Below are 115,343 nucleotides of genomic sequence, written 5' to 3'. Positions count from 1 at the left end.
ATCAACGACCTGCTCGATGCAGACTATATGGCTTACATGCTGAAATATGACTCTACTCACGGTCGTTTCAACGGTACTGTTGAAGTTAAAGATGGTCACCTAGTTGTAAATGGCAAAAAAATTCGCGTTACTGCAGAAAAAGATCCTGCAAACCTGAAGTGGAACGAAGTTGATGTTGACGTTGTTGCTGAAGCAACCGGTATCTTCTTAACTGATGAGACTGCACGTAAACACATTCAAGCAGGCGCGAAGAAAGTTGTTCTTACTGGCCCATCTAAAGACGACACTCCAATGTTCGTTATGGGTGTTAACCATAAGAGCTATGCAGGTCAAGAAATCGTTTCTAACGCATCTTGTACAACTAACTGCTTGGCACCTCTGGCTAAAGTTATCAATGACAAGTTTGGTATCGTTGAAGGTCTGATGACGACTGTTCACGCAACAACTGCAACACAAAAAACAGTTGATGGTCCTTCTCACAAAGACTGGCGTGGTGGTCGTGGTGCTGCTCAAAACATCATCCCATCATCAACTGGTGCTGCTAAAGCAGTAGGTAAAGTTATTCCTGAACTGAATGGCAAACTGACTGGTATGTCTTTCCGTGTTCCGACTCCTAACGTTTCAGTCGTTGACTTAACTGTTCGTATGGAAAAACCAGCAACTTACGCACAAATCTGTGATGCTATTAAAGAAGCAGCAGCAGGCGAGCTAAAAGGCGTTCTGGGTTACACTGAAGATGACGTTGTATCTACTGATTTCAACGGTGAAAAACTGACTTCAGTATTCGATGCTAAAGCAGGTATCGCACTGAACGACAACTTTGTAAAACTGGTTTCTTGGTATGACAACGAAACTGGCTACTCAAACAAAGTTCTTGACCTGATCGCTCACATCTCTAAATAAGAGCTGTTAACGTTTTAGGGTAACTAGAGCCGCCAAAATTGGCGGCTCTTTTGTTTATTTTCTCTTAAAATTTATCATTATACAGTTATGTATCATGACTGTTCCTACAACTTCTGCTAACCTATTTGTACCCACAGTTCCTTTATCACAGGCAAATCATTATGCATGATAAACTCTTTGCTCTACCGGTTATTAAGCAGCTTTCAGCCTATATCAGTCAACGTCAATTAGGTGAACTTCCTTTAATTCTCATATCCCATCCTAAAGTACGTGGAGCCGTGAGTCTTCAAGGAGCACAATTAATTGACTGGCAGCCTCATGGGCAAAAACCCTGCCTTTGGCTAAGTAGCGAAAGCGCCTTCAAAACAGGTACAGCAATTCGTGGGGGCATTCCCATTTGTTGGCCTTGGTTTGGTCCTGTCGCGAGCCCTAGCCATGGTTTTGCACGTATTTTGCCATGGCAATTTACTGCACATAATGAGCATGAAGATGGTGTGATCCTTACCTTTACCCTCACCGATACGGAATATACGCGCAAACTTTGGCCGCATGAATTCACGCTAATATTACGCATGAAACTCGGAGAGACCTGTGAAATTGAATTAGAAAGCTATGGTGATTTTGAAACAACCGCAGCAATGCATACTTACCTTAATATTGGTGATATTCAAAAAACAACAGTATATGGCTTAGGTGGCCATTACTTCGACAAAGTGGCCGATCGTGAAGTTTATGAGGACAAACCACTAAAAATTAATGCTCAAACTGATCGAATTTATTCAGAGCCAGAAGAATACAGCTTGATCCGCGATGATAGCTGGTCACGAACCATAGAAATTCATCACTATCATAATTCAGATGTCGTGTGCTGGAATCCATGGGCTGAGTTAACATGCAGTATGCAAGATATGCCAAATAATGGTTATAAGCAGATGATATGCGTGGAAACTGCTCGGATCAATAAACCCATGAAAAGCGAGAATCAAAACCCAGCACGACTTTCGCTAGTCATGATGTCACGAGACAATAAACCTCAAGAGTAATACCTAAAGAAAACCCCAAAAGCAGTTCCACTTTTGGGGTTTTTTATTTATCTCTATTTAGCAATTAGAATGTATACGTTATACCACTCCACACAATCGCAGAAACAGATTTATTAACCATTGGGCTATCTTTAACTTCGCTTGGTAAACGGTCAACACGACCCATAGCGAACGCACTCCAATTATCAGTAAATAGATAATTACCTGATAATTCTACATATGGTGTCCAGCTATCCCCCGGACGATAACGCTCTAAACCGCTATTACGAGATTCTTTTGAAGAAACACCATACTCATAACGATTTTGATTTTTACTATCCCACTTGATACCTACCCCTGGTACTAATGACCACTTGTCACCATGGAAACCATATAGGTATGCAACTTCAGCACGTAAACCATTACTGATGCCTAAGATATCGCCAGAAGCAACGGTTCTGATAGTACCCCAGTCAGCCTTATGCTTATAAGTAAAACCGCCCATCACAGTATCACGACGGCGATCCAATTGACGCATGTCACGATCGTCATTATCTTTAGGTTTAAAAAATTGCGGATAATAATAAGCGTCAATTGACAACTGATCAGCTTGGTCATTCCATAAGTAATAGCCAGCTGCTAACGTATGAAAGTAAAAATTCTCACTGTCATAGTTAACAATCGGAACTGGCGTGACATAATCTTTCGATTTAATACCTTTATATGGCGTCGACTGTGCCAAAACAGAACCACCAACTGACCATGTGCCAGCAACCGCAGCGGAAGATATTAAACCTAGAGCAACAGCAAGTGATGTTAATTTAATTGTCTTAGACATATAAAACCTGAAATATTAAGAAATTGATCAATAAAGTGCATCATACATTGATGCGGACCTTAGCCAAAATACTAGCACAGCCGATCACATTTTTAGCTAAATTTATAGCCGTGTCTAATAATTGTTTAAGGAATTATTCACTCTTCATATAAGACAGGTACTCTTTTTGCTAAAGCACACATCAATTCATAGCCAATCGTTCCTGCGGCTTGGGCAACATCATCAATAGGTAAATTTTTCCCCCATAATTCAACTTCATCACCAATACTGACCTCTTGGCATTCACTCACATCAATAGTTAACATATCCATTGAAACCGCACCTAATAATGCACATCGCTGGCCATTCAACCAAACAGGAGTACCCGTTGGGGCATGACGAGGGTAACCATCTGCATAACCACAAGCCACTGTCGCTATTTTCATTGGTTGTGACGCGGTAAATTTGCTGCCATAGCCAATCGATTCTCCCGCTGCAATAGAATGCATACCAATAATTTGCGATCTGAGTGTCATGGTTGCCCGTAAATCTTTATCTGCGATATCTTGCCATTTGCCACTCGGTGATGCGCCATACAATATCACCCCTGAGCGTACCCAATCATAATGGGTTTTAGGATGCCACAATGTTGCACCTGAATTTGCAATACATACGGGATAATTATGATCAATAAACGGCTTAATCCGTTGATGTGGCAGGTCTGTACCTGTTGTCAGATCGGAATTGGCAAAATGGGTCATTAAAGTGACGCTACTTACATTAGACATTGATGAGAGTCTTTTAACTGCATCAGCATACTTATCAGGTGAAAAACCTAAGCGATTCATTCCACTGTTTAATTTAGCGTACACTGAAATAGGTGCTGTAAACGTCGCATTTTCAATCGCATCCAATTGCCAATCACTATGAACCGAGGTGGTTAACTGGTATTGATCAACAACTTTTAGATCATCTTGCTGAAAAAATCCTTCTAACAACAGAATAGGCCCTGTCCACCCTTCTTCACGTAATAATATGGCTTCATGCAAATCAAGAATGGCAAATCCATCTGTTGACGATAATGCTTTCCATACATGTTTAATGCTGTGCCCATAAGCATCTGCTTTCATTACTGACCATATTTTAGACGCGCCTGCATGTCGACGGGTAACAGACAAATTATGCGTAAAATTTTGCAGGTGGATCACCGCACTAATTGGGCGTGGCATGTTTATTCCTTATTCTTCGTTATTTTAATTGCTCAACGTGCTGGTGATAACTGGCTACGAGGTGTTAATTTGGTATTAAAACCATCAATATATCTATGTACTGATAGGTCATCTGAAGATATGTCTGGAGTATTACCAGAGATCAGATCAGCCAATAACTTGCCAGAACCACATGCCATCGTCCAGCCTAATGTGCCATGCCCTGTGTTTAAATATAAATTTGTATATGCGGTAGACCCAACAATCGGGGTGCCATCAGGAGTCATAGGACGTAAACCGGTCCAAAATGTGGCTTGATCGATATCACCACCACCCTGATAAAGATCTTGCACGACCATTTTAAGGGTCTCACAGCGCTTTTTCAGTATATTTAGATTAAAGCCAACCACTTCAGCCATTCCACCAACTCGGATCCTATCATCAAACCGCGTCACTGCGATTTTATAAGTTTCATCAAGTATGGTTGAAGTTGGAGCCCTCTGAGCATCAATAATCGGCATAGTTAAAGAGTAACCTTTCAATGGGTAGACTGGGATCTTCACTAAATTAGCCAATAGCTCAGTCGAATATGACCCCATAGCAACCACATAGCGGTCGGCTTGCATTATAACGCCATCACAACGAACACCACTGACCTTATTACCCTCAGTTAAAATTTGTTCAATATGGCTGCCGAATTGAAATTTAACCCCTGCGTTTTGCGCCAGTTTTGCCAGTTTTTTAGTAAATTGTTGGCAATCCCCTGTTTCATCATTAGGCAAACGTAAGCCACCGGTTAATTTGTGCTTAACATACTCAAGTGCGGGTTCAGCCTTTGATAATTCATTCGCGGTTAATAATTCATAAGGAACACCTTCTTGCTTTAAAACAGCAATATCATTCGCTGCACTTTCAAACTGTTTTTCCGTTCTAAACAGTTGTAAGGTACCACCTTGACGTCCTTCATAGCTGATACCGGTATCAGCACGCAGCTGCCTGATGCAATCACGGCTATACTCAGCAATACGTACCATACGACTTTTATTCATCGCATAATGTTGAATATCGCAGTTTTTGAGCATTTGCCACATCCAACGTAATTGGAATAAAGTCCCATCGGGCTTAATCGCTAAAGGTTCGTGCTTTTCGAACATCCATTTAACCGCTTTGAGGGGAATACCCGGTGCTCCCCATGGTGTTGCATAGCCAGGAGATATTTGCCCTGCATTACCGGCGCTGGTTTCTTCTGCAACATCCATTTGTCTGTCTAAAACGACCACTTCATGCCCTTCCTGAGCCAAATACCAAGCCGTAGTCACTCCAATAACACCTGCACCTAATACTAAAACTTTCATAATTCCCCCTGCTGCTTTAGCACGACCATTTTCACTTAGAATAATATTCTAGGATTTATTTTCCAATATGGTTAATTAACATTTTTAACATTTTAGATAATTACTTCAAAATTCATTACATTTACTTTACATGTTAGTTTTTTATTCCAAATGACCTAAACACCCAAAAAATAACAATGCATTACAAAACAAATAGTTAAATAAAAACCCAATATAGAAATACTATAACAGGATAAAAAAATAAGTTTTTTATCCTGTTTTACTAGTTTTTTATTTTATGAAAGGTTTATTAGCAGCATGAATTAGAAAAATAATACACTAGAGTTTAGTACTGCTAAAATGCAAAAACTAAGATTATATGTTCACTAGAGTTACTATTAAGGAATAATCTATAAATAATTATCCACTTAAGCTACTCATTTAACCATAGGTACGTGCTGGCTTAGGAAGCATTGCTCTAGTTAAATATATTATTAGATAGAAAATCATTATTTATGATAAATATATTTTAAAAATTAGAATATAAATAACGGTTAGCTTTCATTATATTGATAAGAAAATAGCGAATTAAAGATAAATGAAAATGAAAAAAATAAAAAACACCATAGCTCAAATTGTATTAGTCATAGCGACCTGTTTAGTTATACCGAATGGTTTTGCAGAACTTAATTGTTATCTATTTACAAATAAAACTGTAATAAAAGACGATAAGGTATGTATTAGTCAGAAAAAGTTACTCCAATGTCGCCTTGGGTGTATTCCCATTGATACATAACTCGAATAGAAGCATTTAAGTGCTTTAAAACGCTTGATCTAGCTGCCATCAATGTAACAACGCCTCCTGAATCTATCGATGTCATGTTAGAGGTCGCTATCCCAGGAGACTGTATTCTTAATACCAATAAATAAAATTTTTATTAACCTATAACAAGTACAAGCTTAACTAAAAAATTAATATTCAAATAGCTTGGCTATAATTAATTATAGAAAAGATAAGAACCAGATTTAATTATAACTACTGGTTCCTATTGTATAATGCTAATTAACGCACATGAGCAAGATCATTAGGCATATTACCTTGCATGCTATGCCAAATAGTGCCACTTTCTTTACCGTAGTTTCTCACGCATTCCATAATACGGTCATAGGCTTGCTCTCGACATAAGTTAGCAAGTTGCTGATAGAAATTTAGCGCCAAACGCCTCGCTTCTGGATTAGAGAAATAATAGCGGCCTACCCTCGTGTATAGCCCTTTAAGGCCATTAATGATTAACCCATAAATTGGATTACCAGAAGCGAAGGCTAACCCTCTAAAGATATTGTAATCTAAAGCGCTAAATGCATCGGCGTTATCATCAACTTTTTCACGCTCCGCCAATACCTCTAACGATTTTTCTGGATTTTGACGAAATGCAGTACGAATAAAGATCGCTGCAATGTTGGTACGAACGGCGAGTAAATTATCGATTAACTGTGGTACACGGTCATGATCCAACCTTGCTAAGGTCTCTAATATATTCAGACCGGATGTTTCCCAATAGTTATTAACCTTAGTAGGTTTACCATGCTGGATAGTTAACCACCCGTCACGCGCCAAACGCTGTAAAACCTCACGTAGCGTAGTACGAGTCACGCCAATTAGCTCCGAAAGTTCCCGTTCAGCAGGTAAAATCGACCCTGGAGGAAAGCGATTGTTCCAGATACTTTCAATAATATACTCTTCCGCAAAACCTGCCGGACTTTGAGCTTTTATAACCATATTTTTATTATTCCAAACGTTTTCTGACGGATTATAGGAGAAATCATACCAGATTGTCGTAAATTGAGATAGTTTGGTGCCGCATAAACAGTGAAATGAATCATAAAACCCTCATATAATTAACGTATTATCTATTAGTGATGAGACTTAATTTATGCGTCAGATAAGAGTAGTATGTGAATTTACTGTACAATACATCCAATAAGAGGATAACAACCCATAATGGATTTTAGTTTAAAAAGAGCTTTTCTGAGAAATTTTTTAGGGAACTCACCCGATTGGTATAAGCTTGCAATAATCACATTTCTAATCGTTAACCCGCTAATATTTTATTTTGTTAGCCCCTTTATCGCAGGGTGGTTACTGGTTATAGAATTTATTTTCACACTTGCCATGGCGCTCAAATGCTATCCACTGCAACCCGGCGGGTTGCTGGCGATTGAAGCCGTTATTATTGGCATGACAACACCAAAACAAATCTCTCATGAGATCAGTAACAATTTGGAAGTCATACTACTACTGATATTTATGGTAGCCGGTATCTATTTTATGAAGCAGCTCTTGCTGTTTGCCTTCACCAAACTGTTACTGAATATCCGTTCAAAACGTACACTCTCATTAGCCTTTTGCCTTGCTAGTGCATTTCTATCTGCTTTTTTAGATGCACTAACGGTCATTGCCGTCGTTATCAGTGTCTCTGTAGGGTTCTACTCAATTTATCATCAATATGCATCCAGCCAGCACAATAACACAGATTTATTAAATGATAGCTTTATTGATACGACTGAAAAAAAACAAACGCTAGAACAGTTCCGTGCCTTCCTACGTAGTTTAATGATGCACGCAGGGATCGGTACTGCTTTAGGTGGTGTGATGACCATGGTCGGTGAGCCACAAAACCTGATCATCGCTAAACACGTTGATTGGGATTTTATTACCTTCTTTGTTCGTATGGCACCTGTGACATTACCCGTATTTATCTGTGGTTTACTGGTCTGTTTTTCTGTCGAGAAGTTTAAGCTTTTTGGCTACGGAACTGAATTACCACCAACGGTAAGACAGGTACTGACGGAGCATGACAGAAAAAATAGCGCCAAAAGGACACAAAAAGAAAAAGCACAACTGATTATTCAAGGACTCATCGGTCTTTGGCTCATCGTAGCCCTTGCCTTCCACCTTGCCGAAGTCGGAATTATCGGTTTATCTGTCATTATATTAGCGACTGCTTTTTGTGGTATTACAGAAGAGCATGCTCTAGGTAAGGCGTTTGAAGAGGCATTACCTTTCACTGCACTACTTACTGTATTTTTCTCTGTAGTGGCTGTGATTATTGATCAGCAGTTATTTACCCCCTTTATTCAGTTTGTTTTGCAGTCTTCTGAATCTTCACAACTATCGCTTTTCTATTTATTTAATGGGCTACTTTCTGCCGTCTCGGATAATGTTTTCGTTGGTACGGTTTATATTACCGAAGCCATGAAAGCGGCTAGCGAAGGTTTGATCTCCCATCATCAATATGAGTTATTAGCGGTGGCAATAAATACTGGGACTAACCTTCCTTCTGTTGCAACACCAAATGGGCAAGCGGCTTTCCTCTTCTTGCTGACTTCTGCACTGTCACCACTCATACGTCTTTCCTATGGTCGCATGGTCTGGATGGCGTTGCCTTACACTATTGTGATGACAATTGTTGGGCTACTTGGTGTTGAGTTTTGGTTAGTTCCAACGACTCACTGGCTGGAAAGCCTAGGCTGGATCAGTTTACCTTAATCAATCCCTTTCTACAGAGCCGTTTTAAAAGGAAATTTGAACGGCTCTTTTACTTTCAAGCCACTAGTCGAATTTGTAATGTTAAGTAAAGCCTTATCTAAAATCACATAAATCTCTACTCATACCTTTTTTTGTTTCGCGGATGAGGGCAAAATGTGCTCACCATTAATTTAGGGAAGTAAAGTATGTTCAGATTCTTTAACTACTGTTCACAAGGACGAGGCGCATGGCTGTTAATGGCCTTTATTGCCTTTATGCTCGAATGTGCCGCTCTCTATTTTCAGCACATTATGAAACTGCAACCTTGTGTCATGTGTATTTATGAAAGGGTTGCACTGTTTGGAATTATGATAGCAGGTTTAGTCGGAGTAATTGCGCCGCGAAATGTTATTTTACGTTGGGTTGCTATCATTATTTGGATTTATGCCGCATGGCGAGGCTTAGAGCTTGCTTGGGAGCATACAATGTTGCAACTCTATCCATCACCTTTTGCCTCGTGTGACTTCTTTGTGAACTTTCCTGAGTGGCTGCCACTAAATGAATGGGCACCCGCGGTGTTCGAAGCAACGGGTGACTGTGCCGTTAAGCAGTGGGACTTTTTAGGGCTTGATATGCCACAATGGTTGATTGGTGTATACGCTGTCTACCTTTTGGTCGCGATCGTGGTTGCGATAAGCCAGTTCTTCCCAGCTCGCTCCAAAATATAAGTTTAATATTGCAATACGCTAGATTATTTTAAATCTAGCTAGGTGATTTAAAATATGACGAACATATAACAGAAAGCCCATCAATGATGGGCTTTTTAACTCGATTCAATAGTGACCAACTAAATACAGGCACCACTGCGGATCACATCAGCTGCACAACGCTTACCGTTTGCGAATTGACAAACCGCAGTTTTTCCTCCATTTAATTCTAAATTTAACGCAGGAAGTCCACCAGCAGAAACACACGCTTCTTGTGCTCCAGGCCCTAAATTAACCACTTGTTGAGCATATTCAGCAGCTGAGTGATCGACCTGTGCCACTCGCGTTGATTCAGAACTACCGCAGCCAGCTAAAATAAGCGCCGCACCACCGATTAGCCCGCCGATAAATGTAGACTTAAGCAGACCACTGATTTTTTGACTCATCCTAATCTCCACTCATATTGGCTTCTGTTCCCTGAATCAGTGAGCACTGCTTTTCGAAAACAGATTGATGACTAAAACACCAATTATAATTAATAGCATACCAATAATTGCAGGTAAATCGAGTTTCTGTTGATAAATAAATATTGCCGCGACTGAAACTAGCACAATACCTAATCCAGACCAGATCGCATAAGCAATGCCTAAAGGCATGACTTTAACCACCTGAGATAGTCCCCAAAAAGAAACCGCATAACCAATAATCACAATTAAGGAGGGCCAAAAACGACTAAAACCATCGGATGCCTTTAATGTGGTTGTCGCAATAACTTCTGCAATAATTGACATCAATAAAAAAGCTAGCCCTTTCATTGCCTACCCTTACTATTTGAAATAATTAAAATATTAGGAAATTTAGCACAGTTATTGTTAGCTGTAACGCATTCGCAATAAAAAACCCTGTGATAAAAATTTCTATCACAGGGTTCTCAAATCCAAAATATTACAGCTAATGGGTCACTGGCGAGCCTTGTAATTTATCGCTAAATGAAACACTGTAGCGTTTAAAAATAAAGGCACACCATATTAGCGAGATCGCCCCAAATGCCGCGCCAACATAGCCAATATTGGTCATTCCCATATGAACAATAACTTGATTACCAAGTAAAGCACCACCACCGATACCAATATTAAAGATCCCTGAATAAATAGCCATGGCTAGGTCTGTTGCATCCGGAGCTAAATCAATGACTTTTACCTGCATCCCCAAGCCAACGCACATAATCGCTATTCCCCAAAAAATACTTAAAATAATTAATGGGCCAACATGGCTACTAATTGGCATCAGCAACAACAAACAAATCGTCAAAATCGCTATTGCCATTGGTAAAAATGACAATGCATATTTACCACTATAACGGCTAAATATGACGCTTCCTACGATACCTGCCGCACCAAAAATAAGTAATAGTAACGTAGCAAAATTTTGACTCTGCAATGCAACTTCGCGCACAAATGGCTCAATATAGCTGTATGCAGCAAAATGAGCAGTCACAACCATTACCGTTAAGACAAACAGTCCTACCAGTGCTGGACGTTTAAATATCATTGGTAAGCTTTTCAACGATCCAGAATGTTCGCTTGGTAATTTAGGCAAAAAGCGAATTAATGCGATCATTGTGAGCAACGCAATAACGCCAATACATAAGAAAGTCACCCGCCAGCCAAGTAGTTGACCAATAACACGCCCTATAGGTAAACCTAAAACTGTCGCCAATGCGGTTCCTGTTGCTAATAAACCAAGTGCTTGCGCCTTCTTACCTGCGGGCGCGACACGGATCGCCAATGATGCCGTTATTGACCAAAAAACAGCATGGGAAAGTGCGATCCCAATCCTTGCGATGATCAATACATCAAAATTCCAAGCAAAACCTGACAGAATATGGCTAAGCACAAAGACAACAAATAATAATGTTAATAATTTGCGGCGCTCAATTTTTCCCGTTAATAACATTAAGGGAAGCGACATAATAGCAACAACCCAAGCATAGATAGTGATCATCAACCCAGTATGAGCCACCGTCATGTCAAAACTCGCTGCAATATCACTGAGTAATGCAACAGGAACAAACTCAGTTGTATTGAAAACAAATGCGGCAACGGCAAGTGCCACAACTCGCATCCAAGCTGTTTTTCTAGAAACCTGTGTCATTGCTTAAGCCTTTATTGATGTCAGCACAAAATCACCGCTTATCAGGAATGATCCACGTGAAAAATAAGTGTCAGATTTGTGCTGAATTAGACATTGCTTCGCTGTAAGAAAAAATGAAGCAACCAAATTATGTGAATTGTATCACAATTTTTTCAGTCCTTTAAAGTCATTCAATATAAGATCATCAGCAAACCACGATTAAGTTTCTAATCATTCTGACTTTATCAATAATTTCATGAGCCGTTAAACCAATAGGACCGATGCCTTGCTCAACTAAGCAATCTGCGGCTTTACCATGCATCCAAACCCCGCTACGAGCGGCTTCTTCAATCGGTATTCCTTGAGCTAGCAAGCTGCCCACAATACCTGATAAAACATCCCCACTACCCGCGGTGGCTAAACCACTATTCCCCGTCTGGTTGCACCATATTTGTTGTTCAGGACTTGAGATCACTGTATCGTGCCCTTTTAACACGATCCAACAACCATAGCGCTGACTCAATTGCTGTGCTACAACACAGCGATCAGCTTGAATTTCTGCTACTGTTGTTTGTAATAATTTAGATGCTTCTTTAGGGTGAGGTGTTAAAACAACGTTTGGGGTCAATTTTTTTACTTGCGGCCATTGTGAAAGAATATTTAAACCATCAGCATCAATTAACACCGATTTATTTTGTTCAATTAATAGCAATACTTTACGCATTAATGATTGCGCATCTTCTGAAATACCTAATCCACAACCAATGACCCACGCAGTAGCAAGAGTATCATTAATTAAAGAGCTAGCATCCCGCAGCATTAATTCAGGGGCCATTTCTATCAAATGTAGATTAAGTGGGGATTGATTACACCCAATAATCACTTTGCCACAACCACTTTTTAATGCGGCCACTCCTGCAAGCACACCAGCCCCAGTCATTCCTACACTACTACCAATAATGTTTAACGTTCCAAAAGTTCCTTTATGACTCAGTTCTGGCCTAGGTTGGACTAATGATGGAAATTGTTGAGCTAACCACTGTTTTTCTTGTGTCGTTAACATTATCGCCTCCTTCATTAAAATTTTTGCTCTCAATTGAGGATAAAGTCATACGGCATTCAATAATTTTTCTATGCTATACTCGTGAAACTTCAAGTTACAGCGTGTTGAACCACGTTCATTCGCTACTTATCATATGCTTATGTATGCTACCAGTGAGTCATTCACTTGTCGCCTAGCTACACTTCTAATTATTTAGAGTATATAATTCTGACAAATCTATAAATTTTTAAAGGATATATTTAATGAAAACCCATTTTCCTACTCAGCCAGATGTTAATGAACTCGCCGCAGAAGTAACTTGTATAAAAAATTTACTTGCTCATATGCTAAAAGCAATCGGTCAAGCAGATGCAGGTAAAATTATCATTAAAATGGAACGTGAAATTGCCTCGATGGAAGATGAAAAACAAGCAGAAACCTATCGTAATACCCTTGAGCAAATCAAAGCAGGTTATCGCCAATAGTTTATTTTAACGATAAGTGCTACTTAAGAGGCTTCGTTGCCCAATTACACTTAAAACTGCACAAATAACTAAATATCTTTTTTCGAAATAATCTATCTTAGATCTCGAATTAAACCATTCTTTATTCATTTAGCTCCCCCTTCAGATCCCTATGAAGGGGGCTTTTTTTGTAAACTAGGCTTTCACTTTACCATCATAAATATCTTGGCAATGCTGAATATAGCTTTCTAATGTCTCACCTGATTGATTATTTTGCATTCTTTGTTCTTCAAAAGCCCAGACTTTAAAGTTCTGACCTAAATTCGCGCCTGACATCCCGACTTCTTTATACATGCGATGATATAGGCCCGTTGGTGACTGATAAATTTCAAATTTAAACGGCACTAAACGCGCTGGGTTCTCAACGGTTGCAAATTCATTACCAAAAACCAACGTTTTTATCAGTATATCCATGTCAAATCCTTATTGTTCATATAATTTAAATAGCTCGAGATATATCTAGGTGAATAATGTAAAGATACATTGTTACTTTACCTTAACGAAAGGCCTGCGACTTGAAATATAATCAGCAGAAAAGCCTACGTTAGTTACGATATTCTACTTAGAGAATACACTATACTCTAAATAATTCGAGATGCAGATAGGCGATAAGTGAAGATAGTCAGGGAGTATAGATAAACACAGTGACTCGGTGAGCGTCGCGTAGTCCTCCCAGCATCTTGCGGTATAACGAGTAGATTTAATTTTATATTTAATTCATCTTAGCCATTAATTTTAAAATTTGAATTAAAAAGCCCATGATGAAAACCAATTCATCATGGGCCTATTTAAAAATGCCTTATCAAGGGTTATTTTAAATACTCACCTGAGCGTAATGCTTCAATACGCTTATCCAGTGGAGGGTGAGATAAAAATAACTCATTAAATGCTTTACCACGGCCATTAATGCAAAATGCCATTAAACGCCCTTCTTCTTGCGGCTCATAGCTTGTCTTCAAACGTTGTAGAGCAGCTATCATTTTTTCTCTACCAACTAATTTAGCTGATCCTGCATCTGCATGGAATTCACGATAGCGTGAGAACCACATAGTAATAATGCTCGCTAAAATGCCAAAGACAATTTCTAATACCATTGAGACAGCGAAGTAAACCATTGGGTTACCATTACTGCTTTCACTTTCATCGTCATTGCTAGACATAAAGCCTGACACAAATTGTGCAATGATACGTGAGATAAAGATCACGAAGGTGTTAACAACGCCTTGTAATAACGTCATAGTCACCATATCACCATTAGCAATATGGCTGATCTCATGAGCGATAACCGCTTCGGCTTCATCACGGCTCATGTTTTCCAATAAACCTGTACTCACCGCCACTAATGATGCGTCACGACGAGCACCTGTTGCAAACGCATTAATATCAGGTGCATGGTAGATAGCAACTTGTGGCATTTGAATACCAACTTGTTGTGCTTGACGGCTCACAGTATCCACCAACCATTGCTCTGCTTGGTTACGTGGTGTTTCAATAACTTCACCACCCACTGATTTCAATGCCATCCATTTTGACATCAACAATGAGATGAAAGCACCACCAAAACCAAACAAGCCAGCCATGATCATCAGACCTTGGACACTATTCCCTTTAACACCGACTATGCTTAAAATTATCCCAAACACAAACATAACCGCTAAGTTTGTGAGTAAGAATAAGGCTATTCGCATCATATTTTTTGTTCCCTAGGTAAAAATAATTATCACGAAAAATTTACTGTTATAAATAAGGTTTTTTCATACTTTTTCAAGCTAATTAACACGAAAAAACCAAAAATTAACATAACTTTACACAGACTATGAAAAAGGCCAGCTTTTGCTGGCCCTTATCTTAATTTATTGTTTAAACAAATTATTTTTTATTAGACAATAAACTTGTTTCAGGATGTGCAAGATCAATTGCAATTTTAACTGTTTCGTCTAAATATGGGTCTGGCCCTTCGTAATCTTTAGGTAAATCATCGATAGATTTCAATAATGGTTTACCTTCTTTTGCATTACGCTCATTTATACGTTTCAGCTTAGTTGCTTCCAACTCATTGTCTTCTTTTAGACGTTGCGCATAATTTAGAGAAATAAGGTTTTTACTTGCCTTATTCGCTTTATAATGCGCGATGTCTTCATCAATATACTTAAATTCAGTATCTTGGCTAATACGCGATAAGTGCTTAGTTTTCAGCTCAGACAAGTCTGCTGTCACATCACCATCTTTGTTGTAATTCGCAGGTGGAATACTATCCCATGGCAATGCATTATCTTCAAAGCTTTCTCCCGTTTCAGCAGGATCTTGCCCTGTTGGCATGACAATATCTGGCGTAACACCTTTACGTTGCGTACTACCACCATTGACACGATAGAATTTTTGGATCGTGTATTGCACAGAACCAAGTGCTGGCCAATCAGGCTTTAACATTTGGTCATACACACGACTTAAGCTTCTATGTTGCTGAACGGTACCTTTACCAAAGGTAGGTTCGCCAACGATCAGCGCTCGACCATAATCCTGCATGGCAGCGGCAAAAATTTCAGATGCAGAAGCACTGAAGCGATCAACCAGAACCACTAATGGCCCTTTATAGTAAACCACATCATCATCATCAATATCTTGACGTACCTGACCATTATTATCGCGAACCTGAACAACTGGGCCTTTAGGGATAAATAGACCCGATAGAGATACAGCCTCAGTTAATGCTCCACCACCATTACCACGCAGATCAATAACTAGCGCAGAAACATTATCTTTTGCTATTTTTTGCAGCTGGGTCTTCACATCATTGGTCAAACCTACATAGAAACCAGGAATATCCAATACTGCAACTTTCTCTTTGCCGATTTCCTTAATCGTTAACTTAACGGCTCTATCTTCTAAGCGAATTTGTTCACGGACAATAGTCACGATGTGTGGCTTAGCCCCCTTAGTATCCGATAGGACTTCTAAGCGCACTTTACTGCCTTTTGGCCCTTTAATCAGTGCAACCACATCATCTAAGCGCCAGCCGACAACATCCACCATTGGTTTGCCTGTTTGGCCAACACCAATGATTTTATCACCAACTTTTAATTCTTTACTTTTTGCCGCAGGACCACCAGCAACTAATGAATTGATCACTGTATTTTCATCATCTTGCTGTAAAACGGCGCCAATTCCCTCTAATGACAAACTCATTTCAGAGTTAAACTGCTCTGTATTACGAGGTGAAAGGTAGCTAGTATGAGGATCAATTTCACGAGCAAATGAGTTCATGATCAACTGAAATACGTCTTCACTTTGCCCTTGAGTTAAACGTCTCAACGCAAAATTGTAGCGCTTAGTCAGTTTTTCCTTGATTTCTTTGTCATCTTTGCCCGATAGCTTTAAATTCAACCAATCATATCTGACTTTTTGATCCCAAAGCTTATCTAATTCTTGCTTATCTTTTGGCCAAGGCATTTTACTGCGATCGACCTCAATTGAGTCAGTCGCATCAAAATTCATTGGCTGATCTAAGCGCGCTAACGCATATTCAAAACGCTCAAAACGTCTTTTCTGCGACAGGTTATACAGGTCATAGAACTTATCGAGTTTACCTTCCTCTAACCATTCGCCAGCATTTGCTTTATCTTTCGCATAAGCATCAACGTCAGATTGAAGTAAAACATTATGGCCGTAATCCAACATATTCAGATAACGATCAAAAATTTTACCCGAAAAATCTTTATCCAAATCAAACTGACGATAGTGAGAGCGGGTAAACCTTGAAGTTACCCTTTCACTCACCGTACCATGCTGAGTATCCTGATTGAGTACAGGTAACTGAGCAGCAGTGACCGGAGCCACTGCTTGAGGATCCGCAATTGCACTACCAAAAGTGGCAACACTAACAACGAATGCAATTTTTAAAAGTTTGTTCATGCCCTGATTGACCTCCGTATCAGAACTTTAAATGTTCCGCGCGCACAATCATTGCCATTCCTGTTGGCAATTGAACTCTGACACCATCTTTCGCTATTTCCAGCACAGACGCGTCCATCAGGCTAGTACCAACTTTCACTTTCAACATCTGGCCGACTTGAAGTGCGTTAATATCAGTGACTGATTTCAGTTTTTGTTCTGGAGCAGCGACACCGTTACGGCGCTGAGGCTTAGTCGAGGAGTTCTGCGGGCGTTCTTTATTTTCTGACTGGCGATGGCGTGGCGCATTTTCTTTTGCGGCTGCCGGATTGCGAGTAGGTTTATCACCTGCTTTCTTGGCTGCTGGGCGTTTTTGCGCTTTTTGCTCTGCACGTTGCGCTTGAACCCGAGCTTTTGCCTCAGTCAATTGTTGACGCGCATGGGTGATATGCTCCGCCTCTAATTCACCACAATCATTTCCATCTAAGTCAACGCGTTTTGCGCCTTCTTTAACACCGTAAAGATAGCGCCAGCTAGAGGTATACATGCGTAATGCAGAACGCAATTGCGTTTTGCTAATGCCATCCTCTTCGGTTAAACGCCCTACGATATCTTGAAAAATTCCGACTTTTAACGGACGTGCTTCGCCTTCAGCGATAAAACAGCGTGGAAAACGCTCAGCTAAAAATGCGATAACTTCTTTACTACTATTCAACTTAGGTTGATTTTCCATGAAATTTCCTGATAACAACGATTTTGCCAACCAGCACGGGCATGAACAAGCCGACATTATAATAGCGTTGCAGACAATTGCCACGTTCCTATTAAGTTAACATACCAATATTTAGTGATAATTTGGCATCGAACACATTGCCAGATGTTGACACAACTGGTTTACAAGGTGTTTTAACCCTTTTTCATCATTTTCATCGAATTGATTGAAGTTTGGGCTATCGATATCCAGTACGCCTAAAACCTGACCATTTACTTCCAAAGGAAGCACAATTTCAGCGTTACTTGCCGTATCACAAGCGATATGACCAGGGAAAGCATGCACATCACCCACACGCTGTATTCTATTTTGGCTATATGCGGTACCGCAAACACCTTTGCCAAAAGGTATTCTGACACAAGCTATCTTTCCTTGAAAAGGACCAAGAACTAATTCTTGCCCATTTTTTAGGTAAAAACCAACCCAGTTAACGCCCTCTAAACGCTCGTACAACAATGCGCTCGCGTTTGCCAAACTTGCGATTAAATCATACTCACCAGCAAGAAGTGCAGATAAATTATCTGAAAGTTCGTGGTAATACTTGTTTTTATCCATAAAATTTTCTTGTAATAATCAAATAACGCAATAAATTAAACATTTCGTGCAATATGTAGGTTAGCAAGTTGTCACTAAGTCGTAAATTTTTTTACACTAGATTACAAGCATGGCTAACAAATCAATGAGCAAATAATGGATCACATTAATCATAGTCAGATAATTTCGCAACACTGTTGCCATTGCAATCTTAAATTATCTATCCCACCTCACGATACGCAACAGGTCGTTATCTGCCCACGTTGCAATAGTCAACTTGATGATGGGCGTTCGTGGTCATTAAATCGCTTATTTATCCTCTCAATCACTTTACTTATGTTAGCACCGATTGCATTTTGGCAACCGCTAATTTCTATTCACTTACTTGGTACACAAATTAACGCCAATGTCATTGAAGGTATACAATTAATCAATCAACAAGGTGATCCTCTTACAGCAAGTATTGTCGCTTTTTGCGCGATTGTCGCCCCACTATTTTTACCTATTTTTATTATCTATTTGTATTTAGGGAAGCGCCTGCGGCTCAATTTACGCCCCATTCTCTTAGTACTAAGTCGTTTAAAAGAGTGGGTAATGTTAGATGTTTATCTCATTGGTCTTGGCATTGCTGCTATCAAAATGCAGGACTATGCCACTGTTTTCTTAGGTCATGGATTCATTGCATTTATTACAATGACCTTTATTAGCCTACTCATACTTATTCATCTTAATGTTGAACAACTTTGGCGTCTATTTTACCCAAAACAGCCGCAATCTAACGGCCCAGAAGCGCTAACTTGCCAAGCATGCCATTACACCGGCTCGCCAAATTCACGTGGAGTGTGTCGGCGCTGTCACCGTCCATTACACTACCGAGAGCCTTATAGTTTACAAAAAACATGGGCAGCACTAATTGCGGCCATGATTTTACTTTTTCCTGCTAATTTAATGCCAATTTCGGTGGTTTACCTAAATGGTCAACGCATGGAAGATACTATTTATTCAGGCGTAGTATCATTAATTGATTCAGGTAATTGGCCAATTGCTATCATTGTATTTATTGCCAGTATATTAGTGCCATTTATTAAAATTGTTATCATGATCTTGCTACTGCTTTCTATCCAACGCCATAGCAAAACAGACCCAGTTCTGAGGATGAAATTACTTAAGTTTGTCACTTGGATTGGTCGATGGTCGATGTTGGATCTCTTTGTCATTGCCTTGATGATGACACTTATCAATCGCGATCAACTGATGTCATTTACGATGGGCCCTGCCGCATTATTCTTCGGTGTCGCTGTTATTTTAACCATACTCGCTGTCGAGTGGCTTGATAGCCGTTTAATTTGGGATTCTTATGGAAAATCACAATCAACAAAATGAATCTGCTGAACAGGAACAAGAGGCGATATTACGTCAACGCGCACGTATTTCCCCTTTTTGGCTGTTACCACTTGTCGCAGTGTTTATTGCCAGTTGGTTACTATTCCAACACTGGCTAGAGCAAGGCACTGAAGTCACTATTGAATTTTCTTCAGCGCCTGGCGTTGTTGCAGGAAGGACCCCTATCCGCTATCAAGGAGTGGAAGTTGGTTTAGTTCAATCAGTCACGATTAGCCAAGACATGAAAAAAATTATTGTCAAGGCAAGTATTAATAAAGATATGCAACCCGCGCTGACTTCAGGAACAAAATTTTGGCTTGTCACACCAAAAGCAACGCTTGCTGGAGTTTCAGGTTTAGATGCCTTAGTCGGCGGTAATTATATTGGAATGCAGCCTAGTACTGGTGAGGAACAACACGACTTCATCGCTCAAGACTCTCCCCCTCAGCTACAGACCGAAGCTGGGGAATTATTAGTCTATCTCAATGCGAAAGATCTCGGTTCATTACACGAAAACTCACCTATTTATTATCGTAAAGTACCTGTGGGTTATATTTCTGACTATTCCATTTTACCAGATGATAAAGGAGTTTCGATTGCAGCAGTGGTCGAGAAACGCTATGCCAATTTAGTTCGTGAAAATAGTCAATTTTGGAATGTGTCTGGCTTTCAAGGTGGCTTTGACCTGAACTCAGGTGTCAATGTTAAAATGGAAAGCCTTTCTGCTGTTATTAATGGTGCGGTCGCATTTGATTCCCCACCTAATAGCCCTCCAGCACAAGAAGGCCAGCAGTTTGATTTAAAAGCCAATAAGCACGATGTTGAGGACTACGAACAACAAAACAGAGAAAACTTAAAAGTTTCTTTATGGTCACCAGAGACCTATGGTGTTAATGCTGGACAGCCCGTGATGTACCGAGGTATCAAGATCGGCGAAGTGTTACAGCGTCACCTGCTTGATGATAAAGTGACCTTTGATGTGGCAATTTTGGATGAATATCGCCATTTGATCCGTGAAGACAGTAAATTTGTGGCTAATAGCCGAGTGGATGTACAACTTGGACTAACTGGCATTCAATTCCAAGGTGCCACACCACAAGAATGGCTAGATGGTGGGATCCACCTATTAGCGGGTAAAGGCAAAGAGGAATTACCTGAAAACTTCCCATTATATCGCAGTGATGATAACGCTAAAGCGGGTGTCACCGGCTCATCACCAACAACGACAATTACATTAAATACCAATACATTACCGGATATTCAAACTGGCTCTGTCGTACTTTACCGTCAATTTACTGTTGGTGAAATTGTTTCAATTAAACCAACGAAAGAAGGCTTTGCCGTTAATATTCATATTTCTAGCCAATACCGCCATTTATTAACTAAACAAAGTGTGTTCTGGGCTGAAGGCGGCGCCAAAGTACAACTTAATGGCAATGGTTTGACAGTTCAAGCTGCGCCACTCACCCGCGCAATTAGAGGCGCGATCAGTTTTGATAACCTCCAAACCTCGAATTTAGACAGCACAAGACAACATACCCTCTACCCCAATGAAACGGCAGCAAAAGCCATTGGGAGCGTAGTGACTTTAACTACCTACGATGCATCTAAGCTTTCTGAAGGTATGCCTATTCGTTATTTAGGTATTGATATTGGTCAAATTGATTCATTGAAGCTATCGCCGGATAATCGAGAAGTTAATGCACGAGCAATCCTTTACCCTGAATATGTTCACGCCTTTACCAAAAGTGGTAGCCGTTTTGCTGTTGTCACCCCTGAACTGTCCCCATCAGGATTTAATAATTTAGACTCCTTAATTCAACCTTATATTAATGCAGAGCCAGGACGAGGAAATAAAAGCCGTTACCAATTTGAATTACAAGCTGCCAATATCACTGATTCACGTTATTTAGATGGCTTAACTATCATTTTAGATGCCAGTGAAGTCGGTTCTATTCAAGTTGGCACACCGTTGCTATTCAGAGGTATGGAAATTGGCACTGTAACAGGTTTGTATTTGGGAGAGCTTTCCGATCGAGTTTATGTTGCCACTCGAATTGGCAAAGAATATCAATATCTCATTCGTGACAACACTCAATTTTGGTTATCGTCTGGCTATAATTTATCCTTTGGCCTTACTGGTGGCATGATTAAAAGTGGTACATTTAAACAGTTTGTACGCGGTGGCATATCACTTGCAACCCCACCAAGCGTGCCTCTTTCGCCAAAAGCTAAACCTGAACAGCATTTCATTCTAAAATTAGAGCCACCAAAAGACTGGTTGGATTGGGGTACATCTATCCCGAAACAATAATCACTAGAAAGGTGCGTATTTAAACAATATTGCACCTTCTATCTTTTTTCTTGAAAAAAAATTTTTGGAAATGAATTCCATTTATACTATGCTTAGTTTTGTTGAGTCGATAATACCTACTCCAAAACTACATTAGAGGTAACATTATGAGCATAGTTAATTTGAAAATATCTTCCTATGAAATCAATGATGCAATTATGGCTGATCATGAAAGCGATACCGTCAGTATTCCATGCGATTCTGATACAGAGTTCTGCATGCAATTGGATGGCTGGGATGAAAACACCAGTATCCCTGCGTTAATCAATGAGAAACCCGTTTTGTTATATCGCCAGCGCTATGACAAAGATAATCATCATTGGATAATGCGAGTGGCTTAATTGATGAAGCCGCTAAGTAATCAGCAGCATATAATAGGCAAAAAAAGAGGCCTGGTAGATTCCGATTACCGGGCCTTGGGAAATGGCTCTGGCAGAGCCGTGCGCTAAAAATTGCCATTGAGACGTAACAAAGTACAATTTAATACTAGCTTGCTAAACGTACTCTTACCATACTAATTATCAATTTTTTCACATATTATTAACACAATTTATTTCTTAATTTTCGAATATCGAGCTATTTGATTGATAGTTAAATTCTATTTCAACAATAAGTATAACCTTTCAAATTTAATCAATATAAAAATACAAAAAACTATAATTTATCGTTATTTTTACTGAGCTTCGAAATAATAAAAGATGTCGCTAATCAGTCAGTAAACGAGTCGCTAGATGTATAGGAAATACGATGATTAGCATGAATGGATGAATAAATGAATGGGATATATTTAGACATAATCACCATACCTTAACAAAAACACTGTAATTTGAAGTATGGTGAGTATATGAGCTATGAATTTAGTGTATTGATATAAAAATAGCTATTAGGCTTTATCACAAAGCTTCTCAGCCGCTAATTTAATTGGTAATACCCGCTGTTCTACTGTTTTTTGCGTTTCTATTGGCGCAAGTAGAACATCAATTGGCTGCGCTTTGATCTCTTTTCTTTCCATCTGTTCCTGCGCAACTTGGTTTAATGGATATTGCATCAAAGTTGCAGGGTTAATCACAACTAAAGCACCATTATTGCGACACTCTAGCATGACTTCTTCTCGAGTAAATGGCCAATCATCACCAAACTGTTTTTTACTCACAGTTTCTAAAGGAGCAGCCACAGCACTAAAAGCTGAACTGGCCAATAACACAGAGCACAGAATTAATTTCAGTTTCATCCTTATACCTTGTTCAAAATCTTAAATGGGCTGATAGGTTGCAAAAACAGCAACGGCGAGTATTGCCATGCTGCCTAACAATAATTCAATCCAGCTATTAATAATCAAATACTGTAACCGCCCTTTTTGCTGGATCTTAGGCACTAATACATAGCGATTAACCAATGCCAATATCACCATACCAATAACTAATACAATTTTTAACCACAGCCATGATTGATATTCGGAGTTATTATAGGCAAATGGCCATTGTGGTAGTAATGTCATCGCACTAATCACCCCTGTGATTAAAACCATTGCTACTGCAATATGCCCTACGCGAGAGAAACGGATTAAACTCGCAAATATTTGTTTATCTAAGCCCGCCGCCAATTCTTTTTTATCTCGTAAAAATTGAATACAAATCAAGAAAGGCCATAACCCACCAAACCAATAGGCTGAGCTAATAAGATGAATAAATTGATTTAAGCGATGTAAATTACCGATTACCCCATCATGCATAGCAGCATGACCAATCAATGCGTGTAACCCCAATAGCACAATAGAAAGTATTAACAATGAATATAGTCTAATTTCTTGGCGAGAAATAAAAATCACCCCAAGTGTGATAATAGAGAAAATTAATTCCCAACGCCAAATTTGACCAAACGACGTTTGTAATACGTTGAGCCAAGTTTCAAGATCGACTGCATCTTGCCAGCCGTCTCCCATCAGCCCTGCTTGCGCTGACATCCAACAAAATGCGGTTACCGCAGTAATCACAGCACTGAATACAATACCGCGATTTAAAATCCGCTGAAGAACTTGGCTAAATGCGCCAGAGCTCAAGATCACCGCAAATATTGACATTCCACACATCAACATCGCGGCAATAAAATGAGAAAAACGTATAACGACGTAAAATGCCTCTAAAGACATAATTATTTCACAGTGAAACTGTATTCGCCCTTAGTTTTATGGCCATCTACAGAAACAACACTCCAATTAACATCGTATTTACCCGCGGCTAATTTACTTTCAATTGGCACAATGACCTTTGTATCGTTATTTGGGTCTAATTCAGGCTTACCTGTTTTAACTACGTTATCATTTGGCCCTGTTACCTTGACTTTTGCAAAGTTAACTTCGATACCTTCAGAAAAATTTAAAGTGATAGACTCTGGAGTTTGCTCTACTGCTGCACCTTCAGCAGGGAGCTGATCTTTAAGATGTGCATGAGCAAAAGCTTGTTGAAATGACATGCCTAAAAATAGAACAGCCACAGCACTGAGCTTGCGCCAAGATGATTTAATTTGGTGGATTGGCATAGTAACCCCTTAATTTGCAGGTGAATTTAGATTTATTGCCAACTATTATACGAAATAAATCTCATTTATCTGCTACAAAAAATCGATTTAGCTACTTAAGGTGTGACTAAAGACACAAAACGCAAAGAAAGGATCACATAAATCTTAACAACGACACCAGCTATGTATGGATCTATGCCTTATATAATACAGAGGAAAACTCAGTACTAAGTAGAAGAGATGCCCGATACATCATAAATTAAGTGACTAGTTCGAATGAACATAGTCACTATAACTTATGAAAGGTGCTGCAATTTTAAGCTGGGAGGAAGATGAATATTTTATATTAAACGTGAGTTGCCGCAGACATACTTTTTAAGTCTTTATCCAATAGGAATAGCGCTTTACCACTCTCACCTACCATATCTAATTTATCTAGGATGGATTTGAATAATTTTTCTTCTTCGTGTTGCTCAGCAACATACCATTGTAAGAAGTTAAATGTTGAATAATCCTGCGTTGTCATTGCTAAATGCGCTAATTTATTAATTTCCGCAGTAATTTCTTGTTCGTGTTTATAAGTTAAGGTGAAGACTTCAGCGATTGAATTAAATGCTACTGGTGGTGCTGCAATTTGCCCCAGTATTGGCAGTGCCCCGGTATCACTAAGATAATCAAACAAACGTTGCATGTGTTCCATTTCTTCCTGTGAATGTGCTTTTAAAAAAGCCGCAGCACCTTCGTAACCTTTATCACTACACCAAGCACTCATTTGTAAATATAAATTCGCAGAATAAAACTCAAGGTTTAACTGCTCATTTAATTTATTGACCATGTCAGTTGTTAGCATATTCTTTCCTTAGTCATCAAGAGTAATGTCCATTATTATGCATATTAAATAAATAATTAAAACCCTAAAACAATAATAAAACAAAAAAACCCAATTTACTGATAATTAATAACTTTTATTAAAACTAATAATAATCAATCTCATTATCTTTACTGGAATTTTTTCATTTCATGAAAAAGTAAATAACATTTATTCTCTTAATATTAAATTGCTATATTGTAAATTAAAGCCGTTTATTTTTTATTTATTTTTACTTATTCGATACTAACGTTAGGGCATAGATTATCGCTCATGCATAGTGATATGCTACTATACCAAAATATCTGTAAAGAATTTGAGAAGTAAGATGAACTATAACCTCGCACTGTTACCAAAAGATCAAATGGATAAAGTCAATGTCGACTTGCAAGCTTCAGGTGTGGCTTTTAAAGAACGCTATAATATTGCCGTCATAGCAGAGGTAGTCGAACGGGAACAACCTGAAAATCTTAGAGAATATTTCAGAGAGCGACTCGTATATTACCGCCAACTCTCTCAAAACTTTGCGCGACTTCCTTATGAACCAAGGAATCGTTAATCGATCTCCCAAAGGAGAAGCTAACTTCTCCTTTGGCTTAACAGATTCAGATTATTTCAGTGGATTATATGTAATTGTCGACTTTTCACAGTCAACCACCACATTATACTGTAGATCCTTTTTTGAACCCCTGACTGTCAATGGAACTTCATAACCAGTTGCTGTCTTAGTCACATCTTGGCTATTCACCCATGCCACTGCTTTTTTACCTACCAAGGCTTTTTCATCAGTCCAACGAGGTAAACGATTGTGCATAAAATCATTTTTAACTTGTGCCGCTATTTGTGGCTCAGACAACTTATCGCAACTAATAAAAGGGGCTGCTTTACCTTCTTCTTGATTTGCACTAAATGCAACAGAACTGAATAACAGTACACAGCTACCTACAACACAACTTATTTTTTTTCCTGCTTTCATAATGCTTCCTCTGATCCCTATCAAAATATACTCTCCATAGTTTAAGTTGCAGCATTGTTGACTTACTCACTCGCACCAGTCACCGTATTTTTTATACTTCTAGCAACGCGTTCGCTTGTCGCCTAGCTGTCTCTCGAATTATTTAGAGTATTGTGGGTGGCAAATTAGAATAATCACCATGGTAAATTTTATACGCTATTTATCTACACTATCTAAAATAGACGAATATTTATAAACTGCCAAAATGATTTGACTTAACTAATATGTATCAGATTTTAGCGGAAATGTTAATAGGTTGTTTTAGCTATACTAATCGTCATCTTCTTCAAAACGTGCGTGGATCTGTTCTTTATCTTTGTGCTTTTCACGAATTTCTTGCGCGACAAGGGCAATAGCTTCCCCACTACTCATGCCATCGGCAATAAGTTGATGGATGCGCTCAACCGCTTCCTGTTGCTCTTGGTGATTAAGTGCTGGCATACCTGAAAACATCGTTAAATCCTTTACAATAAAATTTAGCGCAATTTTAACAGCTATTGGCTTCTTAAGATAAGAATATATATTCTAAATAATTCGAGAGACAGCTAGGCGACAAGCGAACGGGTCGTTAAGCACATCGAAGAGGATATGGCTGGCGCAAGTAAGCGTAATCAAAATGCTGCAACTTGCAGTATGATGAGTATATGCTAATCTGAGCGACAGTCCTTATATGTCGATTATATCGATTTTTAGTTTAGCGTATCCAAATGGTTATCAATAAAATACAACTCCCTTATCATATTCACGCGGCAACTGATTATTTTACACCATTAGCTCATCAACCATGGGCAATGTTACTTCATTCAGGTAATTCAGAGCATTCTCATAACCGATATGACATTATTGTTGCTGATCCTATCGCAACCCTGATAACAAACGGTGACAAAACTACGATTACTCATCAGCAATTCGTTAATGTTTCTGAAGATGACCCTTTCACCTTATTACAAGAATCGATTGAACGTTTCACTCCTAAATATTGTTGTGATAGCGCACTCCCCTTTACTGGAGGTGCACTAGGTATTTGGAGCTATGATTTAGGACGTCGTATAGAAAAACTCCCTCAAATAGCGAAGACTGACTTACAGTTTCCAGATATGGCAGTCGGTATTTACCTCTGGGCATTAATTGTTGATCACTTAGAACAGCGAGTAACGCTATTTAGCTACGATGATGTCAATGAACGTTTAAATTGGCTTAAATCGCAAAAAGCATCACGCAAAACAAAATTCACATTGACCAGCCCTTGGCACGCCAATATGTCTCAAGAGCAATATCAACAAAAAATTGGTCAAATACATGATTATTTACGCAGTGGTGATTGCTATCAGATAAACTTAGCACAGCGCTTTCAAGCCAAATATAAAGGCAATGAATGGGATGCGTTCATGTTGCTTAATCAAGCCAACCGAGCACCATTTTCATCTTTTATACGGCTGCCTGAAAACGCAGTAATCAGTATTTCACCTGAACGTTTTATTCTATTGCAAGATGGCGAGATCCAAACTCGTCCAATAAAAGGTACCCTCCCTCGTTTAGAGGATCCTCAAGCAGATGCAGAACAAGCAGACAAATTAGCTAATTCACCAAAAGATCGCGCTGAGAATTTAATGATTGTTGACTTGCTTCGTAATGATATTGGTCGTGTTGCTGTACCAGGAACGGTCAAGGTCCCTGAACTATTTGCGGTAGAAGCATTTCCCGCCGTCCATCATTTAGTCAGTACCATTACCGCTACACTGGCTGCACCTTATACCGCCACAGACTTATTAAGGGCGAGCTTCCCTGGAGGGTCAATTACTGGTGCACCTAAAATTCGTGCGATGCAAATTATTGAAGAATTAGAACCTCATCGCCGTCATGGATATTGTGGCGCGATAGGTTATATTAGTTTTTGTGGCAAAATGGATACTAATATCACAATTCGTACACTACTCACTGACAAAAAACAGATCTTTTGCTGGGCAGGTGGTGGTATTGTAGCGGATAGCCAAGCAGATAAAGAATATCAAGAAACATTTGATAAACTTAGTCTTATCTTACCTGTATTAGGAGAGTTACCACCGCATGACTGAATTAAGTGAATTTATTAATCGCTTTCAGTTAACACTCCCTATAACTCGCCAACCGCAACGGATGGCGAGTAAATCGGCTGCGGTTCTGCTTCCAATTATCAATAAATCAACACCTACGTTGTTACTGACTCAACGTTCACCTTTTTTACGTTCTCATGCAGGGCAAGTTGCTTTCCCTGGGGGGGCAAGTGATCCTGAAGATGGCTCTCTTATCACAACAGCACTGCGTGAAGCCTATGAAGAAGTCGCTATTCCACCTGAAAAAGTGCAAATACTCGGGCAATTAACACCTCAACAAAGCCTTGGCGGTTATGAAGTTACTCCCATTGTTGGCTTACTACCCGCAGGAATTGACTATCGTCCAAATCCAAGCGAAGTCGCGAGTGTCTTTGAAGTGCCTTTATTTGATGCCTTATCACTCAAGCAGCATAAATTCATTGATGTTAAACGTTCAGGGCGTTCTAACCGTATTTTCTTTTATTGGTATCAAGGTCACCTAGTTTGGGGACTAACCGCTGCCATTATTCATCAGCTAGCCCTCCAACTTAAATAATCATTTCGTGACGTAATCGAGCGCATTTTGTGCTATTTTTAATCAATAGGCCTTTTGTTGCTACCTTATTTTAAAAAATAATTTAAACTTACTGGTTAACACTACTAAATCACAGTAAAGTAGCGCCCTTTAAAATAAATCACTAAATATCTACTTTTTTTAAGGAGTCCTGCGTGATAAGCGTTTTCGACATGTTTAAAGTGGGCATAGGTCCTTCAAGCTCTCATACCGTCGGCCCAATGAAGGCGGGAAAAGAATTTGTCGATGATTTGGTAAACAAACAATTATTACCAAGCGTCACACGCATTGCTGTTGACGTTTATGGCTCTCTTTCACTCACTGGAAAAGGTCACCATACTGATATTGCTATCATTATGGGGCTTGCGGGTAATTTACCTGCAACCGTCGATATTGAATCGATCCCTGCTTTTATCGCCAATGTTGAGAAAACAGAAAAATTGTTGCTTGCCAATGGCACCCACACCGTGGATTTCCCACGCGCAGGTGGCATGAACTTTCGTCTAGACAACCTACCACTGCATGAAAATGGCATGACTATTCATGCATTCGCTGGTAATGATGAGATTTATACTAAAACTTACTACTCTATCGGTGGTGGTTTTATTGTTGATGAAGAACATTTTGGTCAGTCAACTCTTGACAGTAAACCCGTATCTTACCCATTCAAATCAGCAGAAGAATTGTTACTCAACTGCAAAAAATCAGGCTTATCTATCTCAAGTTTAATGATGAAAAATGAACTTGATCTTCACACCAAAGAAGAGATTGATGCCTACTTTGCTGATGTTTGGCAAACCATGCAGGCTTGTATTGAGCGTGGCTTAAACACTGAAGGCGTTCTACCAGGACCTCTACGTGTACCACGCCGCGCGCCGGCACTCAATCGCCTTGTCACATCTTCGAGTAAGCTGTCTAATGACCCAATGAATGTTGTTGACCTTATCAACATGTTTGCATTAGCCGTAAATGAAGAGAATGCAGCAGGTGGTCGTGTTGTAACTGCACCAACCAATGGGGCTTGTGGTATTGTTCCTGCGGTTCTTGCTTACTACAACCACTGTATTGAGCCTGTAACACCTGAACTCTATACACGCTACTTCCTCGCATCTGGTGCAATTGGTATTCTTTATAAAATGAATGCGTCAATTTCAGGTGCAGAAGTCGGTTGCCAAGGTGAAGTTGGTGTTGCGTGCTCAATGGCGGCGGCAGGTCTTGCTGAATTATTTGGGGCTAGTCCTGAACAAGTCTGTATTGCCGCAGAAATTGGTATGGAACATAATCTAGGACTTACCTGTGATCCTGTCGCTGGACAAGTTCAAGTGCCTTGTATAGAACGTAATGCGATCGCATCAGTTAAAGCTGTTAATGCAACACGTATGGCACTGCGCCGTACGAGTGAGCCTCGCGTTTCTCTCGATAAAGTCATTGAAACCATGTATGAAACAGGTAAAGACATGAACGCTAAATATCGCGAAACATCTCGTGGTGGTTTAGCAATTAAAGTTCAGTGTGATTAATGTATCAATCATATAATTTATACTTTAGATAATTCGAGGTGTAGGTAAGCGATAATAGAATGAATCGCTAAAAGCCTAAAAAACTGTGACCTAACGCTGCAACTTAAAGTATGACGCCGTGAATTCATCATAATGAATGGATCCACGGCGTTTTATTTTGCTAATAATTTAATCATTATCATCTATAAAAAATAATAGTTGTTTATTTTTTACTCACATCCGATCTCTTTTTGATAATTTAACGAAAATTTAATTAAATCGTTACTAAAATGACCTGATCATAAAATAATCTTTTTTCAGAACTTCCTACTGCTGAAACGAGTCACATTTTGCTTATTTTTTGGGCTTTTTTAGTTTAATGTCAAATTAGTTGTTCTTCCTTTGTTACCGATAACAGAATTATAATCCAAATAAAGTTATTCATACAAAATATAAATTCACAATAATTAATATATTCAAAAAATATATGCATATTATTTGAAATAACGCGTATGTTTTTAATTTTCTGACACAAAACAAGTTTTTACATTAATGCAAAATGTTATGCTACCTCTACTGACTCTATTAGATAGTAAATTAACAGTTTGCTAACTGAAATAAATAGAGTGATTTTATTCAGCTAAAATTATCAGTATGGTTTTCTATTAGGAGGGCTAATTAAACTGATTCAATTTTGATCTAATGCGTTATTCCGTTCGATCTATAAAGAGGGAAATCAAGTGAGTATAGCTATTATGATTGGTACCCACGGTGTGGCAGCAGAGCAACTTCTGCGCACTACCGAAATGTTGATTGGCGAGCAGGAAAATGTCTCGTTTATCGACTTTGTACCGGGGGAAAATGCTGAGACCCTGTTTGATAAATACACCGCCAAACTAGCTGATTTAAGCACCACTGACGGCGTACTATTTTTGGTCGATACTTGGGGAGGTAGCCCATTTAATGCCGCCAGTCGTATCGTCAATGATCAAGATAATTACGAAATAGTCACTGGTGTTAACGTACCTATGCTAGTCGAAACGTTTATGTGCCGTGATGATAACCCTTCTATGGCAGAGTTAGTTTCTGTCGCCTTAGAAACTGGTCGTGGTGGTATTCGTGCACTGAAACTGAAAGAACCTGAATCAGCTCCTGTCGCTGCACCAACGCCAGCTCCACAACCTGCATCGGCACAAACTGTTACCGCAGGCCCTGGTGAGCATATGGTCATCGCACTTGCACGTATTGATGACCGATTGATCCATGGTCAAGTCGCCACTCGCTGGACAAAAGAAACCCGAGTAAAACGTATCATCGTTGTTAGCGATGAAGTCGCTAAAGACGAAGTTCGTTCTACACTACTTAAACAAGTTGCGCCTCCGGGGGTCAGTGCTCACGTTGTTGATGTTGCAAAATGTATTCGGGTTTATAACAACCCTAAATATGCAGGCGAACGTGTGATGTTGCTGTTTACTAACCCAACTGATGTGGAACGTCTTGTCGAAGCTGGTGTCGACATCAAGTCTGTCAACATCGGTGGTATGGCATTCCATGAAGGCAAAACACAAGTCACCAATGCAGTGTCAATTAACCAAAAAGATATTGATGCTTTTAATTATCTGAACAGTAAAAATATTGAACTGGAAGTGCGTAAGGTTTCCTCTGACAGTAAAGTTCAGATGATGGATTTAATTAAAAAATTAAAAAATTAGTTTTAGTTAGGCCGTTAATTTTATTGAATTTTAACCATTACTCGAAAACAGATTTACCAAACTCGTTTGGTTACAGGAGATTAAACAATGGAACTTACCGTTGTTCAAATAGTACTGGTTTTCATCGTTGCCTGTATCGCAGGTATGGGTTCTATCCTCGATGAATTCCAGTTCCATCGCCCGCTCGTTGCCTGTACGCTTATCGGTATCGTTTTGGGAGACATGAAAACGGGTATCATCATTGGTGGTACACTTGAAATGATCGCATTAGGTTGGATGAATATCGGTGCTGCGGTTGCGCCAGACGCCGCCCTCGCCTCGATTATTTCAACCATTTTGGTTATTGCTGGTGGTCAAAGCATTGGTGCGGGTATTGCCATTGCAATCCCTCTAGCAGCAGCAGGCCAAGTACTGACCATTATTGTACGTACTGTGACCGTTGCGTTCCAACATGCTGCGGACCGTGCTGCCACCAATGGAAACCTTGCTGCCATTAGCTGGATCCACGTTTCTGCATTAATCCTGCAAGCAATGCGTATTGCAATTCCTGCACTGATTGTCGCTCTCTCTGTGGGAACTTCAGAAGTCAAACAAATGTTAGACGCTATCCCACCAGTGGTGACTGATGGTCTGAACATTGCAGGTGGTATGATTGTTGTGGTCGGTTATGCAATGGTTATCAACATGATGCGCGCTGGCTACCTGATGCCATTCTTCTATTTAGGTTTTGTCACTGCGGCATTTACCAACTTCAACCTTGTTGCTCTCGGTGTTATCGGTGCGGTTATGGCTATCCTATATATCCAACTTAGCCCGAAATATAACAAATCCCAAGTGGTTGTCACTCAAGGGAATGGCAGTAACAACAACCTTGATAACGAATTAGACTAGGAGGATAGCATAATGGTTGATACAACAAGCCCAACAGCGAAAAAGTTGACTCAAAGTGATGTCCGCGCTGTCTTCTTACGTTCTAACCTTTTACAAGGCTCTTGGAACTTCGAACGCATGCAAGCTCTCGGTTTCTGTTATTCGATGGTACCGGTGATCCGTCGCCTCTATCCAGAAAATAATGACGACCGTAAACAAGCAATTAAACGTCACCTCGAATTCTTCAACACCCACCCGTATGTCGCTGCTCCTGTATTAGGGGTAACGATGGCAATGGAAGAACAACGTGCCAACGGTGCAGACATTGATGACGGTGCCATTAACGGTATCAAAGTTGGTCTCATGGGACCATTAGCCGGTGTTGGTGACCCGATTTTCTGGGGGACTGTACGCCCAGTATTTGCTGCTTTAGGTGCAGGTATTGCAATGACAGGTAGCCTACTTGGCCCTATTCTGTTCTTTGTATTATTTAACCTAGTTCGTTTATTAACACTCTACTATGGTGTTGCTTACGGTTATAAAAAAGGTGTCGATATTGTTCAAGATATCGGTGGTGGCTTCCTGCAAAAATTAACTGAAGGTGCATCAATACTTGGTCTGTTTGTCATGGGGGCCTTAGTGAATAAATGGACCCATGTTGATATACCAGTCATTGTATCGAGCATCGAAAATCCTGCCACAAAAGTGATGGAAATCAAAACGGTTCAAGATATTTTAAATGACTTGATGCCAGGTTTGGTGCCTTTATTGCTTACCTTTGCGTGTATGTGGTTGCTCCGTCGTAAAGTTAACCCACTGTGGATCATTATTGGCTTCTTTGGCCTTGGTATCCTTGGTGCGTGGTTAAATTTCTTAGCGCCATAATGAAGTATCATTAATTGAAATGGGAGGTTGCAGCCTCCCATTTTTACTTTTAAGCTCTCTAGCATTGTTTACTTAGCCAAGGGCACTCAAAATGACCTTAAATGATTCCATACTGGCCATTATTATCTTATTGATGCTGCTGTATGCAATTTATGATGAATTTATTCAACACTTACTCAAAGGAAAAACACTATTAAAAGTTAACCTCAAGCGCAAACACCGTGCTGATGCTATTATTTTTATTGTGTTAATTTGTATTGTCATTTATACCAACATTTCCCGCAACGGGAGTATGTTAACCACTTATTTATTGATGGTTACTATTTTGATGTCAGTTTATTTGGCTTTTATTCGAACACCAAAATTATTTTTTAAACAAAAAGGCTTTTATTTCGCCAATACATTTATATTATTCGATAGAATTAAAACAATGAATTTATCGGAAGATGGTATTTTAATTGTTGGCTTAGAGCATAAGAAAATCTACATTCAAGTATCACAACTTGATGATTTACAAAGAATATACGAATTCCTTATCAATCATAAATAATTGTTATATATATTCACATTAAGATTGAGGTTAATTAATGATTAAGTTAACCTCAATTTTTTAATTATTGAAAATGACAATTATTATCAACAAAAATTAATAGCCACAATAAATTAAGTGTTGTCTTTAAATTAATTTGTGATATCTTTCGAACCACGTCATTGGGGAGTAGCCTGTTCTGGAAATATATCCAGAATGTCCGTGTCAACATACTCGTTTGTAATTTAAACGTGGTACGGACGCCATCTTGGTTGGCAAGACCATAGACACATGAATAAGCCTTTTGGTTGGGGGTAATTCATGTGTATATGGATCTACCCAACCGAGGTTTATATTATGAGTTTCTACGCTACCCTAGTTTTAGCTCTCGCGCTTTCTATGGATGCATTTGCTGTCGCTATCTGCAAAGGTGCTGTCCTACACAAACCCCGTTTTAAAGAAATCCTCCGTACCGGTTTTATCTTTGGTTTTATCGAAGCATTAACTCCAATTATTGGTTGGGCCATTGGTATTTTAGCAAGCCAATACGTCATCCGTTGGGATCACTGGATTGCTTTCGCGCTACTGTTTGTTCTGGGTGCTCGTATGATTTGGCAAGGCATCAAAGCTAAAAAAGAAGATGAGTGCTGTGCCCCAGCATCACGTAATAGTTCAATGAGCCTAGTACTTTCAGCTATCGCCACCAGCCTTGATGCAATGGCAATCGGCCTTGGTTTGGCCTTTTTACAAGTTGATATCGTCCACACTGCGATGACGATTGGTTTAATGACCATGATCATGGCTACTATTGGTATGATGATCGGCCGTTATGTTGGCCCCCTACTTGGTAAAAAAGCGGAAATTATTGGTGGTGTGGTATTAATTGGTATTGGCTTCAATATTTTATTCGAACATCTCGAATTGTTTATTTATAGCGCCTAGATAATTTCTGATGGCTCCTGTATATATTGCAGGAGCCTATTTAAATATTATTTTTCCATTAATTTATAAACACGGATCATAAAGTCAGCAGTATAATTTTGGGTGTTAGACTGCTTTAATACTTGTTTAACCTCTTCACTCGCTCGCCATGCAAAAGGGGTCATTTGTAGTAATTCAAATGCTTCATGACCTGTTAATGACATTGAGTAATTTAAGTTTGTTTCATCTAATAATTTAAATTGAGGCAATGGCTCTTCTTTAATCGGATGCAACTTAACTTCGCTGTAAATTAATTGTTTTAGCTCTTGTAGATGCTTAGGTGCTGGCGTGACAGTTACTAAGATCCCATTGTTTTGTAAAACTCTAGCCAACTCTTCTGCTTTACATGGCGCATAGATACGTACAATTGCGCCAATGCTTTGTTCAGCAAAAGGTAATCGATGACTAGAGGCCACGCAGAAGTTAACTAATGGATAACGTTTTGCCGCATAACGAATAGCCACTTTTGAAACATCTAGACCATAAACAATGGGTGAAAAATCAGACGTTGTCAGCTGCCGCATAAAATAATCGGTGTAATAACCTTCCCCACAACCGATATCTAATAAAGTATTATTTTGTTTAGAAATATATTGCTTCAGCTTATCTGCAACCAATCGACGCATTAGATCATAGTGGCCTGCGTTTAAAAATTGCCGACGCGATTGCATCATTTCTGCACTATCACCCGGATCTTTCGAACGTTTATGCTGAACTGGCAGTAAATTAACATAGCCTTCTTTCGCACAATCAAATTGATGGTTATTAGTGCATTTCCAACTTTGGTTGTGTTGTATTAAGGGATGAAAGCATAGAGGACATTGGTAGTTCATAAGTGATATATCTTAATAAATAACATTGAGTATACCATAGAGATGCAGTGCCACGGGCAATATATTTCCCCATGGCACTGATAGGTGTGACAAACTTTAGCTCAGGTGAGCGCTATGCTTTAGATGGCTCAGCTGATACTTTCTTTTCAAGCGTAGTATGTGCTTTTATTTTACTTGCTGAATGTACTTTACCACTTTTTTGGGTTTTCACTGTTGAAGCCGACTGCTCATTTTTTACTGTGCTTGCAGCTAATGCTGAACTAGAAATAGCTAATGACAATACAGTTACGATTGCTAAAAACTTTTTCATCTTAAGTGCCTTCAGGTTTATTTAAGCAAGGATGTTCTTGCAACACTAATAAATCACACTGGATGAATACTTCACAATAGGACAAGTTTAAAGTTGTATAGATTTTTTATAGGTTATTTGTGATGAGGTATTTATTCACTTTGTTGATAATCCATTTACCTTTGTAATAGGTGATATTAAATAAGCTCCCCTTTCATTTTCTTTTATTGACCATTTGTTATATTAGCGCGTTCATTTTTGTGACTAAAACACAATAATTTACTCAGCTATTTTTGCCATTCAAATAAAAAGCCTACCATTTATTACACTTGTGTGGCAGGCTTCATCTGATTGATTAATAAATTATTTTAATTTATTGTTAATTGCATTAAACATCAACGAGGCCTCAAGTGGCTGACCATCTTCCGCTGGATGTGCAACAGGCCATGTTGACCACTGAACAATCACTAATTGTTCTTTTGGATTTACCACGATAATTTGCCCAAAGATCCCTAATGCCCATAATGTATTATCACTATCCAGACCTTGCTTAGGCTCTACATTGTGCATTTTTTGCGGAACACGATTATTCCACCATTCAAAACCGTATATTCCCTCTGGATAACTTGGGTTAACTGAGTCTTTTGCTTGTACCCAGTTTTTGGATTCGGTAAGCCAATTGGACGGTAGCATTTGTTTGCCATCCGCTAACACACCATTTTCTGCAAAAAACAGTCCAAACTTCCCCCAGTCTTCAAGGGTTGCATTAAAACCATGAGCCCCTGTGTTATGTTTCCCCAGTTCATAGCTTTGCCACACACCATCACTTGTCATGCCATATGGCTGCCAAATTTTATTCTGCAAATATTGAGCAAGCGAGACTCCCGTTGCTTTTTCTAAAGTATCGCCCAGCAACCATGCTCCACCTGAGTTATATCGCCATACCTCTCCTAGTTTAGCATAAGATTGACGCTTTGGATCGATTACTAATTTTTGCACACATGCATAGATCTGAGGGTTAGCTTCACATTCAGTCATCTTAGCAAAATCTGAATTCGGATTTTCATAGTCTTCTCCCCATTCAACACCTGATGTATGCTGCAATAATTGTTTTATTGTTACATTTTCCCATACAGTACCTTGAACACTAGGATTATATTTGACAATAGCATCATCTAATGAAGAAATTTTGCCTTCTTGTAATGCAATTCCAACCAGTGTCGAAACGATAGATTTTCCTACTGAACGAGAAGTCCAAAGTGTTTCCGCTGTATTTTCTTTTCCATAATATTCAAATGCGACCTTTCCTTTTTTAATCACCATTAATGCAACAACATTGTTGCGTTTAATATAGTCTTCTAATCGGTATGTCATACCTTTTATTTGATAAGTTACATCTTCTAAATTTTCAATTTCCCTAACCAATGATTTGGGATTATTAGCATGAAAAACATCACCTGGATAAGAGCGATAGTCATTGCGAAAACCTAATAAACGCTCTTGCTGATCCCAAGTCAGCATATTTCTGACATCAGGGTATGAGCTATCGATAGGCTGCGGGCATTTAGTCAACTCAGGTACATTGCATTCATTGTTAATTTGATTGGCATAACCCGTTATTGAGGTAAAAATGAGTGTCGAAAGCAAACATAAATTTGTTGTATATTTTTTCATGGATTGACCTTTTGTGATGATAACAACCTGCTATTTTTATTATTCAATAACCATATTAGCGTCAGTTTTGAATATCACTATCGACCAAAAAGATGAGTCATTCACTCACTCAACTATTTTTACTATCAAAAGATCTGTTTTATTGTCTATGCCTTAAGATATACATTGTTTTTAACACTAGAAGCTGAGCGTCTTTGGTTTATTCGCAATCAAGCTATTCGTAAAGGTTGCCAATAAAGCTTTGACACAAATGTGACGCAGCATCGCTCACAGAACATATACCTGAAAGCTATCGCTACCGGTTTCTTAAAGCTAAAAGAAAAGAGCATAGATGCTATTTTTACATTGCCTGAATATATGGAGTACGGTGCTGCTGGTTTAATTATAGTTGGAATTAAAAAAGAGGCTCTACGCCGAAATATTAAAACAATTAACGTTAGAATCAGCAGCTATTGCCGAAACTTTTTATCAAAAATACGGTGTTATATCACAAGGATCAGGCAACTATTATTCAGCATTAGTAGCTGCTTATTTACCTTCAAATAATATGGCTATATCCCTATAATTAAAATTAATTAGGCTTTGTGTTTTAGCAATGACATTAATACATATTAGTTAGTTATAAACTATAACTAACCATTTGAATTGTATATTTGTTTTCTTTCTGATTTGATATTAATCACCTCCAATTAAAAAGAGTTAAAATAATGAAAGTAAGGCTTGCTGTCATATCAGAAGCAGAAAGACTTTGGTTTATAAGAAATCAAGCAATCCGTGTTGGTTGCCACGAAAGTTATGCTCAAGAGATTATTAAAGCGTGGACACCAGATAAAATGCCGGATTTTTACCGTGAGAATATAATTGAACATCCTTTTTTTGTTACGGTAGATGACGATGACATCCCAATTGCTACTGGTTCATTTGATACCAAAAGAAATACTTTTGATACTATTTTCACTTTACCTGAATATTTTAAATCTGGTTCTGGTAGCTTGATCGTAAATGCACTCAAACAAGAAGCTAAAAGGCGTAATGTTAAACAATTAATGCTAAAATCTGCACTTAATGCTGAAACATTTTACCATCGACATGGTTTCGTCTCGATAGGGCCTGTTAACCATTATTCAGTTCTTGTTGGTAAAGATATTCCTTGTATAGGTATGGTATTATCACTATAACTTGAGCATAAAAACCGTTCAGTCTCTCGTATACTGAACGGCAACATTTAATTAAAAATGATCAAACTCAGGGATTGGTTTACGACCATGTGACGCTAAAAAGTCCAATACACGACGAGGCGAAACATTTAAAATTTGCTCTTCAGGAAAATCAATCGACTTTAACATTTCAATCACTTTATCAAAATTACCTAAGTAACCTGCGTAATGAGAGTCAGAGCCAAGAGAAACCCAGCCCCCTGCTTTTTTAACTGCTTTCGCAATTGCTAAACAATTCGCCTCACTTCCAACTCTAGAGTGCAAAAATGACGAATTATTCATTTCCAATGCGACATTACTTTCTTTTGCAGCTTGGGCTACCGCTTCGATATCAATTGGATATTTTGGATTTCCCGGATGAGTGATAATTTGCACTTTACCGCTACGGATAGTCGCAATCATGGCTTCTGTGTTATCAGCTAGACTTTGTGGTGCTAACACTGGCTCATGAAATCCAGCTAAAATAATATCTAACTGACGATCCATTTTATCATTGCAATCAATTTCTCCTTGTTTGTTCTTAATATTGGCTTCAATGCCATACAGCAACCCCACTCCATTAACCATACGCGGTAAGACTGGCATATTTGCAAAATGCCACTGATGAGGAGCATCTTCCATATCAGGGCCATGATCCGTAATCGCAAATAGCTTCATCCCTTTATTAGCCGCTTCCAAAAAATAGTCACTAAACGTACTGTAGGCATGGGTGCTGGCAATAGTATGTGCATGCAAATCAACTAAATACATAGAATAACCCTTATAATTATATTGATAATCTTCGTGCTCTAAAACGATGTTGTGATTATTCAAACTAACATAATAACTATAGTGATTCGATGGTTATCTGAGCTTACTTTTTCATTTGCCATTAAAATAGGATATAAAAATAAAGTCCATATTTGGTTACATTAAGTGCTTTTTTAATAAACAAAGTCCCTTTTTAGTGACATAATGACTAGATATTTGACATTCAATCTATAAGGTTCCAAAATAGTTACATTAAGTTCGATTTTTGCTTTTAAAGTTATCATTGAGGAGCTTTAAATGAACACTAAACTCAGCGCAATTGCAATTGCAGAAGAACTTGGAGAACGGCTAAAACAAGCTAGATTAAATCAAAACCTCACTCAGTCAGAAGTTGCCGAGTTTGCTGGAATAGCACGTAAAACAGTCATCAATGCTGAAAAAGGCAAAGCCCAACTTGATATTTTTGTCGCCATCATGCAAGCCTTGAGTTTAACTGAACAGCTTGATTTATTTCTTCCTAAGCAACCAATATCGCCTCTACAACTGGCTAAATTACAAGGGAAAAAGCGCCAACGCGCATCAAAACAGCATAGAGAAAATGAAGAGGAGGCAATTGAATGGTAATGGAAGTCATTAATGTTAACTATCAAAACCACATAATCGGTGCAATCAGCTTTGATTCTGATAAAGGATTTGGCGCTTTTGAATATGAACCAAACTTTATTAAACAAGGCATTGAGCTTTCACCACTAAAAATGCCTTTATCTAACCAAATATTTCATTTCCCTGAATTAGAGTATAATACTTTTAAAGGGCTGCCTGGGTTGATTGCCGATTCACTTCCTGATGATTTTGGTAATGCAGTATTAAACGCTTGGGTCGCAAACAGAGGATTATCACCACAAGACATTACCCCATTACAAAGACTGCAATACACAGGTAAACGTGGAATGGGCGCTCTTGAATATTCACCTGCCACTAAAATGCGGCGTCTAAATGCATCACAGCAAGTTGAAATCCAATCTTTAGTCGCCATAGCTCAAGAAATTTTAGATTTACGAGAACATTTTTCCGTAGAACTTGATCGTGATGGCCAAGGGTCACGTGAAGCAATGCTATCACTGCTTTCGGTCGGTATGAGTGCTGGAGGCGCTCGCCCTAAAGCCGTATTAGCATTTAACGATGATTTGACTCAAGTGAGGTCGGGACAAGCCAGTGTTCCTGAAGGCTTTACTCATTACCTAATGAAATTTGATGGCGTAAGTGAGCACAACAAAAACCAAGAAACATTTGGTGATCCAATGGGCTATGGCGCAATGGAGTTTGTCTACCATTTAATGGCAATAAATTGCGATATTAATATGATGCCTTGCCGATTATTACATGAAGGGCCTAGACGCCATTTTATTACTCAACGTTTTGATCGTATCGGTAATAAAAAAATTCATATTCAAACATTAAATGGACTCGCCCACGTCGATTATAAAAAACCGGGCTCATACTCTTATGCAGAATTGTTCGGTATCGCCCGCCAATTAAAATTATCAGCGCAAGATGCATTACAAATTTTACGCCGAATGGCATTTAATATCATTGCAAGAAATCACGATGACCACGCGAAAAACTTTGCTTTTATGCTACAAGGAGATAAATGGTCTTTAGCTCCTGCTTACGATCTGGCATATAGCTATAAACCCGGCAGTAAATGGGTCAATAGCCATTGGATGAGCCTAAACGGTAAACGTGATAATTTTACTCGGGAAGATTTCTATAGTCTTGAAAAACTCAGCCCACTCTTTACTAAAAAGAAAATTAATCAAGTTATCGATGAAACAGTAGAAAGTGTTTCAAAATGGCCAGAGCTAGCCAAAGAATGGGATGTCCCTAAAACACTAGTTGAAGAGATTAAGGGGAATTTGAGGTTACATATCTAAATAAAATTAAAACTTAATCACCATTTATATAAATATATTAACTTTGTAATTAGCTAATAAAATAAGCCTTATGAAAAATATCATATTGAGCTATAAAAACGAGGAAAGTTTGTCACAGACCTCTATTCTTCTCAAATGATTGATACTTTTGAGCAACTGCTATATCCGTGTACTCACCATCTACGGAATTTTCTATACTTTGCCCATCTAAACCACGAATATCAATTATAGACTCCCCCCAAAGATTTCGATCTCTAGTACTATCTATAAACTGAAATAAATAGTTATCCAAAAAACCTCTTGATGGAGATTCAATTTCAGCGCTTAAAGCTCTTAAATAATCCGTTTTATTAGTTCTATGCCAATCAATCGAGAAACCTGCTCGATGACAGAGCTCATTGTGAACAATTAACATAGTACGCCCATTTCCATCAAGAAATGGATGCCCATAAGCAAAAAAGCCCATAACCTCACCAGGACGCTGACGCATAAACTCTGCATTCTGTCCGATACGCAAGCCCTGCTCAATAGCTAACCGTGCGTGATTGGGATGACAAAACATCGTACCAGCTTTAGATACCGCACAATTAGGCGCGGTAATTGCACGATCTTGACCTGCCCACGGATAGAATGCTTCGAATAATATCCGATGAACGCCCAAGAAATCTTCATAGTGTAAGACTTCTTTTCCCGCTAAGTAAGATAATGCTTCATCTAAAGCAGCACGAAACATTGTGTGTTCAAGTTGACGAACAATTTTAGGGTCTTTTTCACCATAATGGTTACGTAAATAACCGACTTGCTCAAAATCATTAAACGGGTCAAACACTTTGTTTTTGCTCTCGCAGGTAATTGACTGACAACATCGCAACTTCTTGCTTGGTGATTTTACCCGCTCGTTTTAGAGCTACAAGAAGATCTTCTACGGTATCATGTACCACTTCATCACCCGCTAGGCGAGTTACAGCATCAGCCCACTGATCCATCGCATTGAAGCAATAGGATACGTTGTAATAGCGAGCAAGCTCTACTACATAACGAGCAACTCCTTTAGTAGGAGGTGTCTTTGCCAATTTGAATACTGTATTTTTAATAGCAGACTTACAGCTATAGCTACGAAAACAAATAGTCTTCCCATTGATGATAAGCTTGCGCTTAACTCTAGGTGCATCGACTACAACAATAATTTCACCTTGTGTGGCATTTACTTTCTCGAAGCACAAGTCTTTTTGGCGAAGCTGGAAGCCTAATTTGTTGGCTGCTTCACGAATGATAACATCAAGACTACCTTGCGCTTTTACATCATTCCCCATCCTTTTGGCTTTAGCGTAAATTCCTTGAGAAAGGCGAAGAAGTTCACCATTATTCACTAACACATTTAATGCGTGAGTAACTTGGGTCTTGCTTCCCAATGGAGCCAGATCAGAACGAGTCAGTACAACCCCACGACGGTGTTGAATCGACTGACGCATACGAGTTTCGAGCTTCATATAAACATCTCCCCAGTAAACTACTATTAAATTGTAACAAGAAAACGTATTTTTTTCAATTTTCTTATTTATTTACAGTCAATTACATAACATTCAAACACTTACTACCGACATCTATTGTTATACATTATTGCAATCATCGAACAGATATAATCAACTGTTTTAGTTGCTAATTTGTATAATTTTCCCCCAAAAAGGCTAGCATAACATAACGTGAATGGCGTTCTACTAGGGCGGCAATATAAGAATTTTTGGAATTTTGAATTAGCTCCTTCCGACCAGCATCCAAAAAAAAGCCCATTTTTACATGGGCTTAACTTGTTATTTTGCCAGTCACTGCTAGCTAATTCTTATTGCGGGATTATTCCCACTCAATTGTCGCTGGTGGTTTACCGCTAATATCATACACCACCCTTGAAATGCCATTGACCTCATTGATAATGCGGTTTGAAACACGGCCGAGGAAGTCATACGGTAAATGCGCCCAATGAGCGGTCATAAAGTCGATAGTTTCTACTGCACGTAAAGAAACCACCCAATCATATTTACGGCCATCACCCATCACGCCAACGGAACGAACAGGAAGGAATACCGTGAATGCTTGGCTAACTTTATGGTAAAGATCTGCTTTATGCAGTTCTTCAATAAAAATTGCATCCGCACGGCGTAGGAGATCGCAGTACTCTTTCTTCACTTCGCCAAGAACACGAACACCAAGGCCCGGACCTGGGAATGGATGGCGATATAACATGTCGTATGGCAGGCCAAGTTCAAGACCAATTTTACGCACTTCGTCTTTGAACAGCTCTTTCAATGGTTCAACAAGACCCAGTTTCATGTCTTCTGGTAAGCCGCCTACGTTATGGTGAGATTTAATAACGTGTGCTTTACCTGTGGCTGATGCGGCAGATTCAATGATGTCTGGGTAAATTGTACCTTGTGCCAGCCACTTAACTTGAGTTTGTTTTGATGCTTCCTCATCGAATACATCAATAAACACGTGACCAATCGCCTTACGTTTTGCTTCGGGATCATTAATACCCGCTAATGCATTCAAAAAGCGATCTTCTGCTTTAACGTGGATAATGTTCAGGTCGAATTTGCCAGCAAACATTTCCATTACTTGGTCGGCTTCGTTTAAACGTAGTAAGCCGTTATCAACAAATACACAGGTTAAACGTTTACCAATTGCACGGTTTAATAGTAATGCAGTCACTGAGGAATCTACACCACCTGACAGTGCCAATATAACGTGATCATCACCGATTTGTTCTTTTAGACGAGCTACAGTGTCATCGATAATGGCAGCTGGCGTCCATAGCGCTTCACAATGGCAAATTTCTTGTACAAAGCGTTTTAGAATATTCAGGCCTTGATAAGTATGAGTTACTTCAGGATGGAATTGCACACCATAGAATTTTTTCTCTTCATTTGCCATGATAGCGAACGGGCAGCTTGGCGTACTGGCAATAGTTTTAAAGTCAGCTGGAATTGCTGTCACTTTATCACCATGGCTCATCCAAACATCCAGTACTGGAGTACCATTTTCGCTTAGAGAGTCTTGAATGTCACGGAACAGATCACATGGCTCAGTCACTTCAACTTTGGCATAACCAAATTCGCGCTCGCCAGAAACTTCAACTGCACCACCTAGCTGCATTGACATGGTTTGCATGCCATAGCAGATACCTAAAACGGGTACACCTGCTTTAAAGACATATTCAGGTGCACGTGGGCTATCATTTTCAGTCGTGCTTTCTGGGCCACCTGAAAGAATAATACCATTTGGATTGAATTCACGAATTTGCTCTTCTGAAACGTCCCACGCCCAGAGTTCACAATAAACGCCAATTTCACGAATACGGCGGGCAATCAGCTGTGAGTACTGTGAGCCGAAATCAAGAATAAGAATGCGATGCTTATGGATATTTGTTGTCATTTGAGGAGAATTCCAAAAATTCAAGTCAAAAATAGAAAATCGGTGGCACTGTAATTAAGGACAGCGCCACCCTGAAATATGTGCTGTTATTGCCCCAGACGGTAATTTGGGGATTCTTTAGTAATGGTTACATCGTGTACGTGGCTTTCTTGGATACCCGCACCACTGATGCGAACAAACTCGGCTTTAGTACGCAGGGCATCAATAGTAGCGCAACCCGTCAGTCCCATACAGGAACGCAAACCACCCATTTGTTGGTGAATAATATCTTTTAAGCGACCTTTATAAGCCACACGACCTTCAATTCCTTCAGGAACGAGTTTGTCCGCCGCGTTATCCGTTTGGAAGTAACGATCTGAAGAACCTTTCGACATTGCCCCTAATGACCCCATACCACGGTATGCTTTATAAGTACGGCCTTGGAACAAAATAGTTTCGCCCGGAGATTCTTCGGTACCTGCAAACATTGAACCGACCATCACACAAGCAGCACCCGCCGCGATCGCTTTCGAAATATCACCAGAGAAACGGATACCACCATCAGCAATAACAGGGATACCAGTGCCTTCTAATGCTTCTACAGCATCGGCAATAGCGGTAATTTGCGGTACACCCACACCTGTTACGATACGTGTTGTACAAATAGAGCCAGGACCGATACCCACTTTAACTGCGCTAACCCCTGCTTCAGCCAACGCTTTCGCGCCTTCAGCTGTTGCAACGTTACCACCGATAATTTGTAAGTCAGGGTATTTTTGACGTGTTTCACGAATGCGCTGTAGCACGCCTTCTGAGTGACCATGTGATGAGTCGATCAATAAGACATCAACGCCTGCGGCAACAAGTGCATCAACACGCTCTTCATTACCAGCACCAGCACCAACAGCCGCACCAACACGCAAACGACCTTGTTCGTCTTTACATGCATTAGGTTTACGTTCTGCTTTTTGGAAGTCTTTAACTGTGATCATTCCTAGAAGGTGGAAGTTATCATCGATAACTAAGGCTTTTTCAACACGTTTTTCATGCATTTTTTGCAGAACGACTTCACGTGCTTCACCTTCTTTCACGGTGACTAAACGCTCTTTAGGCGTCATCACTGCGGTAACAGGTTGGTCTAAATCGGTAACAAAGCGAACATCACGGCCAGTGATAATCCCAACTAAAGAGTTATCAGCAGCAACGACAGGATAGCCAGCAAAGCCATTGCGCTCTGCCATTTCTTGAACTTCACGAATGGTAGTGTCTGGCGTCACAGTAACAGGATCAGTCACCACACCACTTTCGTGTTTTTTCACACGACGAACTTCTTCAGCTTGGCGCTCAATAGGCATATTTTTGTGAATAAAACCAAGACCGCCCTCTTGAGCTAATGCAATAGCAAGATCAGATTCGGTCACAGTATCCATCGCAGCGGAGAGCATAGGAATATTCAGGCGGATAGTTGCAGTCAGTTGAGTAGACAGATCGGCCGTGTTTGGTAATACGGTTGAGTGTGCAGGAACGAGCAATACGTCGTCGAAAGTTAGAGCTTCTTTTTTAATGCGTAACATAGGCAATATCTCACCAGGCAGCGTTATGGAAAGGTATAAAATATTGCCGCGGCATTATACACACCGAAACCGATTGCCTCCAGCCTTTTTTTGAAAAAAAACTTGATAACTGCTCTGACTAGGTTAGTATCAATCAATTAAGTCATTGTTTTAGAGTTTGATCTAGCTCACATGTCAATACAAGAAAATAGTGGAATTTATTCTGTCAGCAAACTTAATCAAGCGGTTCGTGAACTTCTAGACCGCCAAATGGGTCGAGTTTGGTTAACAGCCGAAATCTCAAACTTTTCACAACCTAGCTCAGGTCATTGGTATCTCACCTTAAAAGATGACAAAGCTCAGGTTCGTGCGGCTATGTTCCGCGGGCAAAATACACGTGTTACTTTTCGTCCACAAAATGGTCAGCAAGTATTAGTACGCGCCACTGTCACCCTGTATGAACCACGTGGTGACTATCAAATCATCATTGAAAGTATGCAACCTGCTGGTGAAGGATTATTACAACAACGGTTTGAGTTGTTGAAACAATCCCTCGGCGCTGAAGGGTTATTTGATGCCAGACACAAGCAAACCTTGCCCTCACCAGCAAAACGTATCGGGGTGATCACTTCAGCAACCGGCGCAGCATTACATGATATTTTGCATATTCTGCGCCGCCGTGACCCTTCATTACCCGTGGTTATTTATCCTACCGCGGTACAAGGAGAACAAGCGCCTGCTCAAATCGCTAGAGCCATTGCAATCGCTAACTTGCGTAGTGAATGTGATGTGCTGATTGTTGGCCGCGGTGGGGGATCATTAGAGGATTTATGGGCATTCAATGAGGAAATTGTTGCCAGAGCCATCTTTGCCAGCCAAATCCCGATTGTCAGTGCTGTTGGTCATGAGACCGATGTCACCATTGCCGATTTTGTTGCTGATGTGCGTGCACCAACACCTTCCGCCGCTGCTGAATTAGTCAGTCGTAATCAACTGGAATTGATCCGCCAGTTGCAATCATCACAGCAACACCTAGAAATGGCGATGGATTATTATCTTGCTGGTCAACAGCAACGTTTTAGTCGTTTACAACACCGCTTACAGCAGCAGCATCCCCAATTACGTTTGGCAAGGCAACAACATCAACTCAGTCTACTGAGCCAAAAACTTAATCAAGCTATGACTAGGCGAATGCAAAATGCTCAAATGCGTTATGAACAGCTACAGCGCCGCTTGTCACAACAGGATTTACGCCCACAATTACAAAGGCAGCAACGTTCATTACAGCAAACACAATATTATTTGCAAAATAGGGTTTCTGAGCTATTAAATAGCTATAAACAACGTTTTGCGGTTGCGTGTTCAAAAATGGAAACGGTGAGTCCGTTAGCCACTTTAGCGCGTGGGTTTAGCATTAGTGAAACGACCGATGGCACCGTATTGAAAAAAACTTCGCAAGTTAAATTAGGACAAAAACTAAAAACACGACTCAATGATGGTTGGGTTGAAAGTGAAGTGACTGAGGTAACAAAGTTAAAAACCAAACGCGCCCCACGCTCTGTCAGTAAATAAAGTTCAAAATAAGGGATGCCCAAATTGGCATCCCTCAAACTGCCGTCAAACATATCATGTTTGGTAGCAGTCACTTGAAAAGTGTCTTGTATCTATTTAAAAGCGTACTATTCCTCCCACCATATAAGAGCGGCCTCTAGCCGTAGCATTACTTTTGCTACGTTCTTCCATTATTGCCGTTGAATTAGCACGATTTAACGCATCTGAGTACGCTTTATTAGTCACATTATTAATATTGAACATTAAAGTCACATTTTTATTGATTTCATAATCAGCATACAAATCAATAATTGTTGGTTGTTTTTCATATTTATCTTTCAGTGCATCACCATTATTATCAACTAAGGATTCAACACCGATACGCTTTGCGGGCCCTGTAATGGTAATTGTGGAGCCTAATGTTAATTTTTCATCGAGTAGCCGCACACCGCTATCCAATGTTAGATAGTAATCAGGCAATTCACTGAAGTCACCCGCACTAAAATCAGCAACACTGGCTATCGAATTAGGTTGGTCGCCCGTTTCTTTGGTATAAGATAATGTTGAATAAAATACACCTGTATCATAATTTGCCTGTAATTCATAGCCACTTAAATTAACATTTCTTGGATCATTCATGTAAATATAACTTTTCTGCATAAAATCTGGGAATTCCTTATCCCAAACATCATCATTCATTAAACACCATTCAAATTCAGCTTCGGTTCTCGGACGGCAGAGCAAATAAGGTTTACTGGTAATATAATCTTTTACTTTAGTGTGGAACCAAAGCGCTTTTAAATTAAATTGGTCGCCTTGAACGATAAGATCAGGCCTAATACTGTTAAATCCTATTTGCCATGTTTGTGCTTTTTCGCCCTTTAAGAACGGGTTCATCGAGTTACCGCCATTTTGCGAATAAAATACCTCCTGCGAATTAGGTGCTCGCATAGAGTGCGCATAACTCACAAAAGGTTGAAACTCAGGGATTATTTCAGCAGAAAGTAAAATACCTGGGTTAAAGCCGCCTTCTCGTAAATTAATGGAAGCATCCCCTTGAGGAAAGCATTTCACATCATAATCACAAGCAGGTTTAAAACCTTTTAATTGGTAGTGTGTGTAGTTCAAATCAAACGTTGCCGTGTAAATATCATATCTAGCATTAAACTGCGTATACATACTGGCAAGATCTAATGTGCCACTTGGCGAAAATGGATTATAAATTAATGTGTCTGCATCAACGGCACTAGAGACTTCTCTTTGATATTTATTTTTTATAAGTTTTGAGCCAATTTTCCATTCATAGTCCATTTCTCCATATGAAAATCGGCTGGTATTACTTAAGTTTATGCCGTCAGCAATATTTTTCGACTCCCCTTGTCTTAATGCCCAACCGAGTGAGTCACCTTCAAATTTTTGATTACTCTTACCATGATTAACAATAATCTCAGTATCAATAAGTTCATTCAGTGGTGTGTATTTATATTTAATATAATAATCTTCACTGTCTATTTTACGGCGAGTTAATTTATTTTGATAAAAACGCCCACTGAACTCTAATTCATGACTATCATTAGGTTTATATTTTAGTTTAGTTAATTGTGACTGAGGTTTTTGTTTAAATGTATTATCTGTTGCAAAGTCATCACTATCATAGCCAGCACCATTTTTATAATTTGCAGGAATATTATGACCACTCATCGCAATTAAACCACCGAAATAGCCTTTATCCTCATTAATGGCTGTTTTACCCGCCACTGCTACCATTCCGTTATAACCTAGCCCATTATCCCCCCAACGAGCTTTACTTCTTAATCCATATGAACTTCCTGCAAAAATAACATCTTCAATCCCTATTGTGCGAAAATTAGCACTCCCAGCAAGGGCATTGACGCTATTTCCACCATTTAATTGCCCCTTTTCAACTTCAACTTCGACAATAAAATTAGGATCAATCAGGGCACCAAAATCATTATTAGGCTGTTGCCCATGAGTATAGTTACTCGGCGATATGCCATAATAGGTCTGTGTAATACCGTCTACCATCATATTCACACGACCAAAACCACTTAAACCGCGAATATTGACGTTTACCGTACCTTGGCTAGCATCCATTTGAGTGTAAGTGCCGGGCATGGTACGAATAATTTTATCCAATCCCTCCAGTTTATTTTCCGTTCCCACTGCACTAAAGGCGCCGGGTTTTTCTAATGCCTTAACCAAAGGCGTTTGTTTGTGTGCAGCAGAGACGTTTAATTTACTAAATTGTATTGTGTCATCACTATTTTTTTGCTGTGAAGTGTCAGCCAAAGCAAGACCATGAAGCCCAGTCATTAAAAAGCTGGCTCCTAATAATTTTAATTTACGATCCATTTAACCATTCCTGTAAACGCAATAATAAAAATATACGCTCACATGCTTCAAATAAGATATATATTGTCAAAACAATTTAAAGCGTAGCTAGCGACAAATAGATAAGTCGCTAAAATCCTCTATAAATAGGTGACTAGTATAAATAGGAGTAATCACCAAACTTTATATGGAAGGCGCTACAATTTAAAGTATGACAAGTACAACTCAAATTATTTGTATAGCGATTAGGTCATGATATATAAACCATGACCTAATCTCTGCTTTTATTAGTATATTAACTCTTTACTTTTTTAATTGTGGGAAATAGTGTTTTTTATCTTCCAACATTAAAATAAAACTATAATCAAGGGCAATATCATCCAAGGCATTATAACGACCTGATTTTCCCCCATGCCCTGCATTCATATTCGTTTCTAGCAATAGTAGTGAATCACCTTGTTTATTATCGCGTAATTTTGCTACCCACTTAGCAGGTTCCCAATACTGCACTTGAGAATCATGCAAACCTGTCGTTACTAACATGTGAGGATAGCGCTGATTTTTAACATTATCGTATGGGCTATACGCCTTAATACGCCAGTAATCCTCTGCATTTTCTGGATTACCCCATTCATCATACTCACCCGTGGTTAGCGGTATTGATGGGTCTAGCATCGTTGTCACCACATCGACAAAGGGCACTGATGCCACGACCCCTTCATAAAGCTCAGGTGCGATATTAACCACGGTTCCCATTAATAGGCCACCAGCACTGCCCCCCATGGCGTAAACATGCCCTGATTGACCATAACCTTGGTTAATTAAAGCTTTCGTGACATCAACAAAATCAGTAAATGAGTTCATTTTATTGACAGTTTTGCCCTGCAAATACCATTTCTTGCCCAGTTCACCGCCACCACGGATATGTGCGATTGCATAGACAAAACCTCTATCTAGCAATGATAAACGCGAAGAACTAAACGAAGGATCAATACTATACCCATACGCCCCATATCCATAGACTAACAGTGGGTTTTTACCTTGTTTAAAGAGATCCTTACGATAAACCAAGGAAACAGGCACTTTGGTGCCATCTTGAGCCGTGATCCACAATCGTTCGCTCTGATATTGAGACTTATCAAAATCTTTTACTTCTTGCTGCTTCAATAACTGCTTTTCTTGCGTCTGCATATCTATTTCATACACAGAAGACGGCGTTGTCATTGATGAATAGCCATAGCGTAATTTATTCGTATCAGGATCGGGGTTATTATCAATCCACGCCATATAAGCAGGATCATCAAAGCTAACATAATTCTCTTCTTTGTTTTCCCAGTTAATTTGGCGAATATTGACTAAACCATTTTGCCGCTCTTCTAATACTAACCATTGGTTAAATAACTCAAAGCCTTCTAAATCAACATTATCGCGAGGGGCAATCAAGGTTTCCCATTTATCGCCAGTGGCATCGCTAACATACAGCCCAAATAGAGGGTTTTGATGATTTGAACGTATATAAAATTTCCCTCGGAAATGATCAGGGTAGTATTCCACGCCTGTTTTACGCGCTTGAAATACTTTCGCGTCTTCATTAGGTTTGTTTGCATCAAGCAAGCGATACTCTGACGTTTCTGTGCTTGTGATACCAATCAAAATATAATCTTTGGAAGTTGATTTCGAGATACTGACATAATAAGTATCATCACCTTCTTCATACACTTTAGTATCTTGCTTTTGCGGGGTACCAACCTGATGACGAAAAACTTGGTATGGCAATAATGTTTGTAAATCTTTATTGACGTAAAACAGCGTATTACTGTCATTCGCCCAAACTATATTCCCGGATGTGTTGGTTAACTCATGATTTTTCCATTCTTGATTATCTAACGAACGGAAAGAGACCTCATAGTTATTACGCCCTTCTTTATCTTCTGCAATAGCGACCATTTTATTATCAGGTGAAACCGTCAGTGCACCTAAGCGATAGTATTCGACACCTTCTGCACGTTGATTACCATCTACCAATAGTTGCCATTCCTCTTCACTATTTACAGGGCGACGTTCATAAATGGGATAGTTTTTACCCGCTTCAAAACGGCTGCGATAAGTGTAACCATTATAATTATAAGGTACTGATTCATCGTCTTGTTTCATCCGAGACAATAATTCATCGTAAATCTGTTTTTTAAGTGGCTCACCCAATGACAGTTGTTGTTTGCTATATGCATTTTCTTTTTCAAGATAATCGATAATTTCTGGCGATTTTCTTTGGTCATCTCTTAACCAATAATAGTTATCAACACGGGTATCGCCATGTGTTGTCATTGTATATGGTTGTTTTTTTGCCTTTGGTGCTGACATTTGTTCCTCCGCAAGGCTACTACCTATATGTAGTCCGATAAATGTTATCAGACAAAATTTAGTGATCTGCATAGTCGCTGGCAATACCTTTAATCGAAAAATCATTCTGTTACCTTGATGAGTAGTTAATTTCCAAGCGTAAAATCGATCGGCATACGTACAGTGACTTTGCCATTTCGGATCATTTGTGAAGGAGGGACTGGCAAAGGCTGTGCTCTAAAAATGACCTTTTCAGCCTCCCTATCCAGAGAGCGAGTTCCTGACGCTTTAACAAGTGAACTTTTGATGACATACCCTTGGGCATCCACATCAAATATGATGACAGGAATGCCTGTCCGATTGCGCCGACGTGCGTCATCGGGGTAACGTTTATATTTATTTAACTTTCCAAGCACCAGTGCCTGCCATTGCTTTTCTGCATCAAGCATAGCCTGTGAATGACTGTTCAAGTTAGCAGCAACTCGGTCTGTCGTTTTGAGTGCAGCGGCATCACTTGTAACGGGCGCGACACTTGAACGTGAGTTATCGCTTTCAACAACTTCGACTGGCTTTTTTGGCTGCTCTCTCCTCTCTTTTTTAGGAAGAGGCTGAGATCTTTGCTTCTCTGTTTTAGTCACCAATAACTCAGCTTGTTCATTGGTTGGCAAGGATGGAAGTTGAGATTCTTCTGGTGTGGCTTGTTGCGCTTTACTCGCGACAGAAACCTCTTGGATTTGCCCAATATTCACTTCAGTGACTTGTTTAGCTTCTGCCTCCATTGAAAGCTCCATCACAACAGATGGAGGTGGCGTGAAGTCATCCCATGATTGTTGAGCATCATTGTGTAAAAACAGCCAAACAATCACAAGATGTAATGCAATTGCAATAATAACAGCACCACCCATTTTTGTGTTTTGGTAGTACCCAAATGTCATTGTACTCATTTTGATCTTATATGCTGTGCAAAAACTCAAATGATAATCAATTACACTTGTAAATGAAAACTATTTTACTAAAAATTGATTCAACCATCACAATTACATTACTAATGATTATCAATAGGTTAATTATTGCTCACATCAATAGAACTTGGAGTATACCAAACATAGTCTGCATGCAGATTATCAATCTCATTGCCTTTTTCAGAAATGATTAACACTTTAAATTCCGCTTCAGGGGCTAAATCCTGTATATGTAAAGGTACACCAATTGCACGTGTCGCATGATACCCACCCGCAAACAACATCGCTGGTGTTGGAGCTTGTAATAATGACTTAGCCATCCGACGATCACGCATTTGCTGGATCACGGTCATTTTTGCAACTTGTTCAGGGGTTAATTTCCCATCATGTGATGTTTCAATTGTTTGGCTAATCAACTCTTGTACGATAGGTTGAGTCGAGTAAACACCATTCAATACAGGTGGATTCTTATACGCTTGATTAATTTCTTCAGTATTTAAATTGGCGGAAAGCAATGGATAAGGCGCTTTCAGCAAAGATTTAGTGAGTTCCCCATATTGCTCCCACGGCCAGCCTTTTTGCCAGTGCAACGCTGATTGCAGTTTTTCATCGCGAATATAAGGATCCCCTTGCATTTGTGCTTTGACCTCACTGACACTTGCTTGCTGGTCAGGTTTAATCATTTCGAGTAACACAGAACCTTGCGGACGCATTTTATGCATCTCTTGTGAAAGCCATTGCTCAATTTGATGATGGTATAGATTGTCGTGCTTTTCACCCACAATCACGCGAGGCGATTGCGATAGACGTTCAATAAGTTGCTGAGGAGTGATAGATTGGCCAGACTGTAAATCAACAATTTGTCCTTGTTCCGTTAATTGACTATCGAGTAATAGCGGTTTTTGTTCAATCTGCTGTGCACAACCTGCAATAAACAATAATGACACTGCAATAATTGCGGCTTTTAATCTTAAATTTACTGATATCATCATCTTTTCCATCTATAGTCGCCATACTTCAAGTTGCAGCCCTTCGTTAAAGTATCAGTGAATACACTCATACCTGTCACATAGCTACTCCTCGAATTATTTAGAGTTTATTATATTCAAGATGATTCAAAATACAGATAATGAGAATTATTTTCAATTAAAAAAGCCTCAGAAAGCGTGAGTTTCCGAGGCTATTTATCCTTAAATAAAATTACAGGGGATGAGTTTGAGCTTCAACGACGGCTAAGGCGACCATGTTGACAATACGACGTACTGACGCAATCGCAGTCAAAATATGGACTGGTTTTGCAACCCCCATTAGTACTGGACCTACTGTCACCCCATCAGAACTCGTCACTCGCAGTAAGTTATAGCTAATGCGTGCCGCTTCCATATTTGGCATAATCAGTAAGTTTGCTGATCCTTTCAGTGGGCTATCAGGCATAACATCTTTACGTATTGATTCAATTAATGCCGCATCCGCATGCATTTCACCATCAATTTCAAGATGTGGTGCGCGTGCCTTGATTAAGGCTAGCGCATCACGCATTTTTTGGGCAGAAGCACACTCTGATGATCCAAAACTAGAACGTGATAACAAAGCCACTTTAGGTTCAATACCAAAGCGACGCACAGTATCCGCCGCCATTAACGTGATATCGGCAAGCTCTTCTGGAGTCGGATCTTCGTTAACATAAGTATCGGCAACAAAAGTATTCCCTGTAGGCAGTAACAACGCGTTCATTGCACCGGCGGTGTTAACCCCTTCACGGAAGCCAAATAAATTTTTGACTACTTCATAGTGTTCGCTGTAGCTACCAATAGTACCGCAAATCATACCATCAGCCTCACCACGCAATACCATGATGCCACCAATTAGCGTTGGATTGCCAATCACTGCACGACGAGCCATTTCTTGCGAAACCCCACGACGTTTCATGATTTGATAATACTCTTGCCAATACTCTTTGAAGCGTGGGTCATTTTCATTGTTGACCACTTCAAAATCTTTACCTAGCTCAATGTGTAAACCGAGCTTTTGAATACGCATTTCAATGACGCTTGGACGTCCCACAAGAATTGGGAATGCTAACCCTAATGAAACCAGTTCTTGAGTTGCATGTAGCACACGCTCTTCTTCACCTTCGGCTAACACAATACGCTTTTTATCAGTTTTAGCTTGAGAGAAGATAGGCTTCATAAACAGGTTGGTTTTGTAAACAAACTGATTTAGCTGTTCAATATAAGCATCAAAGTCTTTAATTGGACGTGTAGCGACACCTGAGTCCATAGCGGCCTTCGCAACTGCTGGCGCAATTTTCACAATCAAGCGAGGGTCAAATGGCTTAGGAATAATATATTCAGGGCCAAAGAACAGATCTTGGTTGCCATAAGCAGAAGCGACCTCTTCGCTTTGTTCTGCTAGAGCCAAATCGGCAATCGCGTAAACACAAGCCAATTTCATCTCTTCGTTAATGGTGGTAGCCCCCACATCCAATGCACCACGGAAGATGAACGGGAAACACAATACGTTGTTGACTTGATTTGGATAATCGGAACGCCCTGTACAGATAATCGCATCTGGGCGCACTTCTTTCGCCAATGGCGGTAAAATTTCAGGTTCAGGGTTAGCTAGGGCTAAAATTAATGGATCTTTCGCCATCGTTTTAACCATGTCTTGTGTCAATACGCCAGGACCTGAACAACCGAGGAAAATATCAGCATTTGGGATCGCGTCACCTAAAGTTCTTGTGCCATTATCTTCAATCGCATACGCCGCTTTGGTTGCATCCATTTTGTCATCACGGCCTTTATAAATAACCCCTTTCGAGTCACATACCGTGATGTTCTCATGTTTCAAACCTAATGCCACTAGAAGGTTCATACAGGCAATGGAGGCCGCACCTGCGCCAGATACCACTAGGCGTACATTACCAATCTCTTTTTTTACAATACGTAGGCCGTTGATTACCGCCGCTGTACAAATAATCGCGGTTCCGTGCTGATCGTCATGAAACACTGGGATATTCATGCGTTCACGCAGTTTTTGCTCAATATAGAAACATTCAGGCGCTTTGATATCTTCGAGGTTAATACCACCAAAAGTAGGCTCCAAAGAAGCAATGATATCAACAAGTTTATCTGGGTCAGTTTCATCGACTTCGATGTCAAACACATCAACGCCAGAAAACTTCTTAAACAACACCCCTTTCCCTTCCATAACCGGTTTACCCGCTAAGGCACCGATGTTACCTAATCCCAAAACGGCAGTTCCGTTTGAGATCACACCAACAAGATTTCCTTTTGCTGTATAGCGATAAGCTTTTAGTGGCTCCGCAGCAATTTCTAAGCATGGAACTGCAACCCCTGGTGAGTATGCAAGCGCCAAATCGCGTTGGGTGGTTAATGGTTTTGTTGGTGTGACAGTTATTTTTCCTGGATGAGGAAACTCATGAAAATCAAGAGCACTTTGTTTTAATATATCATCCATCATCAAGTCCTTTCAAAATTAGGTAGGGTATAAGCAGTAACAGTATAAACATATCAAACAAGTAAATCATGATCTTGCCGACAATTTCCAGAAAATTCTTTGAGTTACATGGTCAAGAGATAAATCTAACCTAGCTCAGTAAGCACAAACACGCTTAATGAGTTAATTTTATAATTATAAATGTAGATATAATTACTTTTGATAATTTTAATTTAATCAAAAGCAAGTTATTATTTTTAGGATTTAACGCGATTCTTTTATCTATTTCTTTTATTTTAATATTAGTTATTAATACAGAAAAAATTATTAATAATATAAAAGATAGCGATGAATTCACTATCTATATACTCGAAAAATTAAAGATACCGCTAAGTGATAAATGAATAAATTGCTAGCAATATAAAAAATGCTGTCACTGTCGTGAGTGAGTCTAATCACCAATGCTAAAACATAAAGTATGACGAATATAAAGGAAAAGCTATTATGTCCCCTCAAACAGTCATGATCATTGATGAACACCCTCTTTTCCGCTATGGGCTACGACATCTTATGGGTTCAGATGAGCTCTTTGTTATTGCCGCTGAGAGCGGTAACGCCTCTGATGCCCTCAATATCGCTGATAAGCTGCAACCTGACATGATCCTTATCGATACGAACCTTTACGGCACAAAGACCTTTGAAACCATTAGGTTACTACGCAAGCGCTGCATTAAATCATATTTACTTGTTTTATCTTTTTCATCTACTAAAACAGATATTTATAATGCCATTGATGCAGGTGCACAAGGGTATTTACTCAAAAATAGTGAGCTTGATATGCTCATAAATAGCATGCGCAAAGCGGCTGAAGGGCACCATGTTTTTAGCGAAAAGGTTTATCAATGCTTAATTAATCGCCATCAAACTTATGATCCATTATCATCTCTCACAAGACGAGAAAGTGAAATACTGCATGAAATGGCAACGGGTTTAAAAAACAAAGAAATTTCTAAATTACTTTTTATTTCGGAAGAAACAGTCAAGGTGCATATTCGTAACATGCTAAAAAAATTAAATGTACGTTCACGATTAGAAGCAAGTTTAATCTATATGCGTTCAAAGTAATATTATTAATAAGATAAAAATAAGCATGCTAATAAATTAATCCTTGTAGCGAAGAAATCGCTATCCTTTATATTTTCTTGATAAGTAAAATCATCAATAAAGATATATACTCTAAATAATTCGAGTTGCAGGTAGGCGACAAGTGAAGATAGACGGGGAGTATAGATGAACTATGTGATTCGGCTAGCTGAGTGCAGTCAACAACCCTGCATCTTGCAGTATGACGAGTATAGTTGTCACCGTATAATACAAATATTGTTTATATACCTCCCTTAATAATACGATAATAACTTAAGTTAACGTTATTTTAATCATTAGATTAAATTTTACCTACTGCATAGACAATAGATAGAAAGGGTAGATCATGATTGAATTTTAACGCATTATGTATGACTAACCGTTAGTCAGTAAAGGAAAACTCCATGTCAAACACCGCATCAACACCTTACATTATGTATGGCATTAAAAATTGTGACACCATTAAAAAGGCACGTCGCTATTTGGAAGAAAATAACATTAGTTATCAATTCCATGACTATCGTGTTGATGGTATTGATGATGCATTATTATCAACATTTATCGCCCACCTTGGTTGGGAAGTCCTTGTCAATAAAAGAGGAACAACATGGCGTAAACTGAGCGATGAACAAAAAAATGCGGTTATTGATGATAACAGCGCCAAAAAAGTATTACTGGCTGAGCCTGCAATGATCAAACGCCCTATCCTTGTTTCTGCTGATAAGCGTTACCTTATCGGTTTCTCCGCTGATGAATATCAACAATTTACTCAATAAGTCGGAGCCTAACGATGGATTGCCCTGTAATACAACTAGCCCAAGATCTGATTGCTCGTCCTTCAATTAGCCCCGATGATCAAGGTTGTCAGGCACTAATCATTGAACGCCTAAAAAAGATTGGCTTTACCATTGAAGAAATGCCTTATGGCGATACACTTAATTTTTGGGCTCACCGCGGCCACTCAGGAGAAACGTTAGCATTTGCCGGTCATACCGATGTGGTTCCTGCTGGCGATCCCGCTAAATGGAAAACGCCACCTTTCACCCCAACAATTATTAACCAACATTTATACGGCCGTGGTGCAGCTGATATGAAAGGCTCCATCGCCGCAATGGTGGTTACCGCAGAGCGTTTTGTTGCCAAACACCCTAGCCACACCGGTCGCCTTGCTTTTTTAATAACCTCTGATGAAGAAGCAAAGGCCACAAATGGTACAGTTAAAGTGGTTGAAGCACTTATGCAACGTAATGAGAGACTGGACTATTGCTTGGTTGGAGAGCCATCTAGCCAGTCTCAGCTAGGTGATATGGTGAAAAATGGCCGCCGTGGTTCAATTACCGCTAATTTGACCATTTTAGGTACACAGGGGCACGTTGCTTACCCTCATCTCGCCGATAACCCTGTACATCGAGCCACCGCGTTTCTACAAGAGTTGGTCTCAACGCAATGGGATGAAGGCAATGAATTTTTCCCTGCCACCAGTATGCAAATTGCGAATGTTCAAGCAGGAACCGGGGCTAATAATGTCATACCGGGTGAGTTTTTTATTCAGTTTAACTTTCGCTTTAGTACAGAACTCACCGATACGATGATCCGCGAGCGAGTTAAAAGCATGCTCGAACGTCATCAATTAAAATATGAGTTAGTTTGGTCTCTTTCAGGACAACCTTTTTTAACGCGTACAGGGAAACTGGTTGATGCAACCGTTCAAGCCATTAGTGAGTTAACCAACCGTAATACAGAGCTTTCCACCAGCGGTGGAACATCTGATGGCCGTTTTATCGCTCAAATGGGGGCTCAAGTCATTGAATTAGGCCCACTCAATGCCACCATTCATAAGGTTGATGAATGCGTTAGTGTCGATGATTTACAGCAGCTGGCACGGATTTATGAACGAATTATGGAGCTCCTATTACTATGATTTCAATAGAGATGCTAACGGGTCGATCAACCGATCATCTAGTCACTTTAGGCGGTAATCACCGCCTACAATTTAATGCGACTAAGGCTTTCTTAGCTATGCAGCAAGCGGCTGCTAAAGCGGGTTTCAAGCTACAATCAGCCAGTGCTTTTCGTGATTTTTCACGTCAGCAGCTCATCTGGAATGAAAAATTTGTTGGTAAACGTCCGGTTCTTGATAAACAAAGTCAACCTCTCGATATCGCGTTATTAACCGAAGGTGAATTGTGCGAAGCGATCTTGCACTGGTCTGCACTGCCGGGCGCCAGCCGCCATCATTGGGGAACTGAAATTGATGTTTATGATCCATTACGGCTACCAGCAGATCAATCATTGCAATTAGAGCCTTGGGAATACGAGGAAGGTGGTTATTTTGCTGAGCTAAATCAATGGCTAACCGACAATATGGCAACTTATGATTTTTACCGCCCTTTTACGGCTAAAGATGCAGGGGTTGCTTATGAACCGTGGCATATCAGCTATTGGCCCTTATCCCATGAAGCAGAACAGCTACTTACCCCCAATGTGATCGCATCAGTTCTGCAACAGGAAGAAATTTTGGGCAAAACATGGTTATTAGACAATATAGAGTATGTGTTTAATCGCTATATTAAAGTGCCTGAATAACACTTAAAGCGCCAATAAAGGCGCTTTAAACCGTTGGTTTGTCGACCACGGGTAAGCGATACATAAAAATCAATAACCAGCACAACAGAGCAAACAATCCCAATTTTAACCACCAAAAACTGACCACCCAAATTGAAATAGTAAACGTCACTAAGATGACGATGATCGCTTTCGGTTTCGCGCCTTTAGGTAGCCCTTTATATGTCTGCCAATGGCGAATATAACTACCAAACCATGAGCGATACAATAACCAGTGATGAAAACGTGGAGACGAACGAGAAAAACACCAAGCTGCTAACAGTAAAAATGGTGTTGTTGGTAAAACAGGCAGTACCACACCTAAACAGGCTAATATTACAGCAGTCCAACCCATTAGAATTAAAAATCCCTTTTTTATATTCAAAATGGCTCTCCCCTTCACTTTAAAATATGTTTAAATCATGAAATATACGATTGGCAATCAATCTATACTCTAAATCATCCGAGGCGCGGCTAGGCGATAAGCGAAGATAGATGGGGAGCATAAATAAACTCTGTGACCCAGCTAGCTAAGCGTATCACTATACCTCAACGAACAGCGCTGCAACTTGAAGTATGACGAGTATACAACATTAACACACATGGGAAATAACATATGCATTGGCTAGCAGACTATTGGTGGGTGATCATTCTGATTTTAGTCGGCGTCATCTGGAACTCGATCAAAGACATGATGAAAGTCGATCATAAAAAGTTCCTTGATAATAAACCAGATATCCCCCCTCATAAAGATAATAACCACCTTTGGGATGAGGACGACGACTGGCCAAAAGACCAGAAAAAATAATCCTTTTTCTACCCATCATCGTTCAAGATACCACGTTGTTACTTGCATCAGTCACCGTCTTATCTAAGCTGCCAATGACTCGTTGAATTGGCACCTAACAACGCTTCGAGTTATTTAGGGTATCGCGACAGTCATAACAAGCTCAGGGCGTTGATGTAAGATCACATCCCTAACTTCTGCTCTCGCTTGCTTCAACCACGCTTTTTGCCCCATAAGGCCCCATTGTCGGCAAATTTCATTTATAGAATAACTTGCATGGAAATGTAGTGATAACAGCGGCAACGACTCTTTATATTCAAGGAGTAAACGCTGTATTGCCGCACAACTCGCAGCTAAAGGTCGGTGATAGTAGGCAAATCCAACTAATTCAAGCCAATCTGCTTCCATCAGCTGTTGCTGCTCACTTATCGTTAAATTAAAAGCATCAAGATCATTACGCCAAAAAATATCTCTGGATAAATAATTTGTTGCTTTATCACATAACGCCTTAGCAGATAAAGATAGTGGTAAAATCGCCATCGCCGTATAGCAACCGCTACTTGCCTCTAAATGACTTCCTATACGTATTAATTGATAACCTGCACACTGCCAAAAACACAGTAATTCGGGAGTGAGCCCAAAGCTCACCGACAAAAAATCAGCGCCTTGGTTGATAGCGGTGAGTCTTTGTTGCTCAAGGAGTTGCAAACCTATTTTTTGCCTGCGATAACTGGCTTCAACCGCGATCCGCATCACTCGCTGTGAAAACATTTCGGCTGCTTCTGGAAAATAGCTATGTGCCGCCAGCGACTGGACGACTAAATTACCTCTAGGTCGACGAATACCCGCCCATATTTGCCAACTTAACTCACTTTCTAGCCCCCCTTCCTCCACCATCCATAGGGCACCAATAAGATCTGTCTCTGATTTGACTATTTTAAATTGCTGGCGACTTGCATCAAGCAAACGACGTAAATCAAGCGGTGATGTTCGATAATGAGCACTGGTCAATAACCCATAGAAACGCTGTAATTGCCTAGGTTGGCTAATAAGTTGCTGTTGAGTTACAGAGCCAATTTGCCATAATAACGAGCGTTTTTCGCGACTTTGAGGTTCTTCCAGTAACAGAGCCTGATTTATCCATGATTCAAGCGGATCATTCATCGCCCAGCGAATGGGCTCATTTAATTCAAGTGCCGTAAAATTCTTTAATTGCGCACAAAATTTGTTGATAAAACCACGCCCCGTTCCCTCATAGCCATCAACCGTTGTGGTCAATAAAACACGCGGAAAATACTCAATTAACTGACGCAAAATATAACTCGGTATTGCCGCAGCTTCATCAATAACTAGCCAATCTGCACTTATCTCTCCACCGCTATTGCAGTAGTGAAGTAATTCATCAGGCGACCAAAACACCAAGGAGTTTCCCGCATATTGTTCGAGTGTTTGTGTTGCTGCTCTTGATGGTGCGCAACACCAACATTCGCCTTGCCAACCACGGATCAACATGCCTGCAAGGGTTGATTTCCCTCTTCCTCGCGATGCAATTACCCCCCAAACCCCTAGATCGGCTGATAATAGCTGTTCTAGTGCATGTTGCTGTGCAGGTGTCGCTTGACCTGATGGTGGTTGCCAAGGTGAATCATCTTGTAATAAACAAAAATGAGGCTCATCACCTTGTTGCCAAATTAAAACCTCAGGCTGTAGATTAATTGTCCGCTGTAAGTGATGAACAAAATTAGGGGTCGCAATCATACCTCCCTGTTCATTCCAACGTAAACTGTCATTATCCGGCGTAGTCGCCCATTGATTTTGTGGAGGCGTACACAAAATCAATAGACTGCCCGCTTTCAAGGTACCTGCTAATATTGCTAAGGCTTCACAATGCAGCCCCTCTCTTGCATCAAAAATAGCATGCAAGAATTCTTGGCCTAACAAAGTGTGTGCTTGGCTCCCAGCGAGGCACTGACTGATTGAGGGGGAGATAGTTATCCAATCACCTAATATGGATGATCGAATATCATTTAACTTGTCATCAATCCACTGCGTTTCCCCAGATAGGACGAGTAAGCGTCGATGCCCAATAGTATTCAGCTGTGCACAAATTTCAGAAAGTGAGTGAGTCATACTAAGGTTAAGATTTACCAATTAATAATGACAAGATCCCTGCGGCAATCAATGGCCCCACAGGTACCCCTCGAAACAGTGCGACACCAATCACTGTACCAACCAATAAACCAGCGACTGTCGAAGGTTGATGTGACATTAACGTTACGCCACGGCTTCCCAACCAAGAAACCAATATGCCAATAACAATAGCCAAGATCGATTTCCAATTTAAGAATGACCCAAGCACATCGTGAGCGGAGATTTTACCACTGGCGATCGGCGCCATGACCCCGATTGTCAGTATTAAAACACCAATTGTCAGCCCATATTTCTCAACCCAAGGAAAAAAGTTGTTCAATGGCGTGATACGTACAACCAATAGAAATAACATGGCTAATGTTACCGTCATGTTATGACTAATGATCCCAAGGCCAGCTAAAACCAATAAAATAATCAAAGTTGGGTCAACTTGACTCATACAATGTTCCCTGTGATACAAACAACAATGAATAAAAAGACGATTAATGTTATTCACTCACAATACAAGAAGCAAACCTAACCTGATATTTATTGGCCAATATACTGTTGAAATAGCGAATTAACGGGTTCTCCCCCTATTTCTATCATCTTAGTTTTTATTTTTTCCGGTAAATCACCATTTTCTTCAGGTGGTGAAGTCATTAATTCAACAACAAATGGATCTAGGCCTGAATGATTTTTAGCAGCTTCAGACAAAATACTGTCTAGTTTATGCCAAAAGATAGCACCTTGGGAATAAAACTCAGGGTAAACAGAACGATCTCCAGCTTTAAATTGTTTATCTAACGCCATAAAAGTGTGTTTTACCGAGACATTTGATGGTACAACTACATTGCCAATCTGTGACACTAGTTCCGGATTATTTTCAGTCTGTTTTAGCGATTTAAAACCATAATACTGAGCTAATCCTTCTTCTATCCATGTAGGCTGTGACGGTTTGTTACCTCGTATCATATCAATCAATTGGTGAAATTGTTCATGCGCCATGACCAATTGTGTTTTTGCATTATTTAATTGGATATTGTTGTCATCACCATAAAGATAATTAGCAACAAAACTACGCCCACCCGCGGCACCACCTATAAATTTATTTTTTTCATTACTCCCCAGCCAAATCACCAACAACTCATTATCACCACTTTCTTGAGGTGTTATCGATAACGCTTTAGTTAAGTAACCTAATACCTCTTGATGATATTGGTTGAGTTTAAGCTCTGAGGTTAACGTGACGTTGTCACTAAAATAGTGGCTATTCATATTGCCAAAATAGCTTTCTTGTACAGTAAAATCACCCACCAAATAAAATTCGGGCGCTTTATTATACTCAGGCACAGACCATGATTGCCTTCCATCAGCTTTAGCACCATACATTTTTACCTCTGGTGAAGATGAAATCGTCCCTGCGTTATCATTAACAATACGTAGTAGTGATGTGGGTTCAGAAAGTAATATTGTCTTTTTATTGTCATCGGCGTTTGCAATAAAGATCGTTGATTGTTTCGAAGCATCAGCGTCACCATAACGCACATCAGTAGGAGTAACACGCCATATAACCTGCTGACACCCTTTTGGAAGTAACCACTCATAAGTGGTTATTTGCTGCAATAATATCCCTTCGCATTGAACACTATCTATCTGAGGCTTTAACCCCCAATCACCACCTCTAACAACTAATTTTTGGTCAATATCTTTTGTTGGTAACAGCATTGATAGTGTTAAAACACCTTCAGGAGATATTCTGTCAATGTTATACACTGTTTTCGCATTAACGATGATTGGCACGAATGACAACAGTGCCATTAAGCTAATGAGTTGAACTAAACCTTTCACTAATATGACCTTTAAAATTGATTTTGAGCGGAAAACGTATTACAGCTATTTATATCACCTGTATCAAAACCTTTTTTAAACCAGTAATAGCGTTGTTGTGAAGTACCATGTGTAAAACTATCAGGGATCACACGGCCTTGGCTCTGCTGTTGTAACCTGTCATCGCCAATTGCTTGTGCAGCATTAAGAGCCGATTGCAGATCACCATCGCCCAAGATGCCTTCTTTATCCATATTGTGTCCCCAAACCCCCGCAAAACAGTCCGCTTGAAGTTCTAATTTTACTGACAATTTATTAGCTTCTTTCTCACTGATACCCTGTTGTAACTTTCTCACTTGCTGCTCGATGCCTAATAGATGTTGTACATGATGACCAATTTCATGTGCAACAACATAACCTTGAGCGAATTCACCACCAGCACCGAGTTTTGTTTTCATATCATTGTAAAATGAAAGGTCAATATAGACTTTACTATCTGCTGGGCAATAAAACGGCCCCATAAACGCTTGGCCTTGGCCACACGCTGTCGATGTACCGTTACGATAAATAACCAATTTAGGCTGTTGATATTGCTTACCTATTTGCTTAAATTCTGCTTGCCATACATCTTCTGTTGAAGCCAACATCACTGAGGTAAAATCGGCTAATTGTTCTTCTTGCGGGCTGGCTGCGCTTCGTTGTGTTTGTTGAGAGGTAGTATTGCCGATTGGTTCACCCGTGACTAAACCGGTGAGGTCAACGCCATAATAACCCGCCACCACAATTACAATTAAGATCACGATGCCACTTTTTCCCCGTAAAGGAATGCGCATTCCACCGCCAGTTCCCCGAAAGCCTGTTGATGAATTTTGGGATCTTCTATCTTCAATATTGTCGCTTCGACGACGGTTTTGCCAACGCATAGTCACCTCTCTTATAAACAGATATAGGGTTAAATTGCAGTTTAAACCTAAAATCGGGGTTATTGATTTAATTATTTTTATTTATATACGCCATAATCGTTGATAACAACTGCCTATTTTCGTCTACCTCTGAATAAAACTGACTATTTTACAGCTAATGATTTAGTCCCTAACAAAAATTAAACGCAATTTTATGTGTATATGCAAAAGAAAACACTTCGTTACTGATATCTCGTTGATTGTTGCTTACAATAATCGGATCGAAATATAAAATAATCATAACTTATGATTTTCCAGCATTTTGGCAGATGAATAAAACATGCCATATTTATATTATATATAGTTTAGGGCTATTCACATGAATACACACCAACTGTCAGGCTCCTCCAATATACGTTATTTAGCTCTGCGCTTACGTCCCGAAGAAGATGTCATACCTGCTCTACGTCAGTTTATTACATCAAATAATTTAAAGGCCGCCTTCATTGCCGGATGTGTCGGAAGTTTAACTAACGTTAATTTACGATTTGCAGGACGTGATGAAACAAAACAATTTATTGGCAAATATGAAATAGTTTCATTAATTGGCACATTAGATGCCGAAGGCGAGCACCTTCATTTAGCAATATCTGATGATAATGGTGATATGAAAGGCGGTCATATGATGCCTGGATGTACCGTTAGAACGACTTTAGAGTTAATTATTGGTGAATTAGAAGATCTCACCTTTACCCGTGCAAACTGTGAATTATCTGGATATGAAGAGTTAGTCGTCTCAGCACGTCTTACTCAGTAAATTCAATATTTTTTATCCCTAAGGATCCAATTTTTCATGTCAAAATCCCCTATTCTTTCTAGCCGTACCTTGGTACTGATCGTTTTTTCTATTGCTATTAATATGATCGGTGGTCAAATTAGCTCAATGATTAAACTGCCCATATTTTTAGATTCTATCGGCACACTTATTTGCGCGTTACTTGCAGGCCCTTGGATCGCCGTATTAACGGGTTTATTAACCAATTTACTGTGGGGATTATTAAGTGGCCCTATCGCCGCAGCCTTCGCCCCTGTTGCCATGATGATAGGCTTAAGCGCGGGTCTATTAGCTCATGTTGGGGGCTTTCGCACGTTACCTCGTGTCATTCTTTCCGGGGTTGTCATCACCTTAGCATTGATGTTAGTTGCAGTGCCGATCCGCACCTATTTATTTGCGGGTACAACAGGCAGCGGTGCTGACTTTTTTGTTGCTTACTTCCATGCTGTCGGTGAAAACTTATTGGAATCGGTGGCGATTACGGTACTCGGCGCCAATATTACAGACAAGATATTTTCGGCCATTGTCGCTTGGCTGTTAGTCCGCCAATTGCCTCTACGTGCCCAGCAAAATTTTCCGCATATGGCGAGAGTACGGTGAATATGCACCCATTTACCTCGCTAACGTTATGGGTTTGGTTCAGTTTTACCGTGGTATTATTACCCCTTGGCTGGCCATTGCTCGTGATGAATGCATTGGTACTGATATTATTACTGATTTGGAAAGCCGCTCGCCACCGTTGGCGTTTTGTTGTATGGGTAATGCTACCCATGGCATGTGGATTATGGCTGATCCACAGCGGTTGGCTGAGTTATTGGATCACAGGAACATTCCCTGCGATCACTCAACAAGAAAAAGCCTTGACCCTATGGTTAAGGCTATTAGCGATCGTCAGCAGTGCTCAGATATGGTTACAATACGTTCCTACCGAAAACTTTATTAGAGCCCTCTTTGCTAGCCGCTTACCGCCTAGTTTCTCCTATTTGTTATCAGGGCCACTATTATTTATTGAGCAACTACAAAGGCAATTAGCCAGTATCAAAGAAGCGCAACTGGCTAGAGGTGTACCTCTTGATGGTCACATTTGGCAGAAACTAGTTTCTTTACCTGCTGTGCTACTGCCATTAGTTACCCAAACACTCAATGATTTAGCCATTCGTGGCGCTGCGTTAGACATGCGTAGTTTTCGCCTTATTCGTCAACGTACTACACTGAATGCGCCTAAAGATAGTTATTTGCAAACTATCACTCGCTACTCATTGTTAATCATCATGTTAGTTGAAGGAGGGATCCGGTGGTGGTGGTAAATTTACAGCAACTCTCTTTTACACCGAAAACAGCAAACACATCGATACTGGGCCCCATTGATATTCAATTAACAGAGGGCGAATGGCTGGGTATTTTCGGTGGTAATGGCAGTGGTAAAAGTACATTAGCTCAATTACTTTGTGGTTGGTTGCCCGAGTTAATGAGTGGTGAACTAACAGGCACTGGAGACGTGTTTTCTCTACCGCTTACCGAAGGGAATTTAGTCACTCTTAGTACACAACGACAACTGATCCAACAATCACCACAACTGCAACTCTCTGGCTGTACCTTTAGCGTTGAACAGGAAATTGCCTTTGGGCCTGAAAATCAAGGAATACCTGAAGAACAAATTTATCAACGAGTTGATGAAGCAATAGCGCTCACACACTGTGAAACATTGCGTCATCGTCACCCAAGCACGCTATCCGGTGGCGAGGCTCAACGTGTTGTTATCGCTAGTGCCCTCGCCATGCAACCTAAATTATTATTACTCGATGAAGCATTTAGCCGTTTAACGCCAAAAGCAACCCACTCACTGTTGATTAACTTAAAGAATTACACACACAAAACTGGCTGTAGTGTGATCCTATTTGAGCGCCATTTGCTACCTGCATTTGGCTTTTGCCAACAAGTCATGCTACTTGATGCAGGAAAAACTATCGCCAGTATCGATCGACAGCGCGTTTTTGCCGCAGCGCAGTCAACTGTTAACATGCCTGATGCATGGCGTGCCCTTGGCTACCTCATCAATCAACATGGTTGGAAGATTAATATCCCAAACAATGACGATGAGTTATTACATGTTTTAAAGGACAAGTATGCTGCGATTTGAAAATCTGTACTTCCGCTGGCCGAATACGATTCAAGATACCCTAACACAACTCTCTATCAAGATTACTGCTGGCGAGCAGGTTGCACTAGTGGGTGATAATGGCGCAGGAAAATCAACATTGTTGCGTTTGGCTGCGGGTTTATTACAACCAAGACAAGGGCAAATACAGCTGAATGGAGATTTGATCTCGAAACTCAGTGCGACACAGCGGGCAACTCAAATTGGCATTTTATTTCAAGAAGTTGAAAAGCAAGTTTTTCATAGCAGTGTTAAGCAAGAAATTGCTTTTGGACTAAAACGGCTAAAAATATCCAAACAAGAAATGAATCAGCGCATCGCAGACGCTTTAGAAATATGTCATTTAGAAGATGTTGCAGATCATCACCCTTTAGATCTCAATGCAGGTCAAAAGCGTATGGTGGCTGTTGCATGCCTGAGTGCTGTACGCCCGAAAATATTACTCCTAGATGAGCCAAGTCGTGATTTTGATTCGCTTTGGTTAACTCGATTTGAAAATTGGCTCGCAGTACAAAAAGATACTGGCTGTGCCGTTTTAGCCATCAGTCATGATCTTGATTTTGTAGCGCGTAATTTTCAACGTGTGCTTCATTTATCCGCTGGTAAATTAATCGCCGATGGCTCCCCTGAAAAAATATTATGTCACGCCGATTTACAGCCTGATTCGTTACTGCCTGCGCCTACACTCTATTCATTAAGTCATGCATTAAATATACAATTAGAGAATACACCTGAACATTGGGCAAACAATTTTGCTCGTTTAAACCAACGAGATCAGAGATAGATTTAACGCTGTTTTTATGATCTAATCGCATAACCAATATAGATCACTGAGTCACTTAACATGCGTGTTATCTATCAAGCTTGTATCATAATGACTACGCTATTTTTTATCGCTGGTTGTGCAACCAAGCCAGATCTCAATGCTATTACAATCGATATGAATCAACAGCAAGTTATCGAATTGATGGGGCCTCCCACTGATTTAGCAACACAGCAAACCACCACCTACTTGATGTATACCCAAAAACCTCAAACTCTACTCCATTTTGTATTTTTGAATAATCAACTGATTGAATATGGGCAGGAAAATCGTCAACTGAGTCATGCATTACCTTCAGCTTCTACTCAATTAGAATTGTGGTTGTCAGAGCAAAATAAAGCCGTTAATCCATCGGCAATAGCGGGTTGTAAAATGCTAGATCAGCGTATAAATTGTGGCGCTGAATAATAAAAAAACAGCCCTAATTAGGGCTGTTAACACATTAATTAATGTAAAAATTAATCCAGTTTCACACCAATACGGCGAGCAACTTCTTCATAGGCTTCAATTAAACCACCAAGGCTTTGACGAAAACGGTCTTTATCCATTTTATTGAGTGTTTCTTTATCCCACAGGCGGCTACCATCCGGAGAGAACTCATCACCCAAAACAACTTTCCCGTTAAACAAACCGAATTCCAGTTTAAAATCGACTAAGATCAGCCCTGCATCTACAAAAATTTTTGATAATACGTCATTAGCTTTATAACTTAACCGTTTCATTTCTGCTAAGTTTTCTTGATTAACCCAGCCAAACGTTTCACAGTAAGACTCATTGACCATTGGATCATGCTTAGCGTCATCTTTTAGGAATAAATCAAATAATGGTGGGTTTAATACCATGCCTTCTTCAACACCAAGGCGTTTAACCAAAGAGCCTGCGGCACGATTACGTATAACACACTCTACTGGCACCATCTCCAATTTTTTGACTAACGCTTCAGTGTCTGACAGTAAAGCTTCCATTTGCGTTGGAATGCCAGCTTCTTCCAGCTTACTCATAATAAAATGATTAAACTTATTGTTTACCATCCCTTTACGGTCAAACTGCTCGATGCGCTCCCCATCGAGTGCTGATGTATCATTACGGAATTCCAGAATCAAACGGTCAGGATCCTCTGTGGTATAGACCGTTTTCGCCTTACCACGATACAACTCAGCTTTCTTTTGCATCTTACACACTCCAGAGATGTGATTATTCAATTAAGGTATCAACGCTTGCGCAGATCCAGATAAGTAACAGTAGAATGTCGCAATTCATTGTTAATTTTCTGTTCTGTTTATACCTGTCATCTTGTAGGTTGCAATCATGTTGACTGCACTGACTTGCACCAACCACATAATTACCTACACCGCTAGCCATTCATTCACTTGCCGGCATTAGTTTGTATATAGAGCTATAATTCATTAAAGCATCATTATCTAGCCTACCGAATAATGATAATAAAATTCACCTACAGACGCAAACGATTACTTAGGCGTAAATACTGGTTTTTTGTCCATTTGGCGAGGGGGTGAAACTTAAAGAACAGAAAGGAAAGAAAGCGCGATAAACGCAATAGAAAAGCCGTAACCCAACACATGAGTTACGGCTTAAGAGATAAATTATTTATTGCCGACTTTACTAAAAGCCGCTTTTAATGCAGCAACCATTTCATCATTTTGTTTTTGAGTTAATGGTACACCTTTAGTATTGATAAACTGTAAGCTGCTGCGGTTGTTTAAATCACCGACTTGAACTTTGTAGTCATCTTCTGGAACAGAAGGATCATCAACACCTAAGTTCTGCCATTCGGAGCTGCTTAACCCTTTATAAGTTACCATCACTGAACCTGTTGAACGGCTGCGGTCACCAACCTTCATACCCACATTTTCTAAGGTATGAGGTAAACGTTCCCAAACAGCATCAAACGGTGCACGAACGATAACCACAGGTAAGCCAGTGGCATCACTACCAGACTGAACATCAATAATGCCATAAGCACTTTGGATACTATTTTTATTTGACGTATCACGCAGCGCGTATAGGCTATCAGTCAATTCATTGAGCAATAATTTATTGTAACGCTGGATTTCAGCTTGGTCAGTGATAGTCTCTGCCCCTTGACGCAAGCCTAAATTAGTCACAGTTAATGCAATCTGCCCACCTTGTGGCTGTACAGTCACTTTATGGCGGCTTTCTAGCGGTACATCTTCATCAGCACGTTCCCATTTCACCCAATCGGTTTCAATAGAATGTGAGCCATCATCTTTCGATGTCACTGGGATACCACGTTGCTCTAAAATTAACGTAACTTGTGACCATAACGCGCTATTTTCAGGTGTATTATCAAGCAACAAACGACTTGCTTCAGCACTATCTTCAGTACGTGAGCCCGCTAACTGCGAAATCGACAATACTGGAGGACGAATATCCAGTGCTTTACCCACCGGTCCCGTTGAGGTGACTTTAGGGAGCTCATATTCGCCATTTTGCAATGGTAACGTCATTCCCTGTGGTACATTTAACACTTTCAATGGCGCGGCATCGAGATATTCCTCGTTACCACTGACCTGACGTTTATAGCGCTGATCGCTGGAGCAGGCTGCCAGTAACACCACAAGTGACAGGCCAGCAACCTTCATAACCTTCGATTTTTGCAATAATGTTGCCATTAAAATTCCCTAAATTTTACAGTAACCCAGCGAGTTTCAGTGCCGCTTCCACTTTCTGTTGGCCTGACTCAGTTAACGGTGTCATTGGTAACCGCAACGTATCGTCAGCAATCAAACCAAGGCGGTGGCAGCCCCATTTCGCTGGAATTGGATTAGGCTCAACAAATAACTGATGATGCAAACCCATCAGGATTTTGTTTAATTCACGAGCCTCAGTATATTTGCCCGCAAGCGCTAAGTCACACATTTTTACCATTTGTGCGGCCGCAACGTTAGCCGTAACAGAAATAACGCCCTGACCACCCAATTGCATGAAGTCCAATGCGGTTGCATCATCACCTGTGAGCAGAACAAAATTGTCATCAACCAGTTCTTTGATTTGATGAACCCTTGCTAAGTTCCCTGTTGCCTCTTTAATTGACACAATATTCGCCAATTTTGCTAAACGTCCCACCGTTTCAGGCAATAAATCACACCCTGTGCGTGATGGTACATTATAGAGGATTTGAGGCAAGCTCGTGTTCTCTGAAATAGCTTTAAAGTGTTGATACAATCCTTCTTGTGAAGGCTTATTATAATAAGGTGTGACTGTCAGGCAAGCAACAACGCCTGAATTTTCAAACTCTTCAGTCAGAGAGATAGCTTCCGCGGTCGCATTCGCCCCTGCTCCTGCAATGATCGGAATACGCCCATCAGCCAGTTCCAATGTCGCATTAACCACATCCACATGTTCTTTATGTGTTAGTGTTGCTGATTCGCCAGTCGTCCCAACAGACACAATCGCAGAAGTACCACTTTCAACATGGTAATCCACCAATTTTTTCAAGCTTTGTTTATCCAAACGCCCTTTTGAATCCATTGGTGTAATGACTGCAACAATACTGCCAGTTAAAAACTCTTTATAGTTTGTGTTTGAATGAGACATAGCTATACCCCCTAAATAGTTTAGACTCCATGGTACGTTTTCATTTCAAAGAAGAAAACCACCCAAACGCAGGTTTTTAATGAATTTTGTTAATACCGCTCTGAATAACTTAAACAGAAGTAATAATTCTCGATCATTCCTCGCAAGAGTGAATCTGCCCTCTTGGCAGATTGTTATTTTTATGGTTTCCTTACCATCATCAACCTGTCGATTTTGCTCCTTAAATTATTGAGTAAAAAGCGACCTGAGAATAAAAAATATGAAGGAAACGACTTTGCCTAAGACCGAACAGCAATTTCTTGTTATTACCGCGCTGGGAACCGATCGTCCGGGCATTGTGAATACAATTACACGCCTTGTGAGCGAATGTGACTGCAATATCGAAGACAGCCGCTTAGCGATGTTCGGTAAAGAGTTCACCTTTATTATGATGCTTTCAGGGAGTTGGAATGCAATTGCACAAATAGAGGCCACTCTGCCATTAAAAGGGGCTGAACTAGAGTTGTTAATTGTGATGAAGCGAACACAAAGCGTAGAAACCACCGACTACCCGTCAACGGTAACAGTGAATGTCGTGGTCGATGATGCACCTCGCATCGTAGAACAATTTACAAATTTGTTTACCACTCAACAATGTAATATTGCGGAGTTAGTATCAAAAACACAGCCTGCAAGTCATGATGCGCCGGCTCAGCTTGAAATTCAAATTACAGCACATCATCCATTGGATGATAATGGCTTAATTATAAAAAATAAATTTCAACAACTATGTACAATGCTCAATGCTAAAGGCAACATAAGCATTGTTAATAATCCCAAAATGCAGAGTTAACGGAGATATATGTAATGAACCCATTGAAAGCCGGTGATAAGGCGCCTCAATTTAGCCTTCCTGACCAAGATGGTGAAATCATCAATCTTTCAGATTATCAGGGTCAACGCGTATTAGTTTACTTCTACCCTAAAGCCATGACGCCTGGATGTACTGTTCAGGCATGTGGATTGCGTGATGAAATGGATACACTTAAGCAAAAAGGTGTTGAAGTTTTAGGCATTAGCACCGATAAACCCGAAAAATTGTCTCGTTTCGCTGAAAAAGAAATGCTCAACTTCACGCTATTATCAGATGAAGATCACCAAGTGTGTGAACAATTTGGTGTCTGGGGTGAAAAACAATTCATGGGTAAAACCTATGACGGTATCCACCGCATTAGCTTCCTTGTTGATGCAAATGGAACTATCGAACATGTATTCGACAATTTCAAAACCAGTAATCACCATGAAATTGTTCTTGAGTACTTAAACGCAAACGCTTAATAGCGACTGATGAGAAACTTTCCTCATCTAAAATAACGTACAAAGCGGGAAGTTTATTTCCCGCTTTATCTTATTGGTTAACCTATTATTCTTGTTTTGTTTGGCTCTCTAATGTTTCTTCTGGCCACGCATTGATCACGGCTTTAATCAGCGTTGCGAGGGGGATAGCAAAAAACACGCCCCAAAAGCCCCATAATCCACCAAAAATGACTACAGATAAAATAATCACCAATGGATGCAAGTTTACTGCTTCAGAGAATAATAACGGCACAATTAAGTTACTGTCTAAGCCCTGAATAATAAGATAAACCACAATCAGAGACCAAAAATCACTTCCTATGCCCCATTGAAATAAAGCCACAAGCACAACAGGGATCGTCACAACCACCGCGCCAATATAAGGGATCAAAACGGATACCCCCACCAGCACAGACAATAACACCGAGTAACGTAAATCAAAATAGGCAAAACCTGCATAAGTACAAACACCGACAATCACCATTTCAGTGGCTTTACCACGTAAATAGTTAGTAATTTGTTGGTTCATTTCAACCCAGACTTTACCGACCAACAAACGATTTCTTGGTAGCACTTTTTGTACACTATTAATGATTTTTTGTTTATCTTTCATTAAGAAAAACATCATTAATGGTACTAAAACAACATAAATTGCCAAGGTAAATACCCCTATCAAGGAAGCAACTGACATTTTAACCACTGATTCAGCCATTCCTGATAAGCGACTCCGTAAGTTATCAGCCATCATATCAATGATACCGGCATCAACTAATGCAGGGTAACGCTCTGGTAATGTTTGAGCAAACTCGTTAAACCGATTGACCATATTCGGTAAATCGCCAACAAGATTTATTCCTTGTTGCCATGCCGTTGGTGCAATAATTAAAATAACCATGGCACTAATTCCAGCAAACAAGGTCAAAATAATACTAACAGCCACGACACGTGAGCAGCCTAATCGTTCAAGAAAATGCGTTGGCCATTCAAGTATATAAGCAAGTGCTAATGCCACTAATAAAGGAGCTAAAATGCTGCTGAAAAAAAATAGGATCGCAAAGCCGACAATCAACAGTGTGAATAGTGCAACAGCCTGTGGGTCAGCAAAACGGCGCCGATACCATTGTAATAACATTTCCAGCATTAGTTAGCTCCTTGGAAATTGATGCATTAAAGACAGTTCCTAAATTAGCGAAAATTATACCAATTAACAGACATTACGGTAGCATTTGCTATCATAGATTGATCTCAAAATTCATCGTTGTACGGGATGCCATTGTTTCATGAATAAAAAACTGAAAAATCCACTTATGGTTTTATTGATAGCTGCGTGTGTCAACGGCGCTGTATTACCCGCCTTCAGTGCAGTTGAAGATACTCTCCCCGACATCGGCACAACTGCTGGTGGGACATTAAGCATCAATCAGGAAATTATTATGGGTGATGCTATCACCCGACAAATTCGCGCCAGTACACCCTTGATTTATGACCCTCTTCTTAACCAGTACATTAATAAACTGGGTATGCGGTTGGTTAAGAATGCCGATTCGGTTAAAACCCCCTTCAAGTTCTATTTGGTGAATAACCCTAATATTAACGCCTATGCCTACTTTGGCGGTAATGTAGTACTGCATTCGGCACTGTTTCGTTATAGCCAAAACGAAAGCCAATTAGCGTCAGTTATGGCGCATGAAATCTCACACGTTACCCAGCGTCATCTAGCACGTATGATGGAAGACCAAAAAAGCACAACGCCATTAGCGATTGCTGGCACGATTGGTTCATTATTATTGGTAATGGCAAACCCTCAAGCAGGATTTGCCGCTTTAACGGGTACTTTTGCTGGTATGCAACAAGGCATGATCAGTTTCACCCAAGCGAATGAACAAGAGGCTGATCGTATCGGTTTGCAGACTCTCAGACGCTCTGGTTTTGACCCTCACGCAATGGCTGACTTTATGCAAGTGATGTCAGATCAAACTCGTTATATGTCAAAACCCCCTGAAATTTTGCTAACTCACCCATTGCCTGACAGCCGTTTGGCAGATGCACGTAACCGTTCCAATCAGTATCCCAAATTAAAGGTGCCTTCTTCCGAAGATTTTATGTTAGCTCGTGTACGCATTTTATCTATGTATACTTCAGGCCAACAATATGCTTTAGATCAGATCATAGAAAATTATAGTAAGGGCACCGCCCAAGAGCGTATGGCAGCAGAATATGGGCGTGCTTTGAAATTATCTCAAGATAAAAAGTATGCTGAAGCCACTAAAATTGTCAGTAGCTTGCTAGAAAAACAACCTGATAATCCATGGTTTATCGATAGCATGACAGATTTGGATATTGAACAGCGTCGTGCAGGCCAAGCCGTTACTCGCTTACAAAATGCATTGAAAAAATCGCCAAATAATCCAGTGCTACAAATCAATTTAGCAAATGCTTTAATCAACAATAAGCAGCTTGCTGAAGCAACTTCATTGCTAAATAGGTATACCTTTAATTACCCCGATGATCCTAATGGTTGGGATTTATTAGCCGAAGCATCGGCTAAACAAGGTAAGCGTACAGAAGAGCTTGCCGCCTATGCCGAAGGTATGGCGTTACGGGGTAACTATGATAATGCCGTTAATTATCTTACCGAGGCTAGCAGAAAGAGTCGCTTAGGTAGCTATGAACAACAACGCTATGATGCACGTATCGATGAATTAAGAAAATTACAATTAAGAGACAGTAAAGCTAAACCGTAAGGGATCATAACGATGACGAACACGATCAAAATCTATCATAACCCTCGTTGTTCTAAGAGCCGCGAAACTCTGGCGCTATTAGAATCTAAAGGGATCACACCCACGATTGTTGAATACCTAAAAACACCACCAAGCATCGCTGACTTGAAACAGCTCTTAAAATCATTAGGTTTCACTGATGCGCGCCAATTAATGCGCACCAAAGAAGATCTGTATAAAGAACTCAATCTAAAGGATGAGTCTTTAACGCAAGAACAACTTTTGCATGCCATGCATGAAAATCCTAAGTTAATTGAACGCCCTATCGTGGTAAACGGCAAAAAAGCCAAACTAGGACGTCCACCAGAACAAGTATTAGACATATTATAATATCCCACCACCTCACTTTAATTATGGAGTGAGGTGGACTATTTATTCATTCTAATTGTTCTATAACTGAAGAATATCTTTTACGAAGGGAATAGTCAGTTTACGTTGCGCAACAATTGATGCGTGATCCAGTCGATTTAAAATATCAAACAACGTCCCCATTTTTCTATCTAAGCGTTTTAAAACAAACCGGCACACATCTTCAGGTAATTCAAAACCACGTATTCGCGCGCGCAATTGCAGCGCACAAATTTTGTCTTCATCACTCAATGGATGTAATTTATAAATTTGCCCCCAATCGAGCCGAGATGCGAGATCAGGCAGCGAGAGGTCAATTTGTCTTGGTGGTCGATCACCGGTTATTAATAAACAGGTTCTGCCAATTTCTAAAATACGATTATATAGGTTAAAAATCGCCATTTCCCATTCAGGATCACCGGCAATACACTGAATGTTATCAATGCACACTAATGATAAATGTTCCATGCCATCAAGCACTTCAGGGACAAAGTAGGCTCGCTTATCGAGTGGAACGTAACCAACTGCGATATCCTGCTCGGATAGCTCAGCACAAGCCGCATGCAATAGGTGACTTTTACCGCCCCCCTCACGAGACCAATAATAAATATAACTACCGTGTGGCTGATGAATAGCGAGCCTAATCGCAGAGAGCAACGCTTCGTTTTCCCCTGCATAAAAACTGGCAAACGTTTCATCATCCGGTAGATATAGTGGTAGTGAAAGCTGCGATGGTGTGTTCAGAAGCACCTCTGGCTGTACAAAACAATTAACGCTGATAAGTTTACCATAAATTGCAAAGATAGATGAACAGCAAGAAATCTGATTGCCGATGCTTTCATCACATCGGCAACTGTTTCGCACTTTTATTTCTTCGAATGCGTATCGACTTCTTCGAGATCTGAAGTCACAAACTGTTTTTCAGGACGAATAAAAGTAATAAAGCGGAATAATAAAGCCATCGCGATACCAACAATCGTTGCTAATGCCATACCTTTTAGTTCTGCCTGACCAATACTAATCACAGCGCCACTAACACCAATGATCAAAATCACTGAGGTCAAAATCAAATTTTGAGGCTTGTTATAGTCAACTTTAGAGTCGATTAATACACGAATACCCGATGCACCAATTACGCCATAAAGTAATAGCGATACCCCACCCATCACGGGGGTTGGCACTAATTGAATCGCTGCGGCTAGTTTACCTACACAGGATAGGAGAATAGCAATGATAGCCGCACCACCAATTACCCAAGTACTGTAAACTTTAGTTATTGCCATAACCCCAATATTTTCGCCATAAGTCGTATTTGGTGTTGAGCCGAAGAAACCTGAAATGACGGTAGAAAAACCATTCGCAAACATTGAACGGTGTAAGCCTGGGTTTTTCATCAAATCACGTTCAACGATATTTGCAGTCACAACTAAGTGGCCAACATGCTCTGCAATCACGACTAACGCCGCAGGCAAGATAGTTAAAATAGCAAACCATTCAAAACGTGGGGTATAAAAGGTTGGAACAGCAAACCATGGCGCTTCAATAACAGGGGTAAAATCGACGATCCCCATAAAATAAGATAAGGCATAACCTGCTAAAAAACCGATTAAAATAGGAATAATCGACAGAAAACCCCGAAATACTACTGCACATAAAATCGTGATTGAAAGCGTGGTGATCGAAATAATTAACGTGTTTGTATCAACCGGCGCTCCTTCTTTTGGTAATAAACCGGCCATGCTAGCCGCAGTTTGTGCCAATTCGAGACCAATCACCGCGACGATCGCCCCCATTGCAGCAGGGGGAAACATAACGTTAATCCACCCTCTTCCTGCAACTTTAACAATCAGAGCCACCAAACAAAATAATACCCCGCAAATAATAAAACCGCCAAGAGCCAATTCATAGCCGAGTGGCAGTAATATCATTACTGGAGAAATAAAGGCGAAACTGGATCCTAAATATGCAGGAATTTTTCCTTTACAGATAAATAAATAAAGCAGCGTACCAATACCGTTAAACAATAAAATTGTGGCTGGGTTAACCCCAAATAATATCGGTACAATAACGGTTGCACCAAACATGGCGAATAAATGTTGAAAACTTAACGGTATAGTTTGTAGCAACGGTGGTCTTTCTTCAACGCTGATCGCACGGCGTGTCATTTCTTTTCATCCCCTTTATACTCGTCACCCTTCTAGACGCAGAGTTATTGGTTATCTGCATCTTGAATTCGTTAAAGTATAGTGTTTTTTTATTAAAAAAAAGCCGACTTCTAAAGTCGGCTAATTATTTATTTAGTACCAAATATCTTATCGCCAGCATCACCTAGCCCTGGAACGATATACCCGTTTTCATTTAAATATTCATCAATAGACGCGGTATATAATTCAACATCTGGGTGAGCCGCTTCTAATGCAGCAATACCTTCAGGAGCAGCAACCAAAACTAATACTTTGATTGATTTACAACCTGCGTTTTTTAGCAGATCGATGGTTGCGATCATAGAGCCCCCTGTTGCCAACATAGGGTCAACAACCAGCGCCATACGCTCATCAATATTTGAAACTAATTTTTGGAAATAAGAAACGGGTTTAAACGTTTCTTCATCACGGTAAACACCCACTACGCTAATACGCGCACTTGGAACGCTTTCCAGAACACCATTCATCATGCCAATACCAGCACGCAGAATAGGAACGACGGTGATTTTTTTCCCTTTAATTTGCTCTATTTCTACAGGACCACACCAACCTTCTATCGTCACTTTCTCAGTTTCTAGGTCAGCAGTTGCTTCATAAGTCAGTAGGCTACCAACCTCTGAGGCCAGTTCACGAAAGCGCTTAGTGCTTATATCATGATCTCGCATCAGGCCGAGTTTATGTTTAACGAGAGGGTGTTTTACCTCAACGATCTTCATGGAATTCTCCTACTATTTTAGACGCCAGCGCACAAAAAAATCGCGGGATTATAACTCTTTTTACCCGAGATGCCACTAGGTTCAGTTTGATTGATGTCAAAACAATCAGAAATAGCTCATTTTTATGTTAGACCTAATTCCTGAATAAAGCTATCGCAAACGTTTGCTTAGCCTGTTAGAATAATCCGCATTGCAGTTTATTTTTCTACAACACAATTGCCTTGGGGGCCGTAGTGACTGATAAAACCTCTCTCAGCTATAAAGATGCCGGTGTTGACATTGATGCAGGTAACGCATTGGTTGAACGTATTAAAGGTGTGGTCAAAGAGACTCGCCGACCAGAAGTTATGGGAGGACTGGGGGGGTTTGGTGCACTATGTTCCCTACCACAAAAATACCGTGAACCCGTTCTAGTTTCCGGTACTGACGGTGTAGGAACCAAACTACGCCTTGCAATGGATTTAAAACGTCACGACTCTATTGGTATCGACTTAGTGGCTATGTGCGTCAATGACCTAATCGTCCAAGGTGCTGAACCTCTGTTTTTCTTAGACTATTACGCAACAGGCAAACTGGATGTTGATACCGCTGCAAGCGTGATCACCGGTATTGCTGAAGGTTGTAAACAATCAGGGTGTGCATTAGTTGGCGGTGAAACCGCAGAAATGCCGGGTATGTATCACGGTGAAGACTATGATGTTGCAGGCTTTTGCGTTGGTGTCGTTGAACGATCTGAGATCATTGATGGTAGCAAAGTCAGCGCAGGAGATGCCCTGATCGCATTAGCGTCTAGCGGCCCACATTCAAACGGCTATTCACTGGTTCGTAAAATCCTTGAAGTCAGTAAAACCAACCCAGAAGCCACTCAGCTTGAAGGGAAATCATTAGCTGACCATCTATTGGCTCCAACACGTATTTATGTCAAAAATGTGCTAGAGCTGATTGAGAAATGTGATATTCATGCTATTGCCCATATTACAGGTGGTGGTTTTTGGGAAAATATTCCTCGCGTATTACCAGAAAATACTCAAGCACAAATTGATGAAAGTAGCTGGCAGTGGCCAGCAGTATTTGACTGGCTGCAAACCGCAGGTAGCGTCAGCCGTCATGAAATGTACCGTACTTTTAACTGTGGTGTTGGTATTATCATCGCCCTGCCACAAAGCGAAGTTGAAGCGGCATTAACCCTACTGAACCAATTAGGCGAAAAAGCATGGCAAATCGGTGTTATTGCTGAGCAACCTAATGGTGAAGAGCAGGTTGTTATCCGCTAATGAAGAAAATTGTTGTCCTTATATCAGGCAGTGGCAGTAATTTACAGTCACTGATTGATGCAACAGCCAATGGTCTTCAGGCGCAAATTGTCGCCGTGATCAGCAACCAACCCGATGCCTACGGGTTGGTTCGTGCACAACAAGCCAAGATCCCAGCGCTATCATTGAGTGCAAAAGAATTTGCTGATCGCGAACAATATGACGCAGCTCTCATGGCAATGATCGATAACTACCACCCTGATTTAGTCGTGTTAGCGGGTTTCATGCGTATTTTAACTGCCGACCTAGTCAAACACTACTCAGGTAAAATGCTCAATATCCACCCTTCTCTATTGCCTAAATACCCGGGGTTACATACCCACCGTAAAGCAATGGAAAACGGCGATAGTGAACATGGAACTTCGGTACATTTTGTTACCGAAGAGCTGGATGGCGGGCCGGTTATTTTGCAAGCGAAAGTACCTATTTTTGCCAATGATACGGAAGAAGATGTTATCGAACGCGTTAAAGCACAAGAGCACAATATCTATCCAATGGTTGTACAATGGTTTGTTGATGAGCGCCTAGTAATGGCTGATAACCACGCTTATTTAGATGGTAGATGCTTGCCGATGCATGGTTATGTTAATGACTAAACATTAATAAATTATTTAAAATCTATTTTATTAAGGGCAGATAATTTCTGCCCTTTTTGTTGGGCTGTTTATCAAATTTAGTTATTTGAACTCCCTCTAATTCATCTATTTTTCAATAAATAGTTTATTCGTATTAAAATGCATACTATCTAGAATGGTGCTCACTATCACTGTCAATCATGCAGCGGGGATTTCGGGACAGATAACCCAAGGTTATAATACCTAGGATGTTATATTTGTATCATAAAAATGTTCAGTACTAGAAAATACAGTTATTTAGCTAGCTATTTTTATGATACTTTTTAATAAGTTGTTACTGGTATGAGCTATTACCATAATATAAGCATATAAGGATAGTTTTGATGAAAAAGAAGGTTGTCACGAGCCTTGGTATATTACTTGTCATCGTAGGTGGAGTATTCTGGTCGTTATTATATGAAGAACAGTTACCTGAACCCTCTCAAGAGTCATTAAATTATATAACATCAGAATTAGATGGCCTTAATTTGGAAGAGTCAATTGAAAAGATCAGAAAAGATAAAAACAGCTTTGATTTATTTTCTAATATGGGGAGGGCTGATGATTTATATAGTGAGAGAACTCAAATCTTACAATCAGAAGAATATTATAAAAAAAATTATAGTATTCTGAGTCCAGCAGAGTACCAGCAGGCTTTTGAGAATATGATAAACTCGCTATCATTCAATCAGGACTTATTTTACAACTCTTCATTTATTAATCTAATTGTAGATGAAATGCCATCAAATCAGCAACCAGTAATAAACATAAAAAAAATCACTTATATGGATGGTAGTGAAGAAATTAGAGATGGAAAACAAACAAAAGCATTACGTCTTGATAATAATAAGACCGTCAAAAATATAACAGCAGAAGTGACATATAGCTATATTACTGAGCTCGGTACATATCATCTTTCAACTGATACCCCAAAAATTTCACAACCAAACTTCACTCTGAAGCTGGCTAAAAAAGATAAAAACTTTCTGAGTTACACTTTAGATGGTGATCTAAATATAGCAGAAGAAGATATTGCTGATAAAAATGGAAATATTTTATCAGCATCTGCCTGTGTAAAAGGTAGTGTAGGTCTCACTAATAAAATCAAACGTTATATAGATGGTATAGTAAAAGCATCAGAAAGCCATAATAAAAATAAAGATGAATTAATATATCGAGTTGCTGCATATTACGAGCGTTTTGAACAAGAAACAGACGCACCTATGACATATCGAGTGGCTTGTTTGTTCCATGGTACACCAGCGACTGTAACCATTTATGAAGTAAAAAGTACAGAAAAAGAAAAACGTAACATTGTTATTACACCGAAATATCTTAAGTCATACCCCGTAGTTAAAGATCCAAAAACAGAAATATTTTATATTATTGACCAGAATGGTAACGAAATTTTAAACAATGGGAATGCTAAACCTTATATCCTGAACACAAATTACTTTTTTACCAAAACGATAGAAACTAGAACGAATGATGACGGTGATGAATATGAAGTCTCTCATTACCAGTTACATCAGTTAGATGTAAAAAATAAAAAAGCAAATCGAGTAACAGAAATGAATAGTGTTTTTAGTCTATCTGACGATGCATTTGTTATCGCTAAAGACAATGAAATTCTATTATTTAATACTGAAAATGAAAAACCTATCTTATTCTCTGGGGAAAATTTGATAATCAATATACTTGATTTTCCTGACGAACAATCAAGTTTTTTCTATTATAAAGATAAACAGGGGTATCATATCATTAATGATAAAGGTACACAGCTCCTCCCAGCAGCAGAGTATAAAATAAAGAATGGTGGTAATAATACCATTCTTTTTGGTCCTAGTTTTTTTATTGAAGATAAAATGGATACATTCGATAAAAAATTTTATTTTCTTAATTCTGAAGGTGATATTTTTCTAACACTGTTTGGCTACGATAAAGTAGAAGAATTCAGCGATGATATGACCCACGTTGAACGTAATAAACTGCATGGCTTTATTGATGCTACAGGTTATGAAGTAATCCCGTTACATTATGAAAATGCGCGTAATTTTGATAACGGCTATGCCCTAGTAAAAAAAGATAATCACTGGGGTGTGATTAATAAACAAGGTGACATCATCATTCCGTTTAAATACAGTAGCCATAATTCACTTTCATCAACAAATGGCCTCGTGTCATATCATATTGATGGTAAAGATTACACTATGGAGGAGTTACTTAAAGAGAACGCTGTAAAAACTGAAAAATACGGTAATAATGAATAGCTGAAGAGAATATTAAGTATTCAACCGGTTAATAGTGCAGCCAGCTGAGCTTTTTTGTAGCTCAGTATGGCAATTATTTCAATCAAATATCGATTTCAAAGGAAATGATAAAAGATACTCTTAATTATTTTTATTTTAATGAATAATCATCAATTATCAATGCTAGAAAAAATAGTAATAAATAGTCACCATTTAATTTATTTCAGCTCATTATCTTCTGCAAGCTCATTATCAATCACATATTAAATTTAATATGACGCTGCCATGAAAAAATTAAGTAATTACCTAGGTTAAATTGCTTATCATCAAAAATGATGCTGATGAGAGTACATGCAACGCTGGTATAAGCTAACGAAATTAGCAGCAAACAATTATTTGAATGTTCAAGCCAAAGGTGATGCCATGAAAAAATTAACGATTGCTCTTATAATAAGTTGTTCAACATTAATGCAACCTGTTTTTAGCGCTCAAGCCACCCAAAGAGCCATTAGCTATCTAACCTCTTGGGGGATCCCATCACTGGCAGAGGTAGAAATAGCACGTTCTAATGTTGATACCTTGATATTATCTTTTGGGCAATGGGATGCACAAGGAAATATTCAGGTCTCTGACGGTATGACCACGCCAAGTTTTGATAGCTATTGGATCAGCTCATCTTATTTAACGTGGACACAATTCAAATTTGACAATCCAAATAAAAAAGTGATGGTTGCCTTTGGTGGACAAACCTATGAAGGTATTTGGGAGAAAATTAACACCGCAGCAAGTCGTGAATTGGTTGCTACTGGTTTGGTAAATCTCCTAAATCAAACGTTTCCTGTATACAAAAAAAATAATGGTCAATATCAAAAAATCGGGAGTGTCCAATTAGATGGAATCGATTTTGACTTTGAAAAAGCCGCACGTTTAACAGCAGATGAAAATGCGAATTTATTAGCACTCGCTCAACTGGTACGTCAAAAGCTAGGAAGTGCGTCAAGCACAAAATTATTAAGTTTAACCACCTATCATGTAGGTGCCGATCCTGTTGAATGTGCAGATGCGACGGTAACTCAAGGGTGTTCCTATGTGGAAACTGCTAGCTCAAGCCATCATGGTGAAGTATTACCGATCCTAAGTGCTGGAAAAAATACGTTCGACTTTTTTAACGTTATGGCTTACGACGCGGGTCAGAATTTTAAATATGATGTCGCTATGAGCAATTACGCACAAGCTGTCGCAGACCCATCGAAAGTTATACTCGGAACCACCATAAATAGTCAGTGGGGGCCAACGGGAAGTTTTGTTGAAACTCAGGCAAATAATATCGCTCGCGCTAAATGGCAAGCGAGCAATAATTATGGTGGGTTTTTCGTTTGGACTTTGGGGTCAAATAACCAAGGTATGACGTTTGCGGCTCAGGTTGATTATATTAACGCGATGATCACCGCCGCTAAGGGCGCTAATTAACTGGTTATCGACTTTCAAAACGATAAAGCCGTTCAATATATAATTAATAGAAATTAATTACCTTTTCTCGCGATAAAAAAGGTATCAATAATGATAAGGAATGTTTGGTATCGTCATAGACCCCTGTATCATTTATGAGCAAACCAATAATCCTATTTATACATTCGGGTTGGCAAACACAATAGATATCGTTCAATTAAAATATTCAACATCCGTTTTAACAGCGATAACATTGATACCCTGTGTTTGCCTCCCGTATTTTTTATTGCTCAATATTGTTTATAAAACAATCGTATCATGACAATTTTAGTTATGATAAATGACGCCTTATACTCGGTTCTTATCCTGCCTGTTTGCCACAAAATGGATTAATCTTCACCACTTGGCGTCACTCTCTGCGTTGTGTCATTATTTTATCGTAAATAAGTGGTATCCTTATCTTACCTATAAAGATAGGAATTAAATTCACTGCGTTTATTTATCTTCAGGCTCTGCCATAATAAACGTGTACTTACTCTGAATAATTCTAGGTGCAGCTAGACGACAAATGAACTTAGTCAACAAGGCTGCAACTTAAAATATGACGAGTATATAACTAACATTGAGGTGTTCTATGACGACCGGGCAAGTTCATCCGTTTAGGTTGCGCCCACTTGAACGTGAAGATTTAGCTTTTATCCATCAGCTTGATAATAACGCCAGTGTAATGCGCTACTGGTTTGAAGAGCCTTATGAGGCCTTTGTTGAGTTGAGTGATCTTTACGATAAGCATATTCACGACCAATCTGAACGGCGTTTTATTGTCGAAAATGATAGTGAAAAAGTCGGGCTAGTGGAGTTGGTTGAAATTGATTATGTTCACCGTCGTTCTGAATTCCAAATTATCATTGCCCCCCGCCATCAAGGCCATGGTTATGCAACTCGTGCAGCTAAGCTGGCGATGGATTATGCATTCTCCGTGCTTAATTTATATAAACTTTATCTAATTGTAGATAAAGAAAATATCAAAGCGATCCATATTTATAATAAACTAGGCTTTCACACGGAAGGCGAACTGATCGACGAATTTTTCGTCAATGGCCGCTACCATACTGCTATCCGTATGTGTGTTTTTCAACACCAATATTTTGCCAGCAAAGCGCTGTCAGAAAATCCAGAGAGTGTTGTTAGCCCACATGCCACGATCAAGCAGCAAGTTTAGTTAAAGGTAGAGTACTTATACTTAAATTGATCTATCCGCACACAATGGAGTAACGATGTCCCAAGAACGTCTATACCACGAAAAAGAGTTAAGCTGGCTGGCTTTTAACGAACGAGTTCTACAAGAAGCAGCGGATAAGCGAAATCCTCTTATTGAACGTATGCGTTTTTTGGGCATTTACTCTAATAACCTAGATGAATTCTATAAAGTGCGTTTTGCCGATGTAAAACGGCGTATTTTAATCAATGAAGAACGCGGTTCAGCGAGCGGCTCTCGCCACTTGTTAAAACGTATTCAAAACAAAGTTGCTAAACAAGAGCAAGAATTCGATATTCTGTATAATGACTTGCTGTTAGAAATGGCACGTAACCAAATATTTTTAATAAATGAGCGTCAGATATCACCACGCCAACAAATTTGGTTACGCCAATATTTTCGCCAACATTTGCGTCAGCATATTACGCCTATCCTAATCAATCCAGATACCAATTTGGTTGAATTTTTAAAAGATGACTACACCTATCTGGCTGTTGAGATAATCAATAGTGGCAATGTGCAATATGCATTATTAGAAATCCCTTCAGATAAAGTGCCACGTTTTGTTAATTTGCCACCTGAAATGCCAAAGCGCCGCAAATCGATGGTTCTGATTGATAATATTTTGCGTTATACCCTTGATGAAATCTTCAAAGGCTTCTTTGATTACGATGAATTAAACGCTTATTCCATGAAAATGACCCGTGATGCGGAATACGATATCGCCACAGAAATGGAGTCAAGCTTACTTGAAATCATGTCATCAACACTGAAACAACGTTTAACGGCGGAGCCAGTTCGCTTTGTTTATCAACGTGATATGCCTGATGAGATGGTTGCAGTACTGCGAGAAAAACTGGGGTTATCCAATGATGACTCGGTAATTGCCGGTGGACGCTACCATAACTTTAAAGATTTTATTAATTTCCCTAATGAAGGAAATAAAAACCTATTAAATAAACCATTGCCTCGCTTACGTCACCGTTGGTTTGACAATTTCCGCAATGGTTTTGATGCGATCCGTGAACGTGACGTATTGCTATATTATCCATATTACACTTTTGAGCACACCTTAGAATTACTAAGGCAAGCGTCTTTTGACCCAAATGTTTTATCAATCAAAATTAATATTTATCGTGTCGCTAAAGACTCGCGGATTATCGATTCAGTGATTCATGCCGCGCATAATGGTAAAAAAGTCACGGTCGTCGTGGAGTTACAAGCGCGTTTTGATGAAGAAGCTAATATTCATTGGGCTAAGCGGCTAACCGAAGCCGGCGTACACGTGATTTTTTCTGCCCCCGGCCTAAAAATCCACGCTAAGCTATTTATTATTTCTCGTATGGAAGAAGGACAAATAGTCCGTTACGCACATATCGGTACAGGTAACTTTAACGAAAAAACAGCACGTCTATATACGGATTACTCATTACTGACAGCGAACGAACAAATCACCAATGAAGTGCGCCGCGTATTCAGTTTTATTGAAAACCCTTACCGACCTGTTACCTTTGAAAACTTAATGGTTTCACCACAAAACACGCGTCTTCGACTCAACGAACTAATAGACCAAGAAATTGCGAATGCGCAAGCCGGTTTACCAAGTGGTATTACTTTAAAAATAAACAATCTTGTTGATAAAGAGCTCACTGATAAATTATATGATGCTTCTAATGCAGGAGTAAAAATTCGTTTACTTATTCGTGGTATGTGTTCATTAGTTGCAGGCCAACCTGGCTACAGTGAAAACATTCAAGTCACGAGTATCGTTGATCGCTTTTTAGAACATGATCGTGTTTATGTGTTTACTAACGCGGGTGATGACAAAGTGTTTATTTCTTCAGCTGATTGGATGACCCGCAATATTGATTATCGAATTGAAGTTGCCGTTCGCTTGGTTGACAACCGTCTAAAACAACGGGTTTTAGATATTCTAGAGTTACAATTTAACGATACGGTAAAAGCGCGTTATGTTGACAAAGATCTCAGCAATCATTATGTTCCCCGCGGCAATAAACGTAAAATTCGGGCACAGCTCGCTGTTTATGACTATTTAAAATCACTGGAAACGCCTGAGACAAGGTCCTAATCTATGCCATTAACTCATACATCAACGCCTCGACCTCAAGAAATTGCGGCTATCGACCTTGGCTCTAATAGCTTTCATATGGTTATTGCCCGTATCGTAAACGGTGCACTGCAAGTCTTAACGCGTTTAAAACAACGTGTTCACCTCGCAGATGGTTTAAGTGATAGTAACGAATTAAGCGAAGAAGCAATGGAGCGCGGCTTAGCTTGCCTTGCCCTATTCGCTGAACGTCTACAAGGCTTCACCGAAGAAAACGTCTGCATCGTTGGCACCCACTCATTACGGGTTGCAACCAATGTGGAAGAATTTTTAAAACGCGCAAAAAAAATCATTCCTTACCCAATCGAAATCATTTCAGGCCAAGAAGAAGCACGTTTGATCTTTATGGGGGTCGAACATACTCAGCCAGAAAAAGGCCGTAAACTGGTGATCGATATTGGTGGAGGCTCCACGGAATTGGTAATTGGTGAAAAATTTGAGCCTTTACTGATCGATAGCCGCCGTATGGGTTGTGTTAGCTTCGCACGTAACTACTTCCCCAATGAAACGATTAATACAGAAAATTTCAATCGAGCCTATCTTACAGCCTGTTTAAAACTAGAACAAACCGCCACAAAATTTAAACATTTGCACTGGGATGTAGCAATGGGCGCGTCCGGTACTATCAAAGCAGCGCATGCCGTGATTGTTGAAATGGGAGAGCGTGATGGCATCATTACCCGTGAGCGACTCGAAAAAATCAAACAAATGGCGCTGAAATATAAAACGTTTTCTGCTGTTGATATTCCTGGTTTGTCGACTGAACGTAAGCAAGTATTTGTTCCTGGTTTGGCTATTTTATGTGCTGTTTTTGATTCTCTCAATATCAAAGAGTTACGTCTTTCTGATGGTGCATTACGTGAAGGCGTTTTATATGAAATGGAAGGTCGTTTCCGCCATCAAGATATCCGCCAGCGAACAGCACTGAGTCTTGCTGAGCACTATAATATCGATAGAGAGCAAGCAAAGCGGGTTCTGAAAACGATGGAAGAGCTCTATCACCAGTGGGGGCAGCAAAACCCTAAGTTAGTTAACCCACAACTTGAATCTATTTTGATTTGGGCGGTAATGCTACATGAAGTGGGGTTACATATTAATCAAAGTGGCTTACATCGTCATTCTGCTTACATCTTGCAAAATACCAATTTACCCGGTTTCAATCAGGAGCAACAACTGTTGCTGGCTACTTTAGTACGTAATCATCGTCGAGTGATCAAATTTGATGATATCCCTAAATTTAATTTGTATAAAAGAAAACAATTTATGCCGTTGATCCAAATTCTACGGCTCTCAATTTTGTTAAATAATCAGCGACAATCAACAACCACACCTTCATCACTACGTTTAGAAACCGATGAAGGTCACTGGACATTATACCTTCCGGCACAATATTTATCTCAAAACACCCTGATGCAACTCGATCTCGAAAAAGAGAGTGCTTATTGGGAAGATGTCCCCGGTTGGAAATTAGATATTCGTGAAGAGCCAAACTAGCTAGGGTACTCATAATTTGGTAACCAATATACGTATTTAGTCAGTTTTAGATACTCAAAATAATTCAAGGGCAGCTAGACGACAAGCGAACCAATTGCTAGCATCATCAGAAACGATGTAACTAATGCAAGTGAACGCAGTCAGCAGCGCTGCAACTTGGAGTATGACGAGCACAGTACTTTGTCTTGATTGTTGATATTTATTTGGGTTAATCACCAATCAATGGCAAAATAGTGTGGTTTCTTCGCAAAATGGTACTTACCGTACCCGTCATTGCTTTAAGGATTAAAATGTCACAACCTGCTTTCTCAATTGATGCGGCACCAACAGTAAATCCGCATTCTCAAAAACTGGCGTATATCCGCCAGCAGATCCTGACGCTATTCATGGATGACGAAGAGTTCGTCCAAACCCTTGTCGAACACGACCAACACGTTAGTCTGAGTGATAAAGCACTTAGTGAAAAAATCAATACAGTCAAAGAGTTATTGATTGATTTACACGCAGCTGATATCGCCGACATCTTAGAAATGTTACCGTATGATGAACGTCTTGCTTTATGGCGTTTAGTCGATAACAGTGAACGTGGTGAAGTGCTGGTTGAAGCTTCAGTTGCTGTCTGGGATAGCCTGATCAAGGATATGTCTGACCGTGAATTACTCCGCGCTGTTGCTAATTTGCATGTCGATGAACAAGCGTATATTGCAGAGCATTTACCCCAAGATACTATGCGTAGGTTACTGACCTATTTAGATCCTAGTTTACGCAGCCGTATTCGTGAAGTTCTGCAATATGCAAAAGACAGTGTCGGTCAGATGATGGATTTTGAATTCGTTACTGTCCGCCCTAATGTCACGCTAAAAACGGTTCAACGTTACTTACGCCAACGCGGCAAAATCCCTGAAGCTACCGATAAAATTTTTGTTGTTGATAACAAAAATTTTCTACAAGGTGAATTGCCTCTCACTACAATTTTAACCCAGTCACCTGAACGCATTGTTGCCGATGTCATGAAAACAGATACTGTCACCTTCCTGCCTGATGAAAAAGGAGAAGATGCGGCAAGTGCCTTCGAACGTTATGACTTAATTTCAGCAGCTGTTGTTGATAGTAACGGCTTATTGATGGGTCGTTTAACCGTTGAAGATATCGTTGATAACTTAAACGAAGAAAATGACAACAGTATCCGTCGAATGGGGGGGTTGAGCCCTGAGGAAGACGTGTTTGCACCTGTTGGGCAAGCAGTTAAAACTCGTTGGACATGGCTCGCTATTAACCTGTGTACGGCTTTCGTCGCATCACGTGTCATTGGGGTGTTTGAAGACACTATTTCCCAATTAGTTGCTCTAGCAACACTCATGCCTATCGTTGCGGGTATTGGTGGTAACACAGGAAACCAAACCATCACCATGATCGTCCGTGCGATTGCATTGCACCAAATCCAAACCGGCAGCTTCTCTTTTCTCATGCTAAGAGAGCTTGGGGTGGCCTTTATCAACGGGGTCGTTTGGGGAGGCATAATGGGTATTGTCACCTACTTCCTCTACGGCGATATTGCCATGGGTGCTGTAATGACATTAGCCATGATCTTAAACTTACTAATGGCAGCAATTATGGGTGTTCTGATCCCACTTATCATGCTTAAATGTGGTAAAGACCCAGCGATTGGCTCTAGCGTTATGATCACCGCAATCACTGATACAGGCGGTTTCTTTATCTTCTTAGGTCTTGCAACGCTATTTTTGGTTTAATCACTATTTGGCATACTCAGCAACAATTGGCTGAGTATGCCTTCTAATATTGCAAAATTCTCTTCTTTTTCCCCATGATCTAGCCACAGCCTCTTTCATATCAACGACCAATAGGGCTAATTTAATATTATTAATATGCTTAATCCTTAGTTTATGAACTAAATATATTAATCAAAAAATAATAAAATTAATATTTTGTTACTTTGTTGATGCATTAACCAGCAAAATTAAATTAATAAAATATATTTTTCCCTTTAATATTTTCTAAAAAATATACGATCTTCTGCAAAAAATCATTTATTAACATCATATAATGTTATTGTTTTACTCTCCAGATAATATAATTACACAAAGCAATACAACTGGAATATTAATCTTGTTTTAAGAGTTGAGGTTTACAGAATATGGAATTTTCTGCTATAAATTAGGTATGCATTAAGAATACAGCGTATTAACTAGGTTCCTCCATCCAACGTTTTATACCTCTTATCTGCACACCTAATATTATTTACTGTCGTAACACAGTAAATTTAGCTGTAATTCCGAAATGAAAAATAAAAAATATGTTCGGTATTTAAAAAGGATCATCTTATGACATCGCAAACAACCAGCCAGCCCTCGGCAAGGCCATTGAGGAAAGAAGATTATAAAACATTAGGGTTGTCATCTTTAGGTGGAACTCTTGAATTTTATGATTTTGTCATTTTTGTATTTTACGCAAAAATTATTTCTCAGCTATTTTTCCCGGGAGATAATGAATTTTTGGCGCTAATGGCAACACTTGGATTGTTTGCTGCGGGTTACTTAGCTCGCCCTCTTGGCGGCATTATTATGGCTCACTTTGGTGATAAAATTGGTCGCAAGAAAATGTTTACACTCAGTATTTTCTTAATGGCTTTCCCAACTTTTGTCATCGGTTTTTTACCTACCTATGCCACTATTGGTGCCGCAGCCCCATTATTGTTACTGTTAATGAGGATCATGCAAGGTGCGGCTATTGGTGGTGAAATGCCTGGTGCTTGGGTATTTATTGCCGAACATACACCAAAACAGCGTTATGGTCTCGGTGTAGGTACCCTAACCTCAGGCATTACGGGTGGTATTTTGTTAGGCTCTATCGTTGCAATTATTATTGAGCGTAGTTATACCACAGCAGAAGTTCATGATTTTGCATGGCGTATTCCATTCATACTTGGTGGTATTTTTGGCTTTATTTCTGTTTACTTACGCCGTTTTTTAGAAGAAACACCAATATTTAAAGAGCTTGCAGCGAAAAAAGCCTTAGCGCAAGAGCTCCCCGTTAAAACAGTCATCAAGTCACACAAACAAGCTTGTTTAATCACTGCGGCACTGACTTGGTCTCTTTCAACAGCGATTGTTGTCACTATTTTGATGACACCTGATGTTGTTCTCAAAGGTATTTATAACATTGATCGCAATGTCGCTTTACAAGCTAACTGTGCTGCAACATTAACCTTAACTTTAGGCTGTATTTTCTGGGGTTGGTTAGGCGATAAAATGGGAACTCGCGTTTCGATGACATTGTCATGGGGCGGGCTAGCCGTAACCGCACTGTATTTTTACTCAACATTGTCAACGGATATCGCTGCCGCTACATTGACTTTTAATTATGGGTTAATGGGCTTTTTCGTCGGTGCCATTGCGACTACACCAATAATTAGTACTCGCACCTTCCCACCGGAAATCCGTTATTCAGGTTTATCATTTGCTTATAATGTGGCTTATGCGATCTTTGGCGGTTTAACACCAATTTTAACGGGTGCATGGTTACAACAATCACATATGGCCCCTGCTTATTATGTCGCTGGTGTATCTTTATTAGCCGTTGCGGTTGCATTTATTCCATTGGCATGGAAGGGTTGGACAGTAAATTCAACGCAAGATAACGCGGCTGTCAACAGCCTAAAAGCTAGCACAACACGTTAATTTGCTATAATTCTTTAGTATAAACAGGTATAAACCCGTAGTGATTAATTGCTGCGGGTTTCGTTATACAATTTTTCCCTAGTATTCTGTCTTTTCTGCACATTAGTTGACGTTTTTTTCATATTTCCTTCATTTTTACGTGTAACCCCCACGCTAAACTATTAACATACCGCAAATGACTAATTTTTAACTATATAGCCGATATTCTATGCTGTTATATAGCCATCAAAATGTGATGATTTTTTTTACTCGACGTTGAGCTAAGCGAAAATTTAAATGAATAAACAAAAACGCCATACCACACTAACCCGTTCTGCCATTTTCATTGCCGTGATTATTGCTGCTGGCGCTGGGTGGTATTTTTACTCTCAGCACAATCAAGCCAATACCACGCCAAATAAAGCCAATAGTAAACCATCGGCTCGTCCAAACCGTGTTCTTGCTCCAGTTCAATTCGCTAATGCACAAGAAAAAATCGTACCACGTTACTTATCAGGCTTAGGGACCGTACAAGCCGCCAATATGGTCACCGTCACTAGCAGAGTGGAAGGACAGTTAATGTCCTTGCATTTTGTTGAAGGCCAGCAAGTCAAAGCTGGCGATTTATTGGCTGAAATTGATCCACGTCCTTTTGAAGTGCAACTCGCACAGGCAGAAGGACAACTAGCGAAAGATAAAGCAACTTTGGCGAATGCACGCTTAGATCTCAATCGTTACCAAAAATTAGCAGGCACTAAAGTGATTTCGCAACAAGAGCTTGATAACCAAAAATCTTTGGTTCTGCAATCTGAAGGCAGCATTAAAGCCGATCAAGCTGCTGTAGATAGCGCTAAGTTGCAACTGACTTATAGTAAAATCACCGCCCCTATTTCAGGCCGCGTAGGCTTAAAACAAGTTGATGTAGGTAATTTTATTTCAGCAGGTACAACCACCCCCATTGTCGTGATCACCCAAACTCAACCTGCTGATGTGCTATTTGCGCTCCCTGAAGGTGATATCCCTGCGATACAAAAAGCACAGTCATCAGGCCAGCCTGTCATCGTCGAAGCGTGGGATAGAAATAATATTGCGATGATCAGTGAAGGTTATCTGTTAAGCACTGATAACCAAATTGATGCAGCAACAGGAACATTAAAAATGAAAGCTCGCTTCACTAATGATGCCCAGAGCTTATTTCCTAACCAATTCGTTAATATTAAAATGCAGATAGAGACTCTGCAAAATGCGGTTGTGATCCCCACAGCAGCACTGCAAATGGGTAATGAAGGCCATTATGTTTGGGTTTTGAGTGACGATAACCGTGTTAGTAAGCAATCTGTCACCGTCGGTATGCAAGACAGTAAGCAAGTCGTCATTGAAAGCGGCCTTGCAGCTGATACTAAAGTCATTACTGATGGTGTCGACCGTTTAACTGATGGAACAAGCGTTGAAGTGGTTAATAGTGACAACGTCACTAAACCCGTTGAGCCTCAGAAAAATAGCGCGGAGAAAGCCTAATGCAACCGGGGATCCAAAAAGGTGGCGGCCCTTCTCGCTTATTTATTTTACGTCCTGTTGCGACAACGTTATTTATGGTGGCGATCCTATTAGCTGGGATCATTGGCTATCGTTTTCTACCCGTTTCCGCGTTACCTGAAGTTGATTACCCAACCATTCAAGTCATCACACTCTACCCTGGCGCCAGCCCAGAAGTCATGACATCAGCCGTGACGGCTCCATTAGAAACACAATTTGGCCAAATGTCTGGTTTAAAACAGATGTCGTCACAAAGCTCTGGCGGTGCTTCCGTGATCACATTAATGTTTCAACTGACATTGCCATTAGAGGTTGCAGAACAAGAAGTACAAGCTGCGATTAACTCGGCTTCGAGTTTATTACCTTCTGACTTACCGTACCCACCGATTTATAATAAAGTTAACCCAGCGGATCCCCCTGTCTTAACACTTGCCGTCACCTCTGATGCAATACCGCTGACACAAGTGCAAGACATGATTGAAAATCGCATCGCGCAAAAAATTTCGCAAGTGAATGGTGTTGGTCTTGTTACCCTCGCTGGCGGCCAGCGCCCTGCTGTACGGGTGAGTTTAAATCCTCAAGCTATGGCAGCAAAAGGATTAGACAGCGAAACTATTCGTACCGCAATTAATAACGCAAACGTCAATTCGGCTAAAGGTAGCTTTGATGGCCCAACACGTGCTGTAACGCTTTCCGCGAATGACCAAATGAAATCTTTGGATGATTATCGCCACCTAATTGTCGCCTATCAAAATGGCGCACCGGTACGGCTCGGTGATATTGCAACCATCCAGCAAGCGGCTGAGAACGCTTATTTAGGGGCGTGGGCAAATACACAGCAAGCGATTGTCATTAATGTTCAGCGTCAACCTGGCGCTAATGTTATTGAAACAACCGATACTATTCGTAATTTACTCCCTGAATTGATTGAGACGTTACCAAAGTCAGTTGATGTTAAGATTTTAACGGATAGAACTAGCACCATTCGTGCATCTGTTAGTGATGTTCAATTTGAACTAATGCTCGCTATCGCATTAGTTGTGATGGTGATTTATCTATTCCTACGTAATGGAATAGCAACGTTGATCCCCGGTATTGCCGTGCCACTTTCTCTGGTTGGTACGTTTGCCGTGATGTATTTTTGCGGTTTTTCCGTTAATAACCTAACCTTAATGGCTCTCACTATTGCGACGGGTTTTGTGGTCGATGACGCTATTGTCGTTATTGAAAATATCTCCCGTTACCTTGAGCAAGGCGATAAACCGATTGTTGCAGCATTAAAAGGTGCGGGAGAAATTGGCTTTACGATTATTTCACTGACCTTCTCATTAGTTGCTGTATTGATACCGTTATTGTTCATGGGGGACATTGTTGGGCGGTTATTTAGAGAATTTGCAATCACCCTTGCGGTGGCTATTCTCATTTCAGCTGTCGTTTCATTAACGCTCACGCCCATGATGTGCGCTCGTTTACTGAAACCTGAATCAGAGCATAAACACAATCGTTTTGAGCTAGCTTGTGAGCGCTTCTTTGATGGTATGATTGCATGGTATGCCATTTGGTTAAAACGTGTCCTCAATCACCGTTGGTTAACACTTTCGGTTGCTATCGGTACCCTTGTTTTAACTGTATTACTATACCTGTGGATCCCTAAAGGTTTCTTTCCATTACAAGACAATGGCATTATTCAAGGTACGATTGAAAGCCGTCAATCCATCTCTTTCTCGGCAATGTCGCAAAAACAGCAAGAAGTGGCTGAGAAATTACTCTCTGATCCTGCGGTCGATAATATTACTACCTATGTTGGAATCGATGGTACTAATCCAACCCTTAATAATGGGCGCATCCAAATTACCTTAAAACCGCTAGATGAGCGCCCTGACCGTGTAAGTACGATTATCCCTCGCTTACAAGAAATAGCAGATAGCGTATCGGGTGTCACACTGTATTTACAACCCATGCAAGATCTGACGATTGATACCCAATTAGCACGAACGCAATACCAATTTACACTGCAAGCAGGCTCTCTAGAAGAATTGAGTCTGTGGGTACCAAAACTATTAACTGAATTGAACAAACAGCCTGAGCTGGTTGATGTCAGCAGCGATTGGCAAGACCAAGGCTTAGTGGCTTATGTCAATGTTGATAGAGACACTGCGAGCCGCTTCGGTATCTCGATGTCAGCCATTGATAATGCATTATATAATGCATTTGGCCAGCGCATGATCTCGACTATTTACACCCAATCGAATCAATATCGCGTCATTATTGAGCACAATACCCAAACTCGTAATGGTATAGACGCCTTAAATGACGTTCGCCTCAAGGGTACGGATGGTGCAATCGTGCCTTTAAGTACTTTAGTCAATATCCAAGAAGGTTATGGGCCGCTAGCAATCAACCATCTTGACCAATTCCCAGCGGCAACCTTCTCTTTTAACCTAGCAGACGGGGCATCCTTAGAATCAGCGGTCAATGCAGTCAAAAATGCCGAAACACAAATTGAAATGCCAAGATCGATTACCACTCAATTCCAAGGGGCAACTTTAGCATTTGAGGCTGCATTGAGCAGTACGGTTTGGCTGATCGCCGCTGCAATTGTCGCCATGTATATTGTACTAGGTATTTTATATGAGAGTTTTATTCATCCAATTACTATCCTCTCAACCCTACCTACAGCGGGTGTTGGTGCGCTATTAGCTTTAATGATGGCAGGTAGTGAGCTAGACGTGATCGCTGTCATTGGTATTATTTTGCTGATAGGGATAGTGAAAAAGAATGCGATTATGATGATTGACTTCGCATTAGCAGCTGAACGCGAACAAGGTATGTCACCGCGAGAAGCAATTTATCAAGCTTGTTTACTCCGTTTCCGACCTATTTTAATGACCACTATGGCCGCTTTATTAGGTGCATTACCCTTAATGTTAAGCTCAGGGGTCGGTGCCGAGCTGCGCCAACCATTAGGGATTTGTATGGTTGGCGGGTTGATCATGAGCCAAATACTCACTTTGTTTACCACCCCAGTGATTTACCTGTTATTTGATAGCTTAGCAAGTAATATCAAGGCTCACCGACAAAACCGTAAGCAACAGGTGTCATAATGAAGCGCTTTTTCGCCTTATTTATCAGTCGTCCCGTTGCCACAACCTTAATTAGTGTTGCTATCTCGCTATGTGGTGCACTCAGTTTTATGTTCTTACCTGTGGCACCATTGCCACAGGTTGATTACCCTGTGATAAACGTGACAGCGTCACTATCCGGCGCATCACCTGAAACGATGGCTTCTTCAGTTGCAACTCCTCTTGAGCGCTCATTAGGTAGCATCGCAGGGATCAGTGAAATGACCTCCAGTAGCTCTCTAGGGCGCACCACAATCACCCTTGAATTCAACCTTGATAAAGATATTAATAATGCAGCCCGTGAAGTACAGGCTGCTATCAACGCAGCCCAAAGTTTGCTACCTAGCGGTATGCAAAGTAAGCCTCGTTACTACAAATCAAACCCTTCCGATGCCCCCATCATGATTTTAACCTTAACCTCAAAAACCATGAGTACCGGTGAAATTTATGATATTGCCTCAACACGTTTATCACAGCGTATTGCACAAATCGAAGGTGTCAGTGAAGTGTCTGTTGGTGGTGGTTCATTACCTGCCGTGCGGGTCGAACTCAACCCTACCGCCCTATTTAATCAAGGCGTTTCCCTTGATAAAGTTCGTTCTGCCATTAATAGTGCTAACGTGCGTCAGCCTCAAGGATACATCAATGATGATGATAAACGTTGGCAGGTGCAAACCAATGATGAACTGAAAAAAGCGGCCGATTACCGTCCTATTATTGTTCACTATCAAAACGGCAATGCTGTTAAATTAAGCGATGTAGCCAATGTTAAAGACTCGGTACAAGATGTCCGTACCGCAGGTATGTCTGGCGGTGAACCCGCTATTTTGATAGTGATCCGCCGAGAGGCTGGTGCAAATATTATTGAAACCGTCAATCGTATTCGTGCTGAGTTACCTGAATTTCAAGATATGATCCCCGCGGCAATTGATTTAAAAGTTGCTCAAGATAGAACCCCAACCATTCGTGCATCGTTAGTCGAAGTTGAACGCGCATTAATCATTGCTATCGCGTTGGTGATCTTAGTCGTTTTACTGTTTTTGCGTTCAGGTCGAGCAACATTAATACCCGCCATTGCCGTTCCTGTCTCATTGATTGGCACATTTACGGCTATGTACCTGTGTGGCTTCAGCCTCAATAACTTATCACTCATGGCTCTGACCGTTGCCACTGGATTTGTGGTTGATGATGCCATCGTAGTCCTAGAGAACATTTCACGGCATATCGAAAATGGTAGTCGGCCATTTATTGCCGCAGTCAGAGGCGTCAGTGAAGTTGGCTTTACCGTCGTTTCCATGAGTGTTTCTTTAGTGGCTGTATTTATCCCATTACTATTAATGGAGGGGTTAGTTGGCCGCTTGTTCCGCGAGTTTGCCATCACCCTAGCCACAGCAATTAGTATCTCGCTAATTATTTCGTTAACACTCACACCAATGATGTGTGCCTATTTGCTAAAAAAACGTGATATCAAAAAGACCGATAAACAAGGTATTACAGCGCGTTGCTTATTACGCGCACAACAAAGCTATGGTCTCATATTAAATTGGGTGTTATCGCATAAACGAAGTGTGTTAGCGATCTTATTCGCGACTATTGGTTTAAATATCTATCTATATATCGCGATCCCAAAAACGTTCTTCCCTGAACAAGATACAGGTCGTTTACTGGGTTTTGTTCGTGCGGATCAAAGCATTTCATTTCAAGCAATGAAAGAAAAGATGACCCGTTTTATGCAAGAGGTAAATGCAGATCCTGCGGTTGATAGCGTGACAGGTTTTACAGGTGGTAGCCGCGTCAATAGTGGTTCAATGTTTATTTCATTAAAGCCTTTGGATGAACGCAAAGAAAGTGCGAATGCAGTCATTAACCGATTGCGTATTAAATTAGCCAAAGAACCCGGCGCTAACCTATTTATGATGCCAGTACAAGATATTCGAGTAGGAGGTCGACAATCCAATGCCAGCTACCAGTACTCTCTGCTTGCTGATGAACTAAATACGCTACGTGAATGGGAGCCTGCTATACGTAAAGCCATTGCCGATCTGCCACAAGTGACTGATGTGAACTCAGATAAAGAAGATAAAGGCGCTGAGATGGCGATCACCTATGACAGAGATTTGATGGCACAGCTGGGCATAGACGTACGTGAGGCGAATGATTTGCTCAATAATGCGTTTGGCCAGCGCCAAATTTCAACTATCTATGAGGCGATGAACCAATATAAAGTCGTGATGGAAGTTGCGCCTGAATATACACAAGATGTCAGCGCTTTGGATAAAATGTTTGTTATCAACAAGACTGGTGAGGCTATTCCACTATCTTACTTTGCCCGTTGGCAGCCTGCCAATGCGCCATTAAGTGTTAACCATCAAGGTTTATCCGCTTCATCAACCATTGCTTTCAACTTAGCAGAAGGTTACACCCTTGATCAAGCGATGTCCGCTATCGAGAAAACCATGACTGCGCTAGGTGTCCCCTCCAATATTCGCGGGTCATTTGCAGGTACCGCCCAAGTGTTCCAAGACACATTAAAATCACAGCTATTCCTAATTTTTGCTGCAATCATCACCGTGTATTTGGTACTGGGTATCCTTTATGAAAGCTATATTCATCCACTGACCATTTTATCCACTTTACCTTCTGCTGGCGTCGGTGCATTACTCGCCTTAGAATTGTTTAATACACCGTTCAGTTTGATTGCGCTTATTGGGATCATGCTGTTAATTGGTATCGTCAAGAAAAACGCCATCATCATGGTAGATTTCGCTATCCATGCACAGCGTAACCAAGGTTTAACCGCACGCGAAGCTATCTTCCGCGCCAGTATGTTACGTTTTAGGCCGATTTTAATGACAACATTGGCGGCGATTTTTGGTGCTCTTCCTCTTGCTTTAGGCAGTGGAGATGGTGCTGAGTTACGTCAACCTCTTGGTATCACTATTGTTGGTGGGTTAGTGATGAGCCAATTATTAACGTTATTTACTACACCTGTAGTTTATTTGTGTTTTGATCAACTCAGACAGCGTTTTTCGAAACAACAGCGTGATCCTAAGCACGCCAAGGCGTAAATGATGAAATTTAGATTTAGCAGCGTCAGCACCCGATTATTTCTGGCTATTTTTGCCACTTGTCTACTGCTAGTGGTCATTATGCACCAAGGTGTTCGCTTAAGCTTTCAACATGGGTTTATTGATTATATTAAAGAGAATGATCAACAACGTGCCGAATTGATCGCTGATGCCCTTGCTGAACAATATGATGAGACAGGTAGCTGGCGTTTCTTGATCCGTAATGAGCGAGTGTTTTTTAATATATTACGCAGTATTGAACACCACCAGCGCTCACTGCCGCCATCCAAACCTAAAGGTTGGCGCTCCTACTTTTGGGTATATGACAACGAAAACCGGCTGATATTAGGTCGTAATGTTCCGTTACCTAATGACATTCTCCGCCAGCCCGTTGTCACTTCAGATGGCAAAACAGTGGGATGGGTGATTGCCAGTTATGGCGATGGGATCAGCAATGAGATAGACCGCCGTTTCGATGAACAACAGATGATGACCAGTTGGTTAATTGCTGGTTTATCATTAATTGTCGCGTTAATCGCCACGATTTTATTAGCTCGTGGTTTTTTAAAACCCATAAAAAGATTGTTGGATGGGACCAACCAATTAGCGAATGGCGATTTCTCCACCCGCGTTACTGAGGTCGGTCGCGATGAGCTCGGTCAACTCGCCAAAGATTTTAACCATCTCGCATCAACACTCGAAAAAAATGAACATATGCGTCGTGATTACATGGCAGATATTTCGCATGAATTACGTACCCCACTCTCGGTATTGCAAGGTGAACTTGAGGCCGTACAAGATGGCGTACGCCAAGCAACGCCTGAGACTATCAGCTCTTTACTCGCGGAAACCCATACGTTAATTAAGTTAGTTAACGACTTACATCAATTATCTTTATCCGATAGAGGATCACTCGTCTATCGCCTTCAATCAGCGGATATTATTCCCTTGATTGATATGGTCATCGGTCAAGTACGTTGGCGTTTGGAAGAGAAGCAAATCACAGTGGAAACACATTTGCCAAATCAACAAATTATCAATATCGACCCTGATCGCATTTTGCAATTACTTTATAATTTAATGGAAAATAGCCTACGCTATACCGACGCGAACGGAAAAATCATCATTCGAGCCGTTATTGAACAGAATCAGTTTTCACTATATTGGGAAGACAGTGCTCCCGGCCTAACTAGCGAACAATGTAGCCATCTTTTTGAGCGATTTTATCGCGCAGAGGGATCGCGCAGTCGCGCTAGTGGCGGTTCTGGCCTCGGTTTAGCAATTTGCTATAATATTATTGAAGCACACAAAGGTAGCATACAAGCCAGCGCTTCCCCATTAGGTGGAGTATGTATTGCTATCCATTTACCGTTGAAACAAAAGGAAAATGAACAGTGACAGTGTTAGAGCCTTCAAGTGCGAATGTACTGGTTGTTGAAGACGAACCGAAACTCGGTCAACTACTTTATGACTACCTTCAAGCTGCTGGATACCAACCTTCACTATTACAACGGGGTAATGAAGTAATTGATTATGTTAAACAGCACCAGCCAGATATCATTCTACTCGACCTCATGTTACCTGGAATGGATGGGTTAACCATCTGTCGCGAGTTACGTAAATTTTGTGAAATCCCGATTATTATGGTCACCGCCAAAACCGAAGAGATCGACCGCTTACTTGGTTTAGAAATCGGCGCTGATGATTATATCTGTAAACCTTTTAGTCCACGAGAAGTGGTGGCTCGGGTAAAAACTATTTTACGTCGCTGCCAACATACAACGACACCTGATAAACAGAAAACCCAGTTAATTATTGATGAAAGCGCATTCCAAGTCCGTTATGGTGATCAACTACTTGAGTTAACACCCGCTGAGTTTCGACTGGTTAAGTTTTTATCAGATAATTCGGGAACCGTGTTCTCACGCGATCAACTACTCGATATTTTGTACGATGATCACCGAATTGTGACGGATAGAACCATTGATAGTCATGTCAAAAACCTACGCCGAAAACTGGAATCACTTGATAATGAAAAAACCTTTATTCGCTCTATTTATGGTTTAGGTTATCGATGGGATGAAGTATAAACTGATGACTCAATGTCAGTACAATTTGTAGGGAATACTTTAATTTTCTTGCAAACAGCGCTAAAATCGCCTCCCTTAAAAAGGCTTCCTCATAAGAAGGAAGTACTGACTTGACATCAGACTGAGAACAAATATGTTTACTCCAGAATTATTATCACCAGCCGGTTCTTTAAAGAACATGCGTTATGCATTCGCATATGGCGCAGATGCCGTTTATGCAGGGCAACCGCGTTATAGCCTCCGTGTGCGTAATAACGAATTCAACCATGAAAACCTAGCCAAAGGGATCCAAGAAGCCCATGATCTTGGCAAAAAATTCTATGTTGTCGTTAATATTGCGCCACACAATGCAAAGCTGAAAACCTTTATTCGTGATTTAACCCCTGTTATTGAAATGGGACCTGACGCACTGATTATGTCCGATCCGGGGCTGATCATGATGGTACGCGAAGCATTTCCTAAAATGGATATTCACTTATCGGTACAAGCAAACGCAGTTAACTGGGCATCGGTAAAATTCTGGAAACAGATGGGACTTACTCGGGTTATTTTATCTCGTGAGCTTTCTCTCGAAGAGATCGCTGAAATCCGTAAACAAGTTCCAGATATCGAACTTGAAGTGTTTGTCCACGGTGCGCTTTGCATGGCTTACTCAGGCCGCTGCTTACTGTCTGGTTACATCAATAAACGTGACCCTAACCAAGGCACTTGTACCAATGCTTGTCGTTGGGAATACAAAGTCGAAGAAGGCAAACAAGATGATGTGGGCAATATCGTTCATGTACATGAACCGATCCCAGTCAAAAATGTTGCACCAACCCTAGGTGAAGGCGCACCGACTGATAAAGTCTTTATGATTGAAGAAGCCAAGCGTCCGGGCGAATATATGACCGCCTTCGAAGACGAACATGGTACTTATATTATGAACTCTAAAGATTTACGTGCGATTGAACATGTAGAAAATCTGACTCAGATGGGAGTTCATTCATTAAAAATTGAAGGTCGTACTAAATCCTTTTATTACTGCGCACGCACTGCACAAGTATACCGCCGTGCAATTGATGACGCCGTCGCAGGTAAGCCGTTTGATCCGACATTACTGTCAACCTTAGAGGGCTTAGCACATCGTGGTTACACAGAAGGTTTTTTACGTCGTCATACTCACGATGCTTACCAAACCTATGAATATGGCTATTCTGTCTCTGAAACCCAGCAGTTCGTCGGTGAATTTACCGGTAAGCGTATTAATGGCCTTGCAGAAGTGGATGTTAAAAATAAATTTAGCCTAGGTGATAGCTTAGAATTGATGACGCCTGCGGGAAATATTGTCTTTACCCTTGATGCATTACAAAACCGCAAGGGCGAAGCTATTGACGTTGCGCCGGGTAATGGCCATATCGTTTATCTACCTGTGCCTGATGATGTTAATGTGAATTTTGGTTTGTTGATTCGTAATTTACCGGGTACAACTACCCGCTCTCCACACCAATCAGAAACGGCAACTCATGCTTAATGAGCGATTAGTGCGCTAGTCACCGTAAATGCTAGAAATAATTAATTTAATTAATTGAATTTCTAGCATTTTTTATTTTTCACCATGAAATTATCCGCAACAAAAACCGCTATAACAATTGATAATCATTCTCAAAAATCGTATTGAGCCGTTAAAATGTATTTAATATCCATTTTTATGCAATAGATCACAACAATTAGCTATTCAATGTCGTATAGTCACTCTCGAAAATGAAGAACTAGAAAGTCATAAAGTAAGACTAGGAACCACCTCCTTGGCTGGCTCAATCTCCCTTGAGCTAGCCATTTCTTTTTTGCACTCCACAAAATATATCATCAACATAATCGCTCAATGTGACTATTTATTAATTCTTGATTGAGACTATACTTTTATATTCTAAATGAACTCGAAGTACAGCTAGAGGAAAAACGCTGTCATTCGAAGTATAACGAGTACAACCGTATTTTCTTCTTTCAAGGAATATCATGCCTACTCATAAACAACATAGTGCCCTCATTATTCTTAATGGCAAACAATCAGCCAATCCAGAACTCAAAAAAGCGGTTTACCAACTACGTGAAGAAGGCCATAACATTTTGGTACGCATTCCTTGGGAAGTCAGTGAGCTGCCAATGTACCTTAATGACGCTGTCAACCAAGGAATAGAGACTATCATCGCCGGTGGTGGCGATGGCACAATAAATGCGGTAGCCAGTGCATTAATGCAGCAACCTGAAACACAGCGCCCCGCCATCGGTGTCCTTCCATTAGGCACTGCTAATGATTTTGCAAACAGTGCCAATATCCCAATGGATATACACGCCGCCTTGTCATTAGCAGTAAAAGGTAAATCATTTGCGATAGATATTGCTAGGGTTAACCATCAATCGTTTTTTATGAATATGGCAACAGGCGGCTTTGGGACACGTATCACGACAGAAACCCCTGAAGCATTAAAATCTGCTCTCGGCGGCGCAGCCTATGTCATTAACGGCTTACTACGACCTGATACACTCAAAACAGATACCTGTAAAATTGAAACAGAACACTTTAGCTGGGAAGGCGAAACCTTAGTCGTCGCAGTCGGTAATGGAAAACAAGCAGGTGGCGGGCAATTATTAACCCCTGATGCTCTGATCAACGATGGTCAATTGAATTTATTGGTTGTACCTGCTCGTGATGTGATCCCTGCCCTACTCACCAATTTGTTCTCCAGTGAGAAAAATCAGCATTTAATTGAAAAAACAAGTTGTTGGGTAAAAATTTCTTCACCGCATAAAATGGTGTTTAATTTAGATGGCGAGCCCCTTTCGGGTGAAACATTCACCTTTGAATTACTACCTGAAGCGATCCACTGCCGATTACCGCCTCAATGTGGCTTGTTATCTTAAATTTAATGATTAACATCCCTTAGACTTTGTTAAATGGAGGAAGTCATGACTGATATTGCCAAGCTGTTAGGTTCCGAAGCATCCACTCTTTTAGACCACCGTTGCCAAACCATTCCTCGTGAAAATATTTACTTGCCGGGTTCTGACTTTGTTGACCGTGTTATGATCGACAATAATCGTCCCAATAGTGTTCTTCGCTCAATGCAAACTCTGTTTAATCATGGGCGCTTAGCAGGTACAGGCTATCTTTCTATCCTTCCTGTAGACCAAGGCGTAGAGCATTCTGCGGCGGCATCATTTGCGGCAAACCCTCTCTATTTCGATCCAAAAAACATTGTTGAATTAGCGATTGAAGCAGGCTGTAACTGTGTTGCTTCGACTTATGGTGTACTGGCTTCCGTTTCACGCCGTTATGCACATAAAATTCCATTTTTAGTTAAGCTAAATCATAATGAAACGCTAAGCTACCCTGCTCAATATGATCAAACATTGTATGCAAGCGTCGAACAAGCCTTTGAAATGGGTGCCGTTGCCGTTGGAGCGACAATCTATTTCGGTTCAATTGAATCACGCCGCCAAATTGAAGAAATTTCTGCGGCATTTGAACGCGCACATGAACTCGGTATGGTAACCGTGTTATGGGCCTATTTACGTAATCCTGCATTTAAAAAAGACGGTGTGGACTATCATTCAAGTGCGGACTTAACTGGTCAAGCCAACCATATCGCAGCAACCATTGGTGCTGATATTGTAAAACAGAAAATGGCTGAAAATAACGGGGGTTATAAAGCCATAGGGTTTGGTCATACTGATGAACGCGTCTACACTAAACTGACCACAGATAACCCTATCGATCTCGTTCGCTATCAATTAGCAAATTGCTATATGGGGCGTGCTGGGTTGATTAACTCAGGTGGAGCCGCAGGACAAAATGATTTAAGTGAATCGGTACGTACCGCTGTTATCAATAAACGTGCAGGTGGTATGGGTCTGATCTTAGGTCGTAAAGCATTTAAAAAGTCGATGCAAGAAGGTGTGGCACTGATTAATGCCGTACAAGATGTTTACCTCAGCAAAGAAGTTACTATCGCTTAATTAATACTTAAAAGGCCCTCCAACACAGAGGGCCTTTTAATGACTTACCACCATGCATGAAAATGGTGCACAGGGCCAATACCTGAGCCGACTTCTAAACTATCCGCCTGTTCTAATGCTGCCTGTAAATAAGCTTTTGCTTCAGGTATAGTCGCTGACCAGTCAGTAAAACGAGGCCTTAATGCAGCAAGCGCTGCTGATAAGGTACATCCTGTCCCATGAGTGTGCCGCGTATTAACTCTTGGGGAGGTAAAACGCCATTCTCCATTAGGGGTAATTAGCCAATCAGGGCTCTGTGCGTCACTTAGATGCCCGCCTTTCATTAATACGGCCTTACACCCCATTTTAAGTAGCCGCTGACCTTGGTTTAACATTTCATTCTCTGTCTTAGCTACAGGCTCATCAAGTAAGGCCGCTGCTTCAGGTAAATTAGGTGTGATCAACGATACTAGTGGTAGTAACTCATGTCTCATTGCATCTACCGCATCTGGAAGTAATAGTGGATCACCACTTTTAGCAACCATAACGGTATCTAATACTACATGGGGAATACAATATTGCTTAAGGGCATCGACGACGACAGAAATCACTTCTTGATTAAATAGCATACCTATTTTTGCACTATCAATGCGGATGTCACTTAGCACTGATTCAAGTTGCGCAGCCACAAAACTACCGGGGAGTTTATGTACCGATTGCACACCGCGAGTATTTTGCGCAACCAATGCTGTCATAACACTGGTACCATAGGCACCGAGCGCAGAAAATGTTTTCAAATCGGCTTGGATCCCCGCACCGCCAGATGGATCGGTTCCTGCAATGGTTAACGCATTGATTCTCATGAAATGTCACTCCTAAAGCACAGAGTAAGGAGTGGTCATATTGGAAGGGTTATTATTGACGCTTCCGACTTCCCTACGCTGGCATTATCCAGATCAGGTAATACGGGTGCTTCTCAGTCTTTATCGACGCCCCGAGCCAAAACTACTTGATTAGTATCGCACTTTTTCTCATAACAAACTACTGCCGTTATCTCTTAATCGCCACAGCACAGTCAAAAAATGCAATATCTTGTATACAAATACCAATACAATTAAGACGAACACCACTATTAGATAAACTAAATTAGTGCTGTTATATCACATCTAGGTAATCTAAAATAATTAGTAAGCATAACGTTTTGTGAGAAATAATATTCATTCTCACTATTAATATTTCAACCTATAACATAAGACGTGCATTAACCTGAATCGGATTTACAATGAGAGTTAACAAAAAATTGCAGCTAGCTGTAGGAGCCTCCTTTTTGATTGCTTCTTCTGTCTGCGCCGCTTCATCAACCTCAACAGAACAGCCATCTGAGGGGCTATGGGATAAATTTACCCGAAATGTCAGTACCACATGGGATTCAGATCAATATGAGCTGTATCTCCCAGTATTAACCTGGCATAACCGCTTTACTTACGATAAAGAAAAAACTGATAGCTATAATGAAAATCCATGGGGCTTTGGGCTTGGTAAGTATCGCTACGATGAAGATAATGATTGGCATGCACTATACGCCATGGCATTTATGGACTCACATAATAAAGTGGAGCCAATTGTCGGTTATGGTTTCCAAAAAATGTGGGTACCCGGTGAATTAGATAGTTTTAGAATGGGTGCAGGTTTCACATTAAGTGTTACCGCAAGGGATGATTATTATTATATTCCGATCCCAGTACCGCTACCGCTGGTTTCTGTCGAGTATGACAAGCTATCGTTGCAGGCAACCTATATACCTGGAACTTATAATAACGGTAACGTGTTATTTGCATGGTTGCGTTGGCAGTGGTAACTGCTTAACTTTATTTGCTAAATAAAAATGGCCGATGACGATTATCGCATCGGCCGTTTTATTGATTGTTACTGTGTTAATTGCGTTTTCTTATCCGCATTTTCTTGTTTTTTCGCACCTGAAAACTGATAGCCAACCCACAGAACCGCAATCCATACTGGCATAATTAGCACAGATATTCTTAAACCATCCATCATTAAGATAATAATTAATATCAACGCTAAAAACGCTAAACATAAGTAGTTGCCGAATGGATACCAGATACTTTTAAATTTAGTTTCAATCCCTTGTCTGTTCATCTCTGCTCTAAATTTTAAGTTAGAGATACAGATCATGATCCAGTTAAGCACCAACGTGGTCACAACCAATGTCATCAGTAACTCAAATGCTTTACCTTCCATGATAAAGTTAATCAAAATACCGCCAGATGTTGCGATCCCTGACACAATTAATGCCATGACCGGTACGCCACCTTTGTTGATTTTGGCAAGAAATTTCGGGGCATTTTGTTGTTGAGCTAAACCGAATAACATACGGCTAGTACAGTATGCAGCACTGTTATAGACAGAAAGCGCAGCAATCAAAATAATGACGTTTAACGCATTCGCCACTAACATGTCACCTAATTCATGGAAAATCAGGACAAATGGACTCGTTTTGCCATCCAAGTTAACCCATGGGTAAAGTGCCAACAGTACGGTCAATGAGCCAATGTAGAAAATAAGGATACGATAAACAACTTGGTTGATCGCTTTTGGGATGCTTTTTTCAGGCTCTTCTGCTTCTGCTGCGGTGATCCCAACCAATTCTAATCCACCAAAAGAGAACATAATAATCGCCAATGCCATTAAGAGCCCAATAAAATCATTGGCAAAAAAGCCACCATGCTCCCATAAATTGGTGATACTCGCTTGTGGTCCACCTTTGCCACTAAACAGCAAATAACAGCCAAAGATAATCATGGCAATAACCGCGATCACTTTGATGAGAGCAAACCAAAATTCTGTTTCGCCATAAGAGCGAACGTTGACTAAGTTAACTGCATTAACCGCAATAAAGAATACCGCAGCGGAAACCCAAATAGGCAATTCAGGCCACCAGCGGCGCATATATTCACCTGCGGCGGTGAGCTCGGTCATTCCAACAAGAATGAACATAAACCAATAGTTCCAACCTGATAGAAAACCAGCGAAACCACCCCAGTACTTAAATGCAAAATGACTAAATGAACCGGCAACAGGCTCTTGAACAATCATTTCACCCAGCTGACGCATAATCAAAAAGGCAATAAACCCACATAATGCATACCCTAACAATACCGAAGGGCCTGCCATCTTTATAGTTGTTGCGATACCGAGAAACAGCCCTGTACCAACTGCTCCTCCTAAAGCAATCAACTGGATATGCCTATTCTTTAACCCACGCTTTAGCGTCTGCTGCTCTTGCGCCATAACTTTACCCTTATCATCCTATTACTTGCTTGTTATCTCTATTTATTGAGTTAAGCATACAAGTTTATTTGAATTTTGTTATTAACAACACCACTTAAAGATGTTCCCTGCTGGATCAGCAAACCTATCTGATTAAAAGTTGATAGTTTGTGATAAAAAACAGAAGTAGCACAGTATGGCGTATTAAAGGGTAAAATCAAAACGGTAATAAGTCAGTTATTTGACATATTCCAAATATAAAGTTTTCACCACCTTGATCACACAACCTATCCATCGCTAATAGATATAAAAAAACACAAGCTATCACAGCAAAAATAGCGATGACCAATTTGTATTTCAACCAAGTTCTCCTTCAACATAAAAACCATTTAGCCATTTATTTTCAATAAATTACGCAGTATCAAAAGATAAAAAATTATCATACTGGCTGATGTGTCACTTTTTAATCTTTAATTTTACAGTAACCATCATTTGGAAATTTGAGGAAAATACGTGATTCATACCAATTTTTGTATTTATGCTCATTTTTCACACTAATTAATAAAAAACCTGCCTAACTGGCTTTTTTTTCATCGATTTACAACTCATACCGCACAACCAGCCTTTGTCATGTTCAAACGAAGTTGTGTATACTTCAGCTACTCCATTTTAATACATAAGCTGTTAACGCTGATTTTCTCAGCATATTACGATTATGTTTCTCTAATTGGGGTCTGAGTTACTACAGGCTCATGGTGAGTTTTCCAGTTCCTAGTAGTACGCTCATGTTTTGGGTTCGGATAGCAGATGTTTTACTACTGTTCTTAGTAGCAAAATTGAGGAATAATGCTTTAACTCATCGAGTTAACTAAAATATTGCTGTTTTGAACAAAATTTCACATGCACAAGTCAACAACTTCAGTAATTAATTGAGATGCCACAAGATAATCATTTAGCACTTGTCTATGCTCTAAGTAAATGGATTGAGGAACACTTAGGTCGAGTTATCCATTTAGAAGAACTTGCTGCCTATTCAGGCTATTCGTTATGGCATATGCAAAAAATTTTTAAAGAAGTGACTGGAATTTCGTTGGGTAAATACATTCGTCAACGTCGCCTTGCGGGCGCTGTTAACCTGCTTAGAAACAGCGAACAATCCATTTTTGATATCGCACTAGACTTTGGGTTTGGTTCCCAATCACATTTCACCTATATGTTCCGAAAAGAATATGGGATAACCCCGTTCGATTTTCGGCAAAATGGGGATATTGATTTAGACGTCAAAGAACCTTTGCATTTGAGCCATACTCATGATTAAAGTTATCTACTTGAATTATCTAGCTAAGTAATACTTTTCATATTTAGATAATTTACATTTAATGTAAATGGAGTAAGGTACTTCAGTAAAACATCATTAACCGGAGGCGTTGATGTCAATTAAACTGGTAGCAATTGATTTAGATGGTACTCTACTCAACTCTCAGCACCAAATCACCCCAGCAGTCAAAGATGCGGTTATACAAGCCAAAAGCAACGGTATTCACGTAGTACTTGCTTCAGGTAGACCATTTTCAGGGATCTTTCCCTATCTCCAGCAACTTGGCCTCGACAATGCATCAGATTATTGCATTAGCAATAACGGTAGTGTCATTCACCAAGCCAATGATGGAACACATTTAGTTGAAAATCTGTTAGATTTTGCTGACTACCAATATTTCGAATCTTTGGCAAACGAAGTTGGTGTGCATATGCATGTGCTCGCACAAAATACGATGTTTACTGCAAACCGCCATATCAGCCATTACACTGTGCATGATGCTTATCTAACCAATACCCCTCTGGTCTATTGCCCTGCAAATGAAATGGATCCTAGCCTAAAGTTCACTAAGTTTATGATGATTGACCA

104 protein-coding genes and 2 riboswitches (2 of these 106 cut by a window edge) are annotated in these 115,343 nt (G+C 40.1%); of the genes, 57 read left to right on the top strand and 47 right to left on the bottom strand.

What is annotated here, in order from left to right; translation table 11 throughout:
* Positions 1–903, top strand: the 3' portion of a protein-coding gene (gapA, locus tag SC428_RS01065) for a glyceraldehyde-3-phosphate dehydrogenase (RefSeq protein ID WP_318705591.1). 93 nt of this gene lie to the left of the window's left edge; only the last 903 of its 996 coding nucleotides appear in the window; the start codon falls outside the window, past its left edge; it ends in the stop codon at positions 901–903.
* Positions 904–1,064: 161 nt separating this feature from the next.
* Positions 1,065–1,946 carry a D-hexose-6-phosphate mutarotase gene (locus SC428_RS01060; protein ID WP_070928210.1) on the top strand — a complete coding sequence of 294 codons (882 nt, stop codon included), beginning with the start codon at positions 1,065–1,067 and terminating at the stop codon, positions 1,944–1,946.
* 64 nt (positions 1,947–2,010) lie between these two features.
* On the opposite strand, the gene SC428_RS01055 is transcribed toward SC428_RS01060, so the two are convergent.
* The 4 genes from SC428_RS01055 to fadR form a co-directional block, all read right to left on the bottom strand.
* Positions 2,011–2,763: a MipA/OmpV family protein gene (locus SC428_RS01055; RefSeq protein ID WP_318705588.1), complete on the bottom strand. Its 753-nt coding sequence runs from the start codon at positions 2,761–2,763 to the stop codon at positions 2,011–2,013.
* 137 nt (positions 2,764–2,900) lie between these two features.
* Complete coding sequence (gene alr, locus SC428_RS01050) at positions 2,901–3,971, bottom strand: alanine racemase (protein ID WP_318705587.1); 1,071 nt, start codon at positions 3,969–3,971, stop codon at positions 2,901–2,903.
* Between the two features lie 32 nt (positions 3,972–4,003).
* Positions 4,004–5,305: a D-amino acid dehydrogenase gene (locus tag SC428_RS01045; RefSeq protein ID WP_412544570.1), complete on the bottom strand. Its 1,302-nt coding sequence runs from the start codon at positions 5,303–5,305 to the stop codon at positions 4,004–4,006.
* Between the two features lie 1,042 nt (positions 5,306–6,347).
* Positions 6,348–7,064 (bottom strand): fatty acid metabolism transcriptional regulator FadR, encoded by a 717-nt coding sequence (gene fadR / locus SC428_RS01040; RefSeq protein ID WP_070928218.1) that lies wholly within the window; start codon positions 7,062–7,064, stop codon positions 6,348–6,350.
* 222 nt (positions 7,065–7,286) lie between these two features.
* Here fadR and nhaB point away from each other — a divergent pair, with 222 nt between their 5' ends.
* Together nhaB and dsbB are read left to right on the top strand one after the other, a co-directional pair.
* A complete protein-coding gene (gene nhaB, locus SC428_RS01035) occupies positions 7,287–8,834 on the top strand; it encodes a sodium/proton antiporter NhaB (RefSeq protein WP_070928220.1) in 1,548 nt (515 codons plus the stop codon).
* A 185-nt stretch (positions 8,835–9,019) separates the two neighbouring features.
* Entirely contained in the window at positions 9,020–9,541 is a 522-nt protein-coding gene (dsbB, locus tag SC428_RS01030) for a disulfide bond formation protein DsbB (protein ID WP_318705583.1), read from the top strand.
* 119 nt (positions 9,542–9,660) lie between these two features.
* On the opposite strand, the gene SC428_RS01025 is transcribed toward dsbB, so the two are convergent.
* The 4 genes from SC428_RS01025 to SC428_RS01010 form a co-directional block, all read right to left on the bottom strand.
* Positions 9,661–9,966: a DUF333 domain-containing protein gene (locus tag SC428_RS01025; RefSeq protein ID WP_140179491.1), complete on the bottom strand. Its 306-nt coding sequence runs from the start codon at positions 9,964–9,966 to the stop codon at positions 9,661–9,663.
* 36 nt (positions 9,967–10,002) lie between these two features.
* Positions 10,003–10,335, bottom strand: coding sequence for an SMR family transporter (locus tag SC428_RS01020; RefSeq protein ID WP_140179489.1), 333 nt, complete (start codon positions 10,333–10,335; stop codon positions 10,003–10,005).
* Between the two features lie 136 nt (positions 10,336–10,471).
* Positions 10,472–11,674, bottom strand: a complete 1,203-nt coding sequence (locus SC428_RS01015; RefSeq protein ID WP_070928231.1) for a sugar transporter — start codon at positions 11,672–11,674, stop codon at positions 10,472–10,474.
* A gap of 184 nt (positions 11,675–11,858) precedes the next feature.
* Positions 11,859–12,716, bottom strand: coding sequence for an NAD(P)H-hydrate dehydratase (locus SC428_RS01010; protein ID WP_318705578.1), 858 nt, complete (start codon positions 12,714–12,716; stop codon positions 11,859–11,861).
* A 242-nt stretch (positions 12,717–12,958) separates the two neighbouring features.
* On the opposite strand from SC428_RS01010, the gene SC428_RS01005 reads away from it, so the two are divergent.
* Complete coding sequence (locus SC428_RS01005; protein ID WP_070928234.1) at positions 12,959–13,180, top strand: DUF2594 family protein; 222 nt, start codon at positions 12,959–12,961, stop codon at positions 13,178–13,180.
* Between the two features lie 174 nt (positions 13,181–13,354).
* Here SC428_RS01005 and SC428_RS01000 read toward each other — a convergent pair whose 3' ends face one another.
* The 5 genes from SC428_RS01000 to SC428_RS00980 form a co-directional block, all read right to left on the bottom strand.
* Positions 13,355–13,633, bottom strand: a complete 279-nt coding sequence (locus tag SC428_RS01000) for a hypothetical protein (RefSeq protein WP_070928236.1) — start codon at positions 13,631–13,633, stop codon at positions 13,355–13,357.
* 395 nt (positions 13,634–14,028) lie between these two features.
* Positions 14,029–14,910, bottom strand: coding sequence for a protease HtpX (gene htpX / locus SC428_RS00995; RefSeq protein WP_140179482.1), 882 nt, complete (start codon positions 14,908–14,910; stop codon positions 14,029–14,031).
* A gap of 178 nt (positions 14,911–15,088) precedes the next feature.
* Positions 15,089–17,131 (bottom strand): carboxy terminal-processing peptidase, encoded by a 2,043-nt coding sequence (gene prc, locus SC428_RS00990; protein WP_318705574.1) that lies wholly within the window; start codon positions 17,129–17,131, stop codon positions 15,089–15,091.
* Between the two features lie 19 nt (positions 17,132–17,150).
* Entirely contained in the window at positions 17,151–17,843 is a 693-nt protein-coding gene (gene proQ, locus SC428_RS00985) for an RNA chaperone ProQ (protein ID WP_318705572.1), read from the bottom strand.
* Between the two features lie 111 nt (positions 17,844–17,954).
* Positions 17,955–18,437 (bottom strand): GAF domain-containing protein, encoded by a 483-nt coding sequence (locus SC428_RS00980; protein ID WP_070928240.1) that lies wholly within the window; start codon positions 18,435–18,437, stop codon positions 17,955–17,957.
* A 135-nt stretch (positions 18,438–18,572) separates the two neighbouring features.
* On the opposite strand from SC428_RS00980, the gene yebS reads away from it, so the two are divergent.
* From yebS to SC428_RS00965, 3 genes are all read left to right on the top strand, one after another.
* Positions 18,573–19,799, top strand: coding sequence for a membrane integrity lipid transport subunit YebS (gene yebS / locus SC428_RS00975; protein WP_070928245.1), 1,227 nt, complete (start codon positions 18,573–18,575; stop codon positions 19,797–19,799).
* Entirely contained in the window at positions 19,774–22,113 is a 2,340-nt protein-coding gene (locus tag SC428_RS00970; RefSeq protein ID WP_318705569.1) for a PqiB family protein, read from the top strand. Before yebS ends, SC428_RS00970 begins: the two co-directional genes overlap by 26 nt.
* Positions 22,114–22,259: 146 nt before the next feature.
* Positions 22,260–22,493, top strand: a complete 234-nt coding sequence (locus SC428_RS00965; protein WP_318705567.1) for a DUF1480 family protein — start codon at positions 22,260–22,262, stop codon at positions 22,491–22,493.
* Between the two features lie 542 nt (positions 22,494–23,035).
* Here the strand turns inward: SC428_RS00965 and SC428_RS00960 are convergent.
* The 4 genes from SC428_RS00960 to ftnA form a co-directional block, all read right to left on the bottom strand.
* Positions 23,036–23,383 carry a DUF2511 domain-containing protein gene (locus tag SC428_RS00960; RefSeq protein ID WP_070928253.1) on the bottom strand — a complete coding sequence of 116 codons (348 nt, stop codon included), beginning with the start codon at positions 23,381–23,383 and terminating at the stop codon, positions 23,036–23,038.
* Positions 23,384–23,404: 21 nt separating this feature from the next.
* Positions 23,405–24,301: a copper homeostasis membrane protein CopD gene (copD, locus tag SC428_RS00955; protein ID WP_070928255.1), complete on the bottom strand. Its 897-nt coding sequence runs from the start codon at positions 24,299–24,301 to the stop codon at positions 23,405–23,407.
* 2 nt (positions 24,302–24,303) lie between these two features.
* Positions 24,304–24,690, bottom strand: coding sequence for a copper homeostasis periplasmic binding protein CopC (gene copC / locus SC428_RS00950; RefSeq protein WP_070928257.1), 387 nt, complete (start codon positions 24,688–24,690; stop codon positions 24,304–24,306).
* 325 nt (positions 24,691–25,015) lie between these two features.
* Complete coding sequence (gene ftnA, locus SC428_RS00945) at positions 25,016–25,519, bottom strand: non-heme ferritin (RefSeq protein WP_318705563.1); 504 nt, start codon at positions 25,517–25,519, stop codon at positions 25,016–25,018.
* 346 nt (positions 25,520–25,865) lie between these two features.
* Here ftnA and SC428_RS00940 point away from each other — a divergent pair, with 346 nt between their 5' ends.
* On the top strand, positions 25,866–26,096 hold the full coding sequence (locus SC428_RS00940) for a DNA polymerase III subunit theta (protein WP_070928262.1): 231 nt from the start codon (positions 25,866–25,868) through the stop codon (positions 26,094–26,096).
* Positions 26,097–26,147: 51 nt separating this feature from the next.
* Here SC428_RS00940 and yebF read toward each other — a convergent pair whose 3' ends face one another.
* Complete coding sequence (gene yebF, locus SC428_RS00935) at positions 26,148–26,513, bottom strand: protein YebF (protein ID WP_070928264.1); 366 nt, start codon at positions 26,511–26,513, stop codon at positions 26,148–26,150.
* Positions 26,514–26,822: 309 nt separating this feature from the next.
* The gene (locus tag SC428_RS00930) at positions 26,823–27,005 is read right to left on the bottom strand and encodes a YoaH family protein (protein WP_070928266.1); all 183 of its coding nucleotides are present in this window, start codon (positions 27,003–27,005) and stop codon (positions 26,823–26,825) included.
* 254 nt (positions 27,006–27,259) lie between these two features.
* Between SC428_RS00930 and pabB the strand changes: the two genes are divergently transcribed.
* The 8 genes from pabB (at position 27,260) to mntP (ending at position 35,635) form a co-directional block, all read left to right on the top strand.
* Positions 27,260–28,627: an aminodeoxychorismate synthase component 1 gene (gene pabB / locus SC428_RS00925; protein ID WP_318705557.1), complete on the top strand. Its 1,368-nt coding sequence runs from the start codon at positions 27,260–27,262 to the stop codon at positions 28,625–28,627.
* A complete protein-coding gene (locus SC428_RS00920; RefSeq protein WP_070928270.1) occupies positions 28,620–29,180 on the top strand; it encodes a CoA pyrophosphatase in 561 nt (186 codons plus the stop codon). The genes pabB and SC428_RS00920 overlap by 8 nt, the downstream gene beginning before the upstream one ends.
* Before the next feature lie 173 nt (positions 29,181–29,353).
* Positions 29,354–30,718 carry an L-serine ammonia-lyase gene (locus SC428_RS00915; protein ID WP_318705555.1) on the top strand — a complete coding sequence of 455 codons (1,365 nt, stop codon included), beginning with the start codon at positions 29,354–29,356 and terminating at the stop codon, positions 30,716–30,718.
* A gap of 719 nt (positions 30,719–31,437) precedes the next feature.
* Positions 31,438–32,409, top strand: coding sequence for a PTS mannose transporter subunit IIAB (manX, locus tag SC428_RS00910; RefSeq protein ID WP_217495498.1), 972 nt, complete (start codon positions 31,438–31,440; stop codon positions 32,407–32,409).
* Between the two features lie 87 nt (positions 32,410–32,496).
* The gene (locus tag SC428_RS00905) at positions 32,497–33,300 is read left to right on the top strand and encodes a PTS mannose/fructose/sorbose transporter subunit IIC (RefSeq protein ID WP_070928275.1); all 804 of its coding nucleotides are present in this window, start codon (positions 32,497–32,499) and stop codon (positions 33,298–33,300) included.
* A gap of 12 nt (positions 33,301–33,312) precedes the next feature.
* Positions 33,313–34,164, top strand: coding sequence for a PTS mannose transporter subunit IID (locus SC428_RS00900; protein WP_070928277.1), 852 nt, complete (start codon positions 33,313–33,315; stop codon positions 34,162–34,164).
* Positions 34,165–34,255: 91 nt separating this feature from the next.
* A complete protein-coding gene (locus SC428_RS00895; protein ID WP_070928279.1) occupies positions 34,256–34,714 on the top strand; it encodes a DUF986 family protein in 459 nt (152 codons plus the stop codon).
* 151 nt (positions 34,715–34,865) lie between these two features.
* Positions 34,866–35,009, top strand: a riboswitch (yybP-ykoY riboswitch).
* 41 nt (positions 35,010–35,050) lie between these two features.
* On the top strand, positions 35,051–35,635 hold the full coding sequence (mntP, locus tag SC428_RS00890) for a manganese efflux pump MntP (RefSeq protein WP_139158673.1): 585 nt from the start codon (positions 35,051–35,053) through the stop codon (positions 35,633–35,635).
* Between the two features lie 47 nt (positions 35,636–35,682).
* Here mntP and rlmA read toward each other — a convergent pair whose 3' ends face one another.
* The 3 genes from rlmA to SC428_RS00875 all read right to left on the bottom strand — a co-directional run bounded on the left by rlmA (position 35,683) and on the right by SC428_RS00875 (position 38,470).
* Entirely contained in the window at positions 35,683–36,507 is an 825-nt protein-coding gene (rlmA, locus tag SC428_RS00885) for a 23S rRNA (guanine(745)-N(1))-methyltransferase (protein ID WP_318705547.1), read from the bottom strand.
* Positions 36,508–36,619: 112 nt separating this feature from the next.
* Entirely contained in the window at positions 36,620–36,817 is a 198-nt protein-coding gene (locus tag SC428_RS00880) for a hypothetical protein (protein WP_081335949.1), read from the bottom strand.
* 342 nt (positions 36,818–37,159) lie between these two features.
* Positions 37,160–38,470 (bottom strand): serine hydrolase, encoded by a 1,311-nt coding sequence (locus SC428_RS00875; RefSeq protein WP_318705544.1) that lies wholly within the window; start codon positions 38,468–38,470, stop codon positions 37,160–37,162.
* 388 nt (positions 38,471–38,858) lie between these two features.
* Here SC428_RS00875 and SC428_RS00870 point away from each other — a divergent pair, with 388 nt between their 5' ends.
* Both SC428_RS00870 and SC428_RS00865 read left to right on the top strand, forming a co-directional pair.
* Positions 38,859–39,035 carry a hypothetical protein gene (locus SC428_RS00870; protein WP_233445742.1) on the top strand — a complete coding sequence of 59 codons (177 nt, stop codon included), beginning with the start codon at positions 38,859–38,861 and terminating at the stop codon, positions 39,033–39,035.
* 142 nt (positions 39,036–39,177) lie between these two features.
* Entirely contained in the window at positions 39,178–39,648 is a 471-nt protein-coding gene (locus SC428_RS00865; RefSeq protein ID WP_070928288.1) for a GNAT family N-acetyltransferase, read from the top strand.
* Positions 39,649–39,699: 51 nt separating this feature from the next.
* Here the strand turns inward: SC428_RS00865 and SC428_RS00860 are convergent, their stop codons facing one another.
* On the bottom strand, positions 39,700–40,437 hold the full coding sequence (locus SC428_RS00860; RefSeq protein ID WP_070928290.1) for a phosphatase: 738 nt from the start codon (positions 40,435–40,437) through the stop codon (positions 39,700–39,702).
* A gap of 297 nt (positions 40,438–40,734) precedes the next feature.
* Between SC428_RS00860 and SC428_RS00855 the strand changes: the two genes are divergently transcribed.
* Together SC428_RS00855 and SC428_RS00850 are read left to right on the top strand one after the other, a co-directional pair.
* Positions 40,735–41,061 (top strand): helix-turn-helix transcriptional regulator, encoded by a 327-nt coding sequence (locus SC428_RS00855; protein WP_070928292.1) that lies wholly within the window; start codon positions 40,735–40,737, stop codon positions 41,059–41,061.
* Complete coding sequence (locus SC428_RS00850) at positions 41,055–42,371, top strand: type II toxin-antitoxin system HipA family toxin (protein WP_140187273.1); 1,317 nt, start codon at positions 41,055–41,057, stop codon at positions 42,369–42,371. The genes SC428_RS00855 and SC428_RS00850 overlap by 7 nt, the downstream gene beginning before the upstream one ends.
* Positions 42,372–42,483: 112 nt before the next feature.
* Here SC428_RS00850 and SC428_RS00845 read toward each other — a convergent pair whose 3' ends face one another.
* From SC428_RS00845 to guaB, 4 genes are all read right to left on the bottom strand, one after another.
* On the bottom strand, positions 42,484–43,200 hold the full coding sequence (locus SC428_RS00845; RefSeq protein ID WP_318705537.1) for a Fic/DOC family protein: 717 nt from the start codon (positions 43,198–43,200) through the stop codon (positions 42,484–42,486).
* Positions 43,193–43,861 carry a hypothetical protein gene (locus SC428_RS00840; RefSeq protein ID WP_140179454.1) on the bottom strand — a complete coding sequence of 223 codons (669 nt, stop codon included), beginning with the start codon at positions 43,859–43,861 and terminating at the stop codon, positions 43,193–43,195. The genes SC428_RS00845 and SC428_RS00840 overlap by 8 nt, the downstream gene beginning before the upstream one ends.
* Positions 43,862–44,222: 361 nt before the next feature.
* Positions 44,223–45,800 carry a glutamine-hydrolyzing GMP synthase gene (gene guaA, locus SC428_RS00835; protein ID WP_070928302.1) on the bottom strand — a complete coding sequence of 526 codons (1,578 nt, stop codon included), beginning with the start codon at positions 45,798–45,800 and terminating at the stop codon, positions 44,223–44,225.
* A gap of 86 nt (positions 45,801–45,886) precedes the next feature.
* On the bottom strand, positions 45,887–47,353 hold the full coding sequence (gene guaB, locus SC428_RS00830; protein WP_070928303.1) for an IMP dehydrogenase: 1,467 nt from the start codon (positions 47,351–47,353) through the stop codon (positions 45,887–45,889).
* Positions 47,354–47,524: 171 nt separating this feature from the next.
* Here guaB and xseA point away from each other — a divergent pair, with 171 nt between their 5' ends.
* A complete protein-coding gene (xseA, locus tag SC428_RS00825; protein ID WP_070928305.1) occupies positions 47,525–48,904 on the top strand; it encodes an exodeoxyribonuclease VII large subunit in 1,380 nt (459 codons plus the stop codon).
* 96 nt (positions 48,905–49,000) lie between these two features.
* Here the strand turns inward: xseA and SC428_RS00820 are convergent, their stop codons facing one another.
* From SC428_RS00820 to maeB, 5 genes are all read right to left on the bottom strand, one after another.
* The gene (locus SC428_RS00820; protein WP_318705532.1) at positions 49,001–51,256 is read right to left on the bottom strand and encodes a TonB-dependent receptor domain-containing protein; all 2,256 of its coding nucleotides are present in this window, start codon (positions 51,254–51,256) and stop codon (positions 49,001–49,003) included.
* 282 nt (positions 51,257–51,538) lie between these two features.
* On the bottom strand, positions 51,539–53,701 hold the full coding sequence (locus tag SC428_RS00815) for a S9 family peptidase (RefSeq protein WP_272580072.1): 2,163 nt from the start codon (positions 53,699–53,701) through the stop codon (positions 51,539–51,541).
* A gap of 20 nt (positions 53,702–53,721) precedes the next feature.
* A complete protein-coding gene (locus tag SC428_RS00810) occupies positions 53,722–54,519 on the bottom strand; it encodes an energy transducer TonB (protein WP_318705529.1) in 798 nt (265 codons plus the stop codon).
* Positions 54,520–54,638: 119 nt separating this feature from the next.
* A complete protein-coding gene (locus SC428_RS00805) occupies positions 54,639–55,538 on the bottom strand; it encodes a ChaN family lipoprotein (protein WP_318705527.1) in 900 nt (299 codons plus the stop codon).
* Positions 55,539–55,737: 199 nt separating this feature from the next.
* Positions 55,738–58,017 carry an NADP-dependent oxaloacetate-decarboxylating malate dehydrogenase gene (gene maeB / locus SC428_RS00800; protein WP_140179354.1) on the bottom strand — a complete coding sequence of 760 codons (2,280 nt, stop codon included), beginning with the start codon at positions 58,015–58,017 and terminating at the stop codon, positions 55,738–55,740.
* Positions 58,018–58,500: 483 nt separating this feature from the next.
* On the opposite strand from maeB, the gene SC428_RS00795 reads away from it, so the two are divergent.
* The 4 genes from SC428_RS00795 to SC428_RS00780 all read left to right on the top strand — a co-directional run bounded on the left by SC428_RS00795 (position 58,501) and on the right by SC428_RS00780 (position 61,725).
* Positions 58,501–59,121: a LuxR C-terminal-related transcriptional regulator gene (locus SC428_RS00795; protein ID WP_070928316.1), complete on the top strand. Its 621-nt coding sequence runs from the start codon at positions 58,501–58,503 to the stop codon at positions 59,119–59,121.
* A gap of 422 nt (positions 59,122–59,543) precedes the next feature.
* Positions 59,544–59,915: an ArsC family reductase gene (locus tag SC428_RS00790; RefSeq protein ID WP_070928318.1), complete on the top strand. Its 372-nt coding sequence runs from the start codon at positions 59,544–59,546 to the stop codon at positions 59,913–59,915.
* A 14-nt stretch (positions 59,916–59,929) separates the two neighbouring features.
* On the top strand, positions 59,930–61,060 hold the full coding sequence (gene dapE / locus SC428_RS00785; RefSeq protein ID WP_318705522.1) for a succinyl-diaminopimelate desuccinylase: 1,131 nt from the start codon (positions 59,930–59,932) through the stop codon (positions 61,058–61,060).
* Entirely contained in the window at positions 61,057–61,725 is a 669-nt protein-coding gene (locus SC428_RS00780) for a M15 family metallopeptidase (protein ID WP_318705520.1), read from the top strand. Before dapE ends, SC428_RS00780 begins: the two co-directional genes overlap by 4 nt.
* A gap of 25 nt (positions 61,726–61,750) precedes the next feature.
* Here the strand turns inward: SC428_RS00780 and SC428_RS00775 are convergent, their stop codons facing one another.
* Positions 61,751–62,122: a DUF454 family protein gene (locus SC428_RS00775; protein WP_070928473.1), complete on the bottom strand. Its 372-nt coding sequence runs from the start codon at positions 62,120–62,122 to the stop codon at positions 61,751–61,753.
* Positions 62,123–62,359: 237 nt separating this feature from the next.
* Here SC428_RS00775 and SC428_RS00770 point away from each other — a divergent pair, with 237 nt between their 5' ends.
* The gene (locus tag SC428_RS00770; protein ID WP_070928323.1) at positions 62,360–62,551 is read left to right on the top strand and encodes a YpfN family protein; all 192 of its coding nucleotides are present in this window, start codon (positions 62,360–62,362) and stop codon (positions 62,549–62,551) included.
* A gap of 114 nt (positions 62,552–62,665) precedes the next feature.
* Here the strand turns inward: SC428_RS00770 and SC428_RS00765 are convergent, their stop codons facing one another.
* From SC428_RS00765 to SC428_RS00750, 4 genes are all read right to left on the bottom strand, one after another.
* Positions 62,666–64,660, bottom strand: a complete 1,995-nt coding sequence (locus SC428_RS00765; RefSeq protein ID WP_318705517.1) for a tRNA(Met) cytidine acetyltransferase TmcA — start codon at positions 64,658–64,660, stop codon at positions 62,666–62,668.
* A gap of 7 nt (positions 64,661–64,667) precedes the next feature.
* Positions 64,668–65,120 carry a DUF441 domain-containing protein gene (locus SC428_RS00760; RefSeq protein WP_070928327.1) on the bottom strand — a complete coding sequence of 151 codons (453 nt, stop codon included), beginning with the start codon at positions 65,118–65,120 and terminating at the stop codon, positions 64,668–64,670.
* 89 nt (positions 65,121–65,209) lie between these two features.
* A complete protein-coding gene (locus SC428_RS00755; RefSeq protein ID WP_283125201.1) occupies positions 65,210–66,511 on the bottom strand; it encodes a hypothetical protein in 1,302 nt (433 codons plus the stop codon).
* Between the two features lie 11 nt (positions 66,512–66,522).
* Entirely contained in the window at positions 66,523–67,413 is an 891-nt protein-coding gene (locus SC428_RS00750) for a neutral zinc metallopeptidase (protein WP_070928331.1), read from the bottom strand.
* 358 nt (positions 67,414–67,771) lie between these two features.
* Between SC428_RS00750 and SC428_RS00745 the strand changes: the two genes are divergently transcribed.
* The 6 genes from SC428_RS00745 (at position 67,772) to bamE (ending at position 71,616) form a co-directional block, all read left to right on the top strand.
* Complete coding sequence (locus SC428_RS00745; protein WP_070928333.1) at positions 67,772–68,209, top strand: PPC domain-containing DNA-binding protein; 438 nt, start codon at positions 67,772–67,774, stop codon at positions 68,207–68,209.
* Between the two features lie 36 nt (positions 68,210–68,245).
* A complete protein-coding gene (locus tag SC428_RS00740) occupies positions 68,246–68,827 on the top strand; it encodes an ECF transporter S component (protein WP_070928336.1) in 582 nt (193 codons plus the stop codon).
* Positions 68,828–68,829: 2 nt separating this feature from the next.
* Positions 68,830–69,534, top strand: a complete 705-nt coding sequence (locus tag SC428_RS00735) for an energy-coupling factor transporter transmembrane component T (protein ID WP_318705786.1) — start codon at positions 68,830–68,832, stop codon at positions 69,532–69,534.
* Positions 69,522–70,367: an energy-coupling factor ABC transporter ATP-binding protein gene (locus SC428_RS00730; RefSeq protein WP_318705511.1), complete on the top strand. Its 846-nt coding sequence runs from the start codon at positions 69,522–69,524 to the stop codon at positions 70,365–70,367. Before SC428_RS00735 ends, SC428_RS00730 begins: the two co-directional genes overlap by 13 nt.
* The gene (locus tag SC428_RS00725) at positions 70,354–71,169 is read left to right on the top strand and encodes an energy-coupling factor ABC transporter ATP-binding protein (protein ID WP_318705509.1); all 816 of its coding nucleotides are present in this window, start codon (positions 70,354–70,356) and stop codon (positions 71,167–71,169) included. Before SC428_RS00730 ends, SC428_RS00725 begins: the two co-directional genes overlap by 14 nt.
* Positions 71,170–71,259: 90 nt before the next feature.
* A complete protein-coding gene (gene bamE / locus SC428_RS00720) occupies positions 71,260–71,616 on the top strand; it encodes an outer membrane protein assembly factor BamE (RefSeq protein ID WP_318705507.1) in 357 nt (118 codons plus the stop codon).
* A 50-nt stretch (positions 71,617–71,666) separates the two neighbouring features.
* Here bamE and purC read toward each other — a convergent pair whose 3' ends face one another.
* The 3 genes from purC to dapA form a co-directional block, all read right to left on the bottom strand.
* Entirely contained in the window at positions 71,667–72,380 is a 714-nt protein-coding gene (gene purC / locus SC428_RS00715) for a phosphoribosylaminoimidazolesuccinocarboxamide synthase (protein WP_318705505.1), read from the bottom strand.
* A 432-nt stretch (positions 72,381–72,812) separates the two neighbouring features.
* Positions 72,813–73,862 (bottom strand): outer membrane protein assembly factor BamC, encoded by a 1,050-nt coding sequence (bamC, locus tag SC428_RS00710; RefSeq protein WP_070928346.1) that lies wholly within the window; start codon positions 73,860–73,862, stop codon positions 72,813–72,815.
* Between the two features lie 16 nt (positions 73,863–73,878).
* Positions 73,879–74,787 carry a 4-hydroxy-tetrahydrodipicolinate synthase gene (gene dapA, locus SC428_RS00705; RefSeq protein ID WP_070928349.1) on the bottom strand — a complete coding sequence of 303 codons (909 nt, stop codon included), beginning with the start codon at positions 74,785–74,787 and terminating at the stop codon, positions 73,879–73,881.
* Between the two features lie 274 nt (positions 74,788–75,061).
* Here dapA and SC428_RS00700 point away from each other — a divergent pair, with 274 nt between their 5' ends.
* Together SC428_RS00700 and bcp are read left to right on the top strand one after the other, a co-directional pair.
* Positions 75,062–75,619, top strand: coding sequence for a glycine cleavage system transcriptional repressor (locus SC428_RS00700; RefSeq protein WP_070928351.1), 558 nt, complete (start codon positions 75,062–75,064; stop codon positions 75,617–75,619).
* A 14-nt stretch (positions 75,620–75,633) separates the two neighbouring features.
* Complete coding sequence (gene bcp, locus SC428_RS00695) at positions 75,634–76,104, top strand: thioredoxin-dependent thiol peroxidase (protein WP_070928354.1); 471 nt, start codon at positions 75,634–75,636, stop codon at positions 76,102–76,104.
* A gap of 85 nt (positions 76,105–76,189) precedes the next feature.
* Here bcp and SC428_RS00690 read toward each other — a convergent pair whose 3' ends face one another.
* The gene (locus SC428_RS00690; RefSeq protein ID WP_070928356.1) at positions 76,190–77,263 is read right to left on the bottom strand and encodes an AI-2E family transporter; all 1,074 of its coding nucleotides are present in this window, start codon (positions 77,261–77,263) and stop codon (positions 76,190–76,192) included.
* Positions 77,264–77,402: 139 nt separating this feature from the next.
* Here SC428_RS00690 and SC428_RS00685 point away from each other — a divergent pair, with 139 nt between their 5' ends.
* Positions 77,403–78,866 carry a tetratricopeptide repeat protein gene (locus tag SC428_RS00685; protein ID WP_070928358.1) on the top strand — a complete coding sequence of 488 codons (1,464 nt, stop codon included), beginning with the start codon at positions 77,403–77,405 and terminating at the stop codon, positions 78,864–78,866.
* A gap of 12 nt (positions 78,867–78,878) precedes the next feature.
* Entirely contained in the window at positions 78,879–79,235 is a 357-nt protein-coding gene (gene arsC, locus SC428_RS00680; RefSeq protein WP_070928360.1) for an arsenate reductase (glutaredoxin), read from the top strand.
* A gap of 60 nt (positions 79,236–79,295) precedes the next feature.
* Here the strand turns inward: arsC and hda are convergent, their stop codons facing one another.
* From hda to upp, 3 genes are all read right to left on the bottom strand, one after another.
* Positions 79,296–80,003, bottom strand: a complete 708-nt coding sequence (gene hda / locus SC428_RS00675; RefSeq protein ID WP_318705785.1) for a DnaA inactivator Hda — start codon at positions 80,001–80,003, stop codon at positions 79,296–79,298.
* 116 nt (positions 80,004–80,119) lie between these two features.
* Positions 80,120–81,418: a uracil permease gene (uraA, locus tag SC428_RS00670; RefSeq protein WP_272580063.1), complete on the bottom strand. Its 1,299-nt coding sequence runs from the start codon at positions 81,416–81,418 to the stop codon at positions 80,120–80,122.
* 128 nt (positions 81,419–81,546) lie between these two features.
* Positions 81,547–82,173: a uracil phosphoribosyltransferase gene (gene upp, locus SC428_RS00665; RefSeq protein ID WP_070928363.1), complete on the bottom strand. Its 627-nt coding sequence runs from the start codon at positions 82,171–82,173 to the stop codon at positions 81,547–81,549.
* Between the two features lie 233 nt (positions 82,174–82,406).
* On the opposite strand from upp, the gene purM reads away from it, so the two are divergent.
* The 17 genes from purM to fbaB all read left to right on the top strand — a co-directional run bounded on the left by purM (position 82,407) and on the right by fbaB (position 110,170).
* Positions 82,407–83,447, top strand: coding sequence for a phosphoribosylformylglycinamidine cyclo-ligase (gene purM / locus SC428_RS00660; RefSeq protein ID WP_140179338.1), 1,041 nt, complete (start codon positions 82,407–82,409; stop codon positions 83,445–83,447).
* Positions 83,447–84,082 carry a phosphoribosylglycinamide formyltransferase gene (gene purN, locus SC428_RS00655; RefSeq protein WP_070928365.1) on the top strand — a complete coding sequence of 212 codons (636 nt, stop codon included), beginning with the start codon at positions 83,447–83,449 and terminating at the stop codon, positions 84,080–84,082. Before purM ends, purN begins: the two co-directional genes overlap by 1 nt.
* Before the next feature lie 362 nt (positions 84,083–84,444).
* On the top strand, positions 84,445–86,370 hold the full coding sequence (locus SC428_RS00650) for a WG repeat-containing protein (RefSeq protein ID WP_318705495.1): 1,926 nt from the start codon (positions 84,445–84,447) through the stop codon (positions 86,368–86,370).
* A gap of 330 nt (positions 86,371–86,700) precedes the next feature.
* Positions 86,701–87,819, top strand: a complete 1,119-nt coding sequence (locus SC428_RS00645; RefSeq protein WP_318705493.1) for a glycoside hydrolase family 18 protein — start codon at positions 86,701–86,703, stop codon at positions 87,817–87,819.
* 613 nt (positions 87,820–88,432) lie between these two features.
* The gene (gene speG / locus SC428_RS00640) at positions 88,433–89,020 is read left to right on the top strand and encodes a spermidine N1-acetyltransferase (protein ID WP_070928376.1); all 588 of its coding nucleotides are present in this window, start codon (positions 88,433–88,435) and stop codon (positions 89,018–89,020) included.
* A gap of 55 nt (positions 89,021–89,075) precedes the next feature.
* Positions 89,076–91,145, top strand: a complete 2,070-nt coding sequence (gene ppk1 / locus SC428_RS00635) for a polyphosphate kinase 1 (protein WP_140182719.1) — start codon at positions 89,076–89,078, stop codon at positions 91,143–91,145.
* A gap of 3 nt (positions 91,146–91,148) precedes the next feature.
* The gene (gene ppx, locus SC428_RS00630) at positions 91,149–92,678 is read left to right on the top strand and encodes an exopolyphosphatase (RefSeq protein ID WP_283125208.1); all 1,530 of its coding nucleotides are present in this window, start codon (positions 91,149–91,151) and stop codon (positions 92,676–92,678) included.
* Positions 92,679–92,968: 290 nt separating this feature from the next.
* A complete protein-coding gene (mgtE, locus tag SC428_RS00625) occupies positions 92,969–94,429 on the top strand; it encodes a magnesium transporter (protein ID WP_070928380.1) in 1,461 nt (486 codons plus the stop codon).
* Positions 94,430–95,020: 591 nt separating this feature from the next.
* Positions 95,021–96,376, top strand: a complete 1,356-nt coding sequence (locus SC428_RS00620) for an MFS transporter (protein WP_070928382.1) — start codon at positions 95,021–95,023, stop codon at positions 96,374–96,376.
* A gap of 276 nt (positions 96,377–96,652) precedes the next feature.
* Positions 96,653–97,873 (top strand): MdtA/MuxA family multidrug efflux RND transporter periplasmic adaptor subunit, encoded by a 1,221-nt coding sequence (locus tag SC428_RS00615; protein WP_070928384.1) that lies wholly within the window; start codon positions 96,653–96,655, stop codon positions 97,871–97,873.
* Positions 97,873–100,995: an MdtB/MuxB family multidrug efflux RND transporter permease subunit gene (locus tag SC428_RS00610; protein ID WP_140182715.1), complete on the top strand. Its 3,123-nt coding sequence runs from the start codon at positions 97,873–97,875 to the stop codon at positions 100,993–100,995. Before SC428_RS00615 ends, SC428_RS00610 begins: the two co-directional genes overlap by 1 nt.
* Positions 100,995–104,081 (top strand): multidrug efflux RND transporter permease subunit MdtC, encoded by a 3,087-nt coding sequence (gene mdtC / locus SC428_RS00605; protein WP_318705488.1) that lies wholly within the window; start codon positions 100,995–100,997, stop codon positions 104,079–104,081. The genes SC428_RS00610 and mdtC overlap by 1 nt, the downstream gene beginning before the upstream one ends.
* Before the next feature lie 3 nt (positions 104,082–104,084).
* Positions 104,085–105,479, top strand: a complete 1,395-nt coding sequence (gene baeS, locus SC428_RS00600; RefSeq protein ID WP_140187197.1) for a two-component system sensor histidine kinase BaeS — start codon at positions 104,085–104,087, stop codon at positions 105,477–105,479.
* Positions 105,476–106,171, top strand: coding sequence for a two-component system response regulator BaeR (gene baeR / locus SC428_RS00595; protein WP_070928390.1), 696 nt, complete (start codon positions 105,476–105,478; stop codon positions 106,169–106,171). The genes baeS and baeR overlap by 4 nt, the downstream gene beginning before the upstream one ends.
* Before the next feature lie 133 nt (positions 106,172–106,304).
* Entirely contained in the window at positions 106,305–107,684 is a 1,380-nt protein-coding gene (gene yegQ / locus SC428_RS00590) for a tRNA 5-hydroxyuridine modification protein YegQ (protein WP_318705483.1), read from the top strand.
* 485 nt (positions 107,685–108,169) lie between these two features.
* Positions 108,170–109,075 carry a lipid kinase YegS gene (gene yegS, locus SC428_RS00585; protein ID WP_070928394.1) on the top strand — a complete coding sequence of 302 codons (906 nt, stop codon included), beginning with the start codon at positions 108,170–108,172 and terminating at the stop codon, positions 109,073–109,075.
* Between the two features lie 45 nt (positions 109,076–109,120).
* Complete coding sequence (gene fbaB / locus SC428_RS00580; RefSeq protein ID WP_140182707.1) at positions 109,121–110,170, top strand: class I fructose-bisphosphate aldolase; 1,050 nt, start codon at positions 109,121–109,123, stop codon at positions 110,168–110,170.
* 44 nt (positions 110,171–110,214) lie between these two features.
* Here fbaB and thiD read toward each other — a convergent pair whose 3' ends face one another.
* On the bottom strand, positions 110,215–111,012 hold the full coding sequence (gene thiD, locus SC428_RS00575; RefSeq protein ID WP_140182705.1) for a bifunctional hydroxymethylpyrimidine kinase/phosphomethylpyrimidine kinase: 798 nt from the start codon (positions 111,010–111,012) through the stop codon (positions 110,215–110,217).
* Positions 111,013–111,065: 53 nt separating this feature from the next.
* A riboswitch (TPP riboswitch) is annotated at positions 111,066–111,156 on the bottom strand.
* A gap of 275 nt (positions 111,157–111,431) precedes the next feature.
* On the opposite strand from thiD, the gene pagP reads away from it, so the two are divergent.
* Positions 111,432–112,007, top strand: a complete 576-nt coding sequence (pagP, locus tag SC428_RS00570; protein WP_318705478.1) for a lipid IV(A) palmitoyltransferase PagP — start codon at positions 111,432–111,434, stop codon at positions 112,005–112,007.
* 68 nt (positions 112,008–112,075) lie between these two features.
* Here the strand turns inward: pagP and SC428_RS00565 are convergent, their stop codons facing one another.
* Positions 112,076–113,458, bottom strand: a complete 1,383-nt coding sequence (locus SC428_RS00565) for an amino acid permease (protein WP_140182703.1) — start codon at positions 113,456–113,458, stop codon at positions 112,076–112,078.
* Positions 113,459–113,654: 196 nt separating this feature from the next.
* Positions 113,655–113,765 (bottom strand): PhoP/PhoQ regulator MgrB, encoded by a 111-nt coding sequence (gene mgrB / locus SC428_RS00560; RefSeq protein WP_257644845.1) that lies wholly within the window; start codon positions 113,763–113,765, stop codon positions 113,655–113,657.
* Between the two features lie 606 nt (positions 113,766–114,371).
* Here mgrB and SC428_RS00555 point away from each other — a divergent pair.
* Positions 114,372–114,755, top strand: a complete 384-nt coding sequence (locus SC428_RS00555) for a helix-turn-helix domain-containing protein (protein WP_070928406.1) — start codon at positions 114,372–114,374, stop codon at positions 114,753–114,755.
* 112 nt (positions 114,756–114,867) lie between these two features.
* Positions 114,868–115,343, top strand: partial view of a sugar-phosphatase gene (yidA, locus tag SC428_RS00550; protein WP_070928408.1) — the 5' portion only. The gene runs 340 nt beyond the window's last position; only the first 476 of its 816 coding nucleotides appear in the window; the start codon lies at positions 114,868–114,870; its stop codon lies beyond the right edge, outside the window.

Source organism: Providencia sp. 2023EL-00965 (assembly GCF_033550225.1).
GTDB lineage: Bacteria > Pseudomonadota > Gammaproteobacteria > Enterobacterales > Enterobacteriaceae > Providencia > Providencia manganoxydans.
Note: the sequence above shows the minus strand (reverse complement) of the source record. Positions and strands in the feature narration are given on the sequence as shown.

Excerpts from the sequence above, each read along its gene's own strand:
- SC428_RS00745 (WP_070928333.1), top strand. The coding sequence starts at position 67,772 with ATGAATACACACCAACTGTCAGGCTCCTCCAATATACGTTATTTAGCT.
- SC428_RS00690 (WP_070928356.1), bottom strand. The coding sequence starts at position 77,263 with ATGCTGGAAATGTTATTACAATGGTATCGGCGCCGTTTTGCTGACCCA.
- purC (WP_318705505.1), bottom strand. The coding sequence starts at position 72,380 with ATGCAAAAGAAAGCTGAGTTGTATCGTGGTAAGGCGAAAACGGTCTAT.
- SC428_RS01055 (WP_318705588.1), bottom strand. The coding sequence starts at position 2,763 with ATGTCTAAGACAATTAAATTAACATCACTTGCTGTTGCTCTAGGTTTA.
- SC428_RS00750 (WP_070928331.1), bottom strand. The coding sequence starts at position 67,413 with ATGCGTTGGCAAAACCGTCGTCGAAGCGACAATATTGAAGATAGAAGA.
- SC428_RS00760 (WP_070928327.1), bottom strand. The coding sequence starts at position 65,120 with ATGAGTCAAGTTGACCCAACTTTGATTATTTTATTGGTTTTAGCTGGC.
- SC428_RS00765 (WP_318705517.1), bottom strand. The coding sequence starts at position 64,660 with ATGACTCACTCACTTTCTGAAATTTGTGCACAGCTGAATACTATTGGG.
- ppk1 (WP_140182719.1), top strand. The coding sequence starts at position 89,076 with ATGTCCCAAGAACGTCTATACCACGAAAAAGAGTTAAGCTGGCTGGCT.
- SC428_RS01020 (WP_140179489.1), bottom strand. The coding sequence starts at position 10,335 with ATGAAAGGGCTAGCTTTTTTATTGATGTCAATTATTGCAGAAGTTATT.
- SC428_RS00740 (WP_070928336.1), top strand. The coding sequence starts at position 68,246 with ATGTCAAAATCCCCTATTCTTTCTAGCCGTACCTTGGTACTGATCGTT.
- fbaB (WP_140182707.1), top strand. The coding sequence starts at position 109,121 with ATGACTGATATTGCCAAGCTGTTAGGTTCCGAAGCATCCACTCTTTTA.
- SC428_RS00905 (WP_070928275.1), top strand. The coding sequence starts at position 32,497 with ATGGAACTTACCGTTGTTCAAATAGTACTGGTTTTCATCGTTGCCTGT.
- arsC (WP_070928360.1), top strand. The coding sequence starts at position 78,879 with ATGACGAACACGATCAAAATCTATCATAACCCTCGTTGTTCTAAGAGC.
- SC428_RS01000 (WP_070928236.1), bottom strand. The coding sequence starts at position 13,633 with ATGGATATACTGATAAAAACGTTGGTTTTTGGTAATGAATTTGCAACC.
- copC (WP_070928257.1), bottom strand. The coding sequence starts at position 24,690 with ATGCCAATCCACCAAATTAAATCATCTTGGCGCAAGCTCAGTGCTGTG.
- SC428_RS00725 (WP_318705509.1), top strand. The coding sequence starts at position 70,354 with ATGCTGCGATTTGAAAATCTGTACTTCCGCTGGCCGAATACGATTCAA.
- SC428_RS00865 (WP_070928288.1), top strand. The coding sequence starts at position 39,178 with ATGAAAGTAAGGCTTGCTGTCATATCAGAAGCAGAAAGACTTTGGTTT.
- bamC (WP_070928346.1), bottom strand. The coding sequence starts at position 73,862 with ATGGCAACATTATTGCAAAAATCGAAGGTTATGAAGGTTGCTGGCCTG.
- yebS (WP_070928245.1), top strand. The coding sequence starts at position 18,573 with ATGGATCACATTAATCATAGTCAGATAATTTCGCAACACTGTTGCCAT.
- upp (WP_070928363.1), bottom strand. The coding sequence starts at position 82,173 with ATGAAGATCGTTGAGGTAAAACACCCTCTCGTTAAACATAAACTCGGC.
- SC428_RS00795 (WP_070928316.1), top strand. The coding sequence starts at position 58,501 with ATGTCCCCTCAAACAGTCATGATCATTGATGAACACCCTCTTTTCCGC.
- SC428_RS00930 (WP_070928266.1), bottom strand. The coding sequence starts at position 27,005 with ATGTTTTCAGGTATGCCAGCACTTAATCACCAAGAGCAACAGGAAGCG.
- copD (WP_070928255.1), bottom strand. The coding sequence starts at position 24,301 with ATGTCTTTAGAGGCATTTTACGTCGTTATACGTTTTTCTCATTTTATT.
- SC428_RS00780 (WP_318705520.1), top strand. The coding sequence starts at position 61,057 with ATGATTTCAATAGAGATGCTAACGGGTCGATCAACCGATCATCTAGTC.
- SC428_RS01005 (WP_070928234.1), top strand. The coding sequence starts at position 12,959 with ATGAAAACCCATTTTCCTACTCAGCCAGATGTTAATGAACTCGCCGCA.
- ftnA (WP_318705563.1), bottom strand. The coding sequence starts at position 25,519 with ATGCTAACAACTGACATGGTCAATAAATTAAATGAGCAGTTAAACCTT.
- maeB (WP_140179354.1), bottom strand. The coding sequence starts at position 58,017 with ATGGATGATATATTAAAACAAAGTGCTCTTGATTTTCATGAGTTTCCT.
- SC428_RS01010 (WP_318705578.1), bottom strand. The coding sequence starts at position 12,716 with ATGTTAACGACACAAGAAAAACAGTGGTTAGCTCAACAATTTCCATCA.
- prc (WP_318705574.1), bottom strand. The coding sequence starts at position 17,131 with ATGAACAAACTTTTAAAAATTGCATTCGTTGTTAGTGTTGCCACTTTT.
- SC428_RS00920 (WP_070928270.1), top strand. The coding sequence starts at position 28,620 with ATGACTGAATTAAGTGAATTTATTAATCGCTTTCAGTTAACACTCCCT.
- SC428_RS00875 (WP_318705544.1), bottom strand. The coding sequence starts at position 38,470 with ATGAAAAAATATACAACAAATTTATGTTTGCTTTCGACACTCATTTTT.
- thiD (WP_140182705.1), bottom strand. The coding sequence starts at position 111,012 with ATGAGAATCAATGCGTTAACCATTGCAGGAACCGATCCATCTGGCGGT.
- dsbB (WP_318705583.1), top strand. The coding sequence starts at position 9,020 with ATGTTCAGATTCTTTAACTACTGTTCACAAGGACGAGGCGCATGGCTG.
- SC428_RS00645 (WP_318705493.1), top strand. The coding sequence starts at position 86,701 with ATGCAACGCTGGTATAAGCTAACGAAATTAGCAGCAAACAATTATTTG.
- mdtC (WP_318705488.1), top strand. The coding sequence starts at position 100,995 with ATGAAGCGCTTTTTCGCCTTATTTATCAGTCGTCCCGTTGCCACAACC.
- ppx (WP_283125208.1), top strand. The coding sequence starts at position 91,149 with ATGCCATTAACTCATACATCAACGCCTCGACCTCAAGAAATTGCGGCT.
- rlmA (WP_318705547.1), bottom strand. The coding sequence starts at position 36,507 with ATGAACTACCAATGTCCTCTATGCTTTCATCCCTTAATACAACACAAC.
- yebF (WP_070928264.1), bottom strand. The coding sequence starts at position 26,513 with ATGAAAGCAGGAAAAAAAATAAGTTGTGTTGTAGGTAGCTGTGTACTG.
- nhaB (WP_070928220.1), top strand. The coding sequence starts at position 7,287 with ATGGATTTTAGTTTAAAAAGAGCTTTTCTGAGAAATTTTTTAGGGAAC.
- mgtE (WP_070928380.1), top strand. The coding sequence starts at position 92,969 with ATGTCACAACCTGCTTTCTCAATTGATGCGGCACCAACAGTAAATCCG.
- pabB (WP_318705557.1), top strand. The coding sequence starts at position 27,260 with ATGGTTATCAATAAAATACAACTCCCTTATCATATTCACGCGGCAACT.
- guaB (WP_070928303.1), bottom strand. The coding sequence starts at position 47,353 with ATGTTACGCATTAAAAAAGAAGCTCTAACTTTCGACGACGTATTGCTC.
- SC428_RS00965 (WP_318705567.1), top strand. The coding sequence starts at position 22,260 with ATGAGCATAGTTAATTTGAAAATATCTTCCTATGAAATCAATGATGCA.
- SC428_RS00960 (WP_070928253.1), bottom strand. The coding sequence starts at position 23,383 with ATGAAACTGAAATTAATTCTGTGCTCTGTGTTATTGGCCAGTTCAGCT.
- SC428_RS00790 (WP_070928318.1), top strand. The coding sequence starts at position 59,544 with ATGTCAAACACCGCATCAACACCTTACATTATGTATGGCATTAAAAAT.
- SC428_RS00685 (WP_070928358.1), top strand. The coding sequence starts at position 77,403 with ATGAATAAAAAACTGAAAAATCCACTTATGGTTTTATTGATAGCTGCG.
- SC428_RS01015 (WP_070928231.1), bottom strand. The coding sequence starts at position 11,674 with ATGACACAGGTTTCTAGAAAAACAGCTTGGATGCGAGTTGTGGCACTT.
- SC428_RS00860 (WP_070928290.1), bottom strand. The coding sequence starts at position 40,437 with ATGTATTTAGTTGATTTGCATGCACATACTATTGCCAGCACCCATGCC.
- SC428_RS00855 (WP_070928292.1), top strand. The coding sequence starts at position 40,735 with ATGAACACTAAACTCAGCGCAATTGCAATTGCAGAAGAACTTGGAGAA.
- SC428_RS00900 (WP_070928277.1), top strand. The coding sequence starts at position 33,313 with ATGGTTGATACAACAAGCCCAACAGCGAAAAAGTTGACTCAAAGTGAT.
- SC428_RS00810 (WP_318705529.1), bottom strand. The coding sequence starts at position 54,519 with ATGAGTACAATGACATTTGGGTACTACCAAAACACAAAAATGGGTGGT.
- purN (WP_070928365.1), top strand. The coding sequence starts at position 83,447 with ATGAAGAAAATTGTTGTCCTTATATCAGGCAGTGGCAGTAATTTACAG.
- SC428_RS01025 (WP_140179491.1), bottom strand. The coding sequence starts at position 9,966 with ATGAGTCAAAAAATCAGTGGTCTGCTTAAGTCTACATTTATCGGCGGG.
- bamE (WP_318705507.1), top strand. The coding sequence starts at position 71,260 with ATGACTACGCTATTTTTTATCGCTGGTTGTGCAACCAAGCCAGATCTC.
- bcp (WP_070928354.1), top strand. The coding sequence starts at position 75,634 with ATGAACCCATTGAAAGCCGGTGATAAGGCGCCTCAATTTAGCCTTCCT.
- SC428_RS00895 (WP_070928279.1), top strand. The coding sequence starts at position 34,256 with ATGACCTTAAATGATTCCATACTGGCCATTATTATCTTATTGATGCTG.
- SC428_RS00770 (WP_070928323.1), top strand. The coding sequence starts at position 62,360 with ATGCATTGGCTAGCAGACTATTGGTGGGTGATCATTCTGATTTTAGTC.
- SC428_RS00650 (WP_318705495.1), top strand. The coding sequence starts at position 84,445 with ATGAAAAAGAAGGTTGTCACGAGCCTTGGTATATTACTTGTCATCGTA.
- SC428_RS00840 (WP_140179454.1), bottom strand. The coding sequence starts at position 43,861 with ATGAAGCTCGAAACTCGTATGCGTCAGTCGATTCAACACCGTCGTGGG.
- guaA (WP_070928302.1), bottom strand. The coding sequence starts at position 45,800 with ATGACAACAAATATCCATAAGCATCGCATTCTTATTCTTGATTTCGGC.
- xseA (WP_070928305.1), top strand. The coding sequence starts at position 47,525 with ATGTCAATACAAGAAAATAGTGGAATTTATTCTGTCAGCAAACTTAAT.
- SC428_RS00850 (WP_140187273.1), top strand. The coding sequence starts at position 41,055 with ATGGTAATGGAAGTCATTAATGTTAACTATCAAAACCACATAATCGGT.
- mntP (WP_139158673.1), top strand. The coding sequence starts at position 35,051 with ATGAGTTTCTACGCTACCCTAGTTTTAGCTCTCGCGCTTTCTATGGAT.
- SC428_RS00555 (WP_070928406.1), top strand. The coding sequence starts at position 114,372 with ATGCCACAAGATAATCATTTAGCACTTGTCTATGCTCTAAGTAAATGG.
- SC428_RS00940 (WP_070928262.1), top strand. The coding sequence starts at position 25,866 with ATGAACTATAACCTCGCACTGTTACCAAAAGATCAAATGGATAAAGTC.
- speG (WP_070928376.1), top strand. The coding sequence starts at position 88,433 with ATGACGACCGGGCAAGTTCATCCGTTTAGGTTGCGCCCACTTGAACGT.
- SC428_RS00610 (WP_140182715.1), top strand. The coding sequence starts at position 97,873 with ATGCAACCGGGGATCCAAAAAGGTGGCGGCCCTTCTCGCTTATTTATT.
- SC428_RS01045 (WP_412544570.1), bottom strand. The coding sequence starts at position 5,305 with ATGAAAGTTTTAGTATTAGGTGCAGGTGTTATTGGAGTGACTACGGCT.
- pagP (WP_318705478.1), top strand. The coding sequence starts at position 111,432 with ATGAGAGTTAACAAAAAATTGCAGCTAGCTGTAGGAGCCTCCTTTTTG.
- SC428_RS00615 (WP_070928384.1), top strand. The coding sequence starts at position 96,653 with ATGAATAAACAAAAACGCCATACCACACTAACCCGTTCTGCCATTTTC.
- baeS (WP_140187197.1), top strand. The coding sequence starts at position 104,085 with ATGAAATTTAGATTTAGCAGCGTCAGCACCCGATTATTTCTGGCTATT.
- SC428_RS01060 (WP_070928210.1), top strand. The coding sequence starts at position 1,065 with ATGCATGATAAACTCTTTGCTCTACCGGTTATTAAGCAGCTTTCAGCC.
- yegS (WP_070928394.1), top strand. The coding sequence starts at position 108,170 with ATGCCTACTCATAAACAACATAGTGCCCTCATTATTCTTAATGGCAAA.
- SC428_RS00880 (WP_081335949.1), bottom strand. The coding sequence starts at position 36,817 with ATGAAAAAGTTTTTAGCAATCGTAACTGTATTGTCATTAGCTATTTCT.
- dapA (WP_070928349.1), bottom strand. The coding sequence starts at position 74,787 with ATGTCTCATTCAAACACAAACTATAAAGAGTTTTTAACTGGCAGTATT.
- SC428_RS00805 (WP_318705527.1), bottom strand. The coding sequence starts at position 55,538 with ATGGAAAAGATGATGATATCAGTAAATTTAAGATTAAAAGCCGCAATT.
- SC428_RS00980 (WP_070928240.1), bottom strand. The coding sequence starts at position 18,437 with ATGGATAAAAACAAGTATTACCACGAACTTTCAGATAATTTATCTGCA.
- SC428_RS00815 (WP_272580072.1), bottom strand. The coding sequence starts at position 53,701 with ATGATTTTTCGATTAAAGGTATTGCCAGCGACTATGCAGATCACTAAA.
- SC428_RS00820 (WP_318705532.1), bottom strand. The coding sequence starts at position 51,256 with ATGGATCGTAAATTAAAATTATTAGGAGCCAGCTTTTTAATGACTGGG.
- proQ (WP_318705572.1), bottom strand. The coding sequence starts at position 17,843 with ATGGAAAATCAACCTAAGTTGAATAGTAGTAAAGAAGTTATCGCATTT.
- uraA (WP_272580063.1), bottom strand. The coding sequence starts at position 81,418 with ATGACACGCCGTGCGATCAGCGTTGAAGAAAGACCACCGTTGCTACAA.
- htpX (WP_140179482.1), bottom strand. The coding sequence starts at position 14,910 with ATGATGCGAATAGCCTTATTCTTACTCACAAACTTAGCGGTTATGTTT.
- fadR (WP_070928218.1), bottom strand. The coding sequence starts at position 7,064 with ATGGTTATAAAAGCTCAAAGTCCGGCAGGTTTTGCGGAAGAGTATATT.
- yegQ (WP_318705483.1), top strand. The coding sequence starts at position 106,305 with ATGTTTACTCCAGAATTATTATCACCAGCCGGTTCTTTAAAGAACATG.
- SC428_RS00565 (WP_140182703.1), bottom strand. The coding sequence starts at position 113,458 with ATGGCGCAAGAGCAGCAGACGCTAAAGCGTGGGTTAAAGAATAGGCAT.
- SC428_RS00970 (WP_318705569.1), top strand. The coding sequence starts at position 19,774 with ATGGAAAATCACAATCAACAAAATGAATCTGCTGAACAGGAACAAGAG.
- SC428_RS00620 (WP_070928382.1), top strand. The coding sequence starts at position 95,021 with ATGACATCGCAAACAACCAGCCAGCCCTCGGCAAGGCCATTGAGGAAA.
- alr (WP_318705587.1), bottom strand. The coding sequence starts at position 3,971 with ATGCCACGCCCAATTAGTGCGGTGATCCACCTGCAAAATTTTACGCAT.
- dapE (WP_318705522.1), top strand. The coding sequence starts at position 59,930 with ATGGATTGCCCTGTAATACAACTAGCCCAAGATCTGATTGCTCGTCCT.
- SC428_RS00735 (WP_318705786.1), top strand. The coding sequence starts at position 68,830 with ATGCACCCATTTACCTCGCTAACGTTATGGGTTTGGTTCAGTTTTACC.